Annotated in this window: 96 protein-coding genes, 1 pseudogene and 1 riboswitch; of the genes and pseudogenes, 48 read left to right on the top strand and 49 right to left on the bottom strand. The window is 65.4% G+C overall.

From position 1 onward, the window contains the following. Positions 1-143: 143 nt before the first annotated feature. The 5 genes from ACFTSA_RS11895 to cycA form a co-directional block, all read right to left on the bottom strand. Positions 144-830 carry an SAM-dependent methyltransferase gene (locus tag ACFTSA_RS11895; protein ID WP_377951482.1) on the bottom strand — a complete coding sequence of 229 codons (687 nt, stop codon included), beginning with the start codon at positions 828-830 and terminating at the stop codon, positions 144-146. A gap of 42 nt (positions 831-872) precedes the next feature. Further along, a complete protein-coding gene (locus ACFTSA_RS11900) occupies positions 873-1,187 on the bottom strand; it encodes a Rieske (2Fe-2S) protein (RefSeq protein ID WP_377951484.1) in 315 nt (104 codons plus the stop codon). Further along, positions 1,184-3,697: a nitrite reductase large subunit NirB gene (nirB, locus tag ACFTSA_RS11905; RefSeq protein ID WP_377951486.1), complete on the bottom strand. Its 2,514-nt coding sequence runs from the start codon at positions 3,695-3,697 to the stop codon at positions 1,184-1,186. Before nirB ends, ACFTSA_RS11900 begins: the two co-directional genes overlap by 4 nt. Further along, positions 3,697-4,044 (bottom strand): molybdopterin oxidoreductase, encoded by a 348-nt coding sequence (locus ACFTSA_RS11910; protein ID WP_377951487.1) that lies wholly within the window; start codon positions 4,042-4,044, stop codon positions 3,697-3,699. Before ACFTSA_RS11910 ends, nirB begins: the two co-directional genes overlap by 1 nt. Positions 4,045-4,291: 247 nt before the next feature. After that, positions 4,292-5,779: a D-serine/D-alanine/glycine transporter gene (gene cycA / locus ACFTSA_RS11915; protein WP_377951489.1), complete on the bottom strand. Its 1,488-nt coding sequence runs from the start codon at positions 5,777-5,779 to the stop codon at positions 4,292-4,294. A gap of 644 nt (positions 5,780-6,423) precedes the next feature. Between cycA and ACFTSA_RS11920 the strand changes: the two genes are divergently transcribed. Further along, complete coding sequence (locus tag ACFTSA_RS11920) at positions 6,424-8,292, top strand: DEAD/DEAH box helicase (RefSeq protein WP_377951491.1); 1,869 nt, start codon at positions 6,424-6,426, stop codon at positions 8,290-8,292. An 83-nt stretch (positions 8,293-8,375) separates the two neighbouring features. On the opposite strand, the gene ACFTSA_RS11925 is transcribed toward ACFTSA_RS11920, so the two are convergent. The 4 genes from ACFTSA_RS11925 to ACFTSA_RS11940 form a co-directional block, all read right to left on the bottom strand. Continuing rightward, complete coding sequence (locus ACFTSA_RS11925) at positions 8,376-9,026, bottom strand: MBL fold metallo-hydrolase (RefSeq protein ID WP_377951492.1); 651 nt, start codon at positions 9,024-9,026, stop codon at positions 8,376-8,378. Between the two features lie 44 nt (positions 9,027-9,070). After that, positions 9,071-9,442, bottom strand: a complete 372-nt coding sequence (locus tag ACFTSA_RS11930; RefSeq protein ID WP_377951602.1) for a DMT family transporter — start codon at positions 9,440-9,442, stop codon at positions 9,071-9,073. Next, positions 9,442-9,765 carry an SMR family transporter gene (locus ACFTSA_RS11935; protein ID WP_331574297.1) on the bottom strand — a complete coding sequence of 108 codons (324 nt, stop codon included), beginning with the start codon at positions 9,763-9,765 and terminating at the stop codon, positions 9,442-9,444. Before ACFTSA_RS11935 ends, ACFTSA_RS11930 begins: the two co-directional genes overlap by 1 nt. A gap of 9 nt (positions 9,766-9,774) precedes the next feature. After that, positions 9,775-9,842, bottom strand: a riboswitch (guanidine-III (ykkC-III) riboswitch). Between the two features lie 80 nt (positions 9,843-9,922). Then, on the bottom strand, positions 9,923-10,564 hold the full coding sequence (locus ACFTSA_RS11940; protein ID WP_377951493.1) for a HutD family protein: 642 nt from the start codon (positions 10,562-10,564) through the stop codon (positions 9,923-9,925). A 118-nt stretch (positions 10,565-10,682) separates the two neighbouring features. Between ACFTSA_RS11940 and ACFTSA_RS11945 the strand changes: the two genes are divergently transcribed. Genes ACFTSA_RS11945 through ACFTSA_RS11955 form a run of 3 tightly spaced genes read left to right on the top strand, consistent with a single transcriptional unit; the run spans position 10,683 to position 12,967 of the window. Beyond that, entirely contained in the window at positions 10,683-11,279 is a 597-nt protein-coding gene (locus ACFTSA_RS11945) for a phosphoribosylanthranilate isomerase (protein WP_377951494.1), read from the top strand. A 24-nt stretch (positions 11,280-11,303) separates the two neighbouring features. Next, positions 11,304-12,506 (top strand): MFS transporter, encoded by a 1,203-nt coding sequence (locus ACFTSA_RS11950; protein WP_377951495.1) that lies wholly within the window; start codon positions 11,304-11,306, stop codon positions 12,504-12,506. A 59-nt stretch (positions 12,507-12,565) separates the two neighbouring features. After that, positions 12,566-12,967, top strand: a complete 402-nt coding sequence (locus tag ACFTSA_RS11955; RefSeq protein ID WP_377951496.1) for a YccF domain-containing protein — start codon at positions 12,566-12,568, stop codon at positions 12,965-12,967. Positions 12,968-12,984: 17 nt separating this feature from the next. Here ACFTSA_RS11955 and ACFTSA_RS11960 read toward each other — a convergent pair whose 3' ends face one another. The 4 genes from ACFTSA_RS11960 to ACFTSA_RS11975 form a co-directional block, all read right to left on the bottom strand. After that, positions 12,985-13,854 carry a DUF4031 domain-containing protein gene (locus ACFTSA_RS11960; protein WP_377951497.1) on the bottom strand — a complete coding sequence of 290 codons (870 nt, stop codon included), beginning with the start codon at positions 13,852-13,854 and terminating at the stop codon, positions 12,985-12,987. Between the two features lie 84 nt (positions 13,855-13,938). Next, positions 13,939-14,676, bottom strand: coding sequence for a hypothetical protein (locus ACFTSA_RS11965; RefSeq protein WP_377951499.1), 738 nt, complete (start codon positions 14,674-14,676; stop codon positions 13,939-13,941). Between the two features lie 262 nt (positions 14,677-14,938). Continuing rightward, positions 14,939-15,355, bottom strand: coding sequence for a hypothetical protein (locus tag ACFTSA_RS11970; protein WP_377951501.1), 417 nt, complete (start codon positions 15,353-15,355; stop codon positions 14,939-14,941). Beyond that, positions 15,345-17,099: a hypothetical protein gene (locus ACFTSA_RS11975; RefSeq protein WP_377951503.1), complete on the bottom strand. Its 1,755-nt coding sequence runs from the start codon at positions 17,097-17,099 to the stop codon at positions 15,345-15,347. The genes ACFTSA_RS11970 and ACFTSA_RS11975 overlap by 11 nt, the downstream gene beginning before the upstream one ends. Positions 17,100-17,156: 57 nt before the next feature. Here ACFTSA_RS11975 and ACFTSA_RS11980 point away from each other — a divergent pair, with 57 nt between their 5' ends. Next, positions 17,157-17,318, top strand: a complete 162-nt coding sequence (locus ACFTSA_RS11980; RefSeq protein WP_377951504.1) for a hypothetical protein — start codon at positions 17,157-17,159, stop codon at positions 17,316-17,318. Between the two features lie 38 nt (positions 17,319-17,356). On the opposite strand, the gene ACFTSA_RS11985 is transcribed toward ACFTSA_RS11980, so the two are convergent. From ACFTSA_RS11985 to ACFTSA_RS12000, 4 genes are all read right to left on the bottom strand, one after another. Continuing rightward, positions 17,357-19,477 (bottom strand): glycosyltransferase, encoded by a 2,121-nt coding sequence (locus ACFTSA_RS11985; RefSeq protein WP_377951505.1) that lies wholly within the window; start codon positions 19,475-19,477, stop codon positions 17,357-17,359. A 1-nt stretch (position 19,478) separates the two neighbouring features. Then, positions 19,479-20,579 (bottom strand): hypothetical protein, encoded by a 1,101-nt coding sequence (locus tag ACFTSA_RS11990; RefSeq protein ID WP_377951506.1) that lies wholly within the window; start codon positions 20,577-20,579, stop codon positions 19,479-19,481. A 70-nt stretch (positions 20,580-20,649) separates the two neighbouring features. Continuing rightward, positions 20,650-21,648 carry a glycosyltransferase gene (locus ACFTSA_RS11995; RefSeq protein ID WP_377951508.1) on the bottom strand — a complete coding sequence of 333 codons (999 nt, stop codon included), beginning with the start codon at positions 21,646-21,648 and terminating at the stop codon, positions 20,650-20,652. Position 21,649: 1 nt separating this feature from the next. After that, positions 21,650-22,429: a glycosyltransferase family 2 protein gene (locus ACFTSA_RS12000; protein WP_377951509.1), complete on the bottom strand. Its 780-nt coding sequence runs from the start codon at positions 22,427-22,429 to the stop codon at positions 21,650-21,652. 308 nt (positions 22,430-22,737) lie between these two features. Between ACFTSA_RS12000 and ACFTSA_RS12005 the strand changes: the two genes are divergently transcribed. Beyond that, positions 22,738-23,868 carry a family 16 glycosylhydrolase gene (locus tag ACFTSA_RS12005; protein WP_377951510.1) on the top strand — a complete coding sequence of 377 codons (1,131 nt, stop codon included), beginning with the start codon at positions 22,738-22,740 and terminating at the stop codon, positions 23,866-23,868. Positions 23,869-23,871: 3 nt separating this feature from the next. On the opposite strand, the gene ACFTSA_RS12010 is transcribed toward ACFTSA_RS12005, so the two are convergent. Further along, positions 23,872-25,017 (bottom strand): metallophosphoesterase, encoded by a 1,146-nt coding sequence (locus ACFTSA_RS12010; protein WP_377951512.1) that lies wholly within the window; start codon positions 25,015-25,017, stop codon positions 23,872-23,874. A 211-nt stretch (positions 25,018-25,228) separates the two neighbouring features. Between ACFTSA_RS12010 and ACFTSA_RS12015 the strand changes: the two genes are divergently transcribed. Beyond that, a complete protein-coding gene (locus tag ACFTSA_RS12015; protein ID WP_377951513.1) occupies positions 25,229-26,011 on the top strand; it encodes a S1 family peptidase in 783 nt (260 codons plus the stop codon). Between the two features lie 3 nt (positions 26,012-26,014). On the opposite strand, the gene ACFTSA_RS12020 is transcribed toward ACFTSA_RS12015, so the two are convergent. Then, entirely contained in the window at positions 26,015-26,350 is a 336-nt protein-coding gene (locus ACFTSA_RS12020) for a YciI family protein (RefSeq protein WP_354255423.1), read from the bottom strand. 229 nt (positions 26,351-26,579) lie between these two features. On the opposite strand from ACFTSA_RS12020, the gene clpB reads away from it, so the two are divergent. After that, complete coding sequence (clpB, locus tag ACFTSA_RS12025) at positions 26,580-29,237, top strand: ATP-dependent chaperone ClpB (protein WP_377951515.1); 2,658 nt, start codon at positions 26,580-26,582, stop codon at positions 29,235-29,237. Positions 29,238-29,273: 36 nt separating this feature from the next. Here clpB and ACFTSA_RS12030 read toward each other — a convergent pair whose 3' ends face one another. After that, positions 29,274-29,978, bottom strand: a complete 705-nt coding sequence (locus ACFTSA_RS12030) for a septum formation family protein (RefSeq protein ID WP_377951517.1) — start codon at positions 29,976-29,978, stop codon at positions 29,274-29,276. Positions 29,979-30,242: 264 nt separating this feature from the next. Between ACFTSA_RS12030 and ACFTSA_RS12035 the strand changes: the two genes are divergently transcribed. Both ACFTSA_RS12035 and ACFTSA_RS12040 read left to right on the top strand, forming a co-directional pair. Then, on the top strand, positions 30,243-30,476 hold the full coding sequence (locus ACFTSA_RS12035) for a DUF3073 domain-containing protein (RefSeq protein WP_003803040.1): 234 nt from the start codon (positions 30,243-30,245) through the stop codon (positions 30,474-30,476). Between the two features lie 407 nt (positions 30,477-30,883). Then, on the top strand, positions 30,884-31,678 hold the full coding sequence (locus ACFTSA_RS12040) for a VOC family protein (protein ID WP_377951519.1): 795 nt from the start codon (positions 30,884-30,886) through the stop codon (positions 31,676-31,678). A gap of 135 nt (positions 31,679-31,813) precedes the next feature. Here the strand turns inward: ACFTSA_RS12040 and purM are convergent, their stop codons facing one another. From purM to uraD, 6 genes are all read right to left on the bottom strand, one after another. Next, entirely contained in the window at positions 31,814-32,977 is a 1,164-nt protein-coding gene (gene purM / locus ACFTSA_RS12045; protein WP_377951521.1) for a phosphoribosylformylglycinamidine cyclo-ligase, read from the bottom strand. Next, positions 32,977-34,710: an amidophosphoribosyltransferase gene (gene purF / locus ACFTSA_RS12050; RefSeq protein WP_377951523.1), complete on the bottom strand. Its 1,734-nt coding sequence runs from the start codon at positions 34,708-34,710 to the stop codon at positions 32,977-32,979. Before purF ends, purM begins: the two co-directional genes overlap by 1 nt. Before the next feature lie 47 nt (positions 34,711-34,757). Then, a complete protein-coding gene (locus ACFTSA_RS12055; RefSeq protein ID WP_377951524.1) occupies positions 34,758-35,168 on the bottom strand; it encodes a hypothetical protein in 411 nt (136 codons plus the stop codon). A 62-nt stretch (positions 35,169-35,230) separates the two neighbouring features. Next, the gene (locus ACFTSA_RS12060; RefSeq protein WP_377951525.1) at positions 35,231-36,088 is read right to left on the bottom strand and encodes a fumarylacetoacetate hydrolase family protein; all 858 of its coding nucleotides are present in this window, start codon (positions 36,086-36,088) and stop codon (positions 35,231-35,233) included. Positions 36,089-36,099: 11 nt separating this feature from the next. After that, the gene (gene uraH, locus ACFTSA_RS12065; RefSeq protein WP_377951527.1) at positions 36,100-36,438 is read right to left on the bottom strand and encodes a hydroxyisourate hydrolase; all 339 of its coding nucleotides are present in this window, start codon (positions 36,436-36,438) and stop codon (positions 36,100-36,102) included. After that, complete coding sequence (gene uraD / locus ACFTSA_RS12070) at positions 36,435-36,932, bottom strand: 2-oxo-4-hydroxy-4-carboxy-5-ureidoimidazoline decarboxylase (RefSeq protein WP_377951528.1); 498 nt, start codon at positions 36,930-36,932, stop codon at positions 36,435-36,437. Before uraD ends, uraH begins: the two co-directional genes overlap by 4 nt. A gap of 258 nt (positions 36,933-37,190) precedes the next feature. On the opposite strand from uraD, the gene ACFTSA_RS12075 reads away from it, so the two are divergent. After that, positions 37,191-38,477, top strand: coding sequence for an ATP-binding protein (locus tag ACFTSA_RS12075; protein WP_377951529.1), 1,287 nt, complete (start codon positions 37,191-37,193; stop codon positions 38,475-38,477). Further along, positions 38,474-40,972: an OpgC family protein gene (locus ACFTSA_RS12080; protein WP_377951530.1), complete on the top strand. Its 2,499-nt coding sequence runs from the start codon at positions 38,474-38,476 to the stop codon at positions 40,970-40,972. Before ACFTSA_RS12075 ends, ACFTSA_RS12080 begins: the two co-directional genes overlap by 4 nt. Positions 40,973-41,219: 247 nt before the next feature. Here the strand turns inward: ACFTSA_RS12080 and ACFTSA_RS12085 are convergent, their stop codons facing one another. The 4 genes from ACFTSA_RS12085 to ACFTSA_RS12100 are packed head-to-tail and all read right to left on the bottom strand — an operon-like array spanning position 41,220 to position 45,144. Beyond that, positions 41,220-41,645 carry an ATP-binding protein gene (locus tag ACFTSA_RS12085; RefSeq protein ID WP_377951532.1) on the bottom strand — a complete coding sequence of 142 codons (426 nt, stop codon included), beginning with the start codon at positions 41,643-41,645 and terminating at the stop codon, positions 41,220-41,222. Continuing rightward, the gene (locus ACFTSA_RS12090; RefSeq protein WP_003803017.1) at positions 41,638-41,970 is read right to left on the bottom strand and encodes an STAS domain-containing protein; all 333 of its coding nucleotides are present in this window, start codon (positions 41,968-41,970) and stop codon (positions 41,638-41,640) included. The genes ACFTSA_RS12085 and ACFTSA_RS12090 overlap by 8 nt, the downstream gene beginning before the upstream one ends. Further along, complete coding sequence (locus ACFTSA_RS12095) at positions 41,960-43,984, bottom strand: glycosyltransferase family 2 protein (protein WP_377951534.1); 2,025 nt, start codon at positions 43,982-43,984, stop codon at positions 41,960-41,962. The genes ACFTSA_RS12090 and ACFTSA_RS12095 overlap by 11 nt, the downstream gene beginning before the upstream one ends. Further along, positions 43,981-45,144: a PP2C family protein-serine/threonine phosphatase gene (locus ACFTSA_RS12100; RefSeq protein ID WP_377951535.1), complete on the bottom strand. Its 1,164-nt coding sequence runs from the start codon at positions 45,142-45,144 to the stop codon at positions 43,981-43,983. The genes ACFTSA_RS12095 and ACFTSA_RS12100 overlap by 4 nt, the downstream gene beginning before the upstream one ends. Positions 45,145-45,466: 322 nt before the next feature. Here ACFTSA_RS12100 and ACFTSA_RS12105 point away from each other — a divergent pair, with 322 nt between their 5' ends. From ACFTSA_RS12105 to ACFTSA_RS12150, 10 genes are all read left to right on the top strand, one after another. After that, on the top strand, positions 45,467-46,150 hold the full coding sequence (locus ACFTSA_RS12105) for a response regulator transcription factor (protein ID WP_377951536.1): 684 nt from the start codon (positions 45,467-45,469) through the stop codon (positions 46,148-46,150). A 23-nt stretch (positions 46,151-46,173) separates the two neighbouring features. After that, positions 46,174-47,601 (top strand): ATP-binding protein, encoded by a 1,428-nt coding sequence (locus ACFTSA_RS12110; RefSeq protein WP_377951538.1) that lies wholly within the window; start codon positions 46,174-46,176, stop codon positions 47,599-47,601. Positions 47,602-47,625: 24 nt separating this feature from the next. Continuing rightward, on the top strand, positions 47,626-48,210 hold the full coding sequence (locus ACFTSA_RS12115) for a TetR/AcrR family transcriptional regulator (protein WP_377951540.1): 585 nt from the start codon (positions 47,626-47,628) through the stop codon (positions 48,208-48,210). A gap of 331 nt (positions 48,211-48,541) precedes the next feature. Then, positions 48,542-50,257, top strand: coding sequence for a choline dehydrogenase (gene betA / locus ACFTSA_RS12120; RefSeq protein ID WP_377951541.1), 1,716 nt, complete (start codon positions 48,542-48,544; stop codon positions 50,255-50,257). Positions 50,258-50,261: 4 nt separating this feature from the next. Continuing rightward, positions 50,262-51,770 (top strand): aldehyde dehydrogenase family protein, encoded by a 1,509-nt coding sequence (locus ACFTSA_RS12125; protein ID WP_377951542.1) that lies wholly within the window; start codon positions 50,262-50,264, stop codon positions 51,768-51,770. A gap of 151 nt (positions 51,771-51,921) precedes the next feature. Then, positions 51,922-53,568, top strand: coding sequence for an APC family permease (locus ACFTSA_RS12130; RefSeq protein ID WP_377951544.1), 1,647 nt, complete (start codon positions 51,922-51,924; stop codon positions 53,566-53,568). A 57-nt stretch (positions 53,569-53,625) separates the two neighbouring features. Next, positions 53,626-54,771, top strand: a complete 1,146-nt coding sequence (locus ACFTSA_RS12135; protein ID WP_377951545.1) for an S-(hydroxymethyl)mycothiol dehydrogenase — start codon at positions 53,626-53,628, stop codon at positions 54,769-54,771. Beyond that, positions 54,768-55,388, top strand: a complete 621-nt coding sequence (locus ACFTSA_RS12140) for an MBL fold metallo-hydrolase (RefSeq protein ID WP_377951546.1) — start codon at positions 54,768-54,770, stop codon at positions 55,386-55,388. The genes ACFTSA_RS12135 and ACFTSA_RS12140 overlap by 4 nt, the downstream gene beginning before the upstream one ends. A gap of 120 nt (positions 55,389-55,508) precedes the next feature. Then, a complete protein-coding gene (locus ACFTSA_RS12145) occupies positions 55,509-57,866 on the top strand; it encodes an FdhF/YdeP family oxidoreductase (protein WP_377951548.1) in 2,358 nt (785 codons plus the stop codon). A gap of 145 nt (positions 57,867-58,011) precedes the next feature. Continuing rightward, positions 58,012-58,314, top strand: a complete 303-nt coding sequence (locus ACFTSA_RS12150; protein WP_377951604.1) for a YciI-like protein — start codon at positions 58,012-58,014, stop codon at positions 58,312-58,314. Between the two features lie 222 nt (positions 58,315-58,536). Here ACFTSA_RS12150 and lhgO read toward each other — a convergent pair whose 3' ends face one another. The 10 genes from lhgO to ACFTSA_RS12200 form a co-directional block, all read right to left on the bottom strand. Then, positions 58,537-59,820 carry an L-2-hydroxyglutarate oxidase gene (gene lhgO / locus ACFTSA_RS12155; protein WP_377951550.1) on the bottom strand — a complete coding sequence of 428 codons (1,284 nt, stop codon included), beginning with the start codon at positions 59,818-59,820 and terminating at the stop codon, positions 58,537-58,539. 198 nt (positions 59,821-60,018) lie between these two features. Then, the gene (locus ACFTSA_RS12160; protein WP_377951551.1) at positions 60,019-61,191 is read right to left on the bottom strand and encodes an acyl-CoA dehydrogenase family protein; all 1,173 of its coding nucleotides are present in this window, start codon (positions 61,189-61,191) and stop codon (positions 60,019-60,021) included. Then, a complete protein-coding gene (locus ACFTSA_RS12165; RefSeq protein WP_377951552.1) occupies positions 61,188-62,363 on the bottom strand; it encodes a CaiB/BaiF CoA transferase family protein in 1,176 nt (391 codons plus the stop codon). The genes ACFTSA_RS12160 and ACFTSA_RS12165 overlap by 4 nt, the downstream gene beginning before the upstream one ends. Beyond that, on the bottom strand, positions 62,360-63,607 hold the full coding sequence (locus tag ACFTSA_RS12170; protein WP_377951553.1) for a hypothetical protein: 1,248 nt from the start codon (positions 63,605-63,607) through the stop codon (positions 62,360-62,362). Before ACFTSA_RS12170 ends, ACFTSA_RS12165 begins: the two co-directional genes overlap by 4 nt. Continuing rightward, positions 63,604-64,881 carry a CaiB/BaiF CoA transferase family protein gene (locus ACFTSA_RS12175; protein ID WP_377951555.1) on the bottom strand — a complete coding sequence of 426 codons (1,278 nt, stop codon included), beginning with the start codon at positions 64,879-64,881 and terminating at the stop codon, positions 63,604-63,606. The genes ACFTSA_RS12170 and ACFTSA_RS12175 overlap by 4 nt, the downstream gene beginning before the upstream one ends. A gap of 86 nt (positions 64,882-64,967) precedes the next feature. Next, a complete protein-coding gene (locus ACFTSA_RS12180; RefSeq protein WP_377951556.1) occupies positions 64,968-65,735 on the bottom strand; it encodes an IclR family transcriptional regulator in 768 nt (255 codons plus the stop codon). A 73-nt stretch (positions 65,736-65,808) separates the two neighbouring features. After that, on the bottom strand, positions 65,809-66,768 hold the full coding sequence (locus tag ACFTSA_RS12185; protein WP_377951557.1) for a 2-hydroxyacid dehydrogenase: 960 nt from the start codon (positions 66,766-66,768) through the stop codon (positions 65,809-65,811). A gap of 42 nt (positions 66,769-66,810) precedes the next feature. Beyond that, positions 66,811-68,337: an aldehyde dehydrogenase family protein gene (locus ACFTSA_RS12190; protein ID WP_377951559.1), complete on the bottom strand. Its 1,527-nt coding sequence runs from the start codon at positions 68,335-68,337 to the stop codon at positions 66,811-66,813. Between the two features lie 45 nt (positions 68,338-68,382). Continuing rightward, positions 68,383-69,069 (bottom strand): methyltransferase, encoded by a 687-nt coding sequence (locus tag ACFTSA_RS12195; protein ID WP_377951560.1) that lies wholly within the window; start codon positions 69,067-69,069, stop codon positions 68,383-68,385. Between the two features lies 1 nt (position 69,070). Continuing rightward, positions 69,071-70,174: a zinc-binding dehydrogenase gene (locus ACFTSA_RS12200; RefSeq protein ID WP_377951561.1), complete on the bottom strand. Its 1,104-nt coding sequence runs from the start codon at positions 70,172-70,174 to the stop codon at positions 69,071-69,073. Between the two features lie 146 nt (positions 70,175-70,320). Between ACFTSA_RS12200 and ACFTSA_RS12205 the strand changes: the two are divergent. From ACFTSA_RS12205 to ACFTSA_RS12225, 5 genes and pseudogenes are all read left to right on the top strand, one after another. Next, positions 70,321-70,733 (top strand): annotated as a pseudogene (locus ACFTSA_RS12205) (glycerate kinase). A gap of 5 nt (positions 70,734-70,738) precedes the next feature. Then, a complete protein-coding gene (locus ACFTSA_RS12210) occupies positions 70,739-71,062 on the top strand; it encodes a glycerate kinase (RefSeq protein WP_377951562.1) in 324 nt (107 codons plus the stop codon). A gap of 1,141 nt (positions 71,063-72,203) precedes the next feature. Continuing rightward, positions 72,204-73,577, top strand: a complete 1,374-nt coding sequence (locus ACFTSA_RS12215; protein WP_377951563.1) for an MFS transporter — start codon at positions 72,204-72,206, stop codon at positions 73,575-73,577. A gap of 695 nt (positions 73,578-74,272) precedes the next feature. Further along, positions 74,273-75,724, top strand: a complete 1,452-nt coding sequence (locus ACFTSA_RS12220; RefSeq protein ID WP_377951564.1) for an amidase — start codon at positions 74,273-74,275, stop codon at positions 75,722-75,724. A gap of 496 nt (positions 75,725-76,220) precedes the next feature. Further along, a complete protein-coding gene (locus tag ACFTSA_RS12225; protein WP_377951605.1) occupies positions 76,221-77,120 on the top strand; it encodes an IS30 family transposase in 900 nt (299 codons plus the stop codon). Positions 77,121-77,436: 316 nt separating this feature from the next. On the opposite strand, the gene ACFTSA_RS12230 is transcribed toward ACFTSA_RS12225, so the two are convergent. Together ACFTSA_RS12230 and ACFTSA_RS12235 are read right to left on the bottom strand one after the other, a co-directional pair. Beyond that, positions 77,437-78,459 carry a helix-turn-helix domain-containing protein gene (locus ACFTSA_RS12230; RefSeq protein WP_377951565.1) on the bottom strand — a complete coding sequence of 341 codons (1,023 nt, stop codon included), beginning with the start codon at positions 78,457-78,459 and terminating at the stop codon, positions 77,437-77,439. A 306-nt stretch (positions 78,460-78,765) separates the two neighbouring features. After that, on the bottom strand, positions 78,766-80,040 hold the full coding sequence (locus ACFTSA_RS12235) for an ROK family protein (RefSeq protein WP_377951566.1): 1,275 nt from the start codon (positions 80,038-80,040) through the stop codon (positions 78,766-78,768). Positions 80,041-80,295: 255 nt separating this feature from the next. Here ACFTSA_RS12235 and ACFTSA_RS12240 point away from each other — a divergent pair, with 255 nt between their 5' ends. The 20 genes from ACFTSA_RS12240 (at position 80,296) to ACFTSA_RS12335 (ending at position 104,078) form a co-directional block, all read left to right on the top strand. Further along, positions 80,296-81,429, top strand: a complete 1,134-nt coding sequence (locus ACFTSA_RS12240) for a Gfo/Idh/MocA family protein (RefSeq protein ID WP_377951567.1) — start codon at positions 80,296-80,298, stop codon at positions 81,427-81,429. 255 nt (positions 81,430-81,684) lie between these two features. Continuing rightward, complete coding sequence (locus ACFTSA_RS12245; RefSeq protein ID WP_377951568.1) at positions 81,685-83,214, top strand: sugar ABC transporter ATP-binding protein; 1,530 nt, start codon at positions 81,685-81,687, stop codon at positions 83,212-83,214. Position 83,215: 1 nt separating this feature from the next. Continuing rightward, on the top strand, positions 83,216-84,229 hold the full coding sequence (locus tag ACFTSA_RS12250; RefSeq protein ID WP_377951570.1) for an ABC transporter permease: 1,014 nt from the start codon (positions 83,216-83,218) through the stop codon (positions 84,227-84,229). Further along, the gene (locus tag ACFTSA_RS12255; protein ID WP_377951572.1) at positions 84,226-85,245 is read left to right on the top strand and encodes an ABC transporter permease; all 1,020 of its coding nucleotides are present in this window, start codon (positions 84,226-84,228) and stop codon (positions 85,243-85,245) included. The genes ACFTSA_RS12250 and ACFTSA_RS12255 overlap by 4 nt, the downstream gene beginning before the upstream one ends. A 144-nt stretch (positions 85,246-85,389) precedes the next feature. Continuing rightward, positions 85,390-86,442, top strand: coding sequence for a substrate-binding domain-containing protein (locus ACFTSA_RS12260; protein WP_377951573.1), 1,053 nt, complete (start codon positions 85,390-85,392; stop codon positions 86,440-86,442). A gap of 74 nt (positions 86,443-86,516) precedes the next feature. Beyond that, the gene (locus tag ACFTSA_RS12265; protein WP_377951574.1) at positions 86,517-87,356 is read left to right on the top strand and encodes a TIM barrel protein; all 840 of its coding nucleotides are present in this window, start codon (positions 86,517-86,519) and stop codon (positions 87,354-87,356) included. Beyond that, positions 87,356-88,219: a sugar phosphate isomerase/epimerase family protein gene (locus ACFTSA_RS12270; protein WP_377951575.1), complete on the top strand. Its 864-nt coding sequence runs from the start codon at positions 87,356-87,358 to the stop codon at positions 88,217-88,219. Before ACFTSA_RS12265 ends, ACFTSA_RS12270 begins: the two co-directional genes overlap by 1 nt. Next, entirely contained in the window at positions 88,216-89,223 is a 1,008-nt protein-coding gene (locus ACFTSA_RS12275; protein WP_377951576.1) for a sugar phosphate isomerase/epimerase family protein, read from the top strand. Before ACFTSA_RS12270 ends, ACFTSA_RS12275 begins: the two co-directional genes overlap by 4 nt. Before the next feature lie 32 nt (positions 89,224-89,255). Next, on the top strand, positions 89,256-90,860 hold the full coding sequence (locus ACFTSA_RS12280; RefSeq protein ID WP_377951577.1) for a GMC family oxidoreductase: 1,605 nt from the start codon (positions 89,256-89,258) through the stop codon (positions 90,858-90,860). Then, a complete protein-coding gene (locus ACFTSA_RS12285) occupies positions 90,857-91,687 on the top strand; it encodes a sugar phosphate isomerase/epimerase family protein (protein ID WP_377951578.1) in 831 nt (276 codons plus the stop codon). The genes ACFTSA_RS12280 and ACFTSA_RS12285 overlap by 4 nt, the downstream gene beginning before the upstream one ends. Before the next feature lie 30 nt (positions 91,688-91,717). Continuing rightward, positions 91,718-92,152, top strand: a complete 435-nt coding sequence (locus tag ACFTSA_RS12290; RefSeq protein WP_377951579.1) for a heme-binding protein — start codon at positions 91,718-91,720, stop codon at positions 92,150-92,152. 33 nt (positions 92,153-92,185) lie between these two features. Next, a complete protein-coding gene (locus tag ACFTSA_RS12295) occupies positions 92,186-93,022 on the top strand; it encodes an aldo/keto reductase (protein WP_377951580.1) in 837 nt (278 codons plus the stop codon). A 1,399-nt stretch (positions 93,023-94,421) separates the two neighbouring features. Then, positions 94,422-95,633 (top strand): FAD-dependent oxidoreductase, encoded by a 1,212-nt coding sequence (locus ACFTSA_RS12300; protein ID WP_377951581.1) that lies wholly within the window; start codon positions 94,422-94,424, stop codon positions 95,631-95,633. Then, positions 95,630-96,778: a TMAO reductase system periplasmic protein TorT gene (gene torT / locus ACFTSA_RS12305; RefSeq protein WP_377951583.1), complete on the top strand. Its 1,149-nt coding sequence runs from the start codon at positions 95,630-95,632 to the stop codon at positions 96,776-96,778. Before ACFTSA_RS12300 ends, torT begins: the two co-directional genes overlap by 4 nt. Then, positions 96,778-98,433 (top strand): amidohydrolase, encoded by a 1,656-nt coding sequence (locus ACFTSA_RS12310; protein WP_377951584.1) that lies wholly within the window; start codon positions 96,778-96,780, stop codon positions 98,431-98,433. Before torT ends, ACFTSA_RS12310 begins: the two co-directional genes overlap by 1 nt. Beyond that, the gene (locus tag ACFTSA_RS12315; protein WP_377951585.1) at positions 98,430-99,926 is read left to right on the top strand and encodes a sugar ABC transporter ATP-binding protein; all 1,497 of its coding nucleotides are present in this window, start codon (positions 98,430-98,432) and stop codon (positions 99,924-99,926) included. The genes ACFTSA_RS12310 and ACFTSA_RS12315 overlap by 4 nt, the downstream gene beginning before the upstream one ends. 34 nt (positions 99,927-99,960) lie before the next feature. Beyond that, a complete protein-coding gene (locus ACFTSA_RS12320; RefSeq protein ID WP_377951586.1) occupies positions 99,961-100,956 on the top strand; it encodes an ABC transporter permease in 996 nt (331 codons plus the stop codon). A 91-nt stretch (positions 100,957-101,047) separates the two neighbouring features. After that, complete coding sequence (locus ACFTSA_RS12325) at positions 101,048-101,647, top strand: helix-turn-helix domain-containing protein (RefSeq protein ID WP_377951587.1); 600 nt, start codon at positions 101,048-101,050, stop codon at positions 101,645-101,647. A gap of 334 nt (positions 101,648-101,981) precedes the next feature. Then, complete coding sequence (locus tag ACFTSA_RS12330; protein ID WP_377951588.1) at positions 101,982-103,463, top strand: NAD-dependent succinate-semialdehyde dehydrogenase; 1,482 nt, start codon at positions 101,982-101,984, stop codon at positions 103,461-103,463. Between the two features lie 357 nt (positions 103,464-103,820). Next, a complete protein-coding gene (locus ACFTSA_RS12335) occupies positions 103,821-104,078 on the top strand; it encodes a flavin reductase family protein (RefSeq protein WP_377951607.1) in 258 nt (85 codons plus the stop codon). A 686-nt stretch (positions 104,079-104,764) separates the two neighbouring features. Here the strand turns inward: ACFTSA_RS12335 and ACFTSA_RS12340 are convergent. The 7 genes from ACFTSA_RS12340 to ACFTSA_RS12370 all read right to left on the bottom strand — a co-directional run bounded on the left by ACFTSA_RS12340 (position 104,765) and on the right by ACFTSA_RS12370 (position 113,323). Further along, a complete protein-coding gene (locus tag ACFTSA_RS12340) occupies positions 104,765-105,355 on the bottom strand; it encodes a hypothetical protein (protein WP_377951589.1) in 591 nt (196 codons plus the stop codon). A 14-nt stretch (positions 105,356-105,369) separates the two neighbouring features. Then, entirely contained in the window at positions 105,370-106,518 is a 1,149-nt protein-coding gene (locus ACFTSA_RS12345) for a zinc-dependent alcohol dehydrogenase (RefSeq protein ID WP_377951590.1), read from the bottom strand. A gap of 60 nt (positions 106,519-106,578) precedes the next feature. Then, on the bottom strand, positions 106,579-107,727 hold the full coding sequence (locus tag ACFTSA_RS12350) for a glutathione-independent formaldehyde dehydrogenase (RefSeq protein WP_377951592.1): 1,149 nt from the start codon (positions 107,725-107,727) through the stop codon (positions 106,579-106,581). A 441-nt stretch (positions 107,728-108,168) separates the two neighbouring features. Then, positions 108,169-109,122 (bottom strand): hypothetical protein, encoded by a 954-nt coding sequence (locus ACFTSA_RS12355; RefSeq protein WP_377951593.1) that lies wholly within the window; start codon positions 109,120-109,122, stop codon positions 108,169-108,171. A gap of 305 nt (positions 109,123-109,427) precedes the next feature. After that, entirely contained in the window at positions 109,428-111,935 is a 2,508-nt protein-coding gene (locus ACFTSA_RS12360) for an FAD-dependent oxidoreductase (RefSeq protein WP_377951594.1), read from the bottom strand. A 35-nt stretch (positions 111,936-111,970) separates the two neighbouring features. Then, positions 111,971-112,924, bottom strand: coding sequence for a formyltetrahydrofolate deformylase (gene purU, locus ACFTSA_RS12365; protein WP_377951595.1), 954 nt, complete (start codon positions 112,922-112,924; stop codon positions 111,971-111,973). 48 nt (positions 112,925-112,972) lie between these two features. Beyond that, positions 112,973-113,323 carry a bifunctional 3-phenylpropionate/cinnamic acid dioxygenase ferredoxin subunit gene (locus ACFTSA_RS12370; protein WP_377951596.1) on the bottom strand — a complete coding sequence of 117 codons (351 nt, stop codon included), beginning with the start codon at positions 113,321-113,323 and terminating at the stop codon, positions 112,973-112,975. A 249-nt stretch (positions 113,324-113,572) separates the two neighbouring features. On the opposite strand from ACFTSA_RS12370, the gene ACFTSA_RS12375 reads away from it, so the two are divergent. Next, complete coding sequence (locus tag ACFTSA_RS12375) at positions 113,573-114,769, top strand: NAD(P)/FAD-dependent oxidoreductase (protein WP_377951597.1); 1,197 nt, start codon at positions 113,573-113,575, stop codon at positions 114,767-114,769. Positions 114,770-114,904: the final 135 nt, after the last annotated feature.

Consider the following 114,904-nt stretch of genomic DNA (forward strand, 5'->3'; position numbering starts at 1 on the left):
CCCGCGCCCCCCCAACCCCCCCCCCCCCCGTTTTTTTTTTCACCTCGATCCCCTAATAACCCCTTTTCTTTGGCGTTATTGGCCAACAAAAACTCCATGCCAGGCGGGAGGGTTTTAGGTGGGACGGTTTTAGGTGAGACGGTTTAGGTGGGTGGCTGCAGGCGGGTGGCCCGCAGGACGGCGTCGGCGAGCGTGGCTGACTGGCCGTCCGGGCCGGTGGCTTCCCGTTCCCGGCTGGCTGCAACCTCCACGCGCCACTCTGGCGGTGCAATGCCGAGCTCGGCCGCGGCCTGCTCAGCCGTGAAGAACATCCCGGGACCACCCCCATGGCCGTCGCCGCCGTGCGCATGGCTGTCCCCGTCCGACAGACTGCGCCATGGCGGCAGGCCGTCGGGGTGGTGGCCGACAATCAGCAGTGTCCCGCCCGGGCGCACCGCATCCGCGGCCACCCGGTGCGGCCGTTGCCACGGCGCCTCGGTGGAGTGCAGGAACTGGGCGGACACGAGGTCGAACTGCTCCTCCGGCGCCCACGCGTCAAGGTCGCGCTGCAGCCACGTGATCCTGTTCCCGGCCGGAGAGGATGCGGCATGCAGCCCGGCCCGTTCCAGTGCGACGGCGGAGACGTCCACCGCGGTCACGGTCCAGCCCTGTTCGGCGAGCCACAGGGCATCTGCACCCTCGCCGCAGCCCAGGTCCAGGGCGGTGCCCGGCCTCAGTCCGGCTGCCTCGGCCACCAGCTGCGGGTTGGGCCGGCCACTCCACACGCGCGGCCTGCTGCGGTACAAATCGTCCCAATGGCGCGCGGCGCCGTCGTGCCCCTCGTGGTCCATGGGGATACCCTGCCACAGAATCCGGGGTCTACCTAGGGCGTGTCAGGGGAGCCGGACCACCACGTTCTGCGATTCGTCCGTGAACGCCGGATAGCTGCGCAGGGGCCCGGCGCCGGTGGTGGAGCAGCCTGTCTCCAGCTCAAACACGTGCTGGTGCAGCGGGCACATCACCACGTCCCCGTCGATGCTGCCGTCGGCGATAGGGCCGCCCCTGTGGGGGCAGACAGCCGAGACCGCGCGGAGGGAACCATCCCGGAGACGGAACACCGCGATCTGTTCGCCCGCCACGCCGTACGCCCGCCCCTCGCCCACCGGGATCTGGTCCACTGGTCCCAAGACATGCAGCCCGGCGCTCATCGAACGGGCACCTGAGGGAGCACCTTGAGCGGAAGCGACGTGCGGAACTGGCCGGGGGTGAACGGATCGTTGCGCTCGGCCCACGGGTCGGCGTAGCTGTCGACGGATCGCTGCATGGCCTCATCGAGCCGGGCGGCGATCCCTTCGGCGTCGTCCACGATCACCGCACGGAGGTGCTCAATACCGACGCGCGGCACGAAGGAGTACGTGCGTTCGAGCCAGTTGGCCTGTTCGCGGTAGTACTGCATGAACCGCCCGGCCAGCAACGTCACGGTCGCGGGGTCGTCCACGGTGGCCAGCAGGTCCCCCTTCCGGATGTGGGCGCCGGCGGCGCCGCCGACGTAGATTTCCCAGCGTCCGCCGTCGACCGCCACCACCCCCACGTCCTTGACCAGCGATTCGGCGCAGTTCCGCGGGCAGCCGGACACCGCCAGCTTCAGTTTCGCGGGTGATTCAATGCCCTGGAACCGCGACTCGATCTCGATGCCCAGCTTCGTCGAATCACCCGTACCGAAGCGGCAGAACTCCTGCCCCACGCAGGTCTTGACGGTGCGGAAGCTCTTTCCGTACGCGTAACCCGACGGCATGTCCAGGTCCGCCCAGACCTTCGGCAGGTCCTCCTTGGGAACACCGAGCAGGTCGATCCGCTGCCCGCCCGTCAGCTTCACCAGCGGGATGTTGTACTTGTCCGCGACGTCGGCGATCCGGCGGAGCTGCTCCGGGGAGGTCACCCCGCCCTTCATCTGCGGCACCACGGAGAACGTCCCGTCACGCTGGATGTTGGCGTGGACGCGGTCGTTGACGAACCGCGCATCGCGCTCGTCAATGTATTCACCGGCCCACATCATCTTCAGCAGGGACGCCAGGCCCATCTTCGATTTGGCGTCCTCGGTGCCGCCCGGAGCCAGCGCCGCGAACACGGCGGAGACGGACCGCAGGCCCTGCCCGCGGATCGCCGCCATCAGCGCGGCTTTCTCCAGCGGCACGCCGGGAACGTAATAGGCGGCCGCCGGGTCCTCCGCCACGGCGCCGTCGGCGGCCCATTCCACCACTTGCCGGACCAGCAGCTTGCAGGAGCCACAGCCCTTGCCGGCCCGGGTGGCATCCATGACGCCGGACAGCGTGGTGCAGCCGCCCCGCACGGTGTCCGCGAGGGCCTGCTTGCTGACGCCGTTGCAGTTGCAGACCTGGGCATCGCCGTCGAGTTCGGCCACACCGTCCGCCTCGCCGGGTCCGCCGAGATCGAACAGCAGCGAGACCCGTTCCTCCGGCAGCGGCAGCCCGCGGTCGAACGCCTGCGTCAGATAGGCCACCTTCCGGCTGTCCCCCAGCAGTGTTGCGCCCACGATCTTGCTGTCGCGGATCACGATCGACTTGAACACGCCCCGGCTTGGCTCGGAAAACACCACGTGCTCGTCGGTGTCCCGTTCCGGGGCCTGCAGCCCCATGGATGCGACGTCGACGCCGGCTACCTTGAGTTTGGTGGCGGTGCGGGATCCCAGGTAGACGGAGGAAGGATTTGCTCCGGTGACGTGGTCTGCCAGTACGGCGGCCTGCTCCCACAGCGGCGCCACCAGACCGTATACCTCGCCGCGGTGCTGGACGCATTCACCAACTGCGTAGATCTCGTCCTCGTCCGGGACGCGCATGTGGTCGTCCACCACTATGGCCCGCTCCACCGGCAGGCCGCTGGTCACGGCCACTTCCACGTTGGGGCGGATTCCGGCGGCCACCACCACCATGTCGCAGGCGATGTCCGGCGCGTCCCGCAACTGGACGCCGCGCACCTTGTCGCCGCCCAGGATGGCGGTGGTACGGCTGCTGGTATGGACCCTGATGCCGAGCGCCTCGACGCTGCGGCGCAGGACCGCGCCGCCGTCGGGCCCCATCTGCGCGTTCATCAGGTGCGCGCCGGAATGAACGACGTCGACGCCGACGCCATTGCTTTGCAGGCCCCGTGCGGCTTCCAGCCCCAGCAGTCCGCCCCCGATCACGACGGCCTGGCGGTGGTGGTCCTGCCGGGCGTAGGACATCATGCCCCTGGTGTCGTCGATGGTGCGGAACGCGAACACGCCGGGCAACAGCCGCCCTCCCGGTGTGTAAAGGCCCTCGACGGCGGGCATGAACGAGCGGCTGCCGGTGGCGATGATGAGGACGTCGTATGGGGTGGCCCGGCCGTCGTCAGAGAACACCAGCTTGGCGAAGCGGTCGATCCTTTCCACCCGGACGCCCGCGTGCAGCGTGATGCCGTTCTCCCGGTACCAGTCCAGCGAGTTCAGGAAAATGCCGCCGGCGTCCTCTTCGCCGGAGAGGACATGGCTGAGCATGATCCGGTTGTAGTTGCCGTAGGGCTCGTCGCCGAACATGGTGATCCTGTGCTGGACGGCGCCGCCGCGGGCCAGGATTTCCTCGACGGCCCGGGCTCCGGCCATCCCGTTGCCGATCACCACGAGCCGGCGCCGGGTGTCGCCCGGAGCGCGTCGGGCGGAGCGGCTGGCGAGCGCTGTCATCAGTGTTCCACCATGCCCATGTCGATCACCACGGATCCGGTGACCCCCGTGTCCGCCAGCAGCCGCAGCTCGATCAGGGAGCCGCCGTCGATGTCTTCCACCACGCGGAGCGGGACGTGCACGTCGCCTTTCGCGGCAATCGGGAAGTACCGCATGGGCACGCCGTCGCGCATCAGCACCACCGTGATCAGCTCCGCGGAGGAGTTGCCGCCGCGGAAGTACAGGGTCTGGTTGATGACTCCGTCCGGGACGAAACGGGAGAGCTGGCTGTGGATCGGCACGGCCTTTTCGAGCCCGGCACCGTCGAACGGGAAGACGCCCTGAAGGAAGATGTTCTTCAAGATCACGGTTGGATCCTTTCGGCGGAGGGACGCTGCGGCCGCTGCCATCAGCCCGGCATGAGTCCATCCTTCGCCGCGCGTGTTACAGCGCCCGGCGGCCTGTGTAATTTCCGCTTAACACCTTCCTCACCGTTGTCCGGCGTGCATCCTGTTCCCGGAGACACCCGGACAGGGCGGGCCGGGAACAGGGCAAAGAAAAACCGCGCCGCGGACCACCGGGGTGGCCGCAGCGCGGTTTTCTGAGGGTGCGGAATTAGGAGTTGGAAGCCGCAGCGGGGACGCTGGTGTTCCCGGCCTTCCATTCCTCGATCCGTGCTTGCTGCAGCGGCGTCTGGCGGTTGAAGTACCAGGCCGCGCCCAGCAGCAGGAACCACACCGGGGCAACCACCAGCGCGAGCCGGGTGTCCTCGGCCTGGGCCAGCGCCACGAGCATGAACACGAAGAACGCCAGGACCACGTAGGGCATGAAGGCCGAACCCGGCATCTTGAAGGCGGACGCCTCGTGGAGTTCCGGCCGGCGGCGGCGGAACACGATGTAGCTGATGAGGATCATCGACCAGACGAACATGGTCAGCACCGATGCCACGGAGGTGACGATGGTGAAGGCGCCGATCACGGAGTCGCCCGCGTACAGCAGGACCAGTCCGGCCAGCAGGAAGATGCAGGAGAACAGCAGCGCGTTCTGCGGAACCTTGCGGACGCTCAGCTTGCCGAAGGCCTTCGGGGCGTTGCCGTCCTGCGCCAGGCCGTAGACCATGCGCGAGGTGGAGTAGATGCCCGAGTTGGCGCTGGACGCTGCCGAGGTGAGAACCACCAGGTTGATCACGACGGCGGCGATCCCCAGGCCTGCGAGGGTGAACATGCCGATGAACGGGCTGCTGGCGGGGTCGATGCTGCGCCACGGGTTGACGGCCATGATGACCACCAGGGCGCCCACGTAGAAGAGCAGGACGCGGATGGGGATCGAGTTGATGGCCCGGGGGAGGTTCTTTTCCGGATCCTTGGTTTCGGCGGCCGCCGTGCCCACGAGTTCAATGCCGGCGAACGCGAAGATGGCGATCTGGAAGCCGAGGATGAAGCCGAACAGGCCGTGCGGGAACATGCCGCCGTCATTCCACATGTTCGCCAGGTTGGCCACCGCGCCGCTCGGCGAGGTGAAATTGGTGGCGATCATGACCACGCCGGTGGCGATCAGGGCGAGGATGGCGACCACCTTGATGATGGCGAACCAGAATTCGGCCTCGCCGAAGGCCTTGACCGTGGGAAGGTTCAGCAGGATGAGTACCACGGGCGTGATCAGTGCCGGGATCCACAGGGGCGTGCCCGGAGCGAGCTTGTCCACGTAGCCGGCGATGGCCACGATGTCGGCCACGCCCGTCACCACCCAGAAGAACCAGTAGGACCAGCCGGTGAAGAACCCTGCCCACGGGCCGAGGATGTCCCCGGCGAAGTCGCTGAAGGATTTGTAGTTCAGGTTGGAGAGCAGGATCTCGCCCATGGCCCGCATGACGAAGAACAGCATGAAGCCGATGATCATGTACACGAAAATGACGGACGGGCCCGCAAGGGAAATGGTCTTGCCGGAACCCATGAACAGGCCGGTGCCAATGGCGCCGCCGATGGCCAGGAGCTGGATGTGGCGGTTGCCAAGTCCGCGGGCGAGGTGCGGTTCCCTGCCCTGGCCCGGCTCATCTCGTTCTGTGGCGGGTTGAACGGAAATGCTGGTGGTGCGTTCAGACATCAAGTCTTCTTCCTTGTCACAGGTGCCGGCACGTGCGCGAGGTTGCCGTGCCGGCCGCGTCGGTCCGCCGGAGATGTGACGGAGCTAACAATTGGGATGGTGTTAAGACTATGAGCGGCGGAACGCTGCCTGCGCGCGCCGGCCGCCCGGGGTGCCCGGCGGGAAGCGGGCGGGCTGCCTGCATGACGGCCGGAATGGCGCGGCCGGAAAACGCATTTCCGCAGTCCAGCGCGGAATCAGCCCCAGTAGCGGGAAATTCGCAGCGAACAGGAAACGCCGCAATAGTCTTCGACATATGTCCAGCATGCCAGTCCCAAGTGTCGCTCATTGTTGGCCGTGACCTGCATCACCCACCTCCAGGCGGTGCTGGGGAGGCGCGAATAGGGCCCGGAACGCCCGGATGGTAGACTGGTGGGACTTGATGTGCAGTGATGCCCGCTTTGCTCTGTAACTTGGAGAGTGGGCTTTTTTCATGTGAGAGGCACATCCTGCGTCGATGAACGCTATTGGTCCCGGCGGCCGCTGTTTGAATTCTGGCAGCAGCCCGGTTGATCACCTGACTTTTCTTCGGCGACCCCCTGGGCCAACCGGCTTCGGGGGCCGATATCCGCTGGATACCGCCTGAAAGACCCTGATAAACGCATATGACTACTTTTGCTGCCCTCGGCACGCCCAAGGCACTCACCGAAACCCTGACTGCCCAGGGCATCGAATCCCCGTTCCCCATCCAGGTCAAGACGCTGCCGGACACCCTGGCCGGCCGCGACGTCCTGGGCCGTGGCCGCACCGGCTCCGGTAAAACCATCGCCTTCGCCATCCCCCTCGTGGCCCGCCTCGCCGAGCGCGAAGCAGCCTACTTCCGCAAGCCCGGCCGCCCCATGGGCCTGGTCCTGGCGCCCACCCGTGAACTGGCCACCCAGATCAACGCAACCATCGAGCCGCTGGCCAAGGCCATGGGCCTGAACACCACCGTGATCTACGGCGGCATCTCCCAGGCGCGCCAGGAGAAGGCCCTGCGCGCCGGCGTCGACATCGTCATCGCCTGCCCGGGCCGGCTGGAGGACCTGATCCGCCAGCGCATCCTGACCCTTGAGGCCGTGGAGGTCACGGTCCTGGACGAGGCCGACCATATGGCCGACCTCGGCTTCCTGCCTGTGGTCAAGAAGCTCATGGACATGACCCCGAGCCAGGGCCAGCGCCTGCTGTTCTCCGCCACGCTGGACAACGGCGTGGACAAGATCGTCCAGCGCTACCTGTCCAACCCGCTGACCCACTCCGTGGACGATCCGCAGGCCGCGGTGACCACCATGGAGCACCACGTGCTGGTGGTCAATGACCAGACCGTCAAGAAGCAGCTGATCGTTGAACTGGCGTCCGGCGCCGGCCGCCGCGTGCTGTTCATGCGGACCAAGCACCACGCCCGCAAGCTGGCCAAGACCCTGACCGACGCCGGGATTCCCGCCGTCGATTTGCACGGCAACCTCTCGCAGAACGCCCGTGACCGCAACCTCGCCGAATTCTCCTCAGGTGAGGTCCGGGTCCTGGTGGCCACCGACGTCGCCGCCCGCGGTGTGCACGTCGACGACGTCGAACTGGTCATCCACGTCGACCCGCCCACCGAGCACAAGGCTTACCTGCACCGCTCGGGCCGTACCGCCCGTGCCGGCTCCGACGGCACCGTGGTCACGCTGACCCTGCCCGAGCAGCAGACGGACGTCCGGAAGCTCATGAAGGCCGCAGGCGTTGAGGTCACCTTCGAGCGGGTCACCGCCAGCTCGCCGATCGTCGCCGAGCTCGTGGGCGAGATCGCCGACAAGGTGGACCCCCGGACCCGCGCCGCACTCCTCTCGGCCAAGGCGCCGCAGCAGGGCGGCGGCACGTCCACCGGCGCCAACGCCGAACGCAAGCGCGCACGCCGCCAGGCATCACCCACGGCCGGTGGCCGGGGCGGCCGCGGCGGCCGCGGACGGGTTTCCGCCGAGGCTCCCCGCACGGACCTGCCCCGCGCCGAACGCCGTGCCGCTGCCTACGAGGGCCGCGCCGCTGCCCGTGATGCTGCCGAGCGCACCATTGAACAGAACGAGGACCGCGCCACTGCCGCAGCGGCAGCCCGCCGCAACGCACGCGGCCGTGGCACGGCGTCGACGCACCGCAACGATGTTCCTGCCGCTGGTGGCCGCTCAGCGGCTGGCCGAGGTTCGGACGGGCGTGCAGCAGAGGGCCGGGGCGATTCCCGCTTCACCCGCAGCGATGCCCCCCGTGGCGGCACCGGTCGGCCGGCCACCGGCGGCCAGCGCAGCGGACGTCCGGCCACCGGACAGCGCGCCGCCGCCGGCAGCAAGACCGGCGGCTCCAAGGCGGTCTGGTCCTCCACCACCGGCGGCACGTCCGGCGGATCCTACGCCGGCGGTTCCTCCGCGGGCGGCAGCGGCCGCTCCGGTGACGGCCGTCCGGCCCGGAAGGCTCCGCGCCGCGCGTCGGCCCCGGCGTCGAACGAGCGCCGCGGCCGCTAATCAACATCGAGTGCTCCGAAACCGCCGTTTTGAAGGTTGAAAACGGCAGTTATGGAGCACTCGATGCGCTTTAAAGCCGGAACTCACCAGCCGCGGGCGCGCCACTCGTCGAGGTGCGGGCGTTCCGCGCCGAGCGTGGTGGGTTTGCCGTGGCCCGGGTGCACCACGGTGTTGTCCGGGTAGACGTCGAAGATCCGCTCCCTGACGTCGGTGAGCAGCTGGTTGAACCGCTCGGGATCCTTCTGGGTGTTGCCCACGCCGCCCGGGAACAGGGAGTCGCCGGAGAAAATGTGAGCCGGTCCCTCGGGGTCCTGGTAGACCAGCGCCACGGAACCGGGGGTGTGGCCACGCAGGTGGACGGCGGTGACGTCGAATCCGTCGAAGTTCCCGACGTCGCCGTGGTCCAGCAGCACATCCACCTTCACGGGAAGTTCCGGGGCGTCGTCCGTGCCGGCGGCGGTCCTGGCCCCGGTGGCTTCGACGAGGGCCGGCAGCGCCCGCACGTGGTCCCAGTGCTGGTGCGTGGTGGCGATGAGCTCCAGCCTCGGCTGGCCTGACGTGTCAGCAGCGGCGTCGGCCAGCAGGCCCTGGATGGCCGGCAGGTCATCCGCGGCGTCAATCAGCAGCTGAGCTCCGGACTCCTTTGCCGTCAGCAGATACACGTTGTTGTCCATCTCGCTGACCGAGATCCGGCGGATGGTGATGTCCCGAAGTGAGTGAATGAGCGTCTCCATGAGCCCAGTCTATGAAGACGCCCCGTTTATGAAGGACACCCGGGCTATGGAGCGGTATCAGCCCCGCGCCGGCGGCCAGGGCCCGACGGGAGCATCTTGAGCCCGGCCGCGCATCCCACAATCCCCGCGATGAAGAGCACCTTCAGGAGGCTGAAGGGTTCGACGCCGGTGGCCATGGCCCAGCCGACCGTCAGGGCTGCGCCAATCCCTACCCAGACGGCGTAGGCGGTTCCGAGCGGGATGTGCTTCACGGCCATGCCCAGACCCTGCATGCTCAGCGCGGCCGTTACGACAAAAACGACTGCGGGCAGCGGGCGGGTCAGTCCGTCGGACAGGCCCAATGCCGTGGCCCAGACAGCTTCCAGGACCGCCGATGCGAGCAGGATCATCCAGGCCGTGGCAGGCTTCGCAAGCATCACGCCACCGCCTTCAGGCCAACCACGCACGCGGCGATGCCGCCGAGCAACAGCAGCCGCGCCGCCGTCGGCCGTTCAACTTTGGCCACGATCGCGTAGGCCGACGTCAGCACCACACCCACACCGACCCACACCGCGTAGGCGGTGCCGGTGGGAATGGACTGCATCGCGATGCCGAGGCCGGCGGTGCTGGCCACGACGGCGACGAGGAAGAGCGCCCCGGCCGCGACCCTGCGCCGGCCCGTGGATTGGGAGGCCCGGTGCAGCGCTGCCGCCCACACCGCCTCGAGGGCGCCGGAAAGAATGAGGATGAACCACGACATGACAGATCCTTTGGCCAGTCTTGTCGCGCACCGGGTACTGAACCGTCGTCCGGAGGTCCGGGGAAGGGGACCTTGGCTTTTACCCTAGCAACGCCCGACGGCGGGGGCCACTGTTGGTGGCAAAACTCACCGGCAGCGTCGAGGCGACCTCCTCCATCTAGCCCGTTACCGGATCGATGGACACGACGGCCAGGAACCCGCGGCCCAGGATTTCCGGCGTTTGGCTGTCCGAGCCCACCACTGCGTCATAGCGGCCGAGCGGGACGGGCGGGCTGTCCGGCCCGGCGCCGGACTCGTCCACCCCCGCGCTTCCCGGGCTCACGGCGCTTCCCGGGCTGACCGTTGCCTGTCCCTGCAGCAGGATGCCCAGCTGGCCCGCAAACACAGGATGGGCACGCTTCTTGGACAGCTCGATGATCGAGGTGTACGCCTTGAAGGCGCCCTCCCGGGCAATGACATTAAGGTTGCGGACATCCCCGGTGGGCAGGGCGGAGGAGGAGGCCGCGCCGCCGGGAAAGCGGAACGGCCGGTATTTTTCGAGCGGGTGCTCGGTGCCGTCCACGGCCAGCAACAGCAGTTCGCCCTCGACGACGGTCAGCACCCGTTCCATCCCCGGGAAGGGGGAGTACTCCCCGGCGCTGGTGACGTCGGCGATGCTGACCCGCCAGTCCCACGCCCCGTCTTCAGATGCAGCGATGCCGGCTGAGGCACCTCCACTGTGGCTGGCAAGCTCACGGGTGACCCCGCCACCGTTGCGCCAGGGCTGGGGTTTGAGGTCGGCGAAGCGGATGATCTGCATCAGCCCAGCCTATCCGCGCGTTGCCCCGCTCTCCCTCCGCGCGTAAAGTCGGCGTCGGATCGCCGCGTCGAGGGCGACGCTTTCAACAACGACGCTTTCAACAACAAGGAGCCGGTGAATGTTCGTCAAAGTCTGCGGCCTGAGCACGCCTGAATCTGTCCGGGAAGCCGTGGACGCCGGCGCGGACGCCGTCGGATTCGTCCTGACGGCCAGCCCGCGCGTGGTATCGCCCGCGCAGGTCACCAAGCTCGCGAAGGCAGTGCCCGACGGCGTGGCCGCCGTCGGCGTTTTCCGCTCTGAACCGGCCGCCGACGCGGTGGCCATCGCCCGCGCCGCCGGGCTGGACTGGATCCAGCTCCACGGTGAGCGCACACCTGGTGACGTAAAAACAGCGCACGACGCCGGCATGAAGGTCATCCGCGCCGTCACCATGGGTGCCGAACCGGACGCATTTGCCGACTGGGGTGAGGACCTGCTGCTCGTCGACGCCGCAGTTCCCGGTTCCGGCGAGGCCTGGGACTACGGTTCCGTGCGCGACAAAGGACTGGAGGGGCGGCAGTGGCTCCTGGCCGGCGGCCTGGACCCCGCCAATGTGTCCCGGGCCGCCAACGATGCCGGTGCGTGGGGCGTGGACGTCTCTTCCGGCGTCGAGCAAAGCAGGGGAGTGAAGGACCTGGCCAAGATCAGGGCGTTCGTGGCGGCGGCTAAGGGCTGACCGGCCCATGACCCGGTTGACGACGTGACTCCGTCAATAACGGACCGCGGCGCCAGGACATCCGCGGCCCCTCTGTACGCCGCCGGATTCGTGACCGCGTTCGGCGCGCACAGCATTGCCGCCGGCTTGGGCGCCCAGAGCGGCAACATCGGCCTGACCTTGCTGAACCTGGGAATCCTGCTGGCCGTCTACGACCTCTCCGAGGTGTTCCTCAAACCCGTCTTTGGGACGCTGAGCGACCGGATCGGGGCCAAGCCGGTCATCGTCGGCGGACTCATCGGCTTCGCCGTCCTGTCCCTGATCGGCCTGTGGGCCGCCAATCCGCTGCTGCTGGGCCTCGCCCGCCTGGGCCAGGGCGCCGCCGCCTCGGCGTTTTCTCCCGCGTCCTCGGCCATGGTGGCCCGGCTCTCGGCGGGGAAGAACGCAGGGACCTTCTTCGGCAGGTACGGGTCCTGGAAGAGCCTCGGGTACGTGATCGGCCCGCTGCTCGGTGCCGGGCTGATTGCCGCCGGCGGCTTCGCGCTGCTGTTCGGGGCGTTGTCGGCGCTTGCCGCCGCCACCGCCGCGTGGGTCCTTCTCGCCGTGCCGCACCTGCCGCCGCTCCCGCGCCAGCGGTACACGGTGCTGGACCTGGCCCGGCAGGTTGCCGAGCGCAGGTTCCTGGTTCCCACTTTGGTGCTGGCCGCCTCGATGGGGGCCATGGGGGCCGCAATCGGTTTCCTCCCGGCCCTGGCCGTGCGGCATGGCCTGGATCCTGTGGCGGGCACTGCCGCCGTCAGTGTCCTGGCCGTCGCCTCGCTGCTGGTCCAGCCGCGGGTCGGCGCCTTGCGCGACATGCGCCGCATCGGCGACGCCGGCGGGATGCGCACGGGCCTGCTGCTCACCGCCGCCGGGGTGGGCCTCGTGGCGGCAGCACCGGGGCCGGTCACCATCTTCATCGCCGCGGCGGTGATCGGCGCCGGCGTCGGCGCGGCCACCCCGCTGGGCTTTGCGCATCTGGCGGACACCACGCCCAAGGAAAGGATGGGGCGGACCATGGGCTCGGCCGAGCTCGGACGCGAGCTCGGCGACGCCGGCGCCCCGCTCCTGGTGGGTGCCGTCGCCACCGCCGCCTCACTCCCGCTGGGCCTGGGACTGCTCGCGCTGCTGGTCGCCGCCGCGGGGGTCCCGCGCCTCAGCGCAAGGGCAGGTGTTCGCCAGGGTAAAAGTCCGCAGGCTGAAGGTTAAGGGTTAAATCAGGGCAGATCCCGAGGCGCTTCGGGCTCCGCGACCGGCAGAATGGACGGATGAAGACACTCCTGAACATCATCTGGCTGGTTTTCGGCGGCTTTTGGCTGGCGCTCGGTTACTTCGCCGCCGGCATCATCTGCTGCCTGCTCATCGTGACCATCCCCTGGGGCATCGCCTCCTTCCGGATCGCCTCCTACACCCTGTGGCCCTTCGGGCGGATGGTGGTGGACAAGCCCGGCGGAAACGGCGTGTTTTCGCTGCTCGGCAACGTGATCTGGCTGCTGGTGGCCGGCATCTGGATCGCGGTGGGGCACGTGGTCACAGCAGTCGCCATGGCCCTGACCATCATCGGCATCCCACTGGCCATTGCCAACCTGAAGCTGATCCCGGTTTCGCTGATGCCGCTGGGCAAGCAGATCGTGCCCACGGACAGGCCGTTCATCACCGCCTACCGCTGACCCTCCGGCAGGGCCGGTCAGGCCAGTTCGCCCTGCAGATTCCGGCGGGCGGCGTCCAGCCACAGCTCGCGGGCCCGTTCGGTATGGAAGAGCGGGTCCAGCGCCAGCAGCTGGCGGACGACGGCGGCCCTTCCGGCCGCGAAATCGGCGTCGCCGATGTGCGCATAATCTTCCCGGACGGCGGCCACGTACCGGGCGTAGGGCTCCGGTTCCCCGCCCAGAACCGACAGATCGGCGTCGCAGAGGAGGGCGCCGTCGTCGTCCCCTGCCTCCGGCCGGTGGTCAGACGTGAGCCGGACCAGCCGCGCCACCTCGTCCACGTCGGCAGATGGGAGACCGGCCTGGGCGAGCCGGAGCTCGGCGAGCCGGGCGGATTCCTCCTCGTCCTGGCCCGCCACTCCCCGGTAGACAGCGTCGTGGAACCAGGCCGCCAGGATCACGGTACGCGGCGGCCGGGCGGGTCCGGTGAGCAGGTCCAGTGCTTCGAGCACGGCGAGCAGGTGGGTGCAGTCGTGGTACTTCCGGTGGCTCTCGCTCCAGCGGTCCAGCAGGTCCAGGAACAGGGCGTCGTGGCCCGGCATCAGCGTGTTCCAGCGGTTGAGCAGGGGAGTCTTGAGGGACTTCGTGCGGCTGCGGGCGGGGATCCGGAGCCCGCTGGCAATGAGTTTCCGGACCAGGACCCGCGCCTCCACCGGGATGGCGCCGGCGGCCACCAGATCGTCATAGCGGCGCTGCGGCACGTCGTAGTGGTCGCCGTCGAAGGCCCGCTCCGGGATGCCGGCGGCCGTGGCGAACGCGTGCAGTTCCGCCAGGGAGGTGTCCGAAATCAGGTGCGAAAACAGTGTCTCGTGGGCAGGCCAAAGCGGCGGATCGAGGTAGACGGCCATGGGGAGATTCTAAGCGCAGCACGGCACGGCAGGCGTACTACCGGCCACCGCCTGCCGTGCCGTAGAGGGGTGAACCTGCTGCGGTTAGGACGTCTTCTTGACGATGACGTCGTCGATGTATTCGTCGCCCATCTGGCGGGAGTGCTCCGCTCCAAGCTGCACGTGCGTCAGGCTTGAGACACCGAGGTTCACCGCGCTGCTGGAGAACTCAAGTGCTCCGTCAAACCACACCTTGATGGTGGAGGCGCTGCGGTTGGCAGTGACCTCCATCTGGGCGCGGTGCCAGGTGCTCAGCGGGATGCTGGAGGACTTCAGCTTGGTGTAGGAGAAGGTGCCGTCGGGTGCCGTGACCCGCAGCCACAGCTGGCCGTTGCTGTTGTAGCGGTAGATGTCCGCGATCCGTGTGCCGTTCGAGAAGAACCGCAGGTAGGGGACATCGTTGCCCGTGAGCCCCGCAGTCGTGATGTTGAACCAGCCGTCGGCGTTGGCCGTCCTGGGAGCGGTGGAACCCAGGGAGACGGACATCTTGGCCATCGAGCCGGAGTCATTTGTCACGTGCAGCTTCGCCGAGCAGGTGCCCGTCCGGTGCTGCGAGGTGCTGACTGTCGCGGCCCCGGTGGTCGCCGTGGAGGCGGTGAACGGGGTGAAGGACGCCGTCTCGAAGCTCGTAACGGCCACCGTGGTGCCGGTCAGCGAGTTTGTTGGCTTTACGGTGGAGTTGCTGCAGGTCACAGCATTGGCGGGCGACGAGCCAAGGATCAGCCCGCCCGTCATCAGGACTCCGATGGTGCCCAGGGTGCCCAGTTTCTTCAGCTTGCTCATTGGTTGTCCTATCATTTTCGGTTCGGAGGTCGCCGGCATCGGATGCCGGTCCCGGTCCGGCAGCGGGGGCAGGCCGCGCCAGGAGCGAAACGCCGTCAAAGCAGTTGGATAAGCCTGGTCAGAAGCGAAACGCAGATTAGGGAAAGGAGAGCCGCTGCGGTGTAAACCGCAGCTTTCGGCAGGGGAGCATCCGGCCGAACTATGCGCAAGGCATCACACGTGACCACTGCCACCACAGTGGCAAAGCCAGCCAAAAAGACGATCATGACGCACCTGCCGTGGAAACCTGGACCCTCCTGGCCCCGAGGACCAGCAGGAGGAGGGTGATCAGCGACAGCACCAGCACCGCCACCGGCGGGGACCACATCCGCGCAAAGACCATGCCTGTGGACACGATCGTGGCGAGGGCCAGGCTTGAAGCGACGGCGATGGATATGGCCAGCGGAAGACTGCTCTTGGCAGCCGAGCGGTGGGCGCCGGCACCGTCGGCGTCTCCTTCAGCGCCGGGATCAGCGGAGCCGAGCCTGAGGTAGAGCACCAGGGCGGTTCCCGGTCCGGCGAGCATCAGGAGGCCGATGACGGCCAGCCGCAGTCCCTCCGGACCGAAAAATGACAGCGGGACCGCGGCGACGGCGAGGACCGCCACCACCCATGCGATGTGATTACGATCAATTGCCATTGCCTGCTCCTTGAATATGGAAGACCACGCCACCGGCGTTCTCGAACATCTTCGTCCAGCCCGGGGAGCTGCCACAGGTGGCAATGAAGTGGTCAAGATCCCCCGGGGGCGTCGTTTCGAGAAGGTCCGCGGCCCGCTTCTGGCTGGTCGTGACGATCAGGTAGGCCCCTGACTGCTGGGCGATCCTGTTGGCGGATTCGCAGCTCAGCGGCGCCGCGCCGGGCCTCGGCTGGGCGGCCAGAAGGGCTCGGTAGTCGTAGTCGGCGTACTTCTGGAACTGCCAGGGCGAATTGCGGACCGCTTCGATGAGGATCGATCCCTGCGGTGCGGTCGCGTAGAGCTGGTTGACCAGGGCGACCTCGTCCGGCGTGAACTTCTCCATGCTGTCGTTGCCGTACCGCGTCACCACCGTGGCCGTCGCCAGCACGGAGCCCATCGCCAGCAGGGCCAGTGCGCGCCGCCAGCCCGGGCCGCCGCGGCGGTCCGGCATGAGCGTCAGCACGGCGAGGCAGGCAGCGAACGGCAGGCTGAAGAGGTACAGGCGCAGCAGCAGCTCGCCGCCGTAGGCCTGGCCGGGAACCAGAAGCAGCGGTGCCAGCGCACCGAGCGCGGCGGTGAGCCAGGCGGCGCGCCGCCGGTGCGCCAGGAAGGCTCCGGCGGCGGCGAGGATCCACACCAGCGCCACTTCCGCCAGCCGGATGTAGACCACCAGGACATGGGGATCGCTCCCGGCAACCCGCTGGGAGACCGCGCCGAGGGTGTGGGCCTCGACGTCGCCGAAGGAGCCGAACAGCTGGGTCAGGTGGCCGTCAAAGAAGTCCCGTGCCACGAACACCAGCCACCCGAACGCCAGCACGAAGGCGAGGACGGGCAGGGACGGCGTCCGGAGCCGGCCGCTCAGGAGGAACACGGCAAGGATCGGGATGGCCGCGAACGGCGTGAGCTGGTGGGACGCCGTCATGGCCAGGAGGAGTCCGACGCTGATTATCAGCAGGATGGCAGCATCCACCGGCGGCGGGCTGGACATGCCCTGGTGCGGGACGGTCGGGTCGAGCCGGGTCACGCTGCGGGCCAGGAACCTCGTGAACCGGTTGCTTCCCGTGGGCCAGGCCCAGCCGCTGAACGCGCTCAGGAGACAGGCAAGCAGCGTGACTAGGAGCAGGAAGGCGTACGCCTGGGGTGCGAGGTAGTCCTGCCCCACCCAGCTGGTCAGGTAGAAGAGCCAGACGCCGGCCCACGCCTGCCGGGGCTGGGACGTCAGCCGCCTGGCCAAGGCCAGCAGCGGCGCCAGCAGCAGCAGGTTAATCCCCAGGGGCGCCCACGTGGCGATGCCCATGAGGTCCCGGACGCCCGTTGCGCCGGACAGCAGGCCCAGAAGGTCAAAGAATCCGGGCCAGTTAAAGTAGGCGTCCAGGTTCGTGTCCAGCTGGCCGTTCTGGGCGATGTAGTCGGCGATGCCCAGGTGCCTGTAGCTGGCTTCGAGCCGGGGCAGGCCGTGGATGATGGGATCGGCCGAGTGCAGGATCACCACCAGCACCAGCACCTGCGTGGCCAGCAGCGCGGGGGTGTGCCGCCGCAGGTTGAGTGTGGCCACAAACCCGGTCAGGCTGAGGAAGATGGCCACGAAGAAGGTCGGCGGCACAGCCTCCACCAACCCTGTCCCGCCAATCTGCGCGGGGTCCACGCTCAGCAGGCTCCAGATCCCGAGGGCCAGCGCGGCGGCTGCCAAAGCAGCCAGGGTCACCAGTTTCCAGGGCGGGGTGGGGCCGTGATGGACGACGGCGGGTGGTTCAGTTCCGCCATGCCTGGCACCGCTGTGCTTGGTTTCGGCATGCTCGCCGTGCTTGGCTACACCGTGTTTTGCGTCGTGGTGGCCGCTGCCGTGGTGGGTTTCGCCATGCTTCGGCTCGGCATGGCGGTGCGGGGCATGCGAGGGCGGGGCCGGCGTCGGAGGGGCTGGTGACGGCGGCGCTGCCGGGGCCGTGGAAGTGGGCTCGGGTGTCATGGCTTCTCGATTCCGGTCGGCTGATTGAGTGCCGCTGATGGAACCTGGACCGGTTCAGCGGCGGGCATGGCGGGAGTCAGCATCCGAAGGCGCCAAACGGCCATCAATGCGGCGGCGGCCTGGGCGCCGGACCAGAGGGCCGAGACGCCGGTGAGGCCGAACTGTTGGGCGGTGAAGGCAGCAGGGGCCACGATGAGGACGGCGGCGGACACCGCCACCGTGGTGGCTTCGGCGAGCCGGCCCTGGGCACGGCACAGGCCGAAGTAGACCTGGGTGACGCAGCCCAGCAGCAGGGCCGGTATCAGGACGGGAAGTAGTACGGCGGCCGCGGCGTACTCCGGGCCAAGGAAGTTGAGCAGGAAGGGACCGGCGAGCAGCAACATCACACCGGCGGCGAGGGTGAGGCCGAGGCTGGCCTTGAGCGCGGACGAGACCAGTCCGGGCCGTGACCTGCCGCCAGCCAGCGCGGTCTGCAGCGAGAACCCGGCGGACTGGGGCACAAAAAAGACCGCGGACGCCATCATCCACACCATGTACCAGGATGCCGTTGCGGCCGGGCCGAGGACGGCGGCCACGATGAGCGGTAGGAGGTAGCCGGGGGCGCGGTCGGCGAGCATCAGCGCATGGTTCGGCAGGCCGGGCTTGAGCAGCCGCAGGGCCGGTCCGGGGCGGAGCCCGTGCCTCCAGTCCGGAGACACCCCGGCGCGGTTGAGCTGGCGCAGCCCGAGGACCACGCTGGCCAGGGCGCCGGCGGCCACCGCACCAACCACCACTGCCACTTCCCGGATGCCGGCGGCGAGGGCAAAGGCCAGTACGGCCAGCTGCACCACGCTTTGGGCGAGGCTTCTGACCAGTGCGCGATCGGAGCGTTCCTGCGCCACGCCCACGTGGTCCAGCTGGTACGCGGCCGCGGCAAACAGGGCCGTCGCGGCGAACAGCCCGGTCATGACGGGATCATTCCAGGCCACGCCCACGCCGGAGCCCAGCCCATAGGTCACCGCTGCCACCGCGCCGGACACAACCACCGTGGAAACCCCGACGGTGAGGAGGCCGCTGGCAACCAGCCGTCGGCCGCCGTCGGACTGTTCGGGGAGCAGGGTGAGCGTGGCCGGCCCCACTCCCAGCATCCCAAGCTGCACGGTCAGGAGGGCCGCGGCCACCACGGCCGAACCCATGCCTAGCTGCGCGGGGGTAAGCATGATCGCCGCCATCGCCCAGAACAGGAACCCGGTGGCCATCGGGGCCACCCGGGCGGCAGTCAGCCAGGCGGCATTCCCGCCCACGGAGAGCCCTGTGCCGGGCGGACGGAGGAGTTCGCCGAACATCGACCTGTAGTTGTACGCCAGGAAGCAGGCCCAGTACGCCAGGAAGCGGGGTGCGTGCAGCAGCGACAGGCCGACGCCGCGGATAGTGGCCAGCAGCGGCAGCACCACAAGCCAGCCGGCGCGGCCGGGGTGCTTGCGGACGGTGCGGGCCAGCCCGGCGCCGTCCTGGAGCCACTGGTCGCGGGCGGCGTCGAACGAGTCCATGAATCGATGCCGCACCGCCGTGGTGCTGGAAACGCCAAGCTTGTAGCCTGCCTCCTCGAGCCTGATCCTGAGCTCGATGTCCTCACCCGAGCGGAAGGTGTCGTCGAACGCCACAGACAGCAGGACTTTCCGGCGGATGAGGGTGGCGCACACCCCGAACCATGACCGGACCCGGCTGTGGATGTGGTGCCAGGCCAGGGCCGCGCCCCAGTAGCCCGGGCCGTCCGCTTCGCTGACCAGGCCGAACTGGAGACCGTCGTAGCCGCAGGCCTTGAACTCGTCCAGGAGCCCACCCAGGGCCCCCGGCGGCAGGACGACGTCGGCGTCGATCAGGGCAACGAGGTCGGAGCAGGCGTTCTCGACGCCGAGCATCCGCGCGGCCGGCAGCCCGCGGCCCTCATCCGAGATGACGCGGGCGCCCATGGACCGTGCGATCTCCACCGTGTTGTCCGTGGAGCAGCCGTCCACCACGATGATCTCCCGCGGTTTTTCGGCGCGGATGGATTCCAGGCATTCGCCGAGCCAACGGGCCGCGTTGCGCGCGGGAACCACCACGGACACCTCGAGGTCGCTCACGTGGGCCCGCATGTCACTCCTCCAGCTTGGAGCTGATCAGGCCGGCAACGTAGTCGGATGTCCGGTCGGCGGACCACGAGGCGGGAATCCGGAGCAGGGAACATGGCACATCATCCAGGGCCCGCCGCACCACGGCTGCTTTCTGGCTGAAGAATTCCTCCAGCGGAACCAGGCTGGTGGCGCCGAGGGCCTCGATCAGCCGCCGTGACACCACCGGGAGCTCAGAATGGAAGTTCCCGACGATGCGGGAGGTCATCCATTCACGGCTGCGCGCCTCGAGCCGCGCTTCGGTACCGTCATAGCGTTCAAGGAAAATGGCCAGCCGGGTGAGCGCCGCCGAGGAGATGCCGTCCTGCCCGAACACGAGCTCCGGATGGACCATCCGGTGTTCCGGGGACCAACGGCGTGTGAAGGCGGCGGTCTTTGGATAGCGGACGATAACCGGGTGGACTGCTGTGGCGAGGTGGGCCACCGTATTCGTGAGCCAGCCGGGGGCCAGGGGCTTGCGGGCACCGCTGAACACCTCGGGGTAGATCCTGCGGTGGTGCGGTTTGAGGAACATCGGCTTCGCGTAGCCCATGAGCATGCCGTCGGCGTCCAGGAACGCCCAGTCATCGGCCATGAACCGGACGCCGGGCATGGCCACGAGTTTCGCTACAGTGCTGGTCTTGCCCACGCCGCCCCACGCCGGGAGGAGGACCCCCGAGCCGCGGAAGTCCACCACCGCCGCGTGGATCATGGCAGCGTTCTGCCTGATGCAGAGCCGGTCCAGCAGGGGTATGACGGCGGTCAGCAGCTCGCCGCGGCCCTGGACGGAGTAACCGTCGGGGGTTTCCTGGACCTGGACGCGGTCCGCCGGGATGTAAAGCGACTCCGCGGTGAACCGGAAGGCGTCCTCGGCATGCGACTGGTCCGCCACCTGCACCGTTTCTGCGCATACATGCAGCCGAAGCGGCGCCCGGGACGGCCCCAGAAAGGGAGCGAGCATGTCGCGCAGTTGCGCTTCGCCGGGGGTCTCCGGGGCCACGTCGATGCCCACGAGTCCGTGGACATCGAAGCTGGTGCCGGCGGACGGGAGGGAATCCCGCACGAATTCTTTTTCGGACTGGCTCATGCTCCGTGCCCTCCAGCGGTCTCGGTGGTCTCTGCGGTGTAGACAGGGGTGTACTGCGGGTACATCCGGATCATTTGACTTCCCTCCAGCTGGCGTGTGGCTCGTGCGGCTCGAGACGCGCGTTGGCCGGATCAACGGGCAGGCGGCGTCCCCGGATGTACCCGCAGGTAGTGACGGCCAGCACGGCGACCGTTGCCATGGCGCGGCGCAGGCCAGCGGGGTCGGTTCCCCGGATCCTGCCCGCTATGCCCGAGGCCACGGCACGCGGCAGCACACTGCGGACGTACCGGCGCTCGGGCCCGAGGGCGCGCTTGTGGCCGACGATCTTGCTGACCAGGGCTTTTGAGATCCCCTCAGACCAGGCGCGCCGCAGCATGTAGCTGAGCGTGCCCCGGTGGGCGGGAACAAAATGATTCACCAAGGCCGCCGGCTCGTACACGACGCGGCCTCCCGGTGAACCGATGGCCGCCCGGATGCAGATCTCCGTCTCCTCGCAGCCCAGGGGCAGCGAATTCTGGCGTCCCAGGGCAGTGTTGAAACCGCCCACGACCTGGAGAACCTGGGAACGGAAGGACATATTGGCGCCGATGACGTTGCGCACCTCGGCCGCCACCTTGGGCAGGCCGCGGTGGGTGCAGCCGACGATCCAGTCCAGTTCCTCGCCGAAAAAGTCCGGCCGGCTCGTTTCCCAGTCCGGCACAACGCGTCCGCCCACGGCCAGCACATCGGGGTCGTCGTAGAGGGCCGTCAGCCGCTCCAGCCAGTCCGGGGCTGCCACGGCGTCGTCATCAAGGAAGGCAACGACGCCGGCCGTCGCGGCCGCGGCGCCGGTGTTCCGTGCTCCGGAGAGACCCTTGGGCCCGGTGTTCTCCAGGATCACCACATCGTCGACCGTAAAGATGAGGCGCTTGTAGAGGTCCACGTTGTAGTCCACCACCAGGATCGTCTGCTGCGGCGGGACCGTTTGGGCGCGAACGGACTCGACGGCGGCCATCAGCCGGTCCCACCGGTCTTCCGTGTAGGAGCAGATCACCACCGAAACGGCCGGGAGCCCCTCAGCGTGGTTCACCTTAATCACCTGCTATCAGGCCAAGGACGGTTGCCGGATCCGTCGGAATGTGGGGGAGGGTAATGCTGGGGTACCTGTATTTCACGCGCCTGAGCGACTCGGGCCGGGCGCCCGCTGTGGGCGCCTCCCAGCCGACGCATTCACGGGCCAGGGTCCGCAGCACCCGCCACCCGTCGCGGAAGGTATGCAGATTGGAGTTGCCGGAGATCCGGGTCAGTTCGTTGCTGGGCACCTCGGCGATCCGCAGGCCCGCCCTGGAGGCGCGGACAATCAGCTCGGTTTCAATTTCGAACCCTTCCGACTCCAGCTCGAGGATCTGCAGGCATTCCCGCCGCATGGCGATGTAGCCGTAGCAAAGATCCGAGTAGTTGCTGTGCAGGACGACGTTCGCCAGCCGGGTCAGCATGCGGTTGCCGGCGCTGCGGAGCAGCGTGATGTCCTCGGAACCACCGCCGGTGACATACCGGGAGCCCTTGACGAAGTCGAATTCATGCTGGAGCGGCGAAATGAACCAGCCGATTTCCTGCGGATCCATGCTCCCGTCGGCGTCCAGCATGACGATGATGTCCCCGGATGCCGCGGACAGCCCCGCCCGGACTGCGAAGCCTTTGCCGGCCTGGGGTTCGGAGACCACCACCACATCCAGGCGCAGCGCGCGGGCCACGTCGACGGTGCTGTCCAGGGAACGCCCGTCGACAATCACCACCTCGTCCACGTACGAGGGCATTCGTCGAAGGACCCACGGAAGGTTCAGTGCTTCATTGAGGGTGGGGATCACCACGCTGATGGAGGCCAGGGGTACCGGTACCGCATTTGGTGCACGAACAGATGAAACTTGTATAGGGATGGTCACTAGCCTCACCACTCATTGGAGTCGTATGCCTATGCCCCTCCCGAGCAGCCTTCCCGCTTGGATACGGGAAAATAGAAGCGCCTGCTGCTGCGGTATTGGCAACTTTGCTTGCACTCCCCCTCGGAACATGTTCGGCCCGCCAACTTGTAAAAAGCTTGGGGTCGGTTGAAGTGACCCCAGTTTTAGGGGTCGCAGATTCCTTGGTAGCCATAAGTCTCCGCTGCCACACTTGCCCCATGGTTAACTCAGCTCACGGGAGGCACCGTGGGCGCCGCAACCTGCGACGTCCCTTCGGGCGCCTCGCTGTGCTCGCGGCGGTGGCCGCGCTGACCGTGTACGGAACAGTAGCCACGGAGGCGCAGCGGGCACCGTCGGACCGCGGGCCGGCCGAGGAACCATCGGCGACGAAAACAGCGATTCCGTCATCATCCCCGGACGCCAACGCTGCCAAGCCTCCGCCGTCGTCGTCATCGCCGGCGACCTCCGGACCGGTGCCTGCCCGGCCGGCACCGTCCCGGGCCGCCGCCCTGGCAACGGGCCCTTCGCTCGCTGCGCCGCCCTCGACAGCCGCCGCGGAACCACCCGCACGCAATTTACTGAGGACGTCGGTGCCGCCGGCTGCCCCCAAGCTGCAGGAACTGCCCACCGGTGACCTGCCGGGATGGAAACAGGCGTTCCGGGAGGATTTCGATAAGGGGAACGTCCCCGTTGGTGGATTTCCGGGCCCCGCCTACGCCGCGAAGTGGAGCGCCGGGTATGTGGACGGCACGCCGGACACGGCCGGCCAGCGGGGTGCGAAATCGGGCTATTACCCGTCCAAGGTGCTCAGCGTGCGGAACGGCATGCTGGACTGGTACCTGCACACGGAGAACGGCGTTTCCATGGGGGCCGCGCCCACCCCGAAGATTCCGAACAGCAGCACCGGCCCGCACCGGGACAACAGCTTCCTGTACGGGAGGTTCTCAGTGCGGTTCAAGGCTGATCCGCTGCGCGGCTTCAAGACGGCCTGGCTGCTGTGGCCGGACAGCGGCATCTGGCCCCGCGACGGCGAACTCGACTACCCCGAGGGGGACCTCTCCACGAAGTTCTACGGCGCAGTGCACAAGATGGGTAACGACCCCTACGCCACCGATATTTTCCCGTCCGGGACCACCTTCACGCAGTGGCACGTCGCCACGATGGAGTGGAGCCCGGGCAAGGTGGAGTTTTTCCTTGACGGCCGTTCGATCGGTGCAGGAACCTCCAAGACCCCGAACATCCCGATGCACTACATTCTCCAGACCGAGGCCTGCCTGTTCGGTTGCCCCAAACCGGAGACGGCCGGGCACGTCTATCTGGACTGGATCGCCATCTGGAAGCGGGGCTAGGGGCTATTTCCGTCCGATCTCGAAGCTGTCCGTGAACGTGTAGCCGTCCGCGGGAACGAACCGTGCTGAGAGGCGGTCCCGGGTGGCTGTCACATCAAGGGTGCCGAGGGCGGCGTCGCGGTTCTTCCCGGACCAGGCAGCAAAGTAGGGGGATTCGGGGTCCTGGCTGTCGACGTCGTAGAGCCCCACGCCGCCTGTTCCCACGGTGGCGAAGACGGTTCCTGCACCCTGAACCATGGCGTTGTCAGAGTCGGCGAGGCAGCCTCCCGAAAAGCTGTCCGGCACCAGCGCCGGGCAATCCTGGCGCCGGCCCAACTGATGGCTCCGCTGGTAAATGTGGTCGTGGCCCGTCAGCACCAGGTCCGCCCTCTTATCGATGAGCAGGTTGGTGAAGTCACGCCCGGCCTGGCAGTCGTACTTGCCCACGCTCAGGCAGGGCGTGTGCATTGCGACGACGGTCCATGGGATCTTCTTCGACTTCGCCCCGTCCAGGGCGGCCGCTGTCCACTGCCAGCGCTCGCTGTTCGGGGAGTAGTCCAAGGTGTTGCCGTCGTGGAACTCGATGCCGGGGGACACCATGATGAAGCGCACCAGCGGGTCCCGTTCCGGATAGTCCGCGTACCACTGAACCCCGTACTCGCCCTGGAGCCCCGCCAGCTTATTGGGCAGGCACTTGACGATGTTGGCGATGTCGCCGTCATGGCCGTCGCTCTCATGGTTTCCCGTCACCACCTGGTAGGGAAAGTCCCCGCCCAGCTTGCCGGTGACCATGTCACAGAACTCCTGCTCGCGGCCTGCCTCGTAGGAGAAGTCTCCAAGGGCCAGATTGAGCTCAGGATGAAGGCCGTCGACTGTGTCCAGCACCTTCCGTGCTCCCGCGCCCAGCCCAATGTCGCCCTGGGCCGTGAAGTGAACGGCGGCCGGCGCTGTGGTGGACGCGGGCTCTGTCGGCGCGGAGGGCCCGGCCGGGGAAGTGGTTTCCGGGGGGCTGGCCGGCGTGGTTGCCGGCGGCCCGGACGTCCCGGGCGGAACCGGCGTTGCCGACGGCGGCGCGGGCGGGCTGGGTTGGCAGGCGGTGAGCAGCAGTGCCAGCGAGAGAACGGCCGGCGCCATGCCGGACCAGGTCCACTGTTTCGACAGTCCAGTCATGATCCCTCACGTCACGGAACTGAGCCTGAGCCCGCTGCAGGCTGGGACGGTAATACTGCTAGGCACTCAGGGTAATGCCAGCAGTGCCCGCAGACCATACGCCGGTCCGCGCACGTGACAATGACGGGCTTCGTAATCGAAATGACAAATCTTGTCACCCCACGTACCCTCGCAGTCGGACCTCTCGCACCCGACGCTAAGGAGCCCCACGTTGAAGATCTCGAAAATGCTGGCCACGGCAGCGGCCGGTGCAGCGCTGCTGGCTCCCGTTCTCTGCGCCCCGCCGGCCCAGGCGGTCGTCGCCAAGAACGTGCCGGCGCCCCACGGCGACGGCACCTTCAGCAGGGACATCGCCGGCGGCACTACCACCACAGTTTCAGCCGCCCCCTTCGCGGCGCAAGTTTCCTTCGACTCCGCAGGCGCCAGCGTGGGCTGCACCGGCAGTCTGATCGCCGCCAGCTGGGTCATCACGGCCAAGCACTGCAACTCCACGAGCCTGAGGTCGGTGCGGCTGGGCACCAGCCACCTCGGGGCCGGGGGTGTCGTCCGCCCGGTCACGGGGCGCTATCCCGCGCCGGCCGGCGATGTCCTGCTGCTGAAGCTGGCCACGCCCTACTACGGCTCCTACGTGGGCCTGTCCGCCTCTTTTCCCGCCACCGGAACGCCCGCGAAGGTCTACGGCTGGGGATATCAGTCCGAGGGGTCCGGTGCCATGTCCTACTACCTCAAGACGGCGGACGTCTCGGTGGTCTGGCAGGGCGTGGACAACTATGGCGGCCCGTCTGTCCGGACGCGGTCGGAAAGCGGCCACACGCTCAACGGCGACTCTGGCGGGCCGCTGGTCGTGAACGGCAAGCTGGCAGGGGTCCTGTCCACGTCGGACATCCTGCCTGCCCCGAACCCTTCGAGCTACACCGGCTACTACAACGACGACGCCTCCGTGGTCCGCAACCTCGCCTGGATCACCAGCGTCTCGGGGGTCCGGGGCTCCTAGCGCTTACATCCCGGGCAAATCGAGGGTCTCGTACACCTGGATGCTGGCGCCGGGCATCATGAGGTGGGGGTGCCCATCGAGCAGGGCCAGGGCGCCGTCCATGTCCTCGGCCTGCAGGATGCCATAGCCGCCCACGCTCGTGTTCGTGTCCGTGGCCCCCGTCTGAGTCAGTTCCTTGCCCGCGCCCAGGGGCTGGCCCATGTCCACGATGCCGCTGCCGGCCCGGGATGCCCACTCCATCCACGCCTTCATGCCCTCCTGCGCGGCCTCGGGGGAACTCTCCGCCATCTGGGATTGTGCCGACTGCGGTGCGTTGTAAAGAACAACAAACTTCTTCATTGCCGGTCCTGTCTCTGGGGTAGGGGTTCTCTGGCTAGCAGGCAGCCACAGGTCGATCCTAGGGGGATTCGGCCAGCGGCGATACAGTTCAAGGGCCACGGTTCACGGAAAATCCGGCCACCCACCAGAGGGCATTTCGCTGTGGGAAAACATGGCCGGGAAGACGTGAAAAAGCAAAGTTGAGCGTAGTAGACTCAACTTAGCTAACCGTCTTCGAAAGGAGCCCTCTTTGGACGTCAAATTCACCACCAAGAGCCAGGAGGCTCTTTCGGCTGCCGCCATGAACGCCTCCACTGCCGGGAACCCGCAGGTGGAACCCGCCCACCTGCTCAAGGCGCTGATGGACCAGCGGGAGGGCGTCGCCGTCGCCCTCCTCCGCGCCACCGGAGCGGACCCTGACGCCGTCAGCGTACAGGCCAGCACCGCCATCAAGGCCCTGCCCGCCACGTCCGGAAGCTCGGTCCAGCAGGCCCAGCTGTCCCGGCCCTCCCTGCAGGCGATCCAAAACGCGCAGAACGAGGCCGACAAGCTGGGCGATTCCTTCGTCTCCACCGAGCACCTGCTGCTGGGTCTTTCGGCGGGAAGCGATGGCGTGGGCAAGCTGCTGCGCGATGCCGGCGCGTCCCACGAAGCGCTGGCGGCGGCACTCCCGGGTGTCCGCGGCGACCGCAAGGTCAACTCGCCCGATCCCGAGAACACCTTCCAGGCCCTGGAAAAGTTCGGCACCGACCTCACCGCCGTGGCGCGTTCGGGGAAGCTCGATCCGGTCATCGGCCGCGACAGCGAAATCCGGCGTGTTGTGCAGGTGCTCAGCCGCCGGACCAAGAACAACCCCGTGCTGATCGGCGAGCCGGGCGTCGGCAAGACCGCCGTCGTCGAGGGCCTGGCGCAGCGGATGGTGGCCGGCGACGTGCCCGAAAGCCTTCGCGGCAAGACCCTGATCGCCCTTGACCTGGCCTCCATGGTGGCCGGTGCCAAGTACCGCGGCGAGTTTGAGGAGCGGCTCAAGGCCGTCCTTGAGGAGATCAAGAACTCCGACGGCCGGATCGTCACGTTCATCGACGAACTGCATACGGTGGTGGGTGCCGGGGCCAGCGGCGAAAGCGCCATGGACGCCGGCAACATGCTCAAGCCGATGCTGGCCCGCGGTGAGCTGCGGCTGATCGGTGCCACCACCCTCGACGAATACCGCGAGAACATCGAGAAGGACCCTGCCCTGGAGCGGCGCTTCCAGCAGGTGTACGTCGGGGAGCCCAGCGTCGATGACACCATCGGCATCCTCCGCGGCCTGAAGGAGCGGTACGAGGCCCACCACAAGGTGGCCATCGCCGACTCCGCGCTGGTGGCTGCCGCGACGCTGTCCAACCGCTACATTTCCGGCCGGCAGCTGCCGGACAAGGCGATCGACCTCGTGGACGAGGCCGCCTCCCGGCTGCGCATGGAGATCGATTCCGCTCCGGAGGAGATCGACCAGCTGCGCCGCGCCGTTGACAGGCTCACCATGGAGGAACTCGCCCTGCAGGGCGAGACGGACGCCGCATCGGTGGAGCGGCTTGCCGCGCTTCGGGCCGACATGGCGGACAAGAAGGAGCAGCTGGCTGGCTTGAACGCCCGCTGGGAGGCCGAGAAGGCCGGCCTGAACCGCGTGGGCGACTTGAAGGCAAAGCTGGATGAGCTGCGGTCCACCGCGGACAAGGCGCAGCGTGAAGGCGACCTGGAGACGGCGTCCCGGATTCTCTACGGCGAAATTCCGGCCCTGGAACGCGAGCTGAACGACGCCGCCGAGGCGGAGGCCGCCGTCGCGGACAAGTCCGCGCTGATGGTGGCGGAGGAGGTCACCGCCAATGACATCGCCGAGGTCATCGCGGCGTGGACAGGCATCCCGGCCGGCCGCATGCTCCAGGGCGAAAGCCAGAAGCTGCTGCACATGGAGGAGGAGCTCGGAAAGCGGCTGATCGGCCAGTCCAAGGCCGTCACGGCCGTGTCCGACGCGGTGCGCCGTGCCCGGGCCGGCATCAGCGATCCCAACCGGCCCACCGGTTCCTTCCTGTTCCTCGGCCCCACCGGCGTCGGCAAAACCGAGCTTGCCAAGGCGCTCGCGGACTTCCTGTTCGACGACGAACGCGCCATGGTGCGGATCGACATGTCCGAGTACAGCGAGAAGCACTCCGTGGCGCGCCTCGTCGGTGCGCCTCCAGGCTACGTCGGCTACGAGGAAGGCGGCCAGCTCACCGAGGCCGTCCGCCGCCGGCCGTACTCCGTGGTGCTGCTGGATGAGGTGGAGAAGGCCCACCCCGAGGTGTTCGACATCCTGCTGCAGGTGCTCGACGACGGCCGCCTCACCGACGGCCAGGGCCGCACCGTGGACTTCCGCAACGTGATCCTGGTGCTCACCTCGAACCTGGGCAGCCAGTTCCTCGTGGATCCCACGCTGGATGTGAACGCCAAGCGCAATGCGGTGATGGCCACGGTGAACGCCTCCTTCAAGCCGGAGTTCCTGAACCGGCTGGACGAAGTGGTGCTGTTCGATCCGCTTTCAGTCGAGGAGCTCGCCCGCATCGTCGAACTGCAGGTGGCGGAGCTGGCCAAGCGCCTGCACGAGCGGCGGCTCTCGCTCGAGGTCACCGAGGGCGCACGTTCCTGGCTGGCGATGTCCGGCTTCGACCCGGCGTACGGCGCCCGGCCGCTGCGCCGCCTGGTGCAGCGCGAAATCGGCGACCGGCTGGCCAAGGCCATCCTGGCCGGCGACATCTCCGACGGCGACACCGTCCTGGTGGACACCGCGGCGGATCTCGGGGAACTCACCGTGGAGGGGCTGGAGGCACTTTCAGGGCCCGACGGCGGAGCACCCCTGGGCAGCGGACTCACCGTCCGCCGCCGGGACTAAGCCGCCGGGCCGCCGGGGGGGGAGTAGGCAGGGCAGCTACGGGAGCAGGCTTGCTTTGATGACGTTGCCGGACGCGGTGACGTAGCAGTCCACGCGGCGGTCGCCCTTGGCCCAGCTTGCCGTGCTCGGGTAGGCCAGGCGGTAGTTCAGGCTGTAGGCGTTGGACTTCTCGGTCAGCGCCGCCGTCTGGCACGTCTCTCTGGCCCGGGTCTTCAAGGCATCACGGCCCGGGTACCCGTCACCGTCGGCGTAATGGGTGACCGACACCAGCTGGGCGGAATGGTCGGTGGTGCAGGCAACGATCGTGGACTTGGACGCCTCGGGGTCGAAGTCCTTGAAACAGTCACCCACCCGGAAGTCCAGTGGACTCACGCTGGCCAGGGGCAGGCTGGGCCGGGGAGATGCGGCCGGCGGGGCGGCGGAGGGCTCCGCCGCTGCCGCCTCTGGCCGGCTGGCAGACTGTATCGTCGCGGCGGCGAGGAGTGACGTCAGGAGCCACACGAGCAGGCCGCCCGCCACCAGCAGTGCGGCGAGAAAGCCTGTCTTGAGCAGGGTTTGCCGGACCTCGGGCCGTGCGAGCCGGGAACGGACCGATCCGGCGAGGCTTTTGAGCCGCGTCGGACGGTCTTGGGCTGCGCTGGGCCGGGTTTGTGGTGCCTCGGCTGAGTTCGGCCCGGGCTGCACGGCGACGGCGCGGGCCGGCCCGCGTTCCCCCTTGTGGCTGGGATCGTTGTCATTCATATGGGGCGGCACCCCTTCCTGGCGTTCGCTCGGCGGCGGGCATGAAATGCAGTCGTTCAGGAGACTCTATCGAACAAAAAATCTCTGCGAGCCCCGGATTGCCGCGGAGAAGGGGGCTGCGGCGGTCTCCAGAGGCGCGCGTGGCAAGCAGATGCCGCAGAAAGCATGTAATCTAGGGGTACGACAAATTGACCAAACATTCCGGGGCCTCACCGATCGCCAAAGGTGACCACCTCCGGTCCAAGTACAAAAGGGGGTCACGCCATGGGGCGCGGCCGTCAAAAGGCAAAAGCTACCAAGCAGGCTCGGGACATCAAGTACTACTCCCCGAACACCGATTATTCGGCCCTACAGCGTGAGCTCACGGGTCCGGGAAGTCGTGCCACGAGCCATTTCGCGAATGAACCGGTCGAGCCGGACTATTCAGCCTACGTGGATAAGTACGCGGATGATTTGGATGAAGACGACGACGAGGTAGACAGCCGTCGTATCGGTTAGTCGTTCCCGCTGAACTGCCGCAAGGCAGTTGGCTGCACGCCGCCGTCGTACACCTCTTGGGTATCCCCCGCATTAGGGTTGCCCGCTTCCCTGCCTGACCCGGACTTCTGGTCATAGCCCGATACCTGGCTGCAGGGGAACGTCCGGTGTCACCACAGTTATCAGGCCCGTTGGGCACGTCATTCTTTGGCGTGCCCAACGGGCCTTTTTGCGTTTCCCGGACCGCCGGTGGGGAGGCGTTTACCAAATGCGTTAGTGCAGCCGGTGCTGGAAGCCTTCGCCCCCAGCAGGTGGCCGAGACGGCCGGCAGCCTGGAGCGGCTCGTTGCCTTCCCCGGACGGGCGGTGCACGCCGGCGCCTAGAAGAATTAGGCTGGAGGGACTTCAGCCAACGAAAGGTACGGACGCATGGTGCAGCGCAGCGGGTACAGCCTCGGAGAGCTCTGCTGGGCGGACATCCAGACGCCGGACGTTGCTGCGGCCAAGACCTTCTACGCCGCCGTGTTCGGGTGGCGCTACGAGGACCTGCCCACTCCGGACGGCCGCAGCTACGCGAAGGCCTTCCTGGATGACGACCTCGTGGCGACGGTGGCGCCGCAGCCGCGCCAGGGAGAGGCAAAGCAGCCCGCGCACTGGAACGTCTACTTCGCCACGGACGACGCCCGGTCCACCGCGGAGGAAGCCGACCACGCCGGCGGCGCCGTGCAGTTCGGGCCAGAGGACATCGGGGACACCGGAACCATGGTGTTCCTGGAGCCGCCGGGCGGCGGCGCCACCGGCGTATGGCAGGCCGGTACCCATCAGGGCAGCGGGCGGCACAACGAGCCCGGTGCGTTCGCCTGGGCCGAGCTGATCACGCCCGAGCCGCAGGCCGCCGTCGGATTTTTCCAGCAGCTCTTCGGGCACGAGGTGACCGAATACCCGCAGGACGACGGCGGAACCTACACCACGCTGATGGTGAACGGCGCGGAGGTGGCGGGCGTCGCCCCGGCACCCGAGGATGACGGAGACGACGAAGGCGGCGAGCCCGCCAGCCGCGGCTGGCAGGTCTACTTCGGCGTCTCGAGCGTCAAGGAAGCCGTGCTGTCGGCCGTCGCGGCCGGCGCCGAGGTGCTGGTGGAGCCGGAGTTCGATGACGACGGCGGCACAATCGCCACGCTCAGGGACCCGCAGGGCGGCGTATTCAGCGTCCTGGAGGTTTAAAAACGCATCGAGTGCTCCCCGCGGGCACCCTCGCCTCGCAAGCTCGGCCAGGGAACCCTGCCGGCGTGGGCCCAACTGCCCTTATGAAGGTTCAAAAGGGCAGGTACGGAGCACTCGACGACTTATTTGCCTTGGCTACGCGTAGGCGTTGACCAGCTGGACTGCGCCGCCGTCCACGCCCTTGGCGCCCTGCACGTAGTCCGGGCCGGCCTTGACCACGGCATCGGAGTCGGCGCTCACGGAACCCATGATCCAGGACGGCAGCCCGCGCTCGTTCAGGCGGGCCACGGCGGCGTCTGCGGCTTCGGCGGACACCACTGCCACCATGCCGACGCCGAGGTTCAGCGTGCGCTCCAGGTCGGGCAGCGGCACGCGGCCAAGTTCGGAGACGAGCTTGAAGATGGCGGGCAGCTCCCAGGTGGAGCGGTCAACCGTGGCAACGAGGCCCTGCGGCAGCACGCGCGCCAGGTTGGCGGCCAGGCCTCCGCCGGTGACGTGGCTGAAGCCATGCACAGCCTTGTCCCCAGTGACGGGGAACGCCCGGGCCAGGTCCAGGCAGTCGGCGGCGTAGACGCGGGTGGGCTCCAGCAATTCCTCGCCCAGCGTGCGGCCAAGTTCGGAGACCTGGCGGTCCAGGGCCCAGCCGGCGTGGTTGATGACGCGGCGGACCAGCGAGTAGCCGTTGGAGTGCAGGCCGGAGGAGGCCATGCCGATCACCACGTCGCCGGCGCGGACGCGGTCCGGGCCGAGCAGTGCGTCGGCCTCGACAACGCCGGTGGCGGCGCCGGCGACGTCGTACTCGTGCTCACCCAGCAGGCCGGGGTGCTCGGCGGTTTCGCCGCCCACCAGCGCGGTGCCGGCCACGGAGCAGGCGGCAGCGATGCCGCGGACGATGTCCGCGATGCGCTCCGGAACCACCTTGCCGCAGGCGATGTAGTCGGTCATGTACAGCGGCTCGGCGCCCACCACCACGATGTCGTCGACAACCATGCCCACGAGGTCGTAGCCGATGGTGTCGTGGATGTCCATGGCCTGGGCGATGGCCACCTTGGTGCCCACACCGTCCGTGGACGTGGCGAGCAGGGGCTTCTTGTAGGTCAGCAGCTTGGAGACGTCGTACAGGCCTGCGAAACCGCCGACGCCGCCAATCACCGATGCGTTGTGGGTCGCCTTGACGGCGTCCTTCATGAGCTCAACGGCGCGGTCGCCGGCCTCGACGTCCACACCGGCGGCCGCATAGGTGATGCCGGCGTTGTTCTGGGCGGCATTCATGTCAGCAGTGGAGGAAGCGGAAGTCATCAGGACTCTTTCTTGTCAGCGCCGACGGTCGCAGCGTCGTGGTGGAGATCGGGCACGCGGTCGGCGTCGGTGATCAGGTTCTCGAACTCGGAATCCGGCCCCGGGTCACAGCCCGTGGCACCCGGCTTTTCCGCGGGGTCCTCGGTCACCGGGATGCTGTCCGGGTTGCCGGGGGTGGCGGCAGCCGGTTCGATGGCGGCTTCGGCGGCAGCGTCCGCTGCCGGGGCTGCGGCAGCAGCGGCGCCGGACGCGGCGGGCAGCCCGCCAAGGTCCGTGCGCTCCAGCAGGTTCTTGCCAAGCTTGTCCGCACCGGGCAGTTCGATGGGGTACTTGCCCGTGAAGCATGCCGTGCAGAGGCGTTCGCGGGGCTGCTGGGTGGCGCCGATCATGCCGTCCTCGGAAATGTAGGCCAGCGAATCGGCGCCGATGGCCTGGGAGATCTCCTCGATGGTGGCGCCGTTGGCGATCAGCTCTGCCCGGGAGGCGAAGTCGATGCCGTAGAAGCAGGGCCACTGGACCGGCGGGGAGGAAATCTTGACGTGGACGGCGGCGGCGCCGGCCTCGCGAAGCATCCGGACGATGGCGCGCTGGGTGTTGCCGCGGACGATCGAGTCATCCACCACCACCACGCGCTTGCCGCGGATCACGGATTCCAGGGCGTTGAGCTTCAGCCTGATGCCCAGCTGGCGCAGTGTCTGCGAGGGCTGGATGAACGTGCGGCCCACGTAGGAGTTCTTGACGAAGCCGTGCGCGAACGGGATGCCGGATTCCTCGGCGTAGCCTACCGCCGCGGGGGTGCCGGATTCGGGGACCGGGATGACGATGTCAGCGGTCTGGGTGTTCTCGCGTGCCAGCTGGCGGCCCATCTCCACGCGGGATTCGTAAACGGACCTGCCGGCGATGGCGGCGTCCGGGCGCGCGAGGTAGACGTATTCGAAAACGCAGCCGGCCGGCGTCGGGTCCGCGAAGCGGCGGGACCGCACGCCCTGTTCGTCGATGGCGATGAACTCGCCGGGTTCGATCTCCCGGATGAAGCTGGCGCCCACGGTGGCGAGGGCTGACTGCTCGGAGGCGACCACCCAGCCGCGTTCCAGGCGGCCCAGGCAGAGCGGGCGGATGCCGAAGGTGTCGCGGGCTGCGTAGAGCGTGCCTTCATCCATGAAGACGAAGCAGAAGCCGCCGCGGATCTTGGGAAGCAGTTCGAGGGCGGTCTCCTCAAGGGTCTTGCTCTCTTCGCCTTCCAGCAGCGCCGTCACCAGGGCGGTGTCGGAGGTGTTGCCCTGCTTCATTTCGCCGCTGAGCTGGCCGCCGTTGCGCTCGTGGATCATGGCGTTGAGTTCGGCCGTGTTGGTCAGGTTGCCGTTGTGCGCCAGGGCCACCGTGCCGGTGGCGGTAGCGCCCAGCGTGGGCTGGGCGTTGGCCCAGTGGCTGGCTCCGGTGGTGGAGTAGCGGCAGTGGCCGACGGCCAGGTGCCCGGTCAGGGTGTTAAGCGTGGTCTCGTCGAAGACCTGGGACACGAGGCCCATGTCCTTGTAGACGTTGATCCGCTTGCCGTCGCTGGTGGCTATACCAGCCGACTCCTGTCCGCGGTGCTGCAGCGCGTACAGCCCGTAGTAGGTAAGTTTTGCTACTTCTTCACCTGGTGCCCAGACACCGAAGACGCCGCAAGCGTCCATCGGGCCTTTTTCGCCAGGGAGAAGATCATGAGAAAGTTTTCCATCGCCGCGTGCCACTGGTCGATTATCTCACGTCATGGGGTAGGGAAATTCCGGCCGCCGGATTATGACCGCCGGCCGGGCTCGCCGCCGTCGTCCGCGGTCCGCTCCGGGGCCGGGCCCGGCTCCGGCGCCGGTTCGGTGATTGTTTCCCCGCCTGCGGCGGCATGTCCTGCTTCCGGGATTGATTCGACGACGCCGCGGCGGGCGCGGCGGACGCTGGCCCGGTCCAGCGCAAGGGCGGCAATTGCGCCGAGAATCACACCGGCCGCGGCGCAGGGCACCATGAAGAAGCCGTACACGGTGCCGCGGTCGTAGCTGGCGTCACCGGGCAGGGCGTACGCAATGACCGCCGCCGCGGCAAAGCCCACCAGCCCGCCCAGGATCAGGAAGGGAACATACTTGGGGGCGCGCCGGACGGTGATCTCGCGCCGTTCAGGAATCCCGCGTTCGGGGGTGGGCTGGTCGGAAGACATGCCATCTAGCCTACTGTCATCCCGGCCGCCGGCCCGCCCCGGTATGTTCGGCCCGAGCGTGTTCAGGCCTGCGGCCCCGCCCGCACCAGCCGCTGCCGCTGTTCGCCCAGGAGCTCCCCGCCGGACATCCGCATGACGTCCCCGGCCTGCAGGAACGGGAAGCGGCCGGACAACGCCACGCCCTCCGGGGTGCCGGTGGTGATGAGGTCCCCGGGTTCCAGCACCATGTACTGCGAGAGCCGGCGGACCAGTTCGGCCGGTCCGAAGACCATGTCCGCCGTCGAGCTGTCCTGCCGGACCTCGTCATTGACCCAGGAGGCGAGGCGGATGTCGTCGGCCTGTACCGCCGCCGCGGGCACCAGCCAGGGCCCCACCGGGTTGAAGGTGGGGCAGGACTTGCCGAGGGACCACTGCGGCCCGGAGTGCTCCAGCTGGTACTCGCGCTCGGAGACGTCGTTGGACAGGAGGTAGCCGGCGATGCAGTCCGCCGCCTCCGCGTCGGAGGCCAGATAGCTGGCGCGCCGGCCGATGACCACGCCCAGCTCCACCTCCCAGTCCACGCGCTGCGCCCCGGGCGGGATGACGACATCGTCGTCGGGGCCCACCACGGTGTTGGGGTGCTTGAAGAAAATGATGGGGCGCTCGGGCACGGGCAGGCCGGACTCGGCGGCGTGCGCGGCGTAGTTCAGCCCCACGCCGATCACGGCGCCGGGCCTGGCGATCGGTGCACCGATCCGTTGGCCCTCGACGGTCACCCGGGGGAGGCCGGCCAGGTCCAGGTCTTCCAGTTGGCCGGACCAGTCCTGCAGGAAGTTCCCGTCAATATCCTGGGTGACCGGCCGCAGGTCGTAGGCCTGGCCGTCGTCGTGGATGACCACCGGAACCTCGTTGCCCGCCGGGCCAATGCGCATCAGCCGCATTTTGTCTCCTTTCAGCTGCCGCGGTAGGTGGAGTAGGCGAACGGGCTCAGCAGCAGCGGCACGTGGTAGTGCTCGGTGCCGGTGACCTCGAAGACCAGGTCCACCTCCGGGAAGAACGTCGTGCCGCCCTGCCGGGCGTAGTAGTCGCCGATGGCGAAGTTGAGCCGGTAGTTCCCGGGGGCCAGGACCTCCGGTCCCAGGTCCTTCGCGCGGCCGTCTGCATCGGTCGTGCCGCTGCCCAGCTGGGTCCAGCTGCCGCCGTCGTTCGCGTAAAGCACGACGGCGATCCCCGCCGCCGGGCGTCCGGCGCCGGTGTCCAGGACGTGGGTTGTCACGTGGGAAACGCTCATTCGCTGATCACTCCCTCCAAGCGGAGCAGCGCGATTTCCCGCAGCTGCTGCGCGACGATGGCGTCTTCCTGCGCCGGGGTGTTGGCCAGGCGCTCGTTCAGCGCCGCCAGGATTTCGGGCGCGGTGCGTCCGGCGGCGCGGATCAGGAACACCCGGCCGAATTTTTCCTCGTAGGCGCGGTTGCCGCGGGCCAGGGCGTCGGCCACCTCGGCGTCCGCCGGGTCCACGCCAGCCTGTTCGGACCGGGACATGGCGGCCTCGGTGGTCTTTGCGGCGGGGCGTTCGCCGATCCTCGGGTGGTGCGCCATGGCGCCTTCCACCTCATCCGGGGTGAACGGTGCGGCGGCGGCACGGGCTCCGTCAAGGAGCTCCTGGCGGGAGGCGAACGGGCGCGCAGCGGCAATCTGGTCCACCCAGCGCGGGACGTCGACGCAGGGACGCAGGACAGCGCTGGCGGCGTCCCTGTCCGCGGCATTGAATTCGGCAAGCTTCACGTTGTGATCCTCAGGCAGATGCTGGCATCCATGGTGACGGCTATGCGGAGGGCCGGATACTCTCCCGGCGATCACCACCCCCTAGGTCGAAGGCAGTGAGTTCCGCATCATGGAACTGTTATTTCAGCATACGTAATAGTCAAGCGGAGCGGGTCCGCCGGTGTCAAGAGACTACAGCAGGGGTTGGGCGTGGCCGGATAGTATCGGCGGCGGGGGGACTTGACGCTGGGTCGGAGTCCCGGCGGCGATAGGGGACGGATGAAAGGCAGCGGCGCTCGGACGCTCCCGGAGCAGGATATTGACCGGCAGGCCGCGCTGCAGGCCTATGGGCTGCTGGGCGATCAGGAAGGCATCGCTTTCCCGCCGGCCGGCGGCCCGTCCCGCCTAAATGTAGGCCGCGCCGGTTCCGCCCGCGCTGGCGCCGCCCGCACCGCCCTGGACAACCTCGTAGACCTGGCCGCCAAGCTCTGCCACGTCCCCTTCAGCGTGGTGAATGTTATTACCGCGGACCAGCAGCGCCAGATCGCGGCGTCCGGCGTCGAAGCGGGCATCTGCTCCCGTGAGGACTCGATGTGCGCCCGGGTGTTCCTGACCCGGGAAACCACCGTGGTCAGCGATGCATCCGAGGACCCGCGCTTTGCCAATAATCCGTTTGTGACCGGCGAGATCGCCCGCGTCCGTTTTTACGCCTCGGTGCCGCTGGAGACCGCCTCGGGCCTCGTGCTGGGCTCGCTGTGCGTTTTCTCCGATGCGCCGGCAAACCCCGTGCCTGAGCAGATCGCCATGCTGGAGCTTCTCGCCCAACAGGCCGTGGAACTCCTGGAGCTCCAGCACCGGACGCTGCAGCTGAACGAGGCGCTGGTTGAAGTGCGGCGGAGCAATGCCAAACTCGGGGACTTCGCTGGCCGCGTCAGCCACGACCTGCGCATTCCGCTGACCACGATCCTTGGCTACGTGGAACTGAGCGAGGACGATCCCGACATGCCGCCGGAGCATCCGGCCGCCGAGTACCTGCAGCTCATCGGCGCCAGCGGCAGGCGCATGCTGGCCATGCTCGAGGACGTGCTGGACTACTCGAAGGTGGGCGGGGCCCTGCATCCGCAGCCCGTCTCGCTGCGCGGGGCCGCCGCCGACGCCGCGCGGGACCTCGGCATTCCGTTTGGAGCCGGGGCCACGCTGGACTCCGACGACGCGCAGTTGCACGCCGATCCGCTCCAGCTCCGCGCGCTGCTGCAGAATCTGCTCTCCAACTCCCTGAACTACCGCAGCCCGGACCGTCCCTTGGAAATCCGCATCACCGCGGTCTCCAACTACCACGGGACCGCGGTCCTGGTGGCGGACAACGGCAAGGGGATCAGGCGGGAGGACAGGCAGCGAGCGCTGGAACCGCTGGTCCGTCTGCACAGGGAAGGGGACGGCCCGGGATCCGGGCTTGGCCTGGCCACCTGCAGGCGGATCGCGCAGGCGCACGGTGGTGACCTGACGCTTACGGAGACGGCCGGCGGCGGAACCACCGTGGTGCTGACCTTCCCCGCCGCACCGTGAACAGTCCCGCGAACAGCGCTGTGAACGGCGCCGTGATCCGCGCGTTCCTGCTGGTGGTCCTGCTGGTCCTGTTGCCGGCAGTCCTGCTGCCGGCGATCCCCGCGCAGGCAGGCACCGAGCCTGCCGTGGTGCCGGCCGCGGGGGAGAGGGCGGGCGCCGGCGATGGCCCGCTCTTCGGCGCCGCACTGGAGTGGGGCGAGGACAGCGCCGCCGGTTTCGCAGACCGCCTCGGCGCTACTCCGGCCATGTTCGGCCACGACATCGCCTTCCCGCTGCAGGATTCCGAGAAGGTCCACATCCGCGAATTCTTCCGGCAGAGCGACTCGCAGGGAGCCCATGCCCTGCTGACGGTCAAGCCCTCGCGGTCCCTGGACCAGGTGTCCGCCGGGGACGCCGCAGCGTTTGCCCGGACCGTGGAGCAGCTCAGCACCGGCTTCCAGGGCAGGCTGTACATCAGGTTCGCGCCGGACATGAACACCAGCTGGGTCTCCTGGGGCCAGCAGCCGGAGGCCTACCGGAACGCGTTCCGGGCTGTAGCCGCAGCCTTCAAGTCCCAGGACGACGCGGGAACCGTCATGGTGTGGCAGCCGTTCCTGGGCCGCGACTATCCGTTCCAGCGGAACCGCAACGCCCCCGTCCAGGGGTCGGCCGGCTTCAGGCTGCTGGACACCAACGGGGACGGACGCTGGGACGGCGCCGATGACGCCTATTCCCCGTACTACCCGGGCGACCACGCCGTGGAATGGGCCGGCCTGGGCGCATACCACGACGACACCGGCGGGGCCTCCGCCGTGAACACACTTCCGCCCGACGGCGAGCTGGCCGGCATGCTGACAGGCAGCGGCGGCGGATACGGTGACTTTTACGCGGACTACGTGCAGGGCCGCAGCAAGCCGCTGATGCTGCAGACGGCCGCATTCTTCAGCTCCACCGCGGGCGGCCCGGCTGAGTCGGAGATCAAGCTGGCCTGGTGGAACCAGGTGCTTGACGCCGCCTCGACAGCACGGTTCGGGAAGATCGGCGCCGTTGTCTGGGACGAGCGGACCAGCACCAGGGACACCGGGGTGGCAGCGATCGACTGGCGGCTGACCGGACAGCCCGGCATCGCCACGGCCGCCGGCGCGCGGCTGGCGGACTCAGCCCTCGTGACCGGGCCGGTGACGGCCCGCGCCGGGCTTGCCGGCGACGAATCAGGGGGCGTGGGGAAAGTGCTCGGCGGCATCGGTGCGTGGACGACGGCGGGTGCCCTGGCCGCCGTCGTAATCCTCCTCTGGCTGCTTCCCCGCTTCCTGCCCCGGGCGGCGGGCTGGGCGTACGGCGATCCTTCCCCGCGTGATTCCCGGGTGGACTTCCTGCGCGGCCTCGCCATTGTGTTCGTGGTGGTCAACCATGTGGGCATTACCTCGCTGTTCCAGCTGTTCACCCAGGAAGCGGTGGGTTTCGTGTCCGGCGCGGAGCTCTTTGTGCTCTTCTCGGGGCTGGTGCTGGGCATGGTTTTCGGTCCGCGGGTGAGGGACGGCTTCGGTGACGTGGTTGACCACACCACCAGGCGCGCCGGCAAGCTCTATGCCACCGCGCTCACGGTGCTGATCGGGGTCTTCCTGATCTCCCTGGTTCCCTCAGTCAACGCGGACACCCTGACGTCGTTCGTGGACCAGGGCACGGGGGCGGCCGGACGCGGCGGAGCGGGCCGCTCCTACGACCTGTACGCCGGAATGGATTCGCTGCTGCACTTCCCGGTGGCGCCGGAAGTCATTCCCGGCATCCTGCTGCTGCAGTTCGGCCCCTGGCAGTTCAATGTGATGGGCCTGTATGTGATCCTGCTCCTGGCCAGCCCACTGGTCCTGTGGGCCCTGTCGCGCGGAAAGGTGCTGTGGGTGCTGGCCGCCACCACGGCGCTGTACGCGGCCGGGGCGATCTTCCGGATCCGGCTGCTGCCGTCCGAATTCGAGGATTCCTTTCCGCTGCTGGTGTGGCAGGTGCTGTTCATCGTTGGCATGGTGGCCGGCTACCACCGGCGCCGGATCATCGGCTGGCTGGCCGCCCATGCGTGGGTGGTGGCGGCGTGCACCGTAGTGGCCGCGGCACTCGCGTTCCTGGCCTGGGGCAACCCCTATGTTGCCAACAGCTACGACGTCCGCGTGGCCATCCTGCCGGATACCACCTACCGGGCGCTGTATGACGCCTACTTCGGCCGGACCTACCTCGGCGTGGGGCGGCTGCTGAACGTCCTGGTGCTGGTGGTGGCCGCCTACGCGCTGCTGACGGCGTACTGGAAGCCGGTCCACCGGGCCCTGGGCTGGTTCCTGATCCCGCTGGGCCGGGCCACGCTGTACGTCTTCATCATCCACGTTGCCCTGATCGCCGTGATCGCCAACATCCCGGCCCTGCAGGAGGGCCGGGTGCTGTTCAACACCGCCGCCTACGCGGTGATCCTGATGCTGCTGTGGGTCATGGTCCGGACCCGGTTCCTGTTCCGCGTCATCCCCACCTGACGGCGCTTCCCCGGCTAGCCGCGGCGGGCGGCCAGGGCGCCGCGCAGGGCGTCCGCCGCGGCCGCGCTGCTGTTGATCCGCCAGTCGGTCGGCCAGGGTGGCCACCTCGTCCAGCTCCGCCGAAGCCAGCGGCCAGCCGGGGGTGCCCACCCCAAACCGCAGGGCGGACGTGCTGGACTGCAATGACGACGGCGCCGGTGATGTCGCCGTGGATCCCTCTGCTGTGGCGCTGTCAGGAACTTGGCGGTCAGGAACCGATGGGATCCCTGTCCAGGATCCATGTATTCGTCCCGTCCTGCCGGGTGAACGTCACGGTGGTGACCAGCGCGCGGATCAAAGCCAGCCCGCGGCCCGACTCGGCATCCTCGCCCGGCATGGCGGGATCGTCGTCGATGGCCGGGCTGGCGGCGCCAAAGGCGCTGACCTTGGCCCGCAGGCTCGACTGCCGGATGCAGATTTCCACGCCGAGTTCCACCGGGTCCGCTGACTCCGGCTTCGCATGCTGGACCACGTTGGCGGCGGCCTCGATCACGGCAGTGGCGAAGGTCATCCGGTCCATGTCGGGCACGAACGGGGCATCCTCCCAAAGGTCGTCCAGCTGGCCGTGCACGGCGTCGACGGACTCCGGGGTGGCCACACTCCGGAAGCTCCGGCGGGCCAGGACGTCAGTCATTGCCGAACGCCTCGTCAGCGGTGGCATAGGACGTCAGCACGCGGTCCATGCTGGTCAGCTCCAGAACCATCTTCACCTGCGGCTGGACGGCGGCGATGCGGAGGTCGCCGCCTGCCTGCCGGGCCGCCTTCAGGCAGCCGATGAGGGCTCCGAGTCCCGACGAATCCATAAAGGCGGTGTCCTCCAGGTTCACCACGATCCGGCTGGATCCCGAGGCGACAACGTCCGCCACGAACTCCCTCAGCTTGGGCGCGGAAACCATGTTCAGGCGGCCGGCGGCCTTGATTTCGGCGTACGAATCTTTGACCTCGTAACTAAGATCCATCCGAGTTCCTCTCTTCGATCAAACCCTCGTCTTCGAACACTGCCTGGCCCGGAAGGACCTCCGGCCCGGAACCCTCTACTCCAAGACCCCGCGGCTCAAAACCCTCGTACAGCACCGCCCGGACCAGGATGCTCATGACCACGAGGTCGAACACCACCCAGGCCACGTTGACCAGCGTACCGATCGGTTCGGACATGCCAGCGGCAAGGCGCGCGATGCCCACCGCCGAGGAGATGGCCAGCAACACGGACACCACAATCTGCGGCCGGATCAGGCTCCAGCTGGGCCCGCCGGTCTGGCGGTCCTTGGGGGTGACGGCGAACCCCAGGGGCCGTCCGAACCAGACGTTCCGGGCCGCCGTCGTACATGCCTTGATCCACGTGGGGAACAGCGCAAGGCTGTACTGCTGCCCGCGCCAGGTGGGGATGCCGCGGCCGGCGATGGCAAACAGCAGCTGATTGACCACCATGAACGGAATGAACCGAACGAAGAAGTCGGCGCTGAGGCTGGTGACCGGCAGGATCCCGAGCAGCAGGTAGACGATGGGGGCGGCAAAGTAGATCACCGCGGCGAAGCCACTGAGGTAGGTCCACATGGTGGCGAAGTACATGAGCCGCTGGCCCAGTTTCAGGCCGCGCTGCACCAGCGGGTTTTCCCGGAGCATCACCTGGATGGTGCCCTGGGCCCAGCGCAGCCGCTGGGTCAGCATGGTGGCGAGGTCCTCCGGGGCGAGGCCGTACGCGAGGATCTCGTGGTGGTAGACGCTCTCCCAGCCCATGCCGTGGATGCGCATGGCGGTGGCCATGTCCTCGGTCACGGAGATGGTGGCCAGCGGCATGACGGGCTGGGCTTCGCCCGTACGCTCCACGGAGAGGGCGTCCAGCACGGCCTGCACCGATTCGATGGCACCCAGCGGGGACCAGTCCCGGGCGGACATGCGCTGCACGGCGTCGTCGGCCACCACGGGGACGCCGGAGTCGCCCACGTGCGCCAGTTCCATGGCGGCGATTTCCTCGAGGTCCGCCTGCAGCGCGGACACATCGGCCTGGACCAGGGCCTGGACTGCCTGGTCCACCTTCCGGCGCACCCGGTAGGTGATCTCGCTCAGGGACTCGCCGTCGTCGAGCCTGCGCCGCGCTTCGGCGGTTGCGGCCTCCACCTCATCGAGCATCTGCGCCACGAGGAGATTGTCCGAATCGGCCGATTTCCGTGCCTTGCGGATGGCCGACTGGGAGGCCGCCAGGGCGCGGCGGATGCTCTTTTCCGTCTCCTTGACGTACCCCACCAGGCCCAGTTGCATGAGGGCCTCGCGGCGGAGGATGGCGTTGGAGCCGCAGAAGAAGGCCGCGTTCCAGCCGTCCTTGCCCTGCTGGATGGGGCCGTAGAACAGCGGCGCCTGGCTGCCCAGGGGATCGGAGGCGGGGACGTTGCTGAAGTACTGGGGCGTCTGCACCAGCGCAACCCTGGGGTTGGTGAAGTAGCCCAGCGTCTTGTCGAGGATGTCCGGCTCGGGGATCTGGTCGGCGTCGAGGATCAGCAGGAACTCGCCCTCGGTGACCATGAGGGCGTTGTTGAGGTTGCCGGCCTTCGCGTGGCGGGGCATGTTCTTCCAGTCCGCGCTGCGGGTGACGTACCCCAGCCCGTGCTCCTCGGCGAGGCGGCGCATCTCGGGGCGGGCGCCGTCATCGAGGATCCAGGTGCTGTGCGGGTGCCGGATGCGCTTCGCCGCGAGGGCCGTGGTCATCACGAGGTCCAGCGGCTCGTTGTATGTGGTGATGAAGACGTCCACGGTGGCCCCGGCGGGAGGAAGCGGCGCGGCCTTGCGGATTTTCAGGCGCCACAGGGTCATGCCGAACAGCATGACGTCGATGAGGCTGTAGGTTTCCGCGGCCACGAGCGGAACGGCAATCCACCAGGCTTCCCAGTTCAGCGAGGCCAGCCAGCGCCAGGCGATGTAGTTGATCCCCAGGAGCACCGTCAGGAGGATAACCACACGGGTCCAGAAACGCGTCACTCCGCAGCCGTTCCGGCCGCCGCCGGTCCGGCTGCCGCGGCCGCCCCGGCCGCCGCCCGTGTCAGCGCCAGGCGCCGCACGACGACCGCGGTGACGTCGTCCTCCGCGGTCTCGGCCGGGGCCAGTTGGAGCAGGGCGGCGCAGGCCGCCTCCGCGGTGGGCTGCCCGTGCGTCGACCGGCGGACGGCATCGGTGAACTCCTCGACGGAGCCGAACACGTCGAGGACGCCGTCGCTCACGACGACGAGCCAATCGCCGGCGCCAAGCTGCAGGTCCGCTTCGGTCCAGCCGACGTCCCCCCATGCCCCGACGGGCGGGCCGGCGGACGGAAGCCGCTGCGCACCGCCGTCGGCCTGAACGTGGATCGCCAGGCCGTGGCCGGCGTCGACGTAGCTGACCGTGCCGGAGCGGGCGTGCAGCCGCGCGTGGAAGAGCGTGACGAATGACCCGGAAATGTCCAGGTCCGACGCGATCGAGCGGCTGGCCAGGCTGAAGGCACTGCCGAGGTCCGGCTCGTGGCGGACCGAGCGCATCACCGCCCTTGCGGTGGCCGCGATGAGGGCGGCGCCCATGCCCTTGCCCATGGCATCGGCGAAGGTGAGGTGCAGCCCGTCGGGTGTCTGGTACCAGTCGTAGAAGTCGCCGCCCACGCTGCGGGAGGGGCGGAACACGCCAGCCACCTCATAGCCGTCCAGCCGGACCTCCTCGCGGGGGAGCAGGCTCTGCTGGACCTCGGCGGCGCGGCGGAGGTCGTTCTGGGCGGCCTCGTCGGCGGCGGGGGTGCGGGAGCGGCGGAACAGCGCATTGATCCGGGACTGGAACTCACGGGGGCTGAACGGCTTGTTGATGTAGTCGTCCGCCCCGTTGTCCAGGCCGGTGAGCTTGTCCAGCTCGTCCACCCTGGCCGTCAGCATGATGATGAACGCGTCCGAGAACTCCCGCAGCCGCTTGCAGACCTCCAGCCCGTCCAGATCGGGAAGGTTCAGGTCCAGCGTGACCAGGTCCGCCTTGGTGTTCCGCACCGCCTCGATGCCCGGCAAGCCGGCGCCGGCCTCGGTGACTTCGAAGCCCTGCTTGCCCAGCACCCGGACCAGCAATCCCCGGATGTCCGGGTCATCCTCGATCACGACGGCGCGGCGCGGCTCAGGGGTTGAAGACATGCCTCTATTAACTCCTGTCTCTACAGACTTGTCACGCCACACCTGCAACAAGCCCAGGGGGTTGGGCCTGCGTGGATACCCGGTCATCGCTCTCTCACTTTTCGCAGGGTTTCACCCGACGCTCTATCGGTTGCTGCAGCGTTTTGGCTGATCCTCTCTCGACCGGTGAGAGAGGGTGCGGGTTTTTCCTGCAGGAGTTGAGAGCGCGTTTGGGGGTGGTTGGGGCCCTCGGGGGTCCAAGAATTGTCAAAGTTCTGAGAAGTAGGCTGGTCAGGCCGTGGCTATCCGCCGCGGCACCGTTCCGGCCGGAAGATAATCGGATATGCAGATCCTGGTGGTTGAAGACGACGAATCCGTGGCCGCCGGCGTGCTGGAGGGCCTGACCAGGGCCGGCTTCCAGGCCCGGCACGTCGCCGACGGGGCAGGGGCGCTCGCCGAGGTCCGGTCCTCCAGCCCTGACTTCGTGCTCCTTGACCTGGGGCTGCCGGACATGGACGGCACGGACGTCTGCCGGTCCATCCGCTCGCTGACCATGACGCCGATCATCGTCGTCAGTGCCCGTGACGAGGAGATTGACCGGGTGCTGGCCCTGGAGCTTGGTGCGGACGATTACCTGGTGAAGCCGTTCGGCATGCGCGAACTCATCGCCCGGATCCGTGCCGTGGCCCGCCGCACGGCCGACCCGCAGTCCGAGACCGCACCGCCGGCCGACGGCACCCGCGTGATCGGCACACTCAGCATCGACCAGCGCTCCCGGCGGGTCCTGGTGGACGGCACCGAAATCCACCTCACCGCCAAGGAATTCGAGCTCCTGTACTACCTGGCCGAGGACCCCGGTGCCGTCTGCCAGCGCGGCGACATCCTGCGCGCCGTGTGGGACGGCACCTGGTACGGAACCACCAAGACCTTGGACGCGCACGTGGCCGCAATCCGGAAGAAGCTCGGTGACCCCCGCTGGATCGAGGCGGTGCGCGGCGTCGGGTTCAGGCTGGACGTGCCCGGGTGAGGTGGCGGCTGATTGGCGCGTTCATGGCCATCACGCTCCTGGTGGTGCTGGTGCAGGACATTCCACTGGGCAGCTACCTCGTCCGGGTGGAACGCGACCGGCTGGCCACCTCGCTGGAACGTGATGCCTTCCTGCTCAGCGGGCGGACCCGGCAGCTGCTGGAGACGGGCGGTCCGGCACCCGGGACGGTGGCCGCTGCCGTCCGCGATTACGGCCGCGCCAGCGGGGCCCGCGTGGTGGTGGTGGACCGCGCCGGCACAGCGGTGGCAACGTCCGACGACGACCAGTCGGCTACCGGGGCCTCGTACCTTTCGCGCCCCGAGATTTCCGCCGCGCTCGCCGGCCAAATCACGTCCGGCCAGCGCCACTCGGACACCTTGGGATTCGACCTCGTGTACGTCACGGTTCCCGTGCTCAGCGGCGAAAATATCACCGGCGCAGTGCGCCTGACCTACCCGGCCTCCGTGGTGGACGACCGCGTGTCCGGCCAGCTCAAGGTGATGTGGGCGGTAGCCGGCACCACCGTGCTGCTCGCCGGGCTGCTGGCCTACCTGATGGCCGGCGCCGTGACCCGGCGCATCAAGCGGCTGCAAAAGGCCACGGAGCTGCTGGCGGAAGGCAACCTCGCCACCCGCACCGAGGAGGAGCAGGGGCCGCCGGAGCTGCGCACCCTGGCCCGGTCCTTCAACCAGATGGCCGACCGGCTGGAGCACCTGCTGCAGCAGCAGCGCGGATTTGCCAGCGATGCCTCCCACCAGCTGCGCACCCCGCTGACAGGGCTGCGGCTGCGCCTGGAGAACGCCGTGGACGCCGTGGGCAACGATCCCGACGGCGCGCGCGTCATGGTGGCCGACTCACTCGAGGAGACGTACCGGCTGCAGCGGATCATTGACGGCCTGCTCCTCCTGAGCCGGGCGGACAGCCGGCAGATGGACCGGGAGGACGTGGACCTCAGCGAGATCGCCAGGAACCGCGTGGAACAGTGGGAGGCGCTTGCCGAGGAAAGCGGGGTGCGGACGGTGCTGGACGCGGTTCCGGAGGCCAGGGTAACGGCAATGCCGGGCGCGGCGGAACAGATCATCGACAACCTCATCGACAACGCCCTGGCGGTGGCCCCCCAGGACTCGGAGATCCGCCTGGTGGTGCGGCCGGATGGCGCCTCGGGAGGCTATGAGCTGCACGTGCTCGACGACGGTCCGGGGCTTTCCGCGGAGGACCGGCACCGGGCCTTCAACCGCTTTTGGCGCGGGCAGTCAACGTCCGAGGGCAGCGGTCTGGGCCTGGCGATCGTCCAGCAGCTCGCCGAGGCCAGCGGCGCGGCGGCGTCCCTCGAAGCCAGGACAGGAGCCCGGGGCCTGGACGCCCGCGTGACCTTCAAGGCCGCACCTCCAGGCACGCACCGGGCCCCTGACCAGAAATCGCCCGCCGCACGGACAGCAGATGCACCGTAGCGGGTTTCGCCATAGTCTGGCCCAGTGGATACAGGCACCGTGAAATCCGGCGAACAGGTTGACAGGCAAGCGCGCATTCTCGAGGCGGCGCTGGACCTGCTGTCCCGCCATGGCATCTCGGGTGTGAGCATGCGCGCCGTGGCCCGCGAAGCCGGGGTAGCCCTGGGGCTTGTCAACTACTACTACGAAGACAAGTCGAGCCTGATCCGGGCGGCGCTGCACCGGATTGACGAGCGCGACCTCGAGCTGGTGGCGCCCGACCCGGCATCGACCCCGGACGAACAGCTCCAAAAAGCCCTCCGGCGCGTTGCGGACCCGGAACTGCTGACCACGCAGCACCTGTCCCTGCGCCTCCACCTGTGGGCGCTCGCGCAGGCCCATCAAGACTTTGCGCTGATCAATGCCGCGGCATTTGACCGGTATCTGGATGGGCTTGCGGCGCTGATCGGAAATGCCAAACCCGAGCTTTCCGCCGCTGAATGCAAGGAGCGGGCCGCCGACATCGTCGTGGTGCAGAACGGCATGTGGCTCACGTCCCTCCTCGGCGTCGACGAGGCATCCATCCAGCGGAGCCTCGCCCGCACGGAGGAGATCGCCTTCGCCGGCTAGCGGTTACAAGGCGCAGCGGCACAACCCCTAGCTTAGACAAGGCCTTCGCGGGCCGGGCAGACGCGTGCCCAAAAAATCTTGAACATCGGTTCAGTTTTAACCTTGAACGCTCGTTCAATCTGCACTAATCTGCTTGTGTATGACCTACACCACACAAGCGGGGTCCCGCGGAAATAACGGCGTTTCATCGGCGGCTTCCGGACTGCGGCTCAGGGAAAACACCATCAGCCGCACTCCCTGACCATCTCGTTAGACCCCCCACCGCCAGCGTCCGGACGAAGGACAATCCGCTCCCGGCAGGTGATCTGCACCAGGTAGAAGGAGATTTTGCATGACACAGACCAATTACGACTACGTCATCGTGGGCGGCGGAAGCGCGGGCTCCGTGCTCGCCAACCGCCTGAGCGACGGAGGCCAGAGCAGCGTCCTGGTCCTGGAGGCCGGGCGGAGCGACTACCCCTGGGACCTTTTCATCCAGATGCCCGCGGCGCTGACCTTCCCCAGCGGCAATCCGTTCTACGACTGGCGCTACGAGTCCGATCCCGAGCCCTACATGGGCGGCCGGCGCGTGGCGCACGCCCGGGGCAAGGTCCTGGGCGGCTCGAGCTCCATCAACGGCATGATCTTCCAGCGCGGCAACCCGCTCGACTACGAGCGCTGGGGCGCCGACGCCGGCATGGAGACCTGGGACTTCGCGCACTGCCTGCCGTACTTCAACCGGATGGAAAACGCGCTGGCCGCCGACCCCGACGATGAACTGCGGGGACACTCCGGCCCGCTGGTGCTGGAGCGCGGCCCCGCCACCAACCCGCTGTTCCAGGCCTTCTTCGCCGCCGCCCAGGAAGCGGGCTACCCCCTGACCGACGACGTCAACGGCTACCGCCAGGAGGGCTTTGCCGCATTCGACCGCAACGTCCACAAGGGCCAGCGGCTCTCCGCCTCCCGCGCCTACCTGCGGCCGGAGTTCGGCCGGAAGAACCTGACCGTCCTGACCCGCGCCCTCGTCACCAAGGTCAACTTCAAGGGCAACGTCGCCACCGGCGTCACCTACCGCCGCAATGGCAAGACCCACCAGGTGAGCGCGGGTGAAGTGATCCTGGCCGGCGGCGCCATCAACACCCCACAGCTGCTGCAGCTCTCCGGCGTGGGCAACGCAGCCCACCTGAACTCGCTGGGCATCAACTCCGTGGCCAACCTGCCCGGCGTCGGCGAAAACCTCCAGGACCACCTCGAGGTCTACATCCAGCACGCCTGCACCCAGCCGGTCTCCATGCAGCCGGCCCTGGACCTCTGGCGCTACCCGCTGATCGGGCTGCAGTGGATGCTGGGACGGAAGGGCCCCGCGGCCACCAACCACTTCGAGGGCGGCGGCTTCGTCCGCTCCAACGAGGATGTGGACTACCCCAACCTGATGTTCCACTTCCTCCCGGTGGCCGTGCGTTACGACGGCCAGAAGGCGGACGCCAAGCACGGCTACCAGGTGCACATCGGGCCCATGTACTCCGACGCCCGCGGCAGCCTGAAGATCAAGTCCACCGATCCCACGGTGCACCCGTCCATGCTGTTCAACTACCTCTCCACCGACCAGGACCGCCGCGAGTGGGTCGAGGCGATCCACGTCGCCCGCGACATCCTCGGCCAGTCCGCCATGGGGCCCTTCAACGGCGGAGAGCTTTCCCCCGGCCGCGCCGTGCAGACCGACGCGGAGATCCTCGACTGGGTGGCCCGCGACGCCGAGACGGCGCTCCACCCGTCCTGCACCGCGAAGATGGGCCCGGACTCCGATCCCATGGCCGTGGTGAACCCGCTGGACATGACGGTGCACGGCACCAGCGGCCTCCGCGTGGTGGACGCCTCGGCCATGCCCTACGTCACCAACGGCAACATCTACGCCCCGGTGATGATGCTCGCCGAGAAAGCCGCCGACCTGATCGCCGGCAAGGCCCCGCTCGCGCCCCAGCACGCCGAGTTCTACCGTCACGGGGTGAGCCCGCTGGAACGCGGCGGAACCGCGCCGGCAGCAACCGCCGTGGCAGCGAAGGGCTAAGGGCATGAGCGTGACAATCGATACCAAGCTTGAGCTCGCCCGCGGCCTCTACATCGACGGCGGTTGGCAGCAGCCGTCCGACGGCGGAACTACCGTTGTGCGGTGCCCGGCGGACGGGCGGGAGGTGGCTGTGGTCGCCAAGTCGACGGCGGAGGACGCGGAGCGGGCGATCGCCAGTGCGCGGGCCGCGTTCGACGACGGCCCGTGGCGGCGGCTGACGGACATCGAGCGCGGTGCGGTCATGCTCCGCGTGGCCGATCTGCTCGAACGGGACAAAGCCGCGTACGCCAGAGCGGAGGCGCTGGACACGGGCAAGCGGCTCGTGGAGGCGGAGTACGACATGGACGATATCGCCGCGTGCTTCCGGTACTACGGCAAGATCGCCGGGCTGGACGCGGGCCGGGTCATCGACACCGGCCGCGCGGACGCGATCAGCCGGGTGATGTACGAACCGCTCGGGGTCTGCGCGCTGATCGCGCCGTGGAACTACCCGCTGCTGCAGGCGGCATGGAAGGTCGCGCCGGCACTGGTCACGGGGAACTCGTTCGTGCTCAAGCCCAGCGAGCTCACGCCGTCCACCGCGATCCTGCTGATGGAGACCCTCGCCGAGGCCGGCGTGCCCGCCGGCGTCGCGAACCTGGTCACCGGGTCCGGGTCGAAGGTGGGCGGACCGCTCAGCTCCGACCCGCGCGTCGACCTCGTCTCGCTCACCGGAAGCCTGGCCACGGGTCAGACGATCATGGCCGCAGCCGCCGAAACGGTGAAGCGGGTGGCATTCGAGCTTGGCGGGAAGAACCCGAACGTCGTCTTCGCGGACGCGGACTGGGACGCCGCCGTTGACAACGCGCTGACAGCGGTGTTCCTGCATTCGGGCCAGGTCTGCTCGGCAGGGGCACGGCTCGTCGTCGAGGAGACCATCGCCGAACGCTTCGTGGCGGAGGTGGTCCGGCGGGCGAAGACGATCCGGATGGGCGGGCCGTTCGATCCCGACGCCGAGACGGGGCCGCTCATCTCAGCAAAGCACCGGGAGCAGGTCCACGCCTACGTCCAGGCCGGGATCGCGGAGGGCGCAGAGCTGTTGTGCGGTGGCTACATTCCCGACGAGGGACCGCTCGCGGACGGTTTCTTCTACCCTCCCACCGTGCTTGGCAACTGCCGGTCCGGCATGAGCGTGCTGCAGGAGGAATCGTTCGGCCCGGTGCTGACGGTCGAGACGTTCCGGACCGAGGCCGAGGCCATCGCGATCGCGAACGACACCGAGTACGGCCTGGCAGGCGCGGTGTGGACGTCGGACGCGTCCAAAGCGCAGCGGGTCGCGGGCGCCCTGCGGCACGGCACGGTGTGGATCAACGACTACCACCCTTACGTGCCGCAGGCGGAATGGGGCGGTTTCGGGAAGTCCGGGATCGGCCGTGAACTCGGCCAGGCGGGCCTGTCCGAGTACCGCGAAGCCAAGCACATCTGGCAGAACGTTGCCCCCGCGCCCAGCGGCTGGTTCGGCTCAGCCGGCTAGGCAACAACTTTGGGGGGAGACGGCCGGGCGCTGCAGCGCGGGGCCCGGCCGTCAATATACGTGCGTGCGATTTCACGTGCGTGTAGTGTTACCCGCGTCCAAAGGCGGCCGCGGGTTATCACCATCGTGCTTTTCTGACTTAGGAGTTCAGATGTTGGAACCCAGCAAGAGTACTGATTCAAGCGGCATGGACGAGTTCGGCTATGCCCAGACCCTGGACCGAAGCATTGGCAAGTTCGCCAGCTTCGCAGCCGGCGTCAGCTACATCTCCATCCTCACCGGCGTTTTTCAACTGTTCTACTTTGGTTTCTCCATGGCCGGCCCCGCATACGCGTGGTCCTGGCCCATCGTTTTCGTCGGCCAGCTCATGGTGGCGCTGTGCTTTGCCGAACTGGCAGGCCGCTACCCCGTGGCCGGCTCGGTCTACAACTGGGCCAAGCGCCTCGCCTCCGGGACCTCGGCCTGGCTCGCCGGCTGGCTGCTGCTGCTGTCCTCGATCATGGCGCTGGGGTCCGTGGCGCTGGCACTGCAGATCACCCTGCCGCAGCTGTGGTCCGGATTCCAGATCGTCGGCGACGGCACCGGCACCTACGACTTCGCCCTTAACGGAGTTCTGCTCGCCACCATCATGATCACGATCTCCACCCTCATCAACGCGTTCGGCGTGAAGCTCATGACCAGGATCAACAGCATCGGCGTGTTCGTCGAACTGATCGCGGCCGTGCTGCTCATCCTCGCGCTGGCCTGGCACGTGGCGCGGGGACCCGAGGTCTTCTTCGACACCGCCGGCTTCGGCGAGGGCCACGACCTCGGCTTCTTCGGCGTCTTCCTCATCGGCGCCATGGCCTCCGGCTACGTCATGTACGGCTTCGACACCGCCAGCTCCCTCGGCGAGGAAACCAAGGACCCGAAGCGCACCGCCCCGAAGGCCATCCTGCGCGCCGTCACCGCGTCCTTCCTGCTGGGCGGGCTGATCCTGCTCTTCGGCATCCTGGCCGCGCCGGACCTCACCGACCCCAAGATCGGAGCTGCCGACGGCGGCCTGCAGCACATTGTGCTCTCCGTCCTGGGCGGCCCCTTCGGCAAGGCGTTCCTCGTGTGCATCGTGGTTGCCGTCGTGGTCTGCACCCTGGCCGTCCACGCCGCCGCCATCCGGATGATGTTCGCCATGGCCCGGGACAACAATCTGCCGTTCAGCCGGCAGCTCAGCAAGGTGGACCCGGTCCGCAAGACCCCCACCGTTGCGGCCATCGTGATCGGCGTCCTGGCCGTCATCCCGCTGCTCGTCAACATCACGCAGCCCGCGATCTTCACCATTCTGTCCAGCATCAGCATCGTCCTGATCTACCTGTCCTACCTGCTGGTGACCGTCCCCATGCTGCGCAAGCGTCTGGCGAAGAGGTGGCCGGGCGCCGAAGACCGCTCCGAGACCGGCTTCAGCATGGGCAAGTGGGGACTGCCCGTGAACATCCTGGCGGTCCTGTGGGGCGGCGCCATGACGCTGAACCTGATCTGGCCGCGCCCCGAGATCTACAACTCGGTGCCGCCGTTCGAGTGGTACCTGCAGTGGGGCGGGGTCCTGTTCGTCGCCGCCGTTACCGGCGGCGGTGCGCTGCTCTACCGCCTCAAGATCAGGCACCAGACGGGGGTCCTCGCCGAGCACGCCGCACCGGCTCCCATCCCGGGCCAGGCTCCGGTGCCTGCGCAGGAGCCGCCCGCCCACCTCGACGCCAGCAGCACGGCGAATGGAATGTCCGGTCCTCGGGACGGGGATTTCGAACCGCAGCAAGTCGGTTAGATTGGGCTGAAGTGCCACAGCCATAGGGCCCCGGGCTCAGGAAAGGAATGTGACCTCATGGTTCATAAAGTGAAGGCAGTTGTTGTCAGGGCTAAGGATGCTCCGGTGTCGGTGGAGACGATTCTGGTGCCGGATCCGGGTCCGGGCGAGGCTTTGGTTGATGTTCTGACGTGCGGGGTGTGCCATACGGACCTGCATTACAAGCTGGGCGGTATTGGTGATGACTTCCCGTATCTGCTGGGCCATGAGGCCACGGGTGTGGTGTCCGCGGTGGGTGAGGGTGTGACCGAGGTGGCTCCGGGCGACCGGGTGATCCTGAACTGGCGTGCGGTGTGCGGGCAGTGCCGGGCGTGCGCGAAGGGCCAGCCGCAGTACTGCTTCAACACGGCCAACGCCACCCAGAAGATGACCCTGGAGGACGGTACCGAGCTGTCACCGGCGCTGGGGATCGGGGCGTTCGCGGAGAAGACCCTCGTCGCTGCCGGGCAGTGCACCAAGGTTGACGAGGACGCCGATCCGGCCGCCGTCGGGTTGCTGGGGTGTGGTGTGATGGCCGGGATCGGGGCGGCGATCAATACCGGTGAGGTCAAGCGCGGGGAGTCGGTGGCCGTGATCGGCTGCGGCGGCGTGGGCATGGCCGCGATCGCCGGCGCGAAGCTCGCCGGGGCGACGACGATCATCGCCGTGGACATCGATGAGAACAAGATCGAGATGGCGAAGTCTTTGGGCGCGACGCACGGGGTCAACTCGCGTGCCACTGACCCCGTGGAGGCGATCCGGGCACTGACGGGCGGGAATGGCGCGGATGTGGTGATCGAGGCCGTGGGCCGGCCGGAAACGTACAGGCAGGCGTTCTACGCCCGGGACCTGGCCGGCCGGGTGGTCCTGGTCGGGGTCCCGACGCCGGAGATGCAGCTCGAGCTGCCGCTGCTGGATGTGTTTGGGCGGGGCGGGTCGCTGAAGTCGTCCTGGTACGGGGACTGCCTGCCCTCCCGGGACTTCCCCATGCTCGTCTCCCACTACAAACAGGGGAACCTGGACCTGGACGCGTTCGTGTCCGAACGGATCACGATCGACCAGGTCGAGGAAGCGTTCGAGAAAATGCACGAAGGCAAGGTCCTGCGCTCCGTCGTCGAAATCCAGCCCGCCACCCAGCCCACCGCAGCCGCAACCGGAACCGCAACCGCAGGAGCATCCGCATGAGCGTCAGGATCGAGAACCTGGTCACCTCCGGCACGTTTTCGCTGGACGGCGGGACGTGGGATGTGGACAACAACGTCTGGATCGTGGGCAACGAGGAGGAGTGCGTGGTCATTGATTCCCCGCACGACGCCGCCGCGATCATCAACGCCGTGGCCGGCCGGAAGGTCCTGGCGGTCCTGCTCACGCACGCGCACAACGACCACATCGGCGCCGCCCGCGAACTCGCCCAGGCTGTCGGCGCGCCGGTCTGGCTGAACCCGGAGGACCAGGTCCTCTGGGAACAGGTCTACCCCGGCACCACCCCCGATAAGGAAATCAAGGACGGGGACGAGTTCCCGGTCGCCGGCGCAGCACTGAAGGCGATCCACACCCCCGGCCACTCACCCGGCTCCACCTGCTTCCACCTCGAAACCGAAAACACCGTGTTCACCGGCGACACCCTGTTCAACGGCGGACCCGGCGCGACCGGCCGTTCCTACAGCGACTACCCCACCATCCTGACCTCCATCCGCGAACGGCTCCTCACCCTCCCGGCAGAGACGATCGTCAGGACCGGACACGGCGAGAACACCACCATCGCCGCCGAACGCGAAACCCTCGCCAAAGTCCCCCAGTAAAAGATGGCACAGTAAGAAGATCGACAAGATTGCCACACCTAAAGGCGCGCCAGGAATGCCTGGCGCGCCTTCGTGGCGGTCAAAACAGGCACGAAAGCAGCCGGTAAGGAAGTTGGAACAATGAAGTTCGGGAAGCAGCCCGCCCCCGTCGCGGACATCAACGAGGACGAGCTCGAAGTCCACAAGCCCAAGACCGAAGCCGCCGGCGTCAAGGCCGTGATGGTGGCGCTGGAGCGTGCCGTGGCGCAGGCCGGGGTGACCCGCACGGCGCAGTCGCTGCTGCGGCTGAACCAGCGCGGTGGCTTTGACTGCCCCGGCTGCGCGTGGCCGGAGTCGGACAAGAAGCGCAAGGCCGCCGAGTTCTGCGAGAACGGTGCCAAGGCCGTGGCCGAGGAAAACACCCTGCGGACCGTGGGCGCGGACTTCTGGGCCAAGCACTCCATCGCTGAGCTGTCCGAAAAGACCGAGTACTGGCTGGGAAACCAGGGCCGGCTAAGCGAACCGGTGGTCATCAGGGAGGGGGAGACGCACTACTCGCCGATCTCCTGGGCTGATGCCTTCGAACTGATCGGAGAGCACATCCGGGCCAGCACGCCTGACCGCTGCGTTTTCTACACCTCGGGCCGCACGGCCAACGAGACGGCGTTCATGTACCAGCTGTTCGCCCGCTCGCTGGGCACCAACAACCTGCCGGACTGCTCCAACATGTGCCACGAGTCCTCCGGTTCCGCTCTGAACCCGACCATCGGCATCGGCAAGGGCACGGTATCGCTGGATGACATCCACGACGCCGAGCTGATCTTCGTCGTGGGCCAGAACCCGGGCACCAACCATCCCCGCATGCTGTCCGCGCTGAAGGAATGCAAGGACAAGGGCGGCAAGGTGGTGGCCGTGAACCCGCTGCCCGAGGCCGGCCTGTTCAACTTCCGGGACCCGCAGACGCTTTCCGGCGTGGTGGGCGGCGGCACGCCGCTGGCGGACGAATACCTGCAGATCAAGGTCGGCGGCGACCTTGCGCTGTTCCAGGCACTGGGCCACCTGCTCCTGAAAGCCGAAGAGCAGAACCCGGGCACCGTCGTCGACCGTTCCTTCATTGACGCGCAGACCGACGGCTTTGATGCGTACGTCGAAGCCCGCCGGGAGCTCGACTGGGAGGAGACGGAGCGGGCCACCGGCCTGTCCCGGGAGCAGATCGAGACGGTGGCCGGCATGCTGGTGAAGTCCAAGGCCAGCATCTTCTGCTGGGCGCTCGGCGTCACGCAGCAGCCGCACTCGGTGGACACCATCAAGGAAATGGTCAACGTCCTGCTGCTGCAGGGCAACTTCGGCAAGCCCGGCGCCGGTGCGTGCCCGGTGCGCGGACATTCCAATGTCCAGGGCGACCGGACCATGGGCATCTGGGAGAAGCCGAAGGAGTGGCTGCTGGAGGCCCTCGATAAGGAGTTCGGCATCGAGTCGCCGCGGCACCACGGCCATGACGCCGTCGAGTCCATGGAGGCGTTCGAGCGCGACGAGGTGGACGTGTTCGTGTCCATGGGCGGGAACTTCTCCCTGGCGTGCTCGGACACCGAGACGCTGGAAGCCGGGATGCAGCGGATCGGGCTCACCGTGCACATCTCCACGAAACCGAACCGGTCGCACGTGGTGCACGGCCGGACCTCGCTGATCCTGCCGACGCTGGGCCGGACGGACAAGGACGACAAGCACCCCAAGGGTGCCCAGTTCCTGTCCGTTGAGGACTCCATGTCAGTGGTCCACTCCACCCAGGGCAGGCTGCAGCCGGTGTCCGAGCACCTGCTCGCAGAACCGGTCATCGTGGCCCGGATGGCCGAGGCCACGTTCGGGCCGGACCACCCGGTGGACTGGAAGGCCATGGCCGAGGACTACGACGTGGTCCGGGACCACATCTCGCGCGTCCTGCCGGGGTTCGAGGACTTCAACGCCAGGGTGCGGACCAAGAACGGCTTTGTGCTGCCCAACCCGCCGCGGGACACCAGGTCCTTCGCGACGGACATCGGCCGCGGCCGCTTCACGGTCAGCCCGCTGGAGTACCTCACGCCACCGGCCGGCCACCTGGTGCTGCAGACCATCCGCAGCCACGACCAGTACAACACCACGTTCTACGGCCTGGACGACCGCTACCGCGGGATCTCCGACGGCCGCCGCGTGATCCTGGTGCACCCCGAGGACCTCGCCGAGCAGGGCTTCAAGGACCGCGACCTCGTGGATGTGGTGAGCACCTTCCAGGGGTCGGACCGGCGGGCCGAAAAGTTCCGTCTGGTGGCCTACCCGACGGCGAAGGGCTGCGCGGCTGCGTACTTCCCGGAAGCCAATGCGCTGGTCCACAAGGAAAACGTGGCCCGGGTGTCGAACACGCCCGGGTTCAAGGCCATGTTCGTCCGCTTCGAACCGCACGCGGGTGCAATTACGACGGCGGAGGCCGGCGAAGCAGCCGACCTTGTGTCCGCTGCCCGCTAACCCTTAAAGGATGGACGGCCCTGCTTCCCTCCGGGAAGTGGGGCGGTCCAGCGGAACATGGAACTCACTGGCGTTCAGGACGTCGCCGATGGGCACCTGCTTCTACAACGAACGAAACCCTTATCGTGAAAAGGACTTATACGCCATGCACGCCGTGCTCGAATACAACTACAGGGACAGCTACCTTCAATCCCGCGAAAAATACCGCCCAGACCACCTCAAAGCGGCGTGGGAAGCGGTCGAACGGGGCGAGCTTCTGCTGGGTGGGGCCATTGGTGACGGACCCTTCAGTGGATTGTTGATCTTCACGGGCGAAAATGCACTTGAGGCGGCACGCGCTTTTGCAGCTGCAGACCCGTATGTCATCGGCGGCGTGGTGACGTCATGGACCGCCCGTCTTTGGACCACGGTGGTGGGAAATGAGGCGGCCACACCTGTTCACCCGTAAGTCCCGCTTCCTGGCGAGCGGGACCAACCGATTGCCGTGGGCGGGATGCTCGCCTCCACGACCCCCGGTGCCGCCAAAGCCGGCTCCACGTGGCGATGTCGGGAAGGCAGCGGCTTCCTGTCAGGGTGCCCAGGATCCAGAAGAGTCCGTGCTGGGCGGGCGATGTCCGTCACGCGGAATTCTGGTTCGCACGATTGCCAGCGCACTTCCGTGAAGTCGAGCTCAGCACCGCGTGTCCCTAGGAGCTCGATTCGTACACCGCGTCTGCCATGCCTGCCCCGCTTGCGCGAGGGCTTCCTCAACGATGTGCTCGGCTATGGCGAGGGAAGCCGTCGCCCCGGGGGAGGGTGCGTTGCGAACCTGAACGAGCCGGCCGGTGGAGCGGATGACGAAGTCGTCTACCAGGCTTCCGTCCGAGTTGAGGGCCTGCGCACGGATCCCGCGCACGCCCTTGACCACGTCGGCTGATTCGATGGCCGGCACGAATTTGCGGGCTTCCTCGACGAAGGCATTCTTGCTGACCGCAGTGCGGACTTGCTGGAGGGTCGCGGGGACGTTTTTAGCGGCAAACTTCCAGAAGCCCGGGTACGTTAGCGTATCCGCGAGGTCACGGAGGTTGGGTGCGTTGTTCCGGTAGTTTTCCCGGGCAAGGGACAGGAAAGCGTTAGGGCCGAGCATGACTGCGCCGTCCACCCGTTTGGTCAGGTGCACGCCGAGGAAGGGGTACCGGGGGTCCGGGACGGGGTAGATGAGCCCGTTGACCAGTGAGGAGCGCTCGGGCCGGAGCAGGAAGTAGTCGCCGTAGAACGGCACGATTTGCGGTCCGTCGTCCTTCTTCCCGGGGGTTCCCGTCCGGTCAGTGACGGCGTTGGCGAGCCTGTCGGACTGTAGGCCCGCGCACGTGATGACCAAGTCGAAGGCCTCAGCGTCGAAGCCGGAGCCCGAGACCCTGACCTCGGATCCGGTCACGTCCAGCCCGGTGACCAAGGCGCCGAGACGGATCTGGCCGCCGTCGTCCTTGACGTCCTTGCCGAGCGATCGGGTCAGTCCTGGGTAGTCGACGATGGCGGTGTGAGGGGAGTGCAGGGCGGCGATGCCTCCGGTGCAGGCGGGTTCCAGCTCACGGAGCCGTTCCCGGTCGATGATGGCGACGTCGGGGACGCGGTTGGCCTTGGCCCGTTCGAAAATGCGGTGTAGCCGGTCGAGTTCGTGGGTGGTGTGGGCTACGACGACCTTTCCGCACTCGTCGTGGGCGATGTTGTTCTCGGCGGCGTATTCGGCCAGCAGATTACCGCCGCGGCGGCAGAGCCGGGCCTTGAGCGAGCCGGGCTCGTAGTAAAGGCCGGCGTGGACGACGCCGGAGTTGTGGCCCGTCTGGTGACCGGCCAGGTCGGACTCTTTCTCAAAGAGTGTGACTTGGGCGCGGTCGACCATCCGGGATAGCTGCCGCGCCACGGCGGTGCCAATGATTCCGCCGCCGATCACTGCAATTCGATTCGTTGTCATTACTTTTCTTCCGTTGCTGAAATGATGCCCGACGCGGCGAGGGGGCCAGACGGATTGCAGCAGAGTTGCCAACAAAAAGCGATTTGCGGGACGGCCCGAGCAGTGGTTAGCTCCCGGGCCGTCCCAGGCCCCGCTGGCGGGCCCGGAACCGAATCCGTAGGGCCGGTAGCGGTGCGACAGCGCGGCAGGCCTCCCGTACTAGGAGAGGAGGTCCTTAGCTATGATGTTTCGTTGGATCTGGTTGGTGCCCTCGATGATCTGCAGCCCCTTGGCCTCGCGCATGAAGCGTTCCATCGGGTAGTCGGTGCTGTAGCCCTTGGCACCGAAAACTTGAATTCCGTCCAAAGTGATCTGCATGGCGGTATCCGTTGCAAATGTCTTGGCCATTCCGATCAGCGGTGCGGCCTCCCGGGGTGACATGCCGGCGTCGAGAACGGCTGCGGACTTGTAGACGAGGTGCCTCGACGCTTCAAGGCCGATCTTCATGTCTGCCAACATCCACTGCAGGCCCTGGAAATCGGCGATTGGCTGGCCGAAAGCGTGGCGTTCTTTCGCGTACGCCACCGCATGGTCGAGGGAACCCTGTGCGAGACCGAGCGCCCGCGCTCCGACGAGGGGGCGCAACCTGGTAAAGGTGCTCGCCGCAGTCTTGAAACCCTCGCCTTCCTGGCCAAGTCGGTCGCTGGTGGGCACAAAGACGTTATTGAACTCCACCTCACAGGACGGGATTGCCCGGCCGCCGATCTTGTTCATCTTTGCGCCCCTGACGACCCCTTCGGCGTCCGTGGGAACAACGAAGGCGCTAAGCCCCTTGTGACCGGGACCGCCGGTGCGGGCGAAGGTGACAAAGTAGTCAGACACCGGAGCGTTTCCGGCCCAGACTTTCTTTCCTGTCAGCCGGTATCCTCCCGCCACAGGCTCGGCCCTGGTCTGCAGGTTTGCCATATCGGAGCCGGCGTCAGGCTCGGTGTTGGCTGTGGAGAACCGCAACGTGCCGTTTGCCAGCTTCGGCAGGAACCGTTCCCGCTGTTCCGCGTTGCCCGCGGCGCTGATCGCGAAGAACGGCTGCCAGGTCATCATCAGCAGGTATGAGGTGTTGTAACACGTGCGGGTCAGGCCCTCGATGGCAAGTGCACAAGAGAGGATGCCGGAGTTCCGTCCCCCGTGCTCCGGGGCGAACGGCAGTGCCAGAAGGTTCTTTTCCGCCAGGAGGTCGAACATGTCCTGGGGATATTCCCCGGTCTTGTCCCGCCTGTCCGCGCCCGCGGCTACGGGTCCGTCTGCCAGCACTCGAATTTCTTCCTGGAGGGCAATCTGTTCCGCAGTGAGTGCGTACTGGTCCTGCTGTTTGGTCTCGGTAATGGTGGTCATGACTGTTCCTTTACGTGGGTTTCTTTGGTGTTTGTGGGGTGTGCTGATGCAGTGGGGTGATAACTCGGCTCGCGGACTGCTCCCTGGGCTAGCAGCCGGTCTATGTCGCTGTTCGGGAAGCCCAGTTGGTGCAGGACTTCCCGGGTGTGCTCGCCCAGGCGTGGCGGGGGAGTGTCCACAAGTGGCCATGGTGGGTCCGCCTCCACCGGGGTACGGACCTGCCTTAGAGTGCCGATGGCGGGATGCTGCACTTCCAGCGTCCTGGAAGGTGCGCCGGGCAGGACGTCGGAGAGACCAAGAACGGGGACGGCACTGGTTCCTTTCGGGCCGAGCAGTTCCAGCCAGTGCGCACGGGGCTGGGTGCGGAGGATTGCCGCCACCTGCCCGCGGTTGACTTCGGATCCGCTGGACGCTTCAGACTGGAGGCCCGCGTCAATCCAGGATTCAGCGTCGGTGTCCACCCACAAGGACAGGCCGTCACCGCAGACGTACGGACCCCGGATCGAACCGGGGCCTAACTCAGTTGAGCCAGCGTTTCCCACCTGATCGGTTTGGGCATAAAGCTGGGTGTCCAGCAGGTTGAGGTCGATTGTGGAGCCCGTTCCGCTTCCTGCCCTGCGGTAGACTGCGGCTAGGATTCCGACGGCGGCGAGAACTCCCGCCCCAACGTCCGGCAGACTGACTCCCATCCGCACCGGCCTGCCCTCTATTTGCCCGGTGGAGGCCATCGAGCCACTCAGCGCCTGTATCACCGGATCATTGGCCGGGAGCGTCGCGTACGGGCCGTCGGGGCCAAAAGCGGACACCGTGCAGTAGATGAGCTTCGGATATTTGGCGCGCATTTCAGCGGCGCCCAACCCCAGCCGTTCAGCAGTGCCGGGCCGGAAATTCTGAACCACGACATCGGACTGCTCCACGAGCTGCAGTGCGGCCGCCAACCCTTCCGGCTGCTTGAGATCCAGCGAGATGCTCCGCTTACCGCGGTTGAACCCGAGGAAGATGGCTGACTCGCCGGAGGAGTAGACGCTACCCATGCCACGGCCGATCTCGCCGGCGGGCGGTTCGAGCTTGGTGACCTCGGCGCCGAGGTCCGCCAGCAGCATGGTGCACCAAGGCCCGGCGACAAAATGCGTCAGGTCCAGTACGCGCACCCCTGCCAGCGGCCCGGTCATGAGACTGCGGCGCCGTCGGTGTGCCCCGATGCGCCGTCCATAGTGAGCGGGGCCGTCGGCCCAAGCGCCAGGACCGACCAGTCTGGGTGCAGGTGGCGGTAAGCCGCTTCGACTATCCAGTAGTTGCCGTAGGGCATGACGTCCTCCAGAGGGAAGCGGGAGAATCCTGCTCCGGCTTTCTCTGCCGGGAGCCGGCCCCAACTGCTATGCAGAAGGACGCCGCCGGGAGAGAGATAGTTGGTGAACAGTTCGGCGGTAATAGAGTCCGCCGCCGCCGAGGCCCATGTGGCCGATTCATCGTCCAGCCGCGCCAGGCGCATCAGCGCATTCGCTGCGATGGTCGCGCTGCAGGAGTCGCGGGGGACGGCCGGTGCGTCGGGGTCTGCGAAGTCGTAGAACGGCACGTGGTCCTCCGGCAGATGGTTCACGTACCAGCGGCACACCTTACGTGCCACCTCGAGGAAGCGGGGATCGCCGGTGGCTTCATACACGTTGACGTAATTGTGCATTGCCCAGGACTGCCCGCGCGCCCACGTGGTGTTGTCGCTGTAGCCCTGCATTGAGTAGCGGCGGGCGGGCTGGCCTGATTCAAGGTCGAACTCGATGGCCTGGTAGGCCGCGCCGTCCTCGCGCACAATGCCGTAGTCCAGGAGATTGGTGTTGTGCACCCGTGCCGTAGCGGCCAGTTCCGGATCCACCGCGGCGGCCCAATAGAACGGGAGCAGGTTCAGCCCCGTGTCAATGACGGCGCGGTTGACGCCCGCCACTTGGAAGAACACTCCCAAGCGCTCGTCGAAGTTTGTTCTGTACTGCCGCGTCGCGTCGAGGGCGGCGTTGGCGAGGTCCGCATCCCCGGTGAGGCGCGCTCCCAGACACGATGCGTAGAACAGGTCGCTGCCGGCGGCCGAGAAACGCGGCGGTTCCTGGGACAGACTTGCGGCGACAACGTCGGCCAGCTTCCGGGCTGCGGCACGAACGCGGTCGTCATCGAAGTGGTCGGCTACCAGCCAGAGTCGCCCGGTCAGAAAGCCAACCCACTGGAAGGTGGACCAATCGTGCGGCAAGTAGGCCTCACAGGGACGGTAGCCACCGGTGGTGTACATGAAGCCGGGAACGGCACCGACAGGTGAATTCTCGATGAGATGGAGAACCGGTTCGAGGCCGCGCCGCACGTTTTCGAGAGCCTGCTGGGCCAAGTCCTGAGTGGAAGAGTGCTGCGTGGTTAATGTCTGGATGGTGCTCATGAGATTCCTTCGTGACTCTGGCTGGTGCTGTAGCTGGGGGTGTGTCGGGACTGTGCGGCGGCCGGTTCAGGGCTTAGGGCAGCGGCGCCGCCATCAATGAGATTCTGGAGTTCCGTGTCCGAGATGCCGGCCCCCTGCAGGATTTCCTTCGTGTGTTCACCCAACAGCGGCGGCGCGTTCCGGATATGAGGACGTTCGCCGTCGAACGTCATGGGGAGGCCGACGGTGGTCAGCTCTCCCAGGGTCGGGTGCTGCATTTTGGCCAACAGTCCGTTGTGGACGACCTGGGGGTCGGACATCGCTTCCGAAAGGTTGTTGACCGGGGCGCACGGGACTCCGGCGTCCTGAAGGGTCTTCAGCCACTCCGCGCTGGGTCGCTGTGCCATGAGTGTGCCGAGCTGGTCGGCGAGTTCCGCCCGATGCTCCACTCTTCCGACATTCGTGCCGTATTTTGGATCGCTGGCAAGCTCCGCCCGGCCCAAACCTGAACACAGCAGGCGCCAGAATTTGTCGTTGATGACTGCAATGTACACGTAGCGGTCGTCGCTGCAGCGGAAGGCCTGATACGGCGAGAACTGCGGGTGCGCGCTCCCCAGCCTCGGCTGTTCTTCGCCGTTGATGAGGTATTCCTGCGCGCGGGGTCCTAAGGCAAATACGGACACGTCGAGCAGGTTCAGCTTGACTTCACTTCCCTGCCCGTTGCGCTGCCGCCCCACAAGTGCTGCAAGGATGGCATAACCAGCCATCATCCCGGCGCCGAAGTCGGGAACACTGACGCCCTGCCTGGAAGGCGGACCGTCTTCCTCACCGGTGATCGCCATGGCTCCGGAGAGTGCTTGGACAATGGGATCGTTGCCAGCCAGATCCACGTATGGCCCTGAAGTTCCGAATGCCGAGATCGACGCGTATACAAGGCCAGGATTGCGCTCGGCAAGGCTCGCCCGGTCCACACCGAGCTGCGCGGCTTTTCCGGGCCGCAGATTCTCCACCACGACGTCCGCTTTTTCGGCCAGGCGGAAGAAGACTTCCCGGCCCTCCGGCTGCTTCAGGTCAAGGGCTACGCTGCGCTTATTCCGGTTCAGAGACAGAAATACAGCACTCTGGTCACCCGCGTAGATGCTGCCGGCTTGTCTTGACATATCCCCGGTTTCGGGCTTCTCGATCTTGATAACGTCGGCACCCAGGTCCGCCAGGACCATGGTGCACCACGGGCCTGCGGCAAGGTGGCTGAGATCCAGGACCGTGATTCCTTCAAGCGGCAATCGTTCGGCCATTACTACTCCTTGGTTCATATTTAGGAAACCGGTTCGAGCATGCGCTGACAGTTCGTCACGATGCAGGGTTTCAATTGTGTTGTCTGTTAGCGGGTAGAGAGTGCCGTGGATACGGTGTCAGCGGCCTGGACCACCTGGGCGCCGAGCTCCCTTTTCTCTGCGGTGTTCGTGCTGGAGCCAAGATAGGCCAGGCTCAGTGCTGCAACGACCTTTCCCGTGTGGTCACGGACGGGTGCTGCGAAGCCGGTGATGGCTGAATGCAGTTCCTGGTTGTCGAGCGCATAGCCGCGTCTGGCCTGCTCCTGCAGATCCTTACGGAAGGCGTCGGCGTCCGTAATCGTGTGGCCCGTCATGCGTTCGAACACATGCTCTGCAAGCCACTGCTCCCGGTCGGCTTCGGGCAGGGCTCCTACGAGTACTTTGCCCAAGGACGTCACATGTGCGGGGATGCGGGTCCCTATGTGCGTTACCAGCCGCACCAGGCTGTCCCGGTTTTCGACCTTCTCTATGTACAGGACATCGTGTCCATCCAAGACAGCAAGGTTGCAGGTTCCGCCGGTGCGGCCGGACAGTTCCTCCATGGCAGGTCTGGCAAGCTCCGGGAGGTCAACGAGTTCCAGCGCAGTGGCCGCAAGGGAGAATAGCCGGAGACTCAGCCTGTACCTCTGGCTGGCGTCCCTGACCACGAGTTCCTTGGCCTGCAGGGTTTGAAGGAGGCCGTGGGTGGTGCTTTTGGGCAGGTCGAGTGCCTGCGCGATCTCGATCATGCGCATAGGCGACTTCCGCTGCGAAAGCAGCTCCAGGAGAGCGGCAACACGCTCGACGGAGCGAACAAATCCGTTGTCGCTGACCAATTTACAAATCTCCTTCTTCGCCTGCACCGTCTATTGGAACAGTAACAGCAGGCCCAATCGAATCGTTGCTTCCCTATCCGTTGACGGGCGTCAGCGGAGGCTGGCCATCAAGCACTGCCAGAGCATTTTTCACGGCAAGCAGTGCCATGCTCGTCCGCGTCTGCTCCCCGGCGCTTCCAATGTGGGGGGTGAGCACCACATTGTTCAGTTCCAGCAGTCCTGGATGGATGAGCGGCTCATTCTCGAAGACATCCAGGCCGGCCCCGCGGATGCGTTTGGCCTTCAGCGCCTCCACCAGTGCGTCCTCATCAATCAGTGGGCCGCGAGCCGTATTGATAATCACGGCGCCGGGCTTCATGGAGGCGATCCCCTCGGCATCGATCAGGTGGCGCGTCTGGGCTGTAAGCGGGGCATGAAGGCTTACAACGTCCGCTGTAGCCAGGAGTTGGCTCAACGGCATCCGTTCCACCCCGCCGTTGGCTGTCCGTCCGGAGCCAGCGGCGACCACGCGCATTCCGAAAGCCCGAGCCCTTTTGGCAATGGCCTCCCCGATGCGACCATAACCGACGATTCCGAGGACTTCCCCGGCGAGGTCGCGCCCGAGGAAGAGCCGTGGCCCCCACGACCACGCCTCACCGCTTCGGAGGAAGGCGTCCGCCTCGACAATCCTGCGGTTTAGCGCCAGCAGGAGGCCCATTGCCAAGTCTGCCGTTGCGTCGGTAAGGACGTCGGGCGTATTGGTGACCGTGATGCCGCGGCTCGCGGCAGCTTCGACGTCGACGTTGTCCGTGCCTACCGAAACTGCTGAAACCACCTGCAACTGAGGGCCGGCGCGGTCGAACAGCTCGGCATTCATCACCTCGGTGAGCAACGTAATGATCCCCGCAGCACCGCTAACCCCGTTCAGCAGGTCATCCCGGGTGGGCGGCAAGTCCCGGTCCGGGTGCACCACAAGCTCCCGTCCGGAATTCCGCAGTATTCTCATCGGCTCCGGGCCAAGATCCCGGGTAACGTACAGGTGCCCTGTAGCCATGACCGCCTCCATGTGGCTAGATCGCTCTTAATCCCGGACGACTCAGGCCGGGTCGGTTCCGTTGTCTGTGATGAGGCCGCGGCGCCCTGAGACTGCCTGGCCTGGCTGCGATCCGCTGCTGTGCTTGAGGTAAACCACCTTCGTCTGGGTGAAGAAGTCAGCATTGGTGAAGCCGATCGAGAAGGCTCCCAAACCGGATTCCTTCACGCCGCCGAAGGGTACGTGCGGCTGGCTGACCGTCCCGTGGTTGACATGGATCATGCCCGCGCGGGTTTCCCGGCTGAAGCGCATGACCAGATCGAGGTCTTCGCTGAACACCGCCGCCGCCAACCCGTAATCGGTGTCGTTGACGATGTCGATCGCCTCATCAACGTCCTTCACCCGGGTAATCGTCAGCACGGGGCCGAAGATCTCCTCGCGGGCGACGGTCATGTCGGGCGTGACGTGGTCGAGGATGGTGGGGGCGTAGTACAGGCCGTCCGGAACCTTCCGGTCGGGCGTCGTCCGCACGGCGCCTTCCTCGATGCCTTGGCGCACGTAGCCGGAAACTTTGGTGAGCTGCGCGTAATTGACCAGGGGCCCGACGATGGTGCCTTCGGCGTCGCCAGGGCCGACCTGCAGGCCGGACCAGGTCTCGGTGAGAATGGCCACCAGGTCATCGGCGATCTCTTCACGCACTACAACCCGGCTGATGGACGTACAGCGCTGCCCGGTGGCCTGGATCGCGGCGCTGGTGATCTCCGCGGCAACAGTCCGCAGGTCCTCCGCACTGTGCACATAGGCGGCATTCTTGCCGCCGAGTTCAAGTTGCACGGCGCCCATGCGCCGGGCAACAGCCTCGTTGACCGTCCGGCCGACGCCGGTGGAACCTGTGAACGAGACCCCGGCAATCCGGCGGTCTTCCGTGAGCTGTGTTCCAACCTTTGAGCCTCGGCCCGTCACTACGTTCAGGACGCCATCCGGCAGGCCGGCGTCACGAAGCAGGGCTGCGAGGGCCAGCGCGGTGAGCGGTGTTTCGAGGGCTGGCTTGAGGACAACGGTGTTGCCGAACATCAGTGCGGGAGCGATTTTGCGTACAGGGGCAACTGCCGGGAAGTTCCACGGTGTAATCGCCGCCACGACCCCGATCGGTTCCCGTTCGGTGTAGACGAGCTGGCCCGGTGAGCGGCTGGGGATGGTGGTCCCGTGGATGCGGGTGCCCTCCCCGGCGGCGTAGTCCAGCTCCATCCGGGCGCGGCCAAGCTCGGCGCGTGATTCTGCCAGCGGCTTGCCCATTTCCCGGGTCATCAGCCGGGCGAGGTCTTCGAGATTCTCTCCGATAAGATCGCTCCAGCGGCGAAGAATATCGCCCCGGACCGGTCCGGGAGTGCCGGCCCAGCCGCGGAGTGCGTGCTCGGCGGCACTGATCGCGGCTTCGACGTCCTCGGGGGTCGAATCCGGAACAATGCCGACGATATCGTCCTTGTCGGCGGGGTTCAGGGTCTCCACTCCCTCGCCCGAACTGGGCACCCAGGCGTTGTTGATGAAATTGACCTGCTGCGGATACTCAAGTGTCTGCTGATCAAGCATGGTTTTCTGCTCCTTCTGAATTCTGTTCTTTCATCGGCTCGGTACTCATCTGCTCAGGCGCTGCACAGCCAGCCCGGCGTCAACCCAACTGCGGTCCCAGTTGTCGTCATTGATGGCCAGGGTGGTGATCCGTTCACGCTCAACAACGGCCTCGGCCGCTGCAACGACGTCGGCGACGCGGTGGCGCGGTACAAAGACGATGCCGTCTTCATCGCCAACCACCAGGTCTCCTTGGCTGACTGCCGTGCCTCCGATCGCAACGTTTCCCCGAATCAGTCCGGGCCCGTCCTTATACGGGCCCAGGTGCGAAACTCCGCGGGCAAAGATCGGGATGTCGAGTCCGGCAAGCTCGGAGAGATCGCGGACGGCGCCGTCGAGCACGATCCCTGCTATTGCCTTGTTCTGCGCATAGCTGCCCAGGAGTCCTCCGATGATCGCGCGGTCTGTTTGCCCACCAGCGTCGATCACCAGCACGTCACCCGGTGCCGCCATGTCAACAGCCTTGTGGACCACCAAGTTGTCGCCCGGACGCGTCTGGACCGTCAGGGCGCGCCCGATCACGCGGACAGTCTTGCGGGCTGAAGCGTTTGAGATGACGGGGGCGAGCCCAACGGCCCCGCCGAAGCGCTGCATGGCGTCCGAAAACGCGGCGGTCGGAAGATTCGCGCAACGGGCAAGAAGGCCAGCAGGGATCTCAGGGACCTCGTCGTATACAAGACACTCTGCCGTCATCTCAGATACCTGCAGGTGCCGGCCGTAGGACCGCTTTCATCACTGAGCCGGCCTTGACGTCCGCTACTGCTTCATTTGCGCGCTCGAGGGGGTACTCGGAGAGAAGGCTAGCCAGATCGAACTCGGCGAGCAGCCTGGGAAGGGTCTGGATATAACGGATGTAGTGCTGCGGAGAAAAGCCCCAAGACCCCTGAACGGTCAACTGCTTTCGTGTGATGTAGTGAGGGTTAATGGGAGTCGTGCCGTGGTCGGTGTACTGCCCCACCACGCAATACTGTCCGCCCGGACGGACCATTTCGATCCCCTCGGCCACAGCCGAAGGGATGCCCGCGCATTCAATAACTACGTCTGCGCCCTGGCTGTGCGGGGTAAGGGCCTTGACGGCGGCGATGCGGTCCTCCGCGCTGGTTCCGTCCATCACGTCAAAGTGCTCGTGTCCCACGCCGAGATTCGCGGTGGTTTCCAGCCTCGAAGCAGGACCGCCCACGATGATGACCTTCGCTGCGCCCGATAGCTGGGCGTATATTGCGGCGGCAACGCCGACCGGCCCGCTGCCCTGGATGACCACGATGTCGCCAAAGCTGATCTTTGTTTCATACAGGACGCCGTGGACGGCTGTCGGGCCGGCACAGCCAAGCGGGATGACATCCCGAGGCGTGATCCCGTCTGGAAGCTTCACAAGGGTGGTTCCAGGCTGCAGGTACATGGAGTCCGCCCAGCCACCGGAAAGGTGGGGAAACGTGTCGGCGCGCTGGTTGATACCGTAGATGCGCCGTGACCCCGTGCAGAGCGTTGGCTGCTGTTCAACCAGGCAGTACCTGCACCTGCCACATGCCACGCTGTTCTGCCAGGCGACGGCGTCGCCTACTGCGAGCGGAACCCCGAGAACGTCGTGGGTCAGACCCTTGCCAAGAGCGGCGATGCGTCCCACTGCTTCGTGCCCCAGGACGACGGGGGTGGGAATGGGCAAGCGGCCGGCCTGCAGGTGCACATCGGTGCCGCAGATTCCTGCATATTCAACGTCGACCACAGCCGCGTTCTCACCTGGTTCCGGGATGTCGAAACTTCTCATTTCAAAGGGCTGTTCAAAAGCTGAAAGCACCATTGCTCGACTCTGAGCGGTCATTTGATTCTCCTTGGGTGAAACCTCGTGGGACTCGGTCCGGTTCATATATGCGGACTCGGTTCTAAATAAGGTACCTCCATGTTGGAGCTTATTCAACCCTTTTTGCGTTGATAAGGAGCACGAGCATGAGGATCTTGGCAGCGCTGGATAAGTTTCGCGGAACCGCAACCGCGGCCGAGGTAGCCGACGCGATAGCGATGGCCGCACGGGATCTGGGCCATGTGGCGGAGACTCTGCCGATGGCCGACGGGGCGAAGGCACATTAGAGGCATTGGGGGGCGCGACGGAGGTTTCCATGGTCACCGGCATCGACGGCAGACCCAGGAAAGCGCACTGGCGGCTCTCGGAGGGGACGGCTGTTATCGACATGGCCCGCGCCTCCGGCCTGGCTCTGCTGCCGGGTGGGACCAACCATCCTTTGACGGCCACAGCCGCTGGCACCGGTGAGCTCATTAGGGAAGCCTTCGACCGCCGGGCCGTACGGTCATCGTCGCCATGGGAGGCTCCGCCACCACGGACGGAGGACCGAGAGCAATAAATGAAATGGGCAGTATCCCTAGCGGTGCCCAGCTGATTGTCGTCTGCGATGTGGAGACGCGGTTCAAGGATGCAGCGCGAGACTTCGGGCCGCAAAAGGGCGCGTCCCCCAAGCAGGTTGCCGAGTTGACGGAGCGGCTTGAAGATCTCGAAGCTGAGTATAGGGACAGGTTCGGAGTCAACATCGGTGGTGGGCTGCGTCGCTCCCGGATTCGTCACCCCGATTCCGGCCCGCAGCCTTGTGGAGACGGTGGGCCCGGCGGCCGCGATGGAAGAAACGATTTCGGCGGTTCGCGAAGCTGCCACTCTTGTCATCACCGACCTACTTAGGCCCACGGTCAACACCACAGGGCCGGGTAGAGTTCCCACGCACCTACCCAACCGAAAGGGAGGGCAGCAATGGCGGGCATCGCAGGCATGACAGGGAAAGCTCCTGAGGAACCACCAACGTCGCGCGAATTCCCCTTACCCCACTGACGATTTGTGTCCACGAGCCGGTCCCCACGGTCTCGTCCTTCCAGGCTGCATCTGCTGCAGTGGAAGTCCTTCGGAAAGCCCGTGCGGCGCGACGCATGCCAGCCGTCCGCCGAAGAGGCCGGAGATGAAAAACGCCGGAACTATCAGGGCAGGTGCCATGGAGCGGGAGGCCTGATGGTTGGAGCGTTTGGCAGATGATGCGCCCTTCGCGCCAGGTGGTTGGGAACTGCAACCCACAACTGGCCCCAGCCGGCGCCCAGCGACGGTATCGGGACGTCACTGCACCGGCACCGCCTTTGCGGCCTTTACGTCTCAGAACCAGGCCCGGGCACCCGCATCTGGCTCACCATCAACCCCTCACGATAAACGGCTGCTGTGAGAGATAGTCGGAGGCTTGGACCCTGGATATGGACTGCTTCCGCGCCTGACTCGCTACCACGGCAACGCGGCTGCCGGCTTAGCTCGCCACTAACCCCTCGATTCCATGCATCGTTCCCCCTGGGCGACGACGAAGGGGCCTTCCTCTCCATCCAGCAGTCTGCAGCGGCACCGCGTGAATTCCTTTCTCGTGCTGCATCAGGCCGCTGTAGGTTTTACGCGCCAGTGACACAAAGCACAAAAAAGCTTGTCTTGCAGCAAAAATGGCCGTACCTTATTTGGAACTGGGTACCGCATATCGAACTCGCGAGATCCAGAAGCATCGAAACAAGGAGAATTAGGTGAACGCTCAGAGCCGAGCAATGATGCTTTCGGACGACCAGCGAGCCCTCACGCTCCATGAAGGCCAAGATCGTCTGTCTGGGCCAAGTGCCTGGAATTAACGCCACATCCATCTCCGCACTCCTCCGATTACCGATGCCGCCGATGCAATTGCGGACATCAGGGGGGGGGACGAGCGAAAACGACGTCCACACTTTCTCGAGGAGACTTCCATGTCAGAACAGCAACCGGCCGGCGCGCCCCTGGTTCACACCACGGACGATGGGGACCGACGATGAACGCTGAAGCCAAGACCGCTACCACGCACCCTTCCCCCGCAGCCACCCTGGGCCGAGGCAACCGTTACCGATGGGGGATCGGCGGCCTTCTGGCTGCGGGCGCTTTCGTCAATTACATCGACAGAGTCAATATTTCGATTGCTGCCACCCCGCTCAGTGAATCTCTGCACCTGTCCCCCGGAGAGCTTGGACTGCTCCTGTCGGCCTACCTATGGACTTACACAGTTCTGCAGTTACCGATCGGCTATCTGATCGACCGCATAGGCGTGCCGTGGGTGATGCGGATCGCGGTAGCTTTGTGGACTGTCTCCTCTTTCGTTACCGCCATAAGCGGCGGCCTCGGGCTCTTGTTGGTTTCGCGGCTACTCTTGGGGATTGGCGAAGCCCCCGCGTGGCCGGCGTCCTGGAAGGCCATGGGATATTGGTTCCCGGCTCGTGAGCGCGGCAGATGCATCAGCCTGCTCGACGCGTCTTCGAGGGCCTCGAACGTCTTGGGCTTGCCCGTCATGGCCTATGTGGTTTCCGTTTTCGGCTGGCAGTCCGCATTCGTCTTGACAGGGGTCGTCAGTCTGGCATACACGATCGCGTTCTGGGTCATTTACCGCAACCCCGCGGAGGCCCGTCGAGCGGCCAAACTATCCGCAGCGGAACATGAATACATCCTTGAGGGAGGCGCACAGCAGGAGACGTCCCCGTCCGAGTCCCCGTGGTCAAACGTCAGCTATTTGCTGCGACGCCGCAAGACCTGGGGATTGGCCATTGGCTACGCAAGCTACGTGTATGTCTATTACCTTCTGCTGTCATGGCTGCCCTCCTACTTGGAAAAGTCGCAAGGTATGAGCGTCCTGAGTAGCGGAATATACTCCGTTGTTCCTTGGCTTGTAGCGGTGATTGCCGAGCTTGCTATTGCCGGGTGGCTGATGGATCATCTTATCCGTCGTGGGTTTGACCCCACGAAGACGAGGCGTGCCTTCCTGGTCCTCAGCATGGTTGGTGCGCTGGGCGTCGCGGGAACCGTGACAACCCACGACATCGTTGCCGTGATGGTGTACCTTTCGATCGGGGCTGCCGGGCTGGCTGTCAACGCTCCAACGGGTCAAAGCATTATCACCCTCATCGCGCCTCGAGGATCGGTGGCTTCGTTGGGCGGCATTGTCAACGGGGCGGCAAATCTTCTCGGATTGACCGCCCCGATCGTCACCGGTCTCGTCGTCGAGGCCACCGGAAGCTTTGCGGGTGCCTTCGTAATCGCCGGGATCGTCACAGCGATCGGGATACTCTCGTACGTCGTGGTGCTGGGCCGGATCGAACAGATTCCCGAACCGTCCCAGTCGTTGGCGCGTCCTAACCGTGCCAGCACAGTCCTATAATCTCGCTTCGAAACGAACTCAGGAAGCGGCTACGCCTGCCGGGAAGGTCTCCGCAGGGCCCTACTTGAGCCTCTTTTGATGGACGCATTCCGGCAATCGGATCGGCAGGCAGTGATCCACCACCGCCCTGGATACCGCTCTTGCCATCCAGCTCCATTATTCTGCCGCCGGGTCGCCCTTCCCTGCGGCTGATTATCGACTGAATGTCCCCTGAGCTATGTGCCGCCAAAAGAGCTCAAACTAAAATAAAGAAAGATCTCAGATGGTTCCCAGAAGTTTGACTGGATAAGTAAGAACCTGTGCCGCTAGGGCCTGAGCACGGTAATGCACCGGGCTCAGGCCCTCAAGCGTGATTGAGAGTCCTTGGGGTGTTGTACCAGATTGTGTTCGACAATTGCTTGTTTCCAGTACTCCGGCACTCTAGGCCGCCCAGCCAACCAAGAGCCGTTCGGCCTAGGTGAGTGAGTGCAGTTTTGCAGTTGTCCTTATTGCTTTGGTTTATTCCAGCGAAGCTAGGATGGTGCCCCCGGGGGGCTTCGTCCGCGACAGGATGGATGGAGCCATCTTCGTTGACGAAACATTAGGAACAGGCCAGAACCGTGGATATGGCCCGATCTTCAGGTTGAATCGTTTTAGTGTTGGGGACAGATCCGGCATTCGGTCCCCGGGTACCCAGTCAGAGAAGGACGCAATTCGTGAGCACGTCGTTACTGCGCAGGCTCAACTCCGGCCTAGACGATGCAACCGGCATCGCTGGGAAGGTCCGCACCGGCTGCCGCAGCGCCGTCGACGTCCTGGCCCAGGCCCGTGCAGGGGCGGAATCGGCTGCAGGTAAGACTGCCAACGCATTCATTACAGAAGACTGGGACCGTGCCGCCGAGGCGGCGGCCGCACTCGACAAACGCCGTGCCGCCGGCGAAGAACTGGGGCCACTGGCCGGAGTGCCGCTCAGCGTCAAGGATGTTATTGCAGTTGCCGGGTTGCCAATTACCGCCGCCAGCCTGGCGTTCGCAGACAGGATTGCGACCACGACTGCGCCGGCCGTGCAGCGTCTGCTGGACGCCGACGCGATCCTGATCGGCAAAACCAATTGTCCCGAGTTCGCGTTCGGGCCCAGTTGCGACAGTCCGTTACGGGGCAGGACGACCAATCCGCGGTTTCCGTCGGCCACCCCGGGCGGTTCCAGCGGGGGTGAGGCGGCCTCCCTGGCTGCAGGAATCTCGGCTCTAGGGATCGGATCGGATTATGGCGGTTCCCTCAGATGGCCCGCGCAGTGCGTTGGAATAGCAGCATTGCGTCCGGGGGTGGGCAGCCTTCCCGTCGAGGGGCAGGTTCCCGGGACCGATGGGTCTTTCGGCGACGACGGCATAATTCCGGTTGCCGGCACCGGAGTGCAGGGCACTTTTCAGACCATTGGCCCCATGGCCCGGTCCGTGCGCGATCTTCGCACCGCCTTCCGGATCATGAGGGAACAGTCGGATGCTCCTACCGCCGAACCGGCCCCGTCTGTCGGTTACGATGACGCCCCGGCCCGGCCAGGAAACCGCCCGATGCGGCTTTTGTGGACCGATGGCAGCAGGTTCGGCCCGGTCCGCAGGGAGGTCAGGGTTATGATGGAACAGGCCGCGGCGAAACTGGTCGCGCTCGGGAGTGGGATCCGTGAAAAACCAGAAGCGTTGAGCGGCTGTCTGCCAGCCTACGACCGCCTGAGAGCAGTGGACCCTATGAAAGAACATGCCGCCGCAATCAGAGGCCGGGAACACCGCATCTGTGCGTCGAACCTGCACGCCGTCCGGTCGACATTCCTCTCCAGCCCGGCCGAAGTCCGGCACGCCTGGAGAGCGGCCGAGGCCGCGCGGAGGGCTGCGCAGGAAGAACTTGCGGACGTCGACGCCCTCATACTGCCAGTAGCGGGCGGCCCTGCCGCCGACGCGGAGGGGCTGCTGGACATCGACGGAACGTCCGTCCAGGGCTGGGAAATCATGGGGCACTGCCGGGCAGTAACACTCACCGGCTGCCCTGCAGTCTCGATTCCCATCGCCATGTCATCCGACGGGCTCCCACTATCCATCCAGATTGTGACCGGCCCCGGCCTGGAACTCCACGCGCTGGACATCGCCGAACAGCTGGAACTGCTTCTCGTTTAGGCAAAGTGGCATTTGCGCCCGAATCTGCAAGCTCCAGGCCCATGGCACGGCAAGCGTCCTGCCGCCACAAGCCCTGACGCGGTGACGGGCCGAGTACGGTTGAAGTGTCGGTGACGGCCGAAAACTGAGCCATTGTGACGGCTTGGCGTCTAGCGGTGGTTGCAACACCTGAGCGATTAGGAGTTGCAATTGGGAGAGATGAAAAGACCACGAAAGTCCCGAGGCGCTCCTCCAAAGAACGCAGCACGGGCTCACTACGATCAGCTGATGAAACAGGGAACAGGCAATTCCGAGGCGTGCCGGATCGTAGGAATCAGCCGTAGTTCCGGCACTCGATGGCGGCACCGCCACACGGTCGTTCTGAAGTCCGGGGACATCAAGACGTACGCTCCCATCTCCCATCAGAGGCCAACCGGGATCTCCGCCCGATTTCTCTCCGAGTCGGGAACGGATCACGATCGCGGACCTGCTGCATGCCCGGCGCAGCATCCGTGCCATTGCCATGGAGCTCGGGCGCAGCCCGTCGACCGTGAACAGGGAGATCCGGCGCAACATTCACGAACCCTCTGGCAACTACCGACCGCGGACGGCCCAGCGCAGTGCCGAACGCAGAAGAAGCCGCCAGCGAACCGGGAAAATCGCCCGCAACCCGGAACTGCGGGACTTCGTCCGGGAGCACCTCGAACAACGCTGGAGCCCCCGCCAGATCAGCAACCGCCTGTGCGCGGAGTTCCCTGGACAACCGGAAATGCATGTCGTTCCGGAGACCGTCTATCAGGCCCTGTACGGGCGTGGAAGCCTGGATCTGGCCGTGGACCCGGCCGTTTCGCTGCGGACCGGCCGGACCGGTCGCCGGCCGCGACGCCGAAAGGAGCATCGGACCAGGCGCTTCCCGGACATGGTCATGATCCGAGACAGGCCAGCGGAAGTGACCGGACGATTAGTACCAGGGCATTGGGAGGGCGATCTAATACTTGGCAAGGGCGGTCGGTCGGCCATCGCCACACTGGTCGAACGAACCACGCGCTTCATCATCCTCGTGCACTTGGCAGGGAACCGCGGTGCTGAGAATCTGCGCGATCGGCTGGCTAATTCGATGAGCCCGCTCCCGCCCCACCTGCGCCGTTCTTTGACCTGGGATCAGGGCGCTGAAATGGCTTGCCACCAGAGTTTTAAGCGGCAGACGCTGATTCCGGTGTATTTCTGTGACCCGCGAGCCCCTGGCAGTGCGGCTCCAACGAGAACACTAATGGCCTGCTCCGCCAGTACTTCCCGAAAGGAACAGACCTCGGAGTCCACAGCCCCGAACACCTCACCAGGGTTGCCGCTGAACTCAATCGCAGACCACGCGAAATACTCGATTGGCAGAGCCCGATGGAGCGCCTGGCTAGACTGACTTCATCGGCGACAGAACCATAAACCGTTGCAACGACCGCTGAACTCCGTCCTTCAACCTGTTGTTCGCACATTGCAACGGACGTCGGCCGCGCAAGCGACGGGTTACAAGACCTGGTCGATGTGGCACTACGGTCTTGTAAGTCTCACCGTCCTAACGTCTTGCTGCCTTATCTATCCGGCCGCTGTTGCTACTATTGTTATTGAGCAGGGCTGCGACACGGGTCAGGGCTGGAATGACCTCGCCGAAAGGTCGAAGGCGGTTTTAACGAGGTCCTCGGATGTCCTCTATTTACGCTTCCCCAGCGTGTTAGGCGTTAGTGGTTCAGTGACTCCCGCAATTGTTGCAATGCGTCACGAACGACGGTCTCGGAGCGTTGAATGTCCCTCACATTCATCCCGGTGAATTCTTTTACTGCACGGCGCAGGCTTTGCACATTGCTGAATCCGCACGATGTTGCTATTTCTGAGTAGGTGATCCTTTGGGCGCCGGCCTGAAGGAGGAGTTCTAGAGCCTTGCGCGTTCTCAAGGCGCGTATACGCTCACCCAAGCGGAGTTCGTCATTCTCGAAGAAGTAGAACAGAGAGCGACGGGAGAGATTGAACTTTTCGGCGACCATAGCCACATCGAGATTGGGGTTGTCGTAACTGGCATCAAGGTATTTCTTCACCGCGCGACTTAGAGCCGGTTTCTGCGCCGCATCGTCGACCGGCGTTTCAAGCAGGGAGCCCACCAGAGTTGCCATCACGGAACGGAGGATGTCTGCGGTTCCAGGTGCTTCGCGGTCGATGCCTGGCCGCTTCCAACTCATCAGCGCAGGGATCACGAAAGCGCCCACAATTGGGTGCTTCGCGAGGTCAGGCAGGCGAAGCAGGGAGCGCAGTTCGGCCTCACTCACATTGAGGCTGCTGCGGTCGATGTTGAGCTGCAAGGCGTGAAAACCTTCGGGAGCATCGAAACTTCCGCCCAGGGAGGTGTCGATGAACCTAACGGAGCCCGGTGATACTGGCTCAGGCACCCCGTGGAGAGCGAGGGTTAGCCCCGGCGCCTTACGGAAGTAGGCCAAGCGCAGATCTGCGGCGTCGGGATTCGGCGCCCACGAACCCAAGGCGGGGCCGTTGACCATTTCTATGAGGCTGAAGCCTGGCCCATTGAGATTAATGGCTGCAGGATTGAAGGACACGGGAGTCTTGCGTGCCGACTTTTCCAACCGCATCGGGGTTTCCACGGCACTGCCGTACCATGTTCGCCAATGTTCGAACCTTTGTTCGGGATTGAGCCCCTCCGGCACTGCATATCGTCGCAGACGGCCGCTACTTCCGTTAGCAGATTGAGGCATGCGATCCTCCTTCACCAGCTGAACCATCATGGCGGCGGCCCTGCAAGTTGCCACGTTTTGAGGAAGCGGTTGCGAGGGCTCACAAGACTGGCCGAAAAGGCCTCAGCTGTTAGCCTTATATTACCTGTTGAAGTTTTGGTTGGTGCGTTGATGGGGTTTGGTATCGGCCACCCCGCACGGGAGTATTGGCGCCGTAGAGGCCAGGGTGAGCATGCCCCTGAAGCGGACGGGCGCTGGGAGAAATGACCAGTCGGCCGCTTTACACCTTGGCCCGGCTGTCTTCCGCCTCTTCATTAGGAGGCAGGGTCAAGGAAATGCGTCCTGCAGTTGTTTGGCCGTCACGTTTCGGAGCTGCTGGGATGTCTGGGCGACCTGCTCCACTTTCTGGAGACCGTCAGTATCTTCGTGTCCGCCGGAGTTCAGCCTGGTTGCGAGGTCGTTGACTCGGTGAGGGGCGAGGGCGTATTCGATGGCCAAGATGCTGGCACCAACCACTCCGGCTTCCAGCCCGGTTTCGGATTGGGTGATATTCAGGTGCTGGGTCGCCAACGGTGTTGAGCGTGCGTAAACCGTTTCGCGGATCCCGGCGATCAAATGTTCTCCGGATTGTGCAAGGGATCCGCCCACGACAATCAGGGAGGGGTTGATGAAGCTCACGCACATGTTGAGCATTTCCCCGATGTCGCGCCCGGCCTGGCGGACGGCTTGTATCGCGGCCAAATCACCGGAACGGACGAGTGTGACGACGTCGTTTCCGGAGATGGCCTCGAGCCCGTTCTCGCGGAGTTGCGCGGCGATGGCGGGGGCGCCTGCTATGGCCTCAAGGCAGGCACTCTTGCCGCAGCGGCATAATATTCCTGCTCCTCTGGAAACAGCGATATGGCCGACGTCTCCAGCGACCCCTGCCGCGCCTCGCTGCAATATTCCTCCACTCACAACCCCCGAGCCAATACCGGTGGCGACTTTAAGGAAGATCATGTTGTCCTCATTGGGCCAGCGCGTCGCCCGCTCCCCGAGGGCCATGAGATTGACGTCGTTATCGACGAGGACGGGAACGTCAAAGCTTTGCTGAACGTAAGCGGGGACATCGAATCCGTCCCATCCGGGCATGATCGGGGGGCTGATCGGCTTTCCGGTGGAGTGTTCTACCGGGCCGGGTAGCCCGATGCCGACGGCCAGGATATCCGCCGCTGGGCGCTTCATCTCTTTCAATTGGCCTGTCAGCGTCAACGTTAGCCAGTCCAGGACAGGTTCCGGTCCGGACGAAATCTCAAGTCGTTCAGTGCTTTCCATGAGCACCCTTCCCGACAGGTCCGTGACAGCCATGGTCGCGTGTGTGGCGCCGACGTCAGCGGCGGCGGCCAACCCTGCGCCCGGATTGAAGGCCAGTCGCGCTGAGGGGCGGCCTCCAGTGGAAGGCGCACCCGATACGGGTGCAACCAGTCCGAGTCTTAAGAGCGGCTCAAGGCGGGAACTGATGGCACCTCGGCCCAGGCCCGTTATTCCGGCCAGGTCCGCCCTGGTTCGCGGGCGTCCGTCCCGCAGGATATGCAAAAGTTCGCCGGGGCCGCCGTTGTCCATGTCGCTCCATTTCCGGGCTCAAGAGGTGGATGGTGACACTGAAGTCTTGACACTCGACACATCAGGCTCACCCGACCCTTGAGGGCCGTTATCTTCACCCAGTGTTAGTCGCATGCACGCTTCCGTCCACTCGTCGATGCCGAGAACATCAAAAAGTGCAACTTCGGTGCGCATTCGGTGCCCAAGAGCGTCAAAAGGTGCAGACTTTTGCTGGGTGACTGACGAAAGTCCTGTGGTTCGTGTCACTGTTTCGGCATGGAAAACCACAGAACCACGACAGCCCCCTCCCGGTTACGGGCCGGGTTCGTCGGCGCCGGGTTCATGGCCGAAGTGCACAGCCGAGCCGCCCGTGCTGCCGGGGCAGAGCTCGCCGGCATCGCCTCCTCAAGCCCAGCCAGCGCCGCCCGCGCCAAGGAACGCTTCGGCGTCCAACAGGCTTACGCCTCCGTCCAAGATCTCATGGACGACGACACCATCGACGTCATCCACGTGTGCACCCCGAACGCCACCCACCATGCACTCGCCGAGGCAGCGCTGAAGGCAGGCAAGCACATTGTCTGCGAGAAGCCTCTCGCTACCAACGTGCAGGACGCGGCCCATCTGGTGGAGCTAGCCGCAAGCGCTGGGAGTGTTGCCGTCGTTCCCTTCGTCTACCGCTTCCACCCGATGGTGCGGGAAGCCCGGGCACGTATTGCATCCGGCCAAACCGGACGGATCTCCACCATCCAGGGGTCCTATCTTCAGGACTGGCTGCTGTCCCGGGACGATGACAACTGGCGAGTGGACGCCGGCCTGGGAGGACCATCACGCGCCTTCGCCGATATCGGCTCACACCTGTGCGACCTGATCGAATTCGTCACGAATGACCGTATTGTCCGGATTGGCTCTGTTAGCCGAACTCTGTTTACTGGCCGGGCCAACCACGAGGACGTCCAGACTGAGGACCTCGTTGCCGCCGTATTCGCAACTAAGACCGGTGCTGTGGGGAACCTTCTGGTCAGCCAGGTCGCGCCGGGTCGGAAAAACCGGCTGATGATCGAGATCTCAGGCACCGAAAGCACCGTACAGTTTGACCAGGAAGCGCCGGAGACGTTGTGGCTTGGCAAACGGGCCGGCTCCGAGATGCTGGTCCGTGACCCGGACGCGCTTAGCCCCGAAGCGGCGCGGCTTAGTGTCCTCCCAGCAGGGCATCCGCAGGGTTATCAGGATGCATTCAATGCATTTGTCGCCGATACCTACGCCGCAATAAAAGGGGACAACCGCGACGGCCTTCCCACGTTCCGGGACGGGCTTAGGTCAGCTGTCCTCACTGAAAGCATCATCGAATCCAGCAAAAGCGGCGAGTGGGTCGATGTCAAAGAGGTGAAAGAACTAGAAGGAGTGCGGTAGTGAGGCGGGCATGCACCCGAGCGCAGGGTAACCAGGATGCGCCCAATGCCTTCCTCACCGAGACCGACCGCAGTGTAAGAGATGACACTCCGGACGGTTTATTCGTCTCAGGGGCGGGTACCCTGCCGCCCTTCCTACCGCTGCATTGCTCCGATCCCACCAAACCGGAGCCTGCATGGAAAACCCGCTTCCATGCTCCGTCCCTCTCCCTGACGCCCTAACGCTCAGGTCCAGCTAGCTCAACGAGGAACTACGATGACCGAATCAATAGCTGTAACAGGCCATGAGGCCACGGCGACGCCGCTCGTCAGTGTCGCTGGTGTGTCCAAGCGCTTTGGCGGCGTAATCGCGATCAAGCGCACTGATATAACCCTTTACCCCGGCGAGGTCCACGCTCTGCTCGGTGAGAACGGCGCGGGCAAGAGCACCTTGGTGAACATTCTCGCAGGCATCGTGCAACCGGACGCCGGAACGCTAACCGTCAACGGCGATACAGTCACGATCCACAATCCGCACGCAGCTCGCGCACTTGGCATCTCCGTTGTGCACCAGCACCCCGTAGTGTTTCCGGACCTGACAGTAGCCGAGAACATCATGTTTGCCGCGGCTCCGCCGCGTACCAGTGTGCACACCCTGGACTGGAAGGCCGTACAGGCCAACTCCATCCGGGCAATGGAGCGCCTGCAGGTGAAACTGGATCCGCGTGAACTTGTGCAGAATCTATCGGCGGCAGATCAGCAGTTGCTGGAGATCGTCAAGGCCCTGAGTGACGACACCGCCTTGCTGATCCTGGATGAACCTACCGCTGCTCTTTCCAAGCACGAAGTCGACCACCTGATGGAGGTGATCCGCCGGCTTAAGAGCCAGGGCGTCGCAATTCTCTTTGTCGGCCACCGGCTCGACGAAGTCTTTGAACTTGCCGACCGCGTAACTGTCTCCCGGGACGGGACGACCATTATCTCCGGACCCGCAACCGAGTTCACACCCGAATCCGTGGTCACTCACTTGGTCGGGCGGACCCTGGACAGTGTCTTTCCCAAGGAAGAAGTCGAACTCGGGGATGTGCACCTCGAAGTGCGTGACTTCACCCGCAAGGGGGCGTACGAAAACGTCAACTTCACCGTGCGAAAGGGCGAAATCCTTGGCTTGGCCGGGTTGGTGGGAGCTGGCCGCACAGAGATCTCCCGCGGCATCTTCGGGCTGGACCCCGTGGACTCCGGAGCAGTCCTGATCGGGGGCAAGCCCGTACGCATCGCCGGACCGGGGGATGCCATGAAGCACAAGATCGCCTATGTGCCCGAAGACCGCACCCGTGAGGGTGCCATCCTGGACCAGCCGATCAGCTTCAACCTTTCGCTGGCCGTTCTGGACACTCTTTCCTCGTTCGGTCTGGTCAAGAGCAAGAGCGACAGAGAATTGTCCGCCGAATACATCAAACGCCTGGGCGTCCGGACCAGCGGCCCTGAGCAACTAATCTCGGCGCTCTCGGGCGGAAACCAGCAAAAAGTTGTCTTGGGCAAGTGGCTGGCGACCAACCCTGAGATCCTCATCCTCGACGATCCCACGAAGGGCGTCGACGTCGGGGCGAAGTCGGAGGTCTACAAGATCGTCGGGAGAATGGCCCAGGCCGGGCTGGCAATCATCCTGATCTCCAACGAGCTGGAAGAACTGCTCTCAGTCTCCGACCGCGTCATTACCTTCTATCGTGGCGCCCAAGGCCGCGAGTTCACCGAACGGCCCTTCGACTCCGAAACCGTTCTCGCTTCGATGACAGGACAGCACTAGGATGTCGCTCCAAACCGAAACACTCCAGAAACCGGCATCCCAGCCGCCGTGGAAACGATTCGTTGCCCGCCGCGAGATCAGCCTGCTTGCCGTACTCGCATTCCTCTTCATTGTGTTCAGTGTGCTCAGTGACCGATTCGCGAGCGTGAACACGGTAGGTCAGATCCTGAACAACATGGCGATAGTTGTCATCGTCGGAATTGGCCTCGCACTCGTGCTCCTGACACGCAACATTGATGTGTCAGTGGGGTCGATGGTGGGGCTGACCGCCTACTTCGCTGCGGATTTCGCGGTGAAGAACCCGCAGTTGCCGATCATCGTCGTGGTCCTGGCCTCGTGCCTGCTTGGCCTGGTGCTGGGCAGCATCAACGGGGTCATCATCGCAACCCTGCGCGTCCCCTCCATCATGGTCACCCTCGGAACCTTGTATATCTACCGAGGCATTGACTCAATTCTCGCCGGCAGCAACCAGGTCACGGCCCAGAGTCTGCCGAGTGGATACGGGGACCTCGCATCCTGGAGTCTGTTCGGCATTCCCGGCCTGGTGATTTACGCCTTCGTCATTGCGATTGCTGCCCACATCTTTGTCCGCCATACCTTCGCAGGCCGTTCCCTTCTCGCCATCGGCAGCAACCCGATCGCTGCCGAGAAAATGGGCATCCCTGCGAAACGCCGCATCTTTGCCGCCTTCGCCATCTCCGGGCTGTTCTGCGGCTTGGCTGGAGTGCTGTGGGGAGCCCGCTACGGCACTGTCGATTCCTCCGTCGCCTCCGGCTACGAAATCGTCGTCCTCGCGGCAGTTGTGGTTGGCGGCATCAGTGTCAATGGAGGCAGCGGAACGATCGGCGGTGTCATCATTGGCGCTGCCATCCTCAGCGTGATCTCGACCGGGCTTGCCTTGGTCAACGTCTCTCAATTCTGGCTCCAGGCCATTCAGGGCGCCGTGATCATTGCGGCCATCGTTTCCGATTCGGTCATCCGAACCCGCGTCGAAGCTCGAGGAGTGAAAGCATGAGCACGCAAACCCTCACCTCCCCACCTACTCAGGGCACCAAAGTACGTCGCCGCGGGTTGCCTGCCTGGTTCGGGGCGTGGGAGATATCTCTGTTGGTCCTAGTTGTTGTCGTAACCGTTATGGCCTCTATCAGCACCCCTTATTTCGCGACGGGACCGAATTTCGCGATCACCGCGGGCGGCGTGATCGGACTGGCGCTGATGGTGATTCCCATGACCCTGCTGATGATCGCAGGGGAGATCGATTTGTCCGTCGCTTCCGTCTTCGGCCTCACGGGTGTCGTGTTCGGCCTCTGCATCGAAGGCGGGATTCCCCTTCCCGTTTCGATCGTCATTGGCCTGGTTCTGGGAGCCGTGGCCGGCTTCATCAACGGATGGTTAACGGTGGCCTACGGGTTGCCCTCATTGGTAGTGACGGTCGGGACCCTCGGACTTTACCGTGGCATCGCGTACATTCTGCTCGAAAGCCGGTCCATCAGCGCGCTGCCCGTCGAATTCACGACCTTCTCCCAGGCCAACATTTACGGCACGTACATCCCTTACACCTTTGTGTTGTTTGTTTTGATGGCTGTCTTCGCGGCCGTCCTCCTGCATCGCGGGGCATTCGGCCGTAAGACCTTCGCCGTCGGCTCCAGCGCTGTGGTTTCCCGATTTTCCGGTATCCCCGTACGGCGAATCAAGATCACGCTTTTCTGCCTCTCCAGCACAGTGGCCGCCCTTGCAGGGATGCTATACGCCGGTTACGTCAGCAGCGCCCGCGCCAACAATGGCACTGGCCTGGAGCTGAGCGTGATCGCCATAGTGCTCATCGGAGGTGTGAGCATGTTCGGCGGCAAGGGTTCCTTCGCCGGCGTCATGCTCTCCCTGGTGCTCGTCACCGTGCTGACCAGCTGGATGAACCTCGGGTTCCTCCCCACCAACGTGCAGAACACCGTTATCGGCGTTCTCATGATCGCCGCGGTCGTGGTTCCTGTGGTTGCCAAAAAAATCAGCGACAGCAGGCCGCTCCGTCCGTGAATCTCTTGTCCTCCTCAATCAACGGCGATTGGACCCCGATGAACCAAGACCCCTAAAAGCCTCTGCCAGAGAAGACTCTGTGACGAAACAGCACATCGCAACCAAGACACATCCGGACTCACCATGCTCAAGAAAGAATCCCTGATGCACAAAAAAATTACCGCCACAGTGGCTGCAGTTACTCTTGCAGCCGCACTTGCCGCCTGCGCCCCTACGAACGGTGCCGCCCCCGCAGCAGGGGGAGGCAACACGAAGTCCCTCAAAGACTGCACCATGACCATGATCCCGAAGAACACCGACAATCCGTTCTTTGCGGCCGGCGCATACGGTGCGGATGAAGCCGCAACCGACATGGGCGGCAAGAAGATCAACTACACCGGTACAGCCCAGCCCGATGTGCCAGGCCAGATCCAGCGCATCCAGAGCGCCTCCCAGCAGGGCAGCTGCGGTATCGCCGTGTCCGGCCTCGACCCGGACGCGCTTGCACCAGCCTTGACAGCCGCCGCGTCGCAAGGAACCAAAGTAATCAGCTACGATGCCGACGTTAAAAAGGACGCCCGGGCGTTCTGGGTTGCCCCGGCGACGGACGCATCCCTCGGCGTCGCCCAGTTCAAGCTTCTCGCCGAGCAGATGGGCAAGAAGGGCAACTACGCAATCATCTCCGCGCAGAGTACCGCGGCAGGCCAGAACGCCTGGATCGCCGCAGCCGCCGAAGAAGCCAAAAAGCCGGAGTACGCCGGCATGAAGCTCGTCAAGACGGTCTACGGCAACGACGTCCCGCAGACGTCCTACGACGCCGCCGTTTCCCTCTTCCAGGCTTACCCTGAACTCGACGGAATCCTCGCACCCACCCCCGTTTCCCTCCAGGCCGCTGTGAAGGCGAAGGCTGACCAGAAATTCAACCCGGACCTGGTCATCACCGGTCTCGGCTGGCCGCCCTCTGACGGCGCTCTTCTGAAGAGCGGGGCCGTTAAGTCCTTCGTCCTGTGGAGCCCCCGGGACATGGGCTACCTCTCGTACTACGCCATGGACGCTCTCCTCAGCGGCAAGATCACCGGAAAAGAAGGGGACACGTTCGAGGCGGGCCGGCTCGGGAAACGCACAATCGGAGCCAATGGCGAAGTAGACACCGGCGAACCGCTCGTCTTCACTGCAGAAAACGTCGACAGCCTGATGGACCACTTCAAAACCAAGTAATCGAAGCAGCCCTCCGGTGCCGGCTGAAGCAAGGCAGCTCTTCAGCCGGCACTACCTTTGAATCGGAGTAGACCATGTTCCGCTACACCTATAACACTCTCGTCTATGGCCACGAGCCGCTGGAGATTGGTATCGCCAGGCTTGCAAAGTTCGGTTATGACGGCGTCGAATTTGTGGGTGAGCCCTCGGAGCACGACGCCCGGGAGATCACCGAACAACTAAAGAAGAACGGTGTGGTCGCATCCTCGATCATCAGCATCTTCACGCCGGAGCGCGACATCGTCAGCTCTGATGAAGGCACACGCCGGAATGCTATTGCTTACGTCAAAGGAAACGTTGACTACGCCGCGGCTCTCGGCGCCGACATCGTCACCTTCACACCCACGGCCTGCATGAAAATTTCCCCTGAGACGGACCTCGCTCAGGAATGGGCCTGGGCGGTCGAAGCAGCCCGCACAGTCGCCGGCTACGCTGCAGATCACGGGATCAGCATCGCCGTCGAACCGTGGAACCGTTACGAGACGTACCTCATTAACAGGGCTGACAAAGCCGCCGATTTCGTCGATGAAGTCGGCGCGCCCAACATCGGCGTGATGGCCGACACCTTCCACATGAGCATTGAAGAACCAGACATCGCCGAAGCCATTCGCACGGTTGGTCACCGCCTGGCGCACGTGCACTTGGCTGATTCGAACCGAGCGGCGCCGGGCTACGGACATCTCGACTTCACGCCGATCATCCAGGCGATCTCCGACGTCGAGTATAAGGGCTGGATTTCTTACGAACTGCTGCCACCAGCCGGTGATGTCTGGAGCGTGCTGTCAGGCGGCGGTGCACCGGAATTTCTCGACACCTATTCCGAAGCATCCATCAGGCACACTAAAGCCATCGAAGCCACGCTGGGACTTCGCTGATGAGAAATCAGCTGGGACTCAGCACCTTCGTTCTGGCTTCCCCATTTTCTGACACCGACGGAGCTGCCTTCGACCAGGTAGCGGGGATGGGATATGACCTGATTGAGGTTTGCGTCGAGGATCCCACACTACTGACCGCAGAGGCACTCAAGGCCCATGCGGCCCGAACGGGACTCGCGATCGGCATTTGTGGAGCGTTCGGCCCGGACCGTGACGTGTCGGCGCAGGAGGCCGAACAGCGCCGGGCCGGCATCGACTACCTTAAGACGTGCATCGATCTGGCTGCCGTGGTCGGTTCCCCGCACGTGGCAGGTCCCATGTACGCTCCCACCGGGCAAACACGAATGCTTGATGCGGCCGACAGGGCCGCGCAGTTAAAGCGCGCAGCGGCCAGCCTCCGCGAAACCGCAGAATACGCCGCCGGACGCGGAATACGGTTGGCCATCGAACCATTGAACCGGTTTGAAACCGACCTGATCAATACCACCGAACAAGCCCTCGAGCTCCTCGAGCACATCGGTGCGGACAATGTGGGCCTGCTGATCGACACGTTCCATATGAACATCGAGGAGAAAAGCCTCGGCGAGGCAGTGAGGCTAGCAGGTTCAAAAGTCTTCCACGTTCAGGTATCCGAGAACGACCGCGGAACCCCCGGATCAGGGCACGTGCCGTGGGCCGAGTTCTTCACGGCGCTGCAGGACATTAACTACGACGGACAGATTGTCGTCGAATCCTTCCTCCCCTCGGTAAAGGAGATCGCCCGGGCCGTTTCGCTCTGGCGGCCTGTAGCACCATCCATGGACGACCTGGCAGTAGACGGGCTCGCCTTCCTCAAGAAGTCTCTAGCCGGAGGTGCCAAATGACCTTGCCAGTGACGCTTTTCACCGGACAGTGGGCGGACCTGACTCTCGAAGAAGTCGCTAAATATGCGAGTGAGTGGGGCTACGACGGCCTCGAGATAGCCTGTTCCGGCGAGCATCTGGACGTATGGCGTGCCGCCGAAGACGACGACTACCTGCAAGGCAGGATCGACATTCTCGACCGGTATGGCCTGAAGGTGTGGGCATTGTCGAATCATCTGACGGGCCAGGCTGTCTGCGATGACCCCATCGATTTTCGGCACAAAGCCATCCTGCGCTCAAAGGTATGGGCGGACGGCGAAGCCGAGGGCGTGCGGCAACGCGCGGCAGAAGAGCTGAAGCTCACGGCCAAGGCCGCGAACAGGCTCGGAGTGGACACCATCACCGGCTTCACCGGCTCGAAGATCTGGCAGTATGTCGCGATGTTCCCGCCCGTGGGCGCCGACGTTATTGACGCCGGATACGAGGATTTCGCGACCCGCTGGAACCCGATCCTCGACGTCTTTGACGGGGAGGGCGTGCGGTACGCCCACGAGGTTCACCCCGGAGAGATAGCGTATGACTACTGGACCTGCGTGCGGACCCTCGAAGCCGTCGGCCACCGGACCGCCTTCGGATTCAACTGGGATCCCAGCCACATGATGTGGCAGGGAACAGATCCCGTGGGTTTCATCGTCGACTTCGCCGAACGTATCTATCACGTCGATTGCAAAGACACGCGCCTCCGTCCCAAGTCCGGCAGGACGGGCGTCCTCGGATCCCATTTACCCTGGGGCGACCCACGCCGCGGCTGGGACTTTGTCTCTACCGGCCATGGTGACGTGCCATGGGAAGACGCCTTTCGCGCGCTCCGGGCGGTCGGCTACTCAGGCCCCATCTCCGTCGAATGGGAAGACGCCGGAATGGACCGCCTGCACGGTGCCAAAGAAGCAGCGGGATTCGTCCGTTCGCTGCTCTGGGACCTCCCAACGGCATCTTTCGATGCCGCCTTCAGCAACCAGAGCTGATCCAAGCAACAGAAGTAACAGGAGAAAAACTAATGACTGAGAAGTTTGACTACGTCGTTGTAGGCGGAGGCGCCGCGGGATGCATCGTGGCTGCCCGCCTCTCCGAGATCCCGGAGAAGTCGGTTCTGGTGCTCGAAGCGGGAGCAGACTACGCCCCGGGCACAACTCCCGAAGGAGTGCTGGACGCTAAATATGTGCCCATGCGCGGCCACGCGCCCACCTTCAACGCGGACCACGACTGGGGGTTGATCGCCCACAGCCGCGGCGGGGCGGGCATTTCCGTTCCGCAGGCCAAGCTCATCGGCGGCGGCGGGGCGATCAACGGCGGAATCGCGCTCCGCGGTTCCCGCGCAGACTACGAGGAATGGGTAGCCTTCGGCAACCCGCGATGGAGCTGGGACGAGGTCCTGCCGTTCTTCAAGAAAATTGAAAATGACGCCGCTCCCGGCGATGACATCCATGGGCACGACGGTCCCGTTCCCATCAACCGGGCGACCGATGAGGAACTCGCCCCGTTGCAGGCAGCCTTTATCGAGTCGGCCAAGGCAACAGGTGCCCCGTACGTCTGGGATCTCAACGCTCCCGACGCCCATGGCGTCGGACCCGTACCCCAAACCCGTATCGGAGGGCGCCGGGTTTCCACAGCCGAGAGTTACCTCGATCCGGCACGCAACCGCCCCAACCTGACGGTGCGCGGCAATTCCTTGGTAAGCCGGGTACTGTTCGACGGGACCCGCGCGATCGGCGTAGAGCTGATCGACGGCACCGTCATCGATGCCGAGGCAGTGATCGTCTCGGCCGGAGCCATCCTCACGCCGGCGATTCTGCAACGCTCTGGTGTCGGTCCGGCGGAACTTGTAAGTTCGCTCGGCGCAGAGCTCGTCATCGACCTGCCCGTGGGCGAGAACCTCGGAGACCATTTCAGCATTCCCCTCATGGCGGTTCCGAAACCCGGGGTATGGGACGAAAGCCAGTTCAGCCTCCAGGCTGCCTACCGCATGTCCACTCAGGCGCAGCCCAACTCCTTGGACGGCCAGCTCACCATGTTCACCTACCTCAACACACGCACAACGGGGGAGGGCAGCCGCGGCATCGCCGGTGAGGGGACCGGCGACATCGAGAACGTCGCTGGAATCGGCTGCGTTCTTAACAAGCCCAGGTCACTTGGAAAAGTTCGAATTACCACGCTGGACCCCACGGTCCTCCCCGACGTCGATCCAAACTACCTTGATGCGCAAGTCGACCGCGATGCTATTCGGGAACTCGTGCGCGTCGGCTGGGAGGTCTTTACCGCAAAGCCCCTGGCAGACATGCTGGAAGCCCCGCTCGGAATGAACGCGGAAACCATCAACGACGATGCAGCACTCGATGCTGCCATTGAGGAAAAAGCAGCCTCCGGCTATCACTTCACCGGTACCTGCCTCATGGCTCCGGTGGAGCGTGGAGGAGTAGTGGACCAGGAAGGTCGCGTACATGGAATTGAGGGTCTCCGTGTTATCGATGCTTCGGTGATCCCAACCACTCCCGCAGCGAATTCAATGCTGACGACGTACATGGTTGCTGAGCGGATTTCAACGATGATGCTCGATGAAGCGGGGGTTTCCTCTCAGTCCAGTGTGGGCACGGTGGCCCGATGAGGCTTGGGTACCCGACCATCACGTGGGGCGGGGTAGTGGGAATGCCCGGCGGCGTCACAAGCGTCAAGGACTCCTTCTACCTCACGGCCGGCTCAACAGCTGATGCCTTTCGGGACATCGCTGCCGCAGGTTACACAGGTACCGAGGTCTTCGACGGAAACCTATTGGAATTCATTGATGAGCCACAACGCTTCACAGACCTCCTCGAGGAAACCGGTCTTACCCTAGTGGGCGTCTACACGGGCGCGAACTTCATCTTCGACGACATAGTCAACGAAGAGATGGCAAAAATCGAGAAAGCCGCGGCCCTGGCAGCAACCTTCGGAGCGCAGCGTCTGGTCATTGGAGGTGGGGCTCAGCGCGCGCAGGGGCCCGTTGATGGGGATTTTCAACGGCTGGCTTCCGGACTCGATCGGTGCACCGAAATCGCATCAGCGGCTGGACTCACGGCCACCTACCACCCACACCTGGGCACCCTCGTGGAGACACCCGAGGCTCTCACAGAGATCATGCAATTGTCCGGCATCCATTTCTGTCCCGACACCGCACACCTGGCGGGAGGCGGCGGAAACCCGGCAGAACTCATTCGGCGATACAGCGACCGCCTCGCGCATGTCCACCTCAAGGACTGGGACTCCCGCTCCCAGCGCTTTTTGCCGCTCGGCGAGGGCGAACTGGACTTTGACGACATCCTGCGAGCTATTCGCGAGGCGGGGTACGACGAGTGGCTCATGGTCGAACTCGATTACTACGACGGTGATCCAAAGGCGGCTGCCGAAATCAGCAAACGCTACCTCGACAAACTGTTGGCCGTACAGGCCAGCTAGTTACCGGTCCAGAATAGAAAGATTCCAACCATGCCAGAGCTTCTCGTTAAGCGCACCCTCACCCACGATCTCGCGCGGGTGGGTATTGATCGCGCGATCGAAGAATCACGCACCATGAACTGCCTGACCTGCATCGCCGTGTTGGATAACGCCGGTCATCTCATTTCGTTTGACCGGATGGATGGCGCGCCCTTCCAGTCCTCACAACTTGCACAGGATAAGGCCTACTCGGTTGCCGGTAACGGGCTGGCGACGCACGAATTCTGGGAAATGGCCAAAGACGAGCCCTGGCTGGTGCACAACCTCGGACAGGTCCCGGGCCTCGTCGTTCTCGGCGGTGGCGTTCCGATCTATTTCGACGGCGAATTCATCGGCGCCGTGGGCGTCTCCGGCAAGAGCGACATGGCAGAAGATCGCGCGATAGCGGAAGCCGCTGTTGCCGCCATCCTCAAAGCACTCGCCTAACCGATGCGTCTCCTCCAACCACAAGGAGTATCAATGCCAGAAAACCACCAAGTTCCCCTCCTTACCCAAAACGACGGGCGCACCATCCCCCAAATCGGGCTCGGCATCTACGGACCGGATGACGCCGGCACCGCAGACGCTGTCTCGACCGCCATTGAAGTCGGATACCGCATGATTGACACTGCAGCCCTCTATCAAAACGAGCGCGGCGTCGGCGAAGGGATCAGGCGCTCTGGTCTTCCCCGGGAAGAACTGTATGTCACTACAAAACTGGCAGATGACAGCCACGGATACGATTCTGCGCTGGCAGCATTCGATGCCAGCCTCTCAAAACTCGGACTCGAATACGTTGATCTGTATCTGATCCACTGGCCGCTGCCCGGCGTCGACAAATACGTGGAAACGTGGAAGGCGTTCGAGAAGATCCTCTCCGATGGGCGCGCGAAGTCCATCGGCGTGTCCAACTTTCAACCCGAACACCTTGAACGTCTGGCGGCGGAAACAACGGTCGTGCCGGTCTCCAACCAGATCGAACTGCACCCGGGGTTTGCGAACGAGCAAATGCGCCGCTATGACTCCGAACAAGGGATCCTCACCGTCGCCTGGTCGCCACTCGGCCGGGGCCGGGTCTTCGGAAATCCCGTGTTGGAGCGTATCGCCGGAAAGCACGGTAAGACCACCGCTCAGGTCGTGCTGCGATGGCACATCCAACTGGGAAACGTGGTCATTCCCAAGTCTGTTACTCGCCGGCGGCTCATCGAAAACCTCGACGTTTTTGACTTCGCGCTCGACGCCGAAGACATGACGGAAATCGCCTCACTGGAAAACGGCGTCCGCACAGGAGACGATCCGGATCTTTATAACGGTTGACTCCGCTGAGTAAGTATGGGCATTCCGGGGGTCGTGCAGAAGTAGGTTCAGGTGTTGAGGCCCAGAGCGGGTCCGGCCGCACGTCCCAGGCACGCGAGATGCGTTCAATCCCGATCAGGGCCCGGGCGTGTCTTCATTGGATCCACCTTGGTATGGCGGTCGTCTTCGTTGACTTCGCGCACGTAGGAGGCACGTAAGGGTCAAACAAACTAGAGGCTGGAATGTTGGCGAGAAGGCAGGCTTCCGTCTCCGCCAAGCACCGGCTTCGGCCAAGATCAGGATTCCTTAGACTCAGTCAAGTTGGCAGGCCAAGGAGTGCTTTGGGGCGGCATTGCTCCTTTTCGGGTGACTGTGGGCGGCGCGGCCAGCTTCACGAGAAAGCCGATCTGCCGCGGGCGATGCCGTCGAGGGCCTGTAGCTCGCTTGCATGGAAGACGTGACACTCGTCCCGCAACTCGTGCACGAATTGTTAGTGTAGTAACTATTTGGTACCTTGTTTCAGTTCCGTCCGGAGTGGCGCCCCCAATCCACCCCGGGCGGAACGTACGTGCACGGGACGGCTTACATCGCCTCATCAATTCCGCGTCCGTTAACTGACAAGTCGCGAAAAACAGTTCTTGTGGATTGGCTGACACCTCCGGTCTAACCGATCGACCGAAGGAAGGGCAGACCACTGGCAGAACGAGAAAGATTCCCCGACCTTACTCCGAGCTCTCCGGGTCACACTGTGTCCGCCCCCGATGATGGCGAAACCTTTCAGGGGCGCGATGCGTGGATTGCAGGACCGGAAACTGTGCCAGCGGGAAGTCGCGTCCGCCTCCAAAGCTTTGGCCGTCCCGCGCTTGACGGTGTCCTGGACGAATGGATGCCCGACGGGTCCGCTTTCTGGATCTGGTTGGATGCTGGAGCAGGGCGGCGTCTTATCCATGAGGGCGACGGCGTCCAAGTGGTTACGGAGTCCCTGCCTCACGCTTAGGGTCTTCGATAGCCGCCATCCAGCGAGTTGGTGCCACCCGGCCGCGTCCCGGGTCCCGCGGCCGGCCGTCAGGCTTGATTGGCGCAATACCGCGCCAGCATCTCACTCGGGACGGGGCCGTTAACCCTGCAAACCTGCCCCTGCCGCCGCAGAGCGACCTTGGTCTTCGGTGCCGGGCTCCTGCACTCCGGCCGTGCCCTCAACTGGCCATCCGGTTGGAATCAGCAAGGAATGGTTCCTTCTGCGGCGCAGTCAACAAGAACCGCCCGGTCAAACACTCCGGCCGCCGAGCCGCTTGCCTGCCGCAGAGAAACGACAACTCATTCTCCAGAACAAGTGGTGCGGCTAAAAAAACTTTGATCAGATCTAAGAAAAGTATTGCTGATCACAGTTTTCACGAATAGCATCTCCAATGGATCTGAAATGCAGATCCAGGTAAGGGACGGCAAAGGAGCCACCTATATGCATATCGAAATCGCAGGTGCCGGCCTTGCGGGGCTGACCGCCGCGGCAGCCTTCGGCAAGGCCGGATGTTCGGTCCGGGTACACGAAAAAGGGTCCATCCTCCGGGAGATCGGGGCCGGAATCTACCTGTGGGAAAACGGCCTACGGGCCCTGGAAGCCATTGGGGCATACGAGGAAGTTGTCTCCCGGGCCGAGAAGGTTGAGGTTCCGTTCCTGCGGGACCACGACGGCAGCACCCTCCAGGACGAGTGGCTGCGGAACCACCGCCTTTACACTGTCGGCCGGCGGCACCTTTACCAGAGTCTTCTCAACGCGGCCCGCCGCCAGGGTGTGGAGATCGTCACCGACTCGCCGGTCATCGGGGCCACCCCGAACGGAACGCTGACCACGGCCGACGGCCAGGAGTACCGGGCTGACCTAGCCATCGGGGCCGACGGCGTATTCTCCAAGGTCCGGGATTCGCTCGGCCTGCGCCAGAAACTTGTGGATCTGCGCGACGGCGGCGGGCGGCACCTTATCCCCCGGACGGGCGACGATCCGGTCAACCAGACCATCGAGCAGTGGAACGGCGGACGCCGCATCGGCATCATCCCGTGCTCACCGGAGGAAACATACGTTTTCCTCTGCTGCCCTGCAAATGACGTCGAGGGCCGCGAACAGAATCCGTTCAACGCTGCCACGTGGATTGAAAGCTTCCCCGAGTTCCGCTCCCAGCTGGAGCGGATCCCCTTCGACACCGAAGGACGCTGGGCACCTTTCCACGATGTACACGTCAGCCAGTGGTACAGCGGTCGGACGGCACTGGTAGGGGACGCCGCCCACGCCATGTCGCCCAACCTGGGCCAGGCGGCCTGTGTTGCCATGACCAATGCCGTGGCCCTGGCCATCTCGGTCACAAACAGCAAAAGCATCGATTTCGCCCTAAAGTCCTGGGAGGAAGGCCAGCGCGAAATGAGCGAAGGAGTCCAGCGCTACTCCCGCGTCTACGGCAAGGTCGGCACCATGTGGCCCAAGGGTCTCCTGGACGCACGGTCCGCCCTGGTCAGGAAGCTCACAGCGTCCCGCCGCGTGCAGGGGTCCATCAACTTCGCCGCCGAACGTTTTCCCGCCGGGCAGATCCAGCCAATCGACACCGCGGCCGCCGGCCTCCGGGAGGGCGTGCTCGCATGAAAACCCAGAAACTGAAAATTGTTGCCCTGGCCGCCGCCGGACTTCTCCTGCTCTCCGGGTGCGCTACGGCAGGCGCCGAGGCTGAGCCGGTCAGCGGCGAATCCTGGTCCGCACCCGCGCTGCTGACGAACTGCAAGTCCCCCAAAGTGGACCCGCGTGGCTGCACCGGGCCGAACACCCCCGGGACCTACACGTCCCTGGACCGGAGCCAGGTCACCAAGCCCTGGCGCATCTGCTCCGTGCTGCCCCACCTGAAGGACCCGACCTGGGTGGGGATGAACTATGGTCAGGCCACGCAGGCGCGGCAGTTGGGCGTCTCCCTCACCACAACGGATGCGGGTGGCTATGAGAACGTCGCCCAGCAGGTCACGCAGGTCGAGGACTGCGTCAGCTCCGGCGCAAACGCGGTGCTGTTGAGCGCGGTCAGCAACGAGTCATTGAACCCTGCCATCGCCAAGGCGAAGAAAAAGGGTGTGGCGGTGGTCGACGTCGGGAACGGAGTCTCCTCCGCCGAGGTGGACGCCCGCGTGCTCCAGGACTACGTGGACATGGGCAAGATGATCGGCACCCACCTGGCATCACTGAAGAAGCCGATGAAAGTGGCACTCCTGCCCGGACCGGCCGGGGCCGGCTGGACTGAGCGGTCCCGGAAAGGTTTCGAGGCAGCCGTCGCAGGCTCGGCAGTCGAAATCGTGGATGTCAAGTACGGAGACACCGGCAAAGAGGTCCAGCTGAAGCTCGTGGAGGACACCCTGTCCGCCAACCCTGGCATCAATGCCATCGTCGGCACGGCGATCACCATGGAAGTCGCCGCAACGCTCCTGGCCGAGCAGGGCAAAATCGAGGACATCGGACTATACGGCACGTACGTGACCCCGCAGGCGGTTGAACTCATCAAGCGCGGGCAGGCGAAATGCGCTCCGTCGGAACAGTCCAGCCAGATCGGCAAGATCTCCGTGGACCTCGCGGTGCGGACGCTGGAGCACAAACCTCTGGACAAGGACATCCAGCGCTACGCGCCGGAGCCCCTGCTGATCTGCGGACCCAAGGAAGACGGGTACGACAACACGGCGAAATTCGACGCTACCGGAAGTTTCGCACCTCAGGGATGGTCACCCGCTTTCAACGTTGAAGCGGGCAAGTGATGGGTGCAACTGCTTTCGCACTGACCGGCAACGTCGTCACCATGACCGCGGCACCCAACGCGCGTGTCGTCTACGTCGAAAACGGCAAAATCGCCGGCATCGGTGACGACGCCTACGCCGGCGAACTGCAGCGGAACGGAATCACCATCCACGACCTGGGCGGGCGGACGATCCTTCCGGGATTTATTGACCCTCACGTGCACTTCGCCCAGTACGCGGCCGGAACCCACCGGGGCGTCGACTGCCGCGTGCCGGCGTGCAAAACCATCGCGGACGTTCTCGATGCCCTGCGGACGGGGTTGAACACGGGCCGGACTGTGGGTGACTGGCTCATCGGTTACGGCAACTTGTTCTTCGACCAAAAAATTGCCGAACGCAGGCTGCCGACCCGGCTGGAACTGGATTCGGTCAGCAAGACGACTCCCATCGTCCTGCACTGCGGCGGCCACGTGTCCGTGCTCAACACCCCTGCCCTGGCCCTGGCCGGCGTGGAGCGCTTCATCACCGGCGGTGAAGGCCTGTGGGGCAGCCCTGTGGTCCACCTTGACGACGCCGGCCAGCCGACCGGCGTCGTTGCGGAGATAGACGGCCTGCTGCCGATTCCGGAAAGCAGCGTCGAGGAACTGACGCGCTTCTATTCGGATACCTTCCACAGCGACTTCCTCGCGCATGGCGTTACGTCACTCGGTGAAATGGCCGAATCAGCACGCAACGTGGAGGCGCTGGACGCGGCGGTCGCGGACGGCAGTCTCAACGGACGGATCGCACTGTACGCCATGGCACCGTCGCTGCTCCCGGTCGCGGCGGCGTGCGACTGGGTGGCCGGCTTTTCCTCACGCAGCGGGCCCGAACGGGTCTGGGCTCGGGGTGTCAAGGTGTTCGCGGACGGGGGATACTCCGCACGCAATGCAGCCAGCCTCGACGACTACTCCCGCGACCACGGCCACCGCGCCGGATACAGGGGCAAACTCAATCTCTCCCGCGGCGCCCTGATGGATGCCATCAGGGCTGCGCGCCACAAAGACGTGCAGATCGCCATCCATACCAACGGCACCAGGGCGCAGCGCGAAGCGATCGAGGCCATTCTCGCCGTCGGCGGCGCCCACGACCACCCGCCAGTGCGCATCGAGCACCTGGGCAACGTGCTGGATTCGGTGAAGGAGATCGCATCATGGCGCGCGGCCAACGTGATCCCCGTGATGCAACCGGGCTTCCTGCACAACTTCATCGGTGACTACCTGCCCATGCTTTTCCCCGCCACGGGCAGCACGGGAAGGCTTCCGCTGCGGACCGTACTGCACGAAGGCGTATCGCCCGTCATCAGCTCGGACATCACTCTCGGCGGAGAACCGGGTGCGACGAATCCCTTACACACCATCTGGTCGGCGGTGTCCCGAAGAAGCTACTGGGGAAACCACATCGAGCCGGAAGAGTCGATCTCGGTGGCCCAGGCTCTCAGGCTGCACACCATCGAAGCGGCGAAAGCCATCGGGCTCGACCACGTGGCCGGTTCCCTGGAGCCTGGAAAAGCCGCGGACATGGTGGTTCTGGACAGGGACCCCCATACCGTTCCCGAAGCGGAGTTGAAGAACGTCCGGGTGGAACGCACATATGTCAACGGAGTCCTGGCGTATTCAGGAGGTGAGAAGGCATGACCGCCAACCCGTTAGTGGCTATCCGTAATGTGAGCAAGAAGTTTGCCGGTGTCACGGCACTCAGCGATGTCTCTTTCGAGATCAAGCGCGGCGAAATCCATGCGCTCATGGGCGAGAACGGCGCAGGCAAGTCAACGCTGATCAAGATTCTCTGCGGAGTTCACAAGGCCACGACAGGATCAATAGCCCTGGACGGTGCCGAAACAGTTTTCGACGGCCCCCAGGACGCCGAGAACGGCGGGATCCGGACCGTGTTCCAGGAACTGAACATCGTCCCGCAACTTTCGGTGGCCGAGAACATCTCCTTGGGCTCACTGCCCCTTAAGTCCGGCCTCGTTGACCGGAAGAAGATGCTCGAGCGCGCTGCCGACGCCCTGTCCGGATTGGGGGCAGACCTGCCGTTGGAAGCCCGTGCCGGTGACCTGCCGCGTTCCTCCCAGCAGCTGATCGAGATCGCCCGTGCCCTGATGGGTGAAGCGCGGCTCCTGATCCTGGACGAACCCACGGCTTCGCTGGGCGAGAACGAGAGCCGGCAGTTGCTGAGCATCGTGACCGGGCTGGCCCGGCGAGGTGTCGCCATTCTCTATGTCACGCACCGCATGCATGAAGTGGAGGCCATTGCCGACCGTGTCTCGGTCCTCCGAGACGGTAAGTTCATCGAGACTCTCAATGCACCGATGGACGAAGCCATCATCGTCGAGAGGATGATCGGGCGCCCGGCGAGCTCGCTCTACCAGCATTCAAGACGAGAACCTGGCCGGGACCTCCTCGTGGTTTCCGGGCTCGGCAGCGCAACCCTGCGCGATGTCTCTGTGACCGTGCGCGCCGGCGAGGTCGTCGGCGTCGCCGGCCTGCTCGGGTGCGGCAAATCAGACCTGGCCCGGGCCTGTTTCGGGCTGCACCCGGTTCAGGAAGGCGGCATTAAGCTCGACGGCGAGCAGATCGCCAAGCCGGCACCGGCAGGAATGCTGGAGCGCGGGCTGGTCTATTATCCTTCGGACCGCCGGACCGAGGGCCTTGTTTTGGGCCGCCCGCTCTTCGAATCCATGACCATGGGTTCCCACCGGCCCGCGAAGATCATCCGGAAGGGTTTCCTGAGGACGCAGAAAGAGTATGAACTGGCGCACAGCATCGCCGAGGAGTTGGATCTGCGGCCCATGCAGCTTGACCGGACGTCCGGGAAGTTCTCGGGTGGCAACCAGCAAAAAGCCGTTCTGGCCAGGGGCCGGCTGCGCACCGCGAAAGTCCACCTGTTCGATGAACCGACGGTGGGAATCGACGTCGGAGCGAAGGCCGATGTTTATCGTCTGATCGACAACTATGCCGATGCCGGCCACGGTGTGGTAGTGATCTCCTCCGACCTGACGGAGATCATCGGCATCAGCGACAGGGTCTACGTCATGCGCGAAGGCCGCATCGCCGCCCACCTGGCCGGCGCCGACATCACCGAAGAAAACATCGCCAGGTCATTCTTCGCCGCAGCCCCGGCGTGACCCTTCCCTTCCCATCTCTTAAGGAGAGAAATCCTTGACTGCAACACTTAGTCCACAACGCACAGCAGCCCCCGCCACCGCGCGGCGCACCGTGCAGTTCATCCTGACCACCGGTCTCCTGCCCGCGCTTCTGATCCTGATGTGCGTTGTCTTTGCCATCGTGGAACCGCGATTTGTGGACGGGTCAAACCTACTCAACGTCGCCCGCCAATCCGTTTTCCTTCTCCTCATCGCCATGGGGCAGATGATCGTACTGATCAATGCGCAGTTGGATCTGTCCGTCGGTGCAACCGTCGCACTGACAAGCGTGGTGGTGGCCTCCGTGACCGCGGCCAGCTCCGGCGGACCCGAAAGCGTCCTGCTGGGACTGGGGGCCGGGCTCCTGCTCGGCGTAGTGATTGGACTGGTGAACGGCTGCATCGTGGCCTTCTGGAAGGTTCCGTCCTTCATGGCCACGCTCGGTTCCACCTCGGTGCTGACAGGCCTGGCCCTGATCATTTCCAAGGGCGCCCCCATCATCGGGCTCCCGATGATCTTTTCCGACGTGCTGGCCACCTCCTCCGTTCTCGGTATTCCGGTGCCGGTGCTCCTCGGCATCGTTATCGCCATCGGAATGGGGATCTTTATGTCCCGCACCGTGCCGGGACGCAACATGTACGCCGTCGGAGGCAACCGGGCTGCGGCGCTGGTGGCGGGAATCAACGTGAAGAAGACGGTCATACTGGCGTTCGTCCTGTGCTCCGTCCTCGCTTCCCTGGCCGGCATCCTCCTCACCGCCCGTGTGGGCTCGGGAGAAGCATCGCTGGGTGCAAGCTTCGTGATGCTGTCCATCGCGGCTGCGGTGCTCGGCGGCACCTCGCTCTTCGGCGGTGAAGGCGTCCTGTGGCGCGTCGTACTCGGTGTCCTCTTCCTGGGCGTGCTGAGCAACGGTATGAACCTGCTCCACGTCTCCAGCTACATCCAGGAACTTGTCATTGGGATGGTCCTGATCGCCGCCGTAGCCGCTGAGAGGCTCAAGAGAGTGGCATGAGGGCACTCTCCGTTCCAACACAATCCCACTGATATGGTCATGTACTGACCAGCCGCCACCGGCAGGCACAATCGGCGAAGGAGCAATCGGCATGGAAGACGCGGAGCCTACGGCCAACTCCGGAGGCACCCCCGCCGCCACATCCCCTGGCCCCAGTATCCGCAGAATCCGCAGGTCCAAGGACGTGACCCTTCTCGAGCTGGCGCGTCAGACAGGGCTTTCCGAAGGGTTTATTTCCCAGGTCGAACGACAAAAGGCCAACCCATCCTTCTCGTCACTGTTGCGGATAGCAGGGGCACTGAATGTGCCCATGTCGCTGCTGCTCGCCGAATCTGATGAAACAAATTTGGCGGCCGGCCCCGCACCCCGGGCACTCGTGAAGCACCCATCCGGGGTCTACCGGGACCGGCTCGTCACCCCTGCGAATGCAAAAACGATCCAGGTCATCGAAGCGGTGCTGGAGCCCGGCGAAGGCTCCCGCGTGGCACCATACGCGCACCCCGACGAGGAAGAATGCCTCGTAATGCTGGACGGCCAACTCGAGCTCCAATCAGGGGAAACCATCTATAACCTGCAGGCAGGCGAATCCGTCCTGATCGATCCCGGAACGCCGCACTCCTACCGGAACCCGGGGTCGGTGCCGGCTCGTTGGCTCTGGATCTCGGCAACCCAGGCCGTTCACCGGCACTAGACTCCCGCGCGTTTCCCGTTCCCACCACAGGCCTTGTGCCTGATGTGTGGGAACGCTGCGGGTTGCGCTGGTTCTCGCCGGGAGCGGATCTCGTCGCTAACTGGGGCGGCCTTCCGGGCGGACCAAAGCTGGGGATAGTGCTGGCGACCCTGCGTGGAGTGCTCGGCAAAACAGGTGGCGCCTGGGTACTACTAGAGCAGCAGCTAATGGCTCTTCCGCCGGGGCAGGATCGCCGCCGGATCCAGCAGGAACTTCCCTGCCCCCATCCCAACGCTGGGTACTACCGAAATACTGCGCCAACGCGGCGCCACCAAGGAATTTATTTAGGAGAAACATGTCTACGGCCTTAGAGCGTGAGAATGAAATATTGTCGGCTGTCCCGACCGGCCTGCTGATCAATGGCGAGTGGCGTCCCGCGGCGTCGGGCAAGACGTTCGACGTCGAGGACCCGGCCACCGGGAAGACGCTGCTGAGCATTGCCGACGCCGGTCCTGAGGACGGCAAGGCGGCTCTTGACGCGGCCGCCGCTGCACAGGAGTCATGGGCCAAGGTGCCGGCGCGGGAGCGCGGCGAGATCCTGCGCCGCGCCTTTGACCTGGTCACCGAGCGGGCCGAGGACTTCGCGCTGCTGATGACTCTGGAAATGGGCAAGCCCTTGGCAGAGGCCCGCGGCGAGGTCACGTACGGCGCCGAGTTCCTGCGCTGGTTCTCCGAGGAAGCCGTGCGTGCGTTCGGCCGCTACTCCGTCTCCCCGGACGGCAAGTCCCGGCTGCTGGTGACCAAGAAGCCCGTGGGCCCGTGCCTGCTGATCACGCCGTGGAACTTCCCGCTGGCCATGGCCACCCGGAAGATCGCCCCGGCCGTCGCGGCTGGCTGCACCATGGTGCTGAAGTCCGCGAACCTGACCCCCCTGACCTCGCAGCTGTTCGCGGCAGTCATGCAGGAGGCGGGCCTGCCCGCCGGCGTCCTGAACGTGATCCCGACCTCCACGGCAGGTGCCACGACCGGCCCGCTGATCAAGGACCAGCGCCTGCGGAAGCTCTCCTTCACCGGTTCCACCGAGGTGGGCCGCCGCCTGCTGTCCGACGCCTCCGAGACGGTGCTGCGGACCTCGATGGAGCTGGGCGGCAACGCCCCGTTCGTGGTGTTCGAGGACGCCGACGTCGATGCCGCCGTCGCCGGTGCGATGCTGGCCAAGCTGCGGAACATGGGCGAGGCCTGCACCGCCGCGAACCGCTTCATCGTGCACGAGTCCGTCGCGGACGAGTTCGCGGAGAAGTTCGCCGCGAAGATGAAGGAGATGACCACCGCCCGCGGCACCGAGCCCGAGTCCAAGGTCGGCCCGCTGATCGACGCCAAGAGCCGGGACAAGGTCCACGAACTGGTCACCGACGCCCTCTCCGCCGGGGCCACCGCCGTGGTGGGCGGCGCCCCGGTGGACGGGCCGGGCTACTTCTACCAGCCCACCATCCTCAAGGGCGTCACCGAGGGAACCCGGATCCTGTCCGAGGAGATCTTCGGCCCCGTCGCCCCGATCACCACCTTCTCCTCCGAGGACGAGGCCGTTCGCCTGGCCAACAACACCGAATACGGGCTGGTGGCCTACGTCTTCACCAAGGACCTGAACCGCGGCATCCGGATGGGCGAGCGGCTCGAGACCGGCATGCTCGGCCTGAACGCCGGCGTCGTCTCCAACGCCGCCGCACCCTTCGGCGGCGTCAAGCAGTCCGGCCTCGGCCGCGAAGGCGGACTCGAAGGCATCGAGGAATACCTCTACACCCAGTACATCGGCATCGCCGACCCCTACGCCGGCTAACCCGCGGCCCCCGTGAGCCGACGGACCCGGCAGAGGCGATCCAATATCCGTTTTTGTTTTTTGGCCAGTTGCCTAACGACCAGGGGCTGGTGACGGGAAAGACGAAGACTTTGATCCCGCGGAACTGTCATCGCGGGAGTTTTACCGGCTGTTGACGGCCGTTGTTGTTCCGCGTCCGATTGCGTGGATCTCAAGCAGGTCGGCGGAGGACGTGGACAATCTTGCTCCGCATTCGTTCTTTACTGTTGCATCAGTGGATCCGCCGACCGTTCAGTTCACCTCGGTTGGAGAGAAGGATTCGCTGCGTAATATCCGCTAGCGGGGAGAGTTTGTGTGAACCTGGCGCCTGTCGGGCTGATGGCTGAGGTCAATGCGTCCGGCACGAATTTTCCCCCGGATGTGAGTGAGTTCGACGCGGCCGGGGTGAGGCGGGAAGCAGGTCGCACCGTGGGGGTGCCCAGGGTAGGGGAGTCTCCGGTGGCCCTGGAGTGCCGGCTGGACAGTACGTTGCCGGTCGGTGACTTCTGGTCTTCGGGAGGTCACCCATGCGGTGGTTGCTTCGGGCGTTCTGGATGGCAGCCACCCCCGCATCGATCTGACCGCTGGCACGGTTAGGGCTTGATGAATGGGGCACCACGGGATCGGTCAGGGAGCTGCAACGGATCCGCAGGGCCGATTGGCCTGCGGATTCCGGCGGAAGAACCGCTCCGTAGGCTGAGCCGTTGCGGGGGTGCCCGTATGGTCCCGGGCACCCCACAACAGGGCTTGTGGGTTTGCCGAGGCCGAGCTGGACGACGACGAGTGAAGCCACTCCGACGTCGATGCCCAGAACGGCCGTCAGTATCAGCAACGCCCCCACACCGATCAGGGTCAGGATGCGTATCGGTGTTGCCGCCACCTTGACCCGGCCCTGACGCAAGGCCGGGTCCGTGGCCACCTGCGCCCCGAGGGTGAGCCTTCGGTGAATGCAACGAAGACGTTGGATCGGTCAGCGCACCCGTTTTTGACCACACCGGCCGGCTCGCCGGTGTGCTGGGCCTAGGATTTCCCACACAGCCCATAACGCCCGCCGACGTGCCCAGGTTCGGCCCCATCGTGGCGGTGCCGCCGCCGCCGCGAGTAAAACGCTGGCCTACCAAAATGTGACGCATAAGGTCTAGGGTGCGCCGGCGCCCCGCCGCCGTCCGGGGTGTTTGCCGGGTGTCTCCAGCACATGCGTTGTTGGTGACACCCGTGGTCCGCCGCCGTTGCAGAACAGCTGTTAGGTTTCGCGGTGTTTTCGCAAGGTCATGAGGGCGGCGTCATTTCCGACCCAACGCCGCCCGCCCGAGCGCCCGCACGGCGACGACACCACCCAGGCCGGCGAGCACCCATGGGCCTCCCACTAGGAAGGGGTCGATCCACTGGTGGTTGACGTCGGCGCGTTTTTGTCCGAACCGGGAGCGGACACCGTGGCGGGAGAACTCGCTGAGCACCCCGGTTTCGGTGACGGGGTTGTCGGGACGCAGGGTCGCAAAGGACTTCACGTGGTGTTCCCAGGCGTCCACGCGGTCGGCGGCGATGAGCAGCAGCCAGTGTGCAGCCCGGCCCTCGCTGTACTTGTAGGCGTACTTCCGGATAGCGCCCGACACCCCGGCCGGAGGTGTGGAAGTGCCGAAAACGGGTGTCAGGAAAGCGTGCTCGACGGACCGTTCCCGGGGCCATTTCTCCGGTTGGCGTTCGGGGAAGTCCCAACGCGCGCCTGTCTCGATCCCGGGTTGCTCGCGGGGGTAGGAGGGCCGGTCGGCCGGGTCGAGGTCAGCGCCCCAGCCCGGGATCTGTGCCCGCAGGTCTTCCGCGGACTTCGGCGGTATGCGTTTACCGGCGATATATGGTGTGGCTGTCTCAGTCATGGTGCGGTCTCCCTTCAGGACTGCCCGGCAACAACGAGCGGCTTGATGATGTTGTCCAGCTTGGCTGAGAAAATGTGATACCCCTCGGCGATGTGTTCCAGCGGAATACGGTGCGTGACGATGTCGCTGGGTTTCAGGTAGCCGTTGCGGATGTGCTCGAAGAGGCGCGGCCACTGGCGTTTGACCGGGCACTGGTTCATCCGCAGCGTCAGACCCTTATTCATGGCGTCGCCAAACTTCACGGCGCTGAAAATCGGTCCGTACGCGCCCACCACGGAAACCGAGCCGCCCTTGCGGACGGAGTCGATTGCCCAGTTGAGAGCGATGGGGGAGCCGCCCTGCAGTTTGAACTTGCTGCTTGTGACGTGCTGGAGAAAGTTGCCGTCCGCTTCGGCCCCCACAGCGTCAATCACGACGTCGGCCCCCAGGTAGTCGGTCTCCTTCTTCAGGTGCACCACGATGTCGTCGTACTCGGTAAAGTTGTACGTTTCGGCGTGCGCGAAGGACCTTGCCTTTTCCAGCCGGTACTCCAGGTGGTCGATCACGATCACCCGCCCGGCGCCCATCAGCCAGGCGGACTTGGCAGCGAACAGCCCCACCGGGCCGGCGCCGAACACCACCACGGTGTCGCCCTCCACGATGTCACCCAGCTGGGCGCCGAAGTAGCCGGTGGGCAGTGCATCGGTGAGCAGGACTGCGTCTTCTTCGTCCATCCAGTCAGGAATCTTCGAGGGTCCCACGTCAGCGAAGGGGACCCGCACGAATTCCGCCTGGCCGCCGTCGTAACCCCCGCAGGTGTGGGAGTAGCCGTAGATGCCGCCCACCGCCGTCGCGTTCGGGTTGACGTTGTGGCAGTTGGAGTACAGGCCGCGGGAGCAGAAGTAGCAGGAACCGCAGTACACGTTGAACGGCACCATCACCCGGTCGCCGGCCGCGAGGTTCTGTACGGACGAACCCACCTCGTGAACGGTGCCCACGAACTCGTGCCCGAACGTCATGCCCACCCGGGTGTCCGGCATCATGCCGTGATAAAGGTGGAGGTCGGATCCGCAAATGGCGCCCTTGCTGACCCGGACAATGGCATCGTTCGGGTGCTCGACCTTCGGAATGTCTTTTTCTTCGACCCGGACTTTGTACGGGCCTCGGTACACCATTGCGCGCATCAGGACCACGTCCTGGAAATCGCTCGCTTAGACATGAACGTTCTCCTTTCTGGACCGCTCTCAGGCGCCGGCCGGGTGGAGGACGACTTTTGTCCAGCCGTCTTCGCGACTGTCGAAGTTCCTGTAGCCTTCGGGGGCCTGGTCCAGCGGCAGCTCGTGGCTGACGATGAAGGAGGGGCTGGCCTTTCCGCCGGCGATGAGGTCGCGCAGGGCCCGGTTGTATTTCTTGACCGGGCACTGGCCTGAGCCCATCGTCTGTCCTTTGAACCAGTAGTTTCCGTAGTCGAAGGCGATTTGGCCCTGCTGCTCAAGTTTGTCGGGGCTTCCGGGGTCCTGGGGCAGGAACACCCCAACTACGCCGATGCCGCCGACGAAGCGCACGGAGTCCACGAGCCGGTTCAGGGTCATGTTGGGATGTTCGTTTCCGCCCGGGTCGTGCGCCTGGTAGCCGACGCATTCACAGCCCCGGTCCGCGCCGAATCCCATGGTCTGGTCCTTGACGAATTCGACAGGGTCCACTTCCGAATCATTTACAGGGATGGCACCGATCTGTTCCGCGAGCTTCAGCCGGTCTGTTTGGCGGTCCACCACCATGACTTTGCCTGCCCCCTTGATGATGGCTGAGTAGGCGGCCATGAGCCCGACCGGTCCTGCGCCGTAGATGACCACGGAGTCACCCGGGTATACCCCGGCCATCTCGGTGGCGTGCCAGCCGGTGGGGAAGATGTCCGCGACCATGACATAGTCGAGTTCTTTCTCCACCGCATCCTCGCCCAGGCGGAGGCAATTGAAGTCCCCGTAGGGCACGCGCAGGTACTCGGCCTGTCCGCCCTGGTACGGGCCCATGTCCGCGAAGCCGTAGGCCGCGCCGGCGAGCTTGGGTTCGGGCTGCATGGTCAGGCAGTAGTTGGTGAAGCCGCGTTCGCAGTTTTTGCAGAATCCGCAGGCGATGTTGAACGGCAGCACGACGCGTTCGCCCACCTTCACTTTGCTCACCGCGGGGCCGGTCTCCACAACCTCACCGAGGTTCTCGTGCCCGAAGGAGCGCCCAGGTTCAAAGCTGGTTCGGCCTTCGTACATGTGCAGGTCCGAGCCGCAAATGTTCGCTGAGGTGATGCGCACCAGCACGTCTGCGGGGTGCTCAATTTTGGCGTCGGGGATCTCCTCGACACTGACGTCGTTCGGTCCTTTGTAAACTACTGCCTTCACTGTTCGCTCTCTTCCTTTGTCCACCCCTCAGGCCGCACACGTGTGTCATCCAGGGCAGAAGTCACCCAGGTGTGGGGGCGTGAGCCGCGAGGGAGTGTGGTACGTAAAGGACCTCTGAGTCCACCCGGAATGGGCGGGAGGCCCAAGGACTTTTGGGCGGCTGGCTGCTCTGGAAAACCCGGCTGGCCAGCCCGTTCGCGAAATAGCTACCAATCGAACCTTAATGCTAAGCACGCTTACTAAGGATGTCGAGGGGTCGTGGGAAATGCTGCAAAAAAATAACGCCCCCAAGGAACTGCCTTGGGTTGAGGCCGTCCAGCAATGCTGCTGCATTAGGAGCGATGCATGCTGGTTCCTCGGGCGGCGGCCAGCACGGAGGAGCCCTCCGCAATGCCTGGGAAACCGGGGGCGGCTGTCCTACTCCATCCCAGGACAGCCGAATTAGGCCCGATCGTGAGCGAGGCGGTTGCGGCGTTCCTCCTCGCGCTTGGAGTAGGCAGCCGCGCGGATGGCTTCGTCCGACTCCAGGCCGCTGCCAAGGGCGCCGCCCACGGTCGCCGCCGACGCGACAAACCAAGTCAGCACGAACAGGTCGCTGTAGCCGAGCGATATGTGGAGGTAGCCACCCATCACGGCCGGGTCGAGGACAAACAGTGCCCAGGCCAGATTCACGACGTATAGCGCCGCATAACAAATGAGCACCCCGATGCTCAAGGTCACCAATGTCGAGATGTTGTAGAGACGGGATCTTTCCCTGGCCTCCGCAGAATTGTCGTCGGGGCGGTCCCAGAGTTCGCCGTCGATTACGAGCCAAGCAACAACGAGCGTAACGGAGGCGATCGTCGCCACTATGAGGCGCCACGATGACAGGGAGCCAGCGAGTAGCCAAACCGTTGAGTTGATCGTGGCCACCGCCCCTGTTGCCAGCGCTGCCACGAGCGCGGACTTGAGCCCGGGCACGAGGAGCCACGGACGGTTCGCAAGCACCATTCCCACGAGCAGCCGCCGGCGGCTGGTGAAGCGGCGGAGCGGCCCGTTGTCACCGTCCTGCGTGTTCGCTGCCATGCCGCTTACGAGAGCGCGCACTGCATGCCGGGCACGCGCCTGTACATGGAGCCCGCCGAGCGCCGGTAGCGACAGCACAGCTGTGCGTTGCCGCAGGTCAGTCTCGACCAGCCCGATAACGATGTCCCATTCGTGCTGACGAGCGTGATCCCGAAGCCGTGCCAAGGCAGTATCGACGTCTTCGGACCCCACGGTGAACGATTCGCTCACGATCTCGATGTCCCAGCTCTCGCGATCCTGGCCGCCCGGCGGCTCGAGGCCACTGAGTAGGCGCGCGATCTCCGTGGGCGAGGCAGGGGCGGCTACCAACCCGACCTGGATCCGGTTCATCACGGCAAGCTACCGCAAATCGGCCGCGGGGCCGACCCCGAGCCGCGCCGATAAGCAGCATTCCCCAAGCTCATATGGCTGCTGAAAAGGTTTGCCTCGACTGAGATGACGGGGAGGGCTTCACCCGGCTGCCCATGACACACGTGGCGGGAAGCACTCGGCCAGCGGCTTTCCTCCTTTGCGCCTTAAGGCTGTTCCCCTCCTGACCTCTTCTTAACCAAGAACGACGGCGACACCCCGGGCTTGCCGGTGTGCCGCCGTCGTCCGTGGCGCAAAGAGGGTCGGGACGGAGAGTCCTGCCAGGGTCAGCCGCGGAGGCGCTCCATGCCGGGGTCGAATAGCGGCTCGGCGCTGACCGTGGCCGCGACGCGGCTGCCGAAGTACTCGATCTCCACGGCGTCGCCTTCCGAAACCGAGGCAGGCAGCCAGGCATAGGCGATCGGCTTGCGGATCGAGTAGCCGTACGCCGCGCTGGTGACGTAACCGGACGCTACGCCGCCCACGTACACGGGTTCCTTGCCCAGCACGATGGATGTGCCGTCGTCGACCGTCAGGCAGCGCAGCACCTTCTCCGCCGGCTGTTCCTTGAGCGCCACCAGGGCCTCGGCCCCCACGTAGCCTTCCTTGTCCTTCGCCACCGAGAAGCCGAGGCCGGACTGGTACGGGTGGTGCTCGGTGTTCATGTCCGTGCCCCAGAGCCGGTAGCCCTTCTCCAGGCGCAGGCTGTTGAAGGCGCCGCGGCCGGCGGCGATGATGCCGTGCTCCTGTCCGGCCTCGAAGAGCAGGTCCCAGAGTTTAAGGCCGTATTCGGCGGTGGTGTACAGCTCCCAGCCGAGTTCGCCCACGTAGGACAGCCGCATGGCCGTGACGGGGATGCCGCCCACCGAAATTTCCTTCGTGCGGAAGTACTTCAGGCCGTCGTTGGTGAGGTCGTCGGCGCTGACCTTGCCGATGACCTCGCGGGCCAGCGGGCCCCACAGGCCGATGCAGCAGGTGCTGCCCGTGATGTCGGTGACGTGCACCCACTGGGCCGGGTCGGCGGCCGACTGCTTGCGGGCCTCAACGCGCAGGTAGTCGAAGTCCACGTTGCTGTTCACGCCGAGCTGGAAGTCTTCTTCCGCGAGCCGGGCGACGGTCACGTCACTGCGGATGCCGCCGTCGTGCTCCAGCAGCAGGCAGTAAGTCACTGCGCCGGGCTTCTTGGCGATGTTGCCGGTGCTCAGCCGGTGCAGCAGCGCCTGGGCGCCCGGGCCGTTGACGGCCAGCCGCTTCAGCGGCGTCATGTCGTAAAGCGCGACGGCGGTACGCGTCTTCCACGCTTCGGCCGCCGAGATGGGGGAGGAGAACATCGCGGCCCAGGGTTCGCGTTCCGGGGCCTGCCACTCTGCCGGGAGTTCGTCCAGCAGGGGGCGGTTGGCCTCGAACCAGTGCGGGCGCTCCCAGGCGGCGGACTCGAGGAAGAAGGCGCCGAGTTCCTTCTGCCGGATGTTGAACGGGCTGACCCGCAGGTCCCGCGGGGATTCCTTGGGCTGGAGCGGGTGCAGGATGTCGTAGATCTCCACGAAGTTCTGCTGCGAGGTCTCGCTGACGTAGGCGTCACTGGTCTGGACCTTTTCGAAGCGGGTGAGCTCGGTGCCGTGCAGGTCGGTGCGCGAACGGCCCTCGGTGAGCACCTCGGCCACGGCCTTGGCCACACCTGCTGAGTGCGTCACCCACACGGCCTCCGCCACGAAGAAACCGGAGAGTTCCGGGGCTTCGCCGATCAGCGGGCCACCGTCGGGGGTGAACGAGAAGATGCCGTTGAAGCCGTCCTCGATCGCGGCGCTGCGCAGGGCGGGCAGCAGGTCCTGGCTGTCTTCCCATGCCGGGACGAAGTCTTCCAGGGTGAAGTCCAGGCGCGAAGGCATGCAGTGGTCGGACATCTCGTCGGCGGCGACCTTGGGCAGGGCGGACATGTCCACGGGCATCGGGCGGTGGGCATAGCTGCCGATGCCGATGCGATTGCCCCATTCGCGGTAGTACAGGTCCTTGTCCTGGTAGCGGAGGATGGGCTTGCTGGCGCCCTTGGGAAGTTCGTTGACGCCCTCGAGTTCGGCAAGGGGAGTGCTGACGACGTACTGGTGGGCCAGCGGCAGCAGCGGCACCTCCAGGCCCACCATCTTGCCGAGCTCACGGCCCCAGAAACCGGCGCAGGAAACCACGATGTCGGCCGGAATCACGCCCGAGGAGGTCTCGACGCCGGTGACCTTGCCGCCCCACTGGGAGATGCCGGTGACGGTGGTGGAGCCGAGGAAGGTCACGCCGCGTTCGCGGGAGCGCTCGATCAGCAGCTGCACGGCACGGGCCGCGAGGGCCAGGCCGTCGGTGGGGATGTGCAGGCCGCCCAGGACCTCGCGGCCGCCGGTGAGCTTGCCGGTGTTCAGCAGCGGGTACATCTTTTCGCATTCATCGGCGTCGACGATCCGGCTTTCGACGCCCCAGGAGGTCATCACACCCATCTTGCGCTTGAGGTCGGCCAGACGCTCGGGGGTGGTTGCCAGTTCCAGGCCGCCCACCTGGTTGAAGCAGGACTCGCCGTCCTTGCTCAGGGCCAGCAGCTTGTTGACCGTGTACGTGGCGAATTCCGTCATGGTCTTGGACGGGTTGTTCTGGAACACCAGGCCGGGGGCATGCGACGTGGAGCCGCCGGCCAGTTCCAGCGGGCCCTGCTCGACGACGGTGATGTTGTCCCAGCCGCGGCTGGCCAGCTCGTCCGCGAGGTTGGTGCCGACGATGCCGGCGCCGATGATGACGACGCGTGGTGATGCGCTCATGGTGTGTGGTTCTCCTGGTTCGCGTTAGCGGAAAATTAGCGGAATACGACCGTGCGGGTCTTGTTGAGCAGGACGCGGTGCTGGCAGTGCCACTTCACCGCGCGGGAGAGCGCCTGGGTCTCCGCGTCCCGGCCCACCGTCACCAGCGCATCGGGGTCCTGGGCATGGTCCACCCGGAAGACCTCCTGCTCGATGATGGGACCCTCGTCGAGGTCCGCGGTGACGTAGTGGGCGGTGGCGCCCACGAGCTTGACCCCGCGGTCATAGGCCTGGTGGTAGGGCTTCGCGCCCTTGAACCCGGGCAGGAACGAGTGGTGGATGTTGATGGCCCGTCCGCGCAGCTTCGTGCACAGATCGTCGGACAGCACCTGCATGTAGCGGGCCAGCACCACCAGGTCGGCGTCGTATTCGGCCACCAGCTCGAGGAGCCGTGCCTCGGCCTCGGGCTTGGTGCCGGCCGTCACCGGCACATGGATGAAGGGCAGCCCGGCCGCCTCGGCCATGGGCCGCAGGTCCTCGTGGTTGGAAACCACGACGGCGATCTCCGCACCCAGGCTGCCCGCCCGCCACCGGAAGATGAGGTCGTTCAGGCAGTGGCCGAACTTCGACACCATGACCAGCAGCCGCTGCGGGCGCCCGTCGTGGATGCTGAAGTCCATGCCGAACTCGGCGGCGGTGGCTGCGAACTCGGAGCTGAGGCTTTCGGCGGTCTGCCCGGCGTCGTCGCCGGTCCCGCCGTCGGCGCCCTGGGTGAACGCGCCCTGGGTGAACGCGCCATGGGTGAACGCCGTGCGCAGGTAGAGCTTGCCGCTGACGTGGTCATCGAACTGCTGGTGCTCCACGATGTCGAAGCCGCGGTCGGCCAGGAACGTGGTGATGGCACGGACGATGCCCGGCCGCTCCGGACAGGCCAGGGTGAGGACAAACTCAGCGGTACGCGTCTTGGCCCTGGCACCGGCTGCGGGCGCGCCTTCAAGGACTGTGGACAAGATTTTCTCCTAGGGGTAGCAGCAGCAGCGATGCGGTGGCAGGGCGGCTTAGACGTGGCCGTTTACTGTCAGCCCAGGGGGGAGGTTGGGCTCTTCTTCGGACTCGATGACCATGATGTCGCCATCCACAACGGTGACTTCGTGCGTGCGGACGGGGAGTTTGGCCGGCGGCGCATCAACCTGTCCGGTCCGGAGGTTGAACTTGGAGGCGTGCAGCGGGCATTCGACCTCGCAGCCTTCCACCCAGCCGTCGGCCAGCGAGGCGTCCTGGTGGGTGCAGGTGTCGTCAATGGCGAAAAGCTCGCCTTCCTCGGTGTGGAAGACGGCGATGGGCGGCGCGGTGTTCAGTCGCAGGGCTTCCCCTGGTGCCAGTTCGCTGAGCGGGCATGCCTTGTGCATTTGGGGGCCTCTTTTCTTGTTGGGAAGGTATGTGGGTCCTGCTGGCGATCTGTTCCGTATAGTTCAACAGCCGTCGTAATATGCAACAGCGTGCTTTCGATCACACCGTTTTGTCAAGGGGTAGGGGCCCAATTACGAGGCCGCCCTTTAATGAGTCGCCAAACCCTTGACAGTCATCGTGGCTTGGATCACGCTGTTGCATATAGCGATTGTTGTTGCGCTAAAAGCAATAGAAAGAGGGTGAAGAAAATGCAGACGCTTGCGATCGTAGGTGCCTCGCTGGCTGGCCTTTCCGCCGCGCGGGCAGCCCGCGCCCAAGGCTTCACCGGACGTCTCGTCATCATCGGCGATGAAGAGCACCGTCCGTATGACAGGCCGCCGCTCTCCAAGGACTTCCTGCTTGGATCCATTACGGCCGAGGACCTGTCCCTGGAAACCGAAACCGACGACCTCGACGCCGACTGGCTGCTGGGTACACGCGCCGTGTCCCTGGACGCTGAATCGAAAATTATCGGCCTGGCCAACGGCCAGGTCGTCCAGGCTGACGGCATTGTCATCGCCACCGGCGCACGGGCCCGCCAGCTGCCGGCGCTCGCCGGCCTTAGCAACGTCTTCTCCCTTCGCACCCTCGCCGATGCTCAAAGCCTGGCGCCGGAACTGGTGCCGGGAAGCAAGATGGCCGTCATCGGCGCAGGCTTCGTCGGTGCCGAGGTTGCCTCCTCCGCCGCCTCCCGGGGCATGGACGTCACCCTGGTCGACACGAAGCCAGTGCCCTTTGCAGCCCAGCTGGGCACGGAGATGGGCTCGGTAGTGGCCGGCCTGCACACCGCCAGGGGCGTCCGGCTCATCTCGTCGGCCGTCATTGAGGACTTCTACGCAGGCGAAGGAAACGTCACCGGACTCCGGCTGGCCGACGGAACGTTCGTGGCGGCCGACGTTGTGGTGGTGGGGATCGGCGCGGAGCCGAATGTTGAGTGGCTTGCCGGTTCGGGGGTGGAGGTCGACGGCGGTGTGTTGTGTGATGCGATGGGGCGCACCAGTGTTCCGGGCATTGTGGCGGTGGGTGACTGTGCTGCCTGGTTCGACGCCGCTGTTGATAGGCATCGCCGGGTGGAGCACTGGACGGGTGCGCTGGAGCGGGCGGTGCTTGCGGTACGCGCCCTGCTGGACAGTGACGCCCTGGCCCAGCCGTTGAAGCCGCCGTATTTCTGGTCGGACCAGCACGGGGTCAAGATCCAGTTCGCCGGCCACTCAGCCGGCTATGACCGCCTCGACGTCGAAACGGGGGATGCTGCCGAGCACAGCCTGCTGGCCGTGTACTACCGGGAAGACGTTCCCGTCGCCGTGTTGGGCATGAACCAGCCGCGGCTGTTCACCAAGTGGCGGAGGAGCCTGGCGACGCCGGCGGCCCAGCCCGCCCTCGCGGGTGCCGCCGCGGGACTGTAGTCCCCACCTTCTGCATTTTTTGAGTTGTTGTGTTTTTGATAGGAGAGCAAATTGTCTGTTGAGGTATCTACTCCGAGCCTGATCCCGACGTTGGGCGGTCACTTGTATACGGATCCGGCGGTTTTCCGGGCGGAG

The sequence above is a fragment of the Arthrobacter sp. NPDC057013 genome (assembly GCF_042674585.1).
GTDB lineage: Bacteria > Actinomycetota > Actinomycetes > Actinomycetales > Micrococcaceae > Arthrobacter.

Bases quoted from the DNA above. Each gene is read 5' to 3' on its own strand.
- ACFTSA_RS11895 (WP_377951482.1), bottom strand. From the start codon at position 830: ATGGACCACGAGGGGCACGACGGCGCCGCGCGCCATTGGGACGATTTG.
- ACFTSA_RS11900 (WP_377951484.1), bottom strand. From the start codon at position 1,187: ATGAGCGCCGGGCTGCATGTCTTGGGACCAGTGGACCAGATCCCGGTG.
- nirB (WP_377951486.1), bottom strand. From the start codon at position 3,697: ATGACAGCGCTCGCCAGCCGCTCCGCCCGACGCGCTCCGGGCGACACC.
- cycA (WP_377951489.1), bottom strand. From the start codon at position 5,779: ATGTCTGAACGCACCACCAGCATTTCCGTTCAACCCGCCACAGAACGA.
- ACFTSA_RS11920 (WP_377951491.1), top strand. From the start codon at position 6,424: ATGACTACTTTTGCTGCCCTCGGCACGCCCAAGGCACTCACCGAAACC.
- ACFTSA_RS11925 (WP_377951492.1), bottom strand. From the start codon at position 9,026: ATGGAGACGCTCATTCACTCACTTCGGGACATCACCATCCGCCGGATC.
- ACFTSA_RS11930 (WP_377951602.1), bottom strand. From the start codon at position 9,442: ATGCTTGCGAAGCCTGCCACGGCCTGGATGATCCTGCTCGCATCGGCG.
- ACFTSA_RS11935 (WP_331574297.1), bottom strand. From the start codon at position 9,765: ATGTCGTGGTTCATCCTCATTCTTTCCGGCGCCCTCGAGGCGGTGTGG.
- ACFTSA_RS11940 (WP_377951493.1), bottom strand. From the start codon at position 10,564: ATGCAGATCATCCGCTTCGCCGACCTCAAACCCCAGCCCTGGCGCAAC.
- ACFTSA_RS11945 (WP_377951494.1), top strand. From the start codon at position 10,683: ATGTTCGTCAAAGTCTGCGGCCTGAGCACGCCTGAATCTGTCCGGGAA.
- ACFTSA_RS11955 (WP_377951496.1), top strand. From the start codon at position 12,566: ATGAAGACACTCCTGAACATCATCTGGCTGGTTTTCGGCGGCTTTTGG.
- ACFTSA_RS11960 (WP_377951497.1), bottom strand. From the start codon at position 13,854: ATGGCCGTCTACCTCGATCCGCCGCTTTGGCCTGCCCACGAGACACTG.
- ACFTSA_RS11965 (WP_377951499.1), bottom strand. From the start codon at position 14,676: ATGAGCAAGCTGAAGAAACTGGGCACCCTGGGCACCATCGGAGTCCTG.
- ACFTSA_RS11970 (WP_377951501.1), bottom strand. From the start codon at position 15,355: ATGGCAATTGATCGTAATCACATCGCATGGGTGGTGGCGGTCCTCGCC.
- ACFTSA_RS11980 (WP_377951504.1), top strand. From the start codon at position 17,157: ATGCCTGGCACCGCTGTGCTTGGTTTCGGCATGCTCGCCGTGCTTGGC.
- ACFTSA_RS11985 (WP_377951505.1), bottom strand. From the start codon at position 19,477: ATGCGGGCCCACGTGAGCGACCTCGAGGTGTCCGTGGTGGTTCCCGCG.
- ACFTSA_RS11990 (WP_377951506.1), bottom strand. From the start codon at position 20,579: ATGAGCCAGTCCGAAAAAGAATTCGTGCGGGATTCCCTCCCGTCCGCC.
- ACFTSA_RS12005 (WP_377951510.1), top strand. From the start codon at position 22,738: ATGGTTAACTCAGCTCACGGGAGGCACCGTGGGCGCCGCAACCTGCGA.
- ACFTSA_RS12010 (WP_377951512.1), bottom strand. From the start codon at position 25,017: ATGACTGGACTGTCGAAACAGTGGACCTGGTCCGGCATGGCGCCGGCC.
- ACFTSA_RS12020 (WP_354255423.1), bottom strand. From the start codon at position 26,350: ATGAAGAAGTTTGTTGTTCTTTACAACGCACCGCAGTCGGCACAATCC.
- ACFTSA_RS12030 (WP_377951517.1), bottom strand. From the start codon at position 29,978: ATGAATGACAACGATCCCAGCCACAAGGGGGAACGCGGGCCGGCCCGC.
- ACFTSA_RS12035 (WP_003803040.1), top strand. From the start codon at position 30,243: ATGGGGCGCGGCCGTCAAAAGGCAAAAGCTACCAAGCAGGCTCGGGAC.
- ACFTSA_RS12040 (WP_377951519.1), top strand. From the start codon at position 30,884: ATGGTGCAGCGCAGCGGGTACAGCCTCGGAGAGCTCTGCTGGGCGGAC.
- purM (WP_377951521.1), bottom strand. From the start codon at position 32,977: ATGACTTCCGCTTCCTCCACTGCTGACATGAATGCCGCCCAGAACAAC.
- ACFTSA_RS12055 (WP_377951524.1), bottom strand. From the start codon at position 35,168: ATGTCTTCCGACCAGCCCACCCCCGAACGCGGGATTCCTGAACGGCGC.
- ACFTSA_RS12060 (WP_377951525.1), bottom strand. From the start codon at position 36,088: ATGCGGCTGATGCGCATTGGCCCGGCGGGCAACGAGGTTCCGGTGGTC.
- uraH (WP_377951527.1), bottom strand. From the start codon at position 36,438: ATGAGCGTTTCCCACGTGACAACCCACGTCCTGGACACCGGCGCCGGA.
- ACFTSA_RS12075 (WP_377951529.1), top strand. From the start codon at position 37,191: ATGAAAGGCAGCGGCGCTCGGACGCTCCCGGAGCAGGATATTGACCGG.
- ACFTSA_RS12085 (WP_377951532.1), bottom strand. From the start codon at position 41,645: ATGACTGACGTCCTGGCCCGCCGGAGCTTCCGGAGTGTGGCCACCCCG.
- ACFTSA_RS12090 (WP_003803017.1), bottom strand. From the start codon at position 41,970: ATGGATCTTAGTTACGAGGTCAAAGATTCGTACGCCGAAATCAAGGCC.
- ACFTSA_RS12100 (WP_377951535.1), bottom strand. From the start codon at position 45,144: ATGTCTTCAACCCCTGAGCCGCGCCGCGCCGTCGTGATCGAGGATGAC.
- ACFTSA_RS12105 (WP_377951536.1), top strand. From the start codon at position 45,467: ATGCAGATCCTGGTGGTTGAAGACGACGAATCCGTGGCCGCCGGCGTG.
- ACFTSA_RS12110 (WP_377951538.1), top strand. From the start codon at position 46,174: ATGGCCATCACGCTCCTGGTGGTGCTGGTGCAGGACATTCCACTGGGC.
- betA (WP_377951541.1), top strand. From the start codon at position 48,542: ATGACACAGACCAATTACGACTACGTCATCGTGGGCGGCGGAAGCGCG.
- ACFTSA_RS12125 (WP_377951542.1), top strand. From the start codon at position 50,262: ATGAGCGTGACAATCGATACCAAGCTTGAGCTCGCCCGCGGCCTCTAC.
- ACFTSA_RS12130 (WP_377951544.1), top strand. From the start codon at position 51,922: ATGTTGGAACCCAGCAAGAGTACTGATTCAAGCGGCATGGACGAGTTC.
- ACFTSA_RS12135 (WP_377951545.1), top strand. From the start codon at position 53,626: ATGGTTCATAAAGTGAAGGCAGTTGTTGTCAGGGCTAAGGATGCTCCG.
- ACFTSA_RS12140 (WP_377951546.1), top strand. From the start codon at position 54,768: ATGAGCGTCAGGATCGAGAACCTGGTCACCTCCGGCACGTTTTCGCTG.
- ACFTSA_RS12145 (WP_377951548.1), top strand. From the start codon at position 55,509: ATGAAGTTCGGGAAGCAGCCCGCCCCCGTCGCGGACATCAACGAGGAC.
- ACFTSA_RS12150 (WP_377951604.1), top strand. From the start codon at position 58,012: ATGCACGCCGTGCTCGAATACAACTACAGGGACAGCTACCTTCAATCC.
- lhgO (WP_377951550.1), bottom strand. From the start codon at position 59,820: ATGACAACGAATCGAATTGCAGTGATCGGCGGCGGAATCATTGGCACC.
- ACFTSA_RS12160 (WP_377951551.1), bottom strand. From the start codon at position 61,191: ATGACCACCATTACCGAGACCAAACAGCAGGACCAGTACGCACTCACT.
- ACFTSA_RS12165 (WP_377951552.1), bottom strand. From the start codon at position 62,363: ATGACCGGGCCGCTGGCAGGGGTGCGCGTACTGGACCTGACGCATTTT.
- ACFTSA_RS12170 (WP_377951553.1), bottom strand. From the start codon at position 63,607: ATGAGCACCATCCAGACATTAACCACGCAGCACTCTTCCACTCAGGAC.
- ACFTSA_RS12175 (WP_377951555.1), bottom strand. From the start codon at position 64,881: ATGGCCGAACGATTGCCGCTTGAAGGAATCACGGTCCTGGATCTCAGC.
- ACFTSA_RS12185 (WP_377951557.1), bottom strand. From the start codon at position 66,768: ATGGCTACAGGGCACCTGTACGTTACCCGGGATCTTGGCCCGGAGCCG.
- ACFTSA_RS12190 (WP_377951559.1), bottom strand. From the start codon at position 68,337: ATGCTTGATCAGCAGACACTTGAGTATCCGCAGCAGGTCAATTTCATC.
- ACFTSA_RS12195 (WP_377951560.1), bottom strand. From the start codon at position 69,069: ATGACGGCAGAGTGTCTTGTATACGACGAGGTCCCTGAGATCCCTGCT.
- ACFTSA_RS12200 (WP_377951561.1), bottom strand. From the start codon at position 70,174: ATGGTGCTTTCAGCTTTTGAACAGCCCTTTGAAATGAGAAGTTTCGAC.
- ACFTSA_RS12210 (WP_377951562.1), top strand. From the start codon at position 70,739: ATGGGCAGTATCCCTAGCGGTGCCCAGCTGATTGTCGTCTGCGATGTG.
- ACFTSA_RS12215 (WP_377951563.1), top strand. From the start codon at position 72,204: ATGAACGCTGAAGCCAAGACCGCTACCACGCACCCTTCCCCCGCAGCC.
- ACFTSA_RS12230 (WP_377951565.1), bottom strand. From the start codon at position 78,459: ATGCCTCAATCTGCTAACGGAAGTAGCGGCCGTCTGCGACGATATGCA.
- ACFTSA_RS12235 (WP_377951566.1), bottom strand. From the start codon at position 80,040: ATGGACAACGGCGGCCCCGGCGAACTTTTGCATATCCTGCGGGACGGA.
- ACFTSA_RS12240 (WP_377951567.1), top strand. From the start codon at position 80,296: ATGGAAAACCACAGAACCACGACAGCCCCCTCCCGGTTACGGGCCGGG.
- ACFTSA_RS12245 (WP_377951568.1), top strand. From the start codon at position 81,685: ATGACCGAATCAATAGCTGTAACAGGCCATGAGGCCACGGCGACGCCG.
- ACFTSA_RS12250 (WP_377951570.1), top strand. From the start codon at position 83,216: ATGTCGCTCCAAACCGAAACACTCCAGAAACCGGCATCCCAGCCGCCG.
- ACFTSA_RS12255 (WP_377951572.1), top strand. From the start codon at position 84,226: ATGAGCACGCAAACCCTCACCTCCCCACCTACTCAGGGCACCAAAGTA.
- ACFTSA_RS12260 (WP_377951573.1), top strand. From the start codon at position 85,390: ATGCACAAAAAAATTACCGCCACAGTGGCTGCAGTTACTCTTGCAGCC.
- ACFTSA_RS12265 (WP_377951574.1), top strand. From the start codon at position 86,517: ATGTTCCGCTACACCTATAACACTCTCGTCTATGGCCACGAGCCGCTG.
- ACFTSA_RS12270 (WP_377951575.1), top strand. From the start codon at position 87,356: ATGAGAAATCAGCTGGGACTCAGCACCTTCGTTCTGGCTTCCCCATTT.
- ACFTSA_RS12275 (WP_377951576.1), top strand. From the start codon at position 88,216: ATGACCTTGCCAGTGACGCTTTTCACCGGACAGTGGGCGGACCTGACT.
- ACFTSA_RS12280 (WP_377951577.1), top strand. From the start codon at position 89,256: ATGACTGAGAAGTTTGACTACGTCGTTGTAGGCGGAGGCGCCGCGGGA.
- ACFTSA_RS12285 (WP_377951578.1), top strand. From the start codon at position 90,857: ATGAGGCTTGGGTACCCGACCATCACGTGGGGCGGGGTAGTGGGAATG.
- ACFTSA_RS12290 (WP_377951579.1), top strand. From the start codon at position 91,718: ATGCCAGAGCTTCTCGTTAAGCGCACCCTCACCCACGATCTCGCGCGG.
- ACFTSA_RS12295 (WP_377951580.1), top strand. From the start codon at position 92,186: ATGCCAGAAAACCACCAAGTTCCCCTCCTTACCCAAAACGACGGGCGC.
- ACFTSA_RS12300 (WP_377951581.1), top strand. From the start codon at position 94,422: ATGCAGATCCAGGTAAGGGACGGCAAAGGAGCCACCTATATGCATATC.
- torT (WP_377951583.1), top strand. From the start codon at position 95,630: ATGAAAACCCAGAAACTGAAAATTGTTGCCCTGGCCGCCGCCGGACTT.
- ACFTSA_RS12310 (WP_377951584.1), top strand. From the start codon at position 96,778: ATGGGTGCAACTGCTTTCGCACTGACCGGCAACGTCGTCACCATGACC.
- ACFTSA_RS12315 (WP_377951585.1), top strand. From the start codon at position 98,430: ATGACCGCCAACCCGTTAGTGGCTATCCGTAATGTGAGCAAGAAGTTT.
- ACFTSA_RS12325 (WP_377951587.1), top strand. From the start codon at position 101,048: ATGGAAGACGCGGAGCCTACGGCCAACTCCGGAGGCACCCCCGCCGCC.
- ACFTSA_RS12330 (WP_377951588.1), top strand. From the start codon at position 101,982: ATGTCTACGGCCTTAGAGCGTGAGAATGAAATATTGTCGGCTGTCCCG.
- ACFTSA_RS12335 (WP_377951607.1), top strand. From the start codon at position 103,821: ATGGCTGAGGTCAATGCGTCCGGCACGAATTTTCCCCCGGATGTGAGT.
- ACFTSA_RS12340 (WP_377951589.1), bottom strand. From the start codon at position 105,355: ATGACTGAGACAGCCACACCATATATCGCCGGTAAACGCATACCGCCG.
- ACFTSA_RS12345 (WP_377951590.1), bottom strand. From the start codon at position 106,518: ATGCGCGCAATGGTGTACCGAGGCCCGTACAAAGTCCGGGTCGAAGAA.
- ACFTSA_RS12355 (WP_377951593.1), bottom strand. From the start codon at position 109,122: ATGAACCGGATCCAGGTCGGGTTGGTAGCCGCCCCTGCCTCGCCCACG.
- ACFTSA_RS12360 (WP_377951594.1), bottom strand. From the start codon at position 111,935: ATGAGCGCATCACCACGCGTCGTCATCATCGGCGCCGGCATCGTCGGC.
- ACFTSA_RS12370 (WP_377951596.1), bottom strand. From the start codon at position 113,323: ATGCACAAGGCATGCCCGCTCAGCGAACTGGCACCAGGGGAAGCCCTG.
- ACFTSA_RS12375 (WP_377951597.1), top strand. From the start codon at position 113,573: ATGCAGACGCTTGCGATCGTAGGTGCCTCGCTGGCTGGCCTTTCCGCC.